This is a genomic window from Sphaerisporangium krabiense, from assembly GCF_014200435.1.
Lineage (GTDB): Bacteria > Actinomycetota > Actinomycetes > Streptosporangiales > Streptosporangiaceae > Sphaerisporangium > Sphaerisporangium krabiense.
In genome coordinates, this window is record NZ_JACHBR010000001.1 from 6,269,958 (window position 1) to 6,385,300 (window position 115,343).

The 115,343-nt window shown below is 74.2% G+C and carries 87 protein-coding genes (2 of these 87 cut by a window edge); 36 read left to right on the forward strand and 51 right to left on the reverse strand.

Going from position 1 to position 115,343, the window contains the following annotated elements:
* From BJ981_RS27460 to BJ981_RS27480, 5 genes are all read left to right on the forward strand, one after another.
* A protein-coding gene (locus BJ981_RS27460; protein WP_204070411.1) for a helix-turn-helix domain-containing protein crosses the window boundary here: on the forward strand, positions 1-1,296 show its 3' portion. The gene continues 429 nt to the left of window position 1, outside the view; 1,296 of the gene's 1,725 nt are visible here — the last part of the coding sequence; its start codon lies beyond the left edge, outside the window; it ends in the stop codon at positions 1,294-1,296.
* A 131-nt stretch (positions 1,297-1,427) separates the two neighbouring features.
* Positions 1,428-2,360 carry an ABC transporter ATP-binding protein gene (locus tag BJ981_RS27465; protein WP_184615155.1) on the forward strand — a complete coding sequence of 311 codons (933 nt, stop codon included), beginning with the start codon at positions 1,428-1,430 and terminating at the stop codon, positions 2,358-2,360.
* Positions 2,357-3,214: an ABC transporter permease gene (locus tag BJ981_RS27470; RefSeq protein ID WP_184615157.1), complete on the forward strand. Its 858-nt coding sequence runs from the start codon at positions 2,357-2,359 to the stop codon at positions 3,212-3,214. Before BJ981_RS27465 ends, BJ981_RS27470 begins: the two co-directional genes overlap by 4 nt.
* Positions 3,215-3,246: 32 nt before the next feature.
* Entirely contained in the window at positions 3,247-3,978 is a 732-nt protein-coding gene (locus BJ981_RS27475) for a response regulator transcription factor (protein WP_184615159.1), read from the forward strand.
* An 83-nt stretch (positions 3,979-4,061) separates the two neighbouring features.
* Positions 4,062-5,525, forward strand: a complete 1,464-nt coding sequence (locus BJ981_RS27480) for a sensor histidine kinase (protein ID WP_184616436.1) — start codon at positions 4,062-4,064, stop codon at positions 5,523-5,525.
* A gap of 22 nt (positions 5,526-5,547) precedes the next feature.
* On the opposite strand, the gene BJ981_RS27485 is transcribed toward BJ981_RS27480, so the two are convergent.
* Together BJ981_RS27485 and BJ981_RS27490 are read right to left on the reverse strand one after the other, a co-directional pair.
* Positions 5,548-5,778 (reverse strand): hypothetical protein, encoded by a 231-nt coding sequence (locus BJ981_RS27485; RefSeq protein WP_184615161.1) that lies wholly within the window; start codon positions 5,776-5,778, stop codon positions 5,548-5,550.
* Positions 5,779-5,835: 57 nt separating this feature from the next.
* Positions 5,836-7,203 (reverse strand): S8 family serine peptidase, encoded by a 1,368-nt coding sequence (locus tag BJ981_RS27490; protein WP_184615163.1) that lies wholly within the window; start codon positions 7,201-7,203, stop codon positions 5,836-5,838.
* 211 nt (positions 7,204-7,414) lie between these two features.
* Between BJ981_RS27490 and BJ981_RS27495 the strand changes: the two genes are divergently transcribed.
* The gene (locus BJ981_RS27495; protein WP_184615165.1) at positions 7,415-9,460 is read left to right on the forward strand and encodes a spermine/spermidine synthase domain-containing protein; all 2,046 of its coding nucleotides are present in this window, start codon (positions 7,415-7,417) and stop codon (positions 9,458-9,460) included.
* A gap of 30 nt (positions 9,461-9,490) precedes the next feature.
* On the opposite strand, the gene BJ981_RS39425 is transcribed toward BJ981_RS27495, so the two are convergent.
* Positions 9,491-11,056 (reverse strand): LCP family protein, encoded by a 1,566-nt coding sequence (locus BJ981_RS39425; protein WP_184615167.1) that lies wholly within the window; start codon positions 11,054-11,056, stop codon positions 9,491-9,493.
* Positions 11,057-11,314: 258 nt separating this feature from the next.
* Positions 11,315-12,298, reverse strand: coding sequence for a neutral zinc metallopeptidase (locus tag BJ981_RS27505; RefSeq protein ID WP_184615169.1), 984 nt, complete (start codon positions 12,296-12,298; stop codon positions 11,315-11,317).
* A gap of 921 nt (positions 12,299-13,219) precedes the next feature.
* Between BJ981_RS27505 and BJ981_RS27510 the strand changes: the two genes are divergently transcribed.
* A complete protein-coding gene (locus BJ981_RS27510) occupies positions 13,220-14,089 on the forward strand; it encodes a LysR family transcriptional regulator (RefSeq protein WP_184615171.1) in 870 nt (289 codons plus the stop codon).
* A 108-nt stretch (positions 14,090-14,197) separates the two neighbouring features.
* Positions 14,198-15,046 (forward strand): dihydropteroate synthase, encoded by an 849-nt coding sequence (gene folP / locus BJ981_RS27515; protein ID WP_184615173.1) that lies wholly within the window; start codon positions 14,198-14,200, stop codon positions 15,044-15,046.
* A gap of 15 nt (positions 15,047-15,061) precedes the next feature.
* Here folP and BJ981_RS27520 read toward each other — a convergent pair whose 3' ends face one another.
* The 3 genes from BJ981_RS27520 to BJ981_RS27530 form a co-directional block, all read right to left on the reverse strand.
* Positions 15,062-16,513, reverse strand: coding sequence for a pyridoxal phosphate-dependent decarboxylase family protein (locus BJ981_RS27520; protein ID WP_184615175.1), 1,452 nt, complete (start codon positions 16,511-16,513; stop codon positions 15,062-15,064).
* Between the two features lie 205 nt (positions 16,514-16,718).
* A complete protein-coding gene (locus BJ981_RS27525) occupies positions 16,719-18,143 on the reverse strand; it encodes a sensor histidine kinase (protein WP_184615178.1) in 1,425 nt (474 codons plus the stop codon).
* Positions 18,133-18,807 carry a response regulator transcription factor gene (locus BJ981_RS27530; RefSeq protein WP_184615179.1) on the reverse strand — a complete coding sequence of 225 codons (675 nt, stop codon included), beginning with the start codon at positions 18,805-18,807 and terminating at the stop codon, positions 18,133-18,135. The genes BJ981_RS27525 and BJ981_RS27530 overlap by 11 nt, the downstream gene beginning before the upstream one ends.
* 243 nt (positions 18,808-19,050) lie before the next feature.
* On the opposite strand from BJ981_RS27530, the gene BJ981_RS27535 reads away from it, so the two are divergent.
* From BJ981_RS27535 to BJ981_RS27545, 3 genes are read left to right on the forward strand one after another with little or no spacing between them, the layout of a single operon-like run.
* Positions 19,051-20,169: a LolA family protein gene (locus tag BJ981_RS27535; RefSeq protein WP_239139410.1), complete on the forward strand. Its 1,119-nt coding sequence runs from the start codon at positions 19,051-19,053 to the stop codon at positions 20,167-20,169.
* Positions 20,170-20,174: 5 nt separating this feature from the next.
* Positions 20,175-21,170, forward strand: coding sequence for an ABC transporter ATP-binding protein (locus tag BJ981_RS27540; protein WP_184615183.1), 996 nt, complete (start codon positions 20,175-20,177; stop codon positions 21,168-21,170).
* Positions 21,157-22,155, forward strand: coding sequence for a DUF2705 family protein (locus BJ981_RS27545; RefSeq protein ID WP_184615185.1), 999 nt, complete (start codon positions 21,157-21,159; stop codon positions 22,153-22,155). The genes BJ981_RS27540 and BJ981_RS27545 overlap by 14 nt, the downstream gene beginning before the upstream one ends.
* A gap of 39 nt (positions 22,156-22,194) precedes the next feature.
* Here the strand turns inward: BJ981_RS27545 and BJ981_RS27550 are convergent, their stop codons facing one another.
* Together BJ981_RS27550 and BJ981_RS27555 are read right to left on the reverse strand one after the other, a co-directional pair.
* Positions 22,195-22,965, reverse strand: coding sequence for a YcnI family copper-binding membrane protein (locus BJ981_RS27550; RefSeq protein WP_239139411.1), 771 nt, complete (start codon positions 22,963-22,965; stop codon positions 22,195-22,197).
* A gap of 159 nt (positions 22,966-23,124) precedes the next feature.
* Positions 23,125-23,700 carry an MFS transporter gene (locus BJ981_RS27555; protein ID WP_184615187.1) on the reverse strand — a complete coding sequence of 192 codons (576 nt, stop codon included), beginning with the start codon at positions 23,698-23,700 and terminating at the stop codon, positions 23,125-23,127.
* A 188-nt stretch (positions 23,701-23,888) separates the two neighbouring features.
* On the opposite strand from BJ981_RS27555, the gene BJ981_RS27560 reads away from it, so the two are divergent.
* The gene (locus tag BJ981_RS27560; RefSeq protein WP_184615189.1) at positions 23,889-24,395 is read left to right on the forward strand and encodes a hypothetical protein; all 507 of its coding nucleotides are present in this window, start codon (positions 23,889-23,891) and stop codon (positions 24,393-24,395) included.
* A 7-nt stretch (positions 24,396-24,402) separates the two neighbouring features.
* Here BJ981_RS27560 and BJ981_RS27565 read toward each other — a convergent pair whose 3' ends face one another.
* From BJ981_RS27565 to BJ981_RS27575, 3 genes are read right to left on the reverse strand one after another with little or no spacing between them, the layout of a single operon-like run.
* The gene (locus BJ981_RS27565) at positions 24,403-25,200 is read right to left on the reverse strand and encodes an ABC transporter ATP-binding protein (RefSeq protein WP_307837841.1); all 798 of its coding nucleotides are present in this window, start codon (positions 25,198-25,200) and stop codon (positions 24,403-24,405) included.
* A gap of 6 nt (positions 25,201-25,206) precedes the next feature.
* Entirely contained in the window at positions 25,207-26,013 is an 807-nt protein-coding gene (locus BJ981_RS27570) for an ABC transporter permease (protein WP_239139412.1), read from the reverse strand.
* Complete coding sequence (locus BJ981_RS27575) at positions 26,006-26,773, reverse strand: ABC transporter permease (RefSeq protein ID WP_184616439.1); 768 nt, start codon at positions 26,771-26,773, stop codon at positions 26,006-26,008. Before BJ981_RS27575 ends, BJ981_RS27570 begins: the two co-directional genes overlap by 8 nt.
* A gap of 275 nt (positions 26,774-27,048) precedes the next feature.
* On the opposite strand from BJ981_RS27575, the gene BJ981_RS27580 reads away from it, so the two are divergent.
* The 4 genes from BJ981_RS27580 (at position 27,049) to BJ981_RS27595 (ending at position 31,680) form a co-directional block, all read left to right on the forward strand.
* Positions 27,049-27,462 (forward strand): MarR family winged helix-turn-helix transcriptional regulator, encoded by a 414-nt coding sequence (locus BJ981_RS27580; RefSeq protein ID WP_239139413.1) that lies wholly within the window; start codon positions 27,049-27,051, stop codon positions 27,460-27,462.
* A 132-nt stretch (positions 27,463-27,594) separates the two neighbouring features.
* Positions 27,595-28,896 (forward strand): alpha/beta hydrolase, encoded by a 1,302-nt coding sequence (locus tag BJ981_RS27585; protein ID WP_275422313.1) that lies wholly within the window; start codon positions 27,595-27,597, stop codon positions 28,894-28,896.
* A gap of 274 nt (positions 28,897-29,170) precedes the next feature.
* Positions 29,171-30,754 carry a serine/threonine protein kinase gene (locus tag BJ981_RS39430; RefSeq protein WP_184615191.1) on the forward strand — a complete coding sequence of 528 codons (1,584 nt, stop codon included), beginning with the start codon at positions 29,171-29,173 and terminating at the stop codon, positions 30,752-30,754.
* Between the two features lie 86 nt (positions 30,755-30,840).
* Complete coding sequence (locus BJ981_RS27595; RefSeq protein ID WP_184615193.1) at positions 30,841-31,680, forward strand: ABC transporter ATP-binding protein; 840 nt, start codon at positions 30,841-30,843, stop codon at positions 31,678-31,680.
* 57 nt (positions 31,681-31,737) lie between these two features.
* On the opposite strand, the gene BJ981_RS27600 is transcribed toward BJ981_RS27595, so the two are convergent.
* From BJ981_RS27600 to aceA, 4 genes are all read right to left on the reverse strand, one after another.
* A complete protein-coding gene (locus BJ981_RS27600) occupies positions 31,738-32,628 on the reverse strand; it encodes an aminoglycoside phosphotransferase family protein (RefSeq protein ID WP_184615195.1) in 891 nt (296 codons plus the stop codon).
* 49 nt (positions 32,629-32,677) lie between these two features.
* The gene (locus tag BJ981_RS27605; RefSeq protein WP_184615197.1) at positions 32,678-34,138 is read right to left on the reverse strand and encodes a cation:proton antiporter; all 1,461 of its coding nucleotides are present in this window, start codon (positions 34,136-34,138) and stop codon (positions 32,678-32,680) included.
* Positions 34,139-34,263: 125 nt separating this feature from the next.
* A complete protein-coding gene (locus tag BJ981_RS27610; protein WP_184615199.1) occupies positions 34,264-35,469 on the reverse strand; it encodes a carboxylate-amine ligase in 1,206 nt (401 codons plus the stop codon).
* 243 nt (positions 35,470-35,712) lie between these two features.
* Positions 35,713-37,002, reverse strand: coding sequence for an isocitrate lyase (aceA, locus tag BJ981_RS27615; protein WP_184615201.1), 1,290 nt, complete (start codon positions 37,000-37,002; stop codon positions 35,713-35,715).
* A 367-nt stretch (positions 37,003-37,369) separates the two neighbouring features.
* On the opposite strand from aceA, the gene BJ981_RS27620 reads away from it, so the two are divergent.
* The gene (locus BJ981_RS27620; protein WP_239139415.1) at positions 37,370-38,845 is read left to right on the forward strand and encodes an XRE family transcriptional regulator; all 1,476 of its coding nucleotides are present in this window, start codon (positions 37,370-37,372) and stop codon (positions 38,843-38,845) included.
* Here BJ981_RS27620 and BJ981_RS27625 read toward each other — a convergent pair.
* Positions 38,830-39,594, reverse strand: coding sequence for a sensor histidine kinase (locus BJ981_RS27625; protein ID WP_184615203.1), 765 nt, complete (start codon positions 39,592-39,594; stop codon positions 38,830-38,832). The genes BJ981_RS27620 and BJ981_RS27625 overlap by 16 nt on opposite strands.
* 261 nt (positions 39,595-39,855) lie before the next feature.
* Here BJ981_RS27625 and BJ981_RS27630 point away from each other — a divergent pair, with 261 nt between their 5' ends.
* A complete protein-coding gene (locus BJ981_RS27630; RefSeq protein WP_184615205.1) occupies positions 39,856-40,239 on the forward strand; it encodes a response regulator in 384 nt (127 codons plus the stop codon).
* A 12-nt stretch (positions 40,240-40,251) separates the two neighbouring features.
* On the opposite strand, the gene BJ981_RS27635 is transcribed toward BJ981_RS27630, so the two are convergent.
* A complete protein-coding gene (locus BJ981_RS27635; RefSeq protein ID WP_184615207.1) occupies positions 40,252-40,911 on the reverse strand; it encodes a response regulator in 660 nt (219 codons plus the stop codon).
* A 171-nt stretch (positions 40,912-41,082) separates the two neighbouring features.
* Here BJ981_RS27635 and BJ981_RS27640 point away from each other — a divergent pair, with 171 nt between their 5' ends.
* Together BJ981_RS27640 and BJ981_RS27645 are read left to right on the forward strand one after the other, a co-directional pair.
* A complete protein-coding gene (locus tag BJ981_RS27640; RefSeq protein WP_184615210.1) occupies positions 41,083-42,609 on the forward strand; it encodes a sensor histidine kinase in 1,527 nt (508 codons plus the stop codon).
* 141 nt (positions 42,610-42,750) lie between these two features.
* On the forward strand, positions 42,751-43,743 hold the full coding sequence (locus BJ981_RS27645; RefSeq protein ID WP_184615212.1) for a glucosyl-3-phosphoglycerate synthase: 993 nt from the start codon (positions 42,751-42,753) through the stop codon (positions 43,741-43,743).
* 53 nt (positions 43,744-43,796) lie between these two features.
* On the opposite strand, the gene BJ981_RS27650 is transcribed toward BJ981_RS27645, so the two are convergent.
* The 5 genes from BJ981_RS27650 to BJ981_RS27670 all read right to left on the reverse strand — a co-directional run bounded on the left by BJ981_RS27650 (position 43,797) and on the right by BJ981_RS27670 (position 48,116).
* A complete protein-coding gene (locus BJ981_RS27650; RefSeq protein WP_184615214.1) occupies positions 43,797-44,453 on the reverse strand; it encodes a TetR/AcrR family transcriptional regulator in 657 nt (218 codons plus the stop codon).
* A gap of 98 nt (positions 44,454-44,551) precedes the next feature.
* A complete protein-coding gene (locus tag BJ981_RS27655; RefSeq protein ID WP_239139416.1) occupies positions 44,552-45,412 on the reverse strand; it encodes a class I SAM-dependent methyltransferase in 861 nt (286 codons plus the stop codon).
* 69 nt (positions 45,413-45,481) lie between these two features.
* Positions 45,482-46,240 carry an ABC transporter permease gene (locus BJ981_RS27660; RefSeq protein ID WP_184615218.1) on the reverse strand — a complete coding sequence of 253 codons (759 nt, stop codon included), beginning with the start codon at positions 46,238-46,240 and terminating at the stop codon, positions 45,482-45,484.
* A 78-nt stretch (positions 46,241-46,318) separates the two neighbouring features.
* On the reverse strand, positions 46,319-47,425 hold the full coding sequence (locus tag BJ981_RS27665; protein WP_184615220.1) for an ATP-binding cassette domain-containing protein: 1,107 nt from the start codon (positions 47,423-47,425) through the stop codon (positions 46,319-46,321).
* Between the two features lie 376 nt (positions 47,426-47,801).
* Positions 47,802-48,116 carry a hypothetical protein gene (locus tag BJ981_RS27670; RefSeq protein ID WP_184615222.1) on the reverse strand — a complete coding sequence of 105 codons (315 nt, stop codon included), beginning with the start codon at positions 48,114-48,116 and terminating at the stop codon, positions 47,802-47,804.
* A gap of 306 nt (positions 48,117-48,422) precedes the next feature.
* Here BJ981_RS27670 and BJ981_RS27675 point away from each other — a divergent pair, with 306 nt between their 5' ends.
* Entirely contained in the window at positions 48,423-48,698 is a 276-nt protein-coding gene (locus tag BJ981_RS27675; protein WP_184615224.1) for an isoamylase early set domain-containing protein, read from the forward strand.
* Between the two features lie 135 nt (positions 48,699-48,833).
* On the opposite strand, the gene BJ981_RS27680 is transcribed toward BJ981_RS27675, so the two are convergent.
* Positions 48,834-49,661: an SDR family NAD(P)-dependent oxidoreductase gene (locus BJ981_RS27680; protein WP_239139417.1), complete on the reverse strand. Its 828-nt coding sequence runs from the start codon at positions 49,659-49,661 to the stop codon at positions 48,834-48,836.
* 113 nt (positions 49,662-49,774) lie between these two features.
* On the opposite strand from BJ981_RS27680, the gene BJ981_RS27685 reads away from it, so the two are divergent.
* Entirely contained in the window at positions 49,775-50,572 is a 798-nt protein-coding gene (locus tag BJ981_RS27685; RefSeq protein WP_184615225.1) for a helix-turn-helix transcriptional regulator, read from the forward strand.
* A 97-nt stretch (positions 50,573-50,669) separates the two neighbouring features.
* Here BJ981_RS27685 and BJ981_RS27690 read toward each other — a convergent pair whose 3' ends face one another.
* Positions 50,670-51,371 (reverse strand): 2-phosphosulfolactate phosphatase, encoded by a 702-nt coding sequence (locus BJ981_RS27690; protein ID WP_184615227.1) that lies wholly within the window; start codon positions 51,369-51,371, stop codon positions 50,670-50,672.
* An 856-nt stretch (positions 51,372-52,227) separates the two neighbouring features.
* On the opposite strand from BJ981_RS27690, the gene BJ981_RS27695 reads away from it, so the two are divergent.
* Together BJ981_RS27695 and BJ981_RS27700 are read left to right on the forward strand one after the other, a co-directional pair.
* The gene (locus BJ981_RS27695) at positions 52,228-52,404 is read left to right on the forward strand and encodes a hypothetical protein (protein WP_184615229.1); all 177 of its coding nucleotides are present in this window, start codon (positions 52,228-52,230) and stop codon (positions 52,402-52,404) included.
* A gap of 62 nt (positions 52,405-52,466) precedes the next feature.
* Positions 52,467-52,637, forward strand: a complete 171-nt coding sequence (locus tag BJ981_RS27700; RefSeq protein WP_184615231.1) for a recombinase family protein — start codon at positions 52,467-52,469, stop codon at positions 52,635-52,637.
* Positions 52,638-52,714: 77 nt separating this feature from the next.
* On the opposite strand, the gene BJ981_RS27705 is transcribed toward BJ981_RS27700, so the two are convergent.
* Positions 52,715-53,767 (reverse strand): nitronate monooxygenase, encoded by a 1,053-nt coding sequence (locus tag BJ981_RS27705; protein ID WP_184615240.1) that lies wholly within the window; start codon positions 53,765-53,767, stop codon positions 52,715-52,717.
* A gap of 214 nt (positions 53,768-53,981) precedes the next feature.
* On the opposite strand from BJ981_RS27705, the gene BJ981_RS27710 reads away from it, so the two are divergent.
* The gene (locus BJ981_RS27710; RefSeq protein ID WP_184615242.1) at positions 53,982-55,487 is read left to right on the forward strand and encodes an FAD-dependent monooxygenase; all 1,506 of its coding nucleotides are present in this window, start codon (positions 53,982-53,984) and stop codon (positions 55,485-55,487) included.
* 156 nt (positions 55,488-55,643) lie between these two features.
* On the opposite strand, the gene BJ981_RS27715 is transcribed toward BJ981_RS27710, so the two are convergent.
* Both BJ981_RS27715 and BJ981_RS27720 read right to left on the reverse strand, forming a co-directional pair.
* On the reverse strand, positions 55,644-56,390 hold the full coding sequence (locus BJ981_RS27715) for a lytic polysaccharide monooxygenase (RefSeq protein WP_184615245.1): 747 nt from the start codon (positions 56,388-56,390) through the stop codon (positions 55,644-55,646).
* Positions 56,391-56,547: 157 nt separating this feature from the next.
* Positions 56,548-57,183 carry a DUF305 domain-containing protein gene (locus BJ981_RS27720; protein ID WP_184615247.1) on the reverse strand — a complete coding sequence of 212 codons (636 nt, stop codon included), beginning with the start codon at positions 57,181-57,183 and terminating at the stop codon, positions 56,548-56,550.
* 186 nt (positions 57,184-57,369) lie between these two features.
* Between BJ981_RS27720 and BJ981_RS27725 the strand changes: the two genes are divergently transcribed.
* The gene (locus tag BJ981_RS27725) at positions 57,370-58,791 is read left to right on the forward strand and encodes an LVIVD repeat-containing protein (RefSeq protein ID WP_260325326.1); all 1,422 of its coding nucleotides are present in this window, start codon (positions 57,370-57,372) and stop codon (positions 58,789-58,791) included.
* 87 nt (positions 58,792-58,878) lie between these two features.
* Here the strand turns inward: BJ981_RS27725 and BJ981_RS27730 are convergent, their stop codons facing one another.
* Both BJ981_RS27730 and BJ981_RS27735 read right to left on the reverse strand, forming a co-directional pair.
* On the reverse strand, positions 58,879-59,253 hold the full coding sequence (locus BJ981_RS27730) for a VOC family protein (RefSeq protein WP_239139419.1): 375 nt from the start codon (positions 59,251-59,253) through the stop codon (positions 58,879-58,881).
* Positions 59,254-59,348: 95 nt separating this feature from the next.
* Positions 59,349-59,972: a TetR/AcrR family transcriptional regulator gene (locus tag BJ981_RS27735; RefSeq protein ID WP_184615251.1), complete on the reverse strand. Its 624-nt coding sequence runs from the start codon at positions 59,970-59,972 to the stop codon at positions 59,349-59,351.
* 112 nt (positions 59,973-60,084) lie between these two features.
* Between BJ981_RS27735 and BJ981_RS27740 the strand changes: the two genes are divergently transcribed.
* A complete protein-coding gene (locus BJ981_RS27740) occupies positions 60,085-61,020 on the forward strand; it encodes a DMT family transporter (protein WP_184615253.1) in 936 nt (311 codons plus the stop codon).
* An 82-nt stretch (positions 61,021-61,102) separates the two neighbouring features.
* Here BJ981_RS27740 and BJ981_RS27745 read toward each other — a convergent pair whose 3' ends face one another.
* The 4 genes from BJ981_RS27745 to BJ981_RS27760 are packed head-to-tail and all read right to left on the reverse strand — an operon-like array spanning position 61,103 to position 65,744.
* Positions 61,103-63,115 carry a translocation/assembly module TamB domain-containing protein gene (locus BJ981_RS27745; RefSeq protein ID WP_184615255.1) on the reverse strand — a complete coding sequence of 671 codons (2,013 nt, stop codon included), beginning with the start codon at positions 63,113-63,115 and terminating at the stop codon, positions 61,103-61,105.
* 58 nt (positions 63,116-63,173) lie between these two features.
* Positions 63,174-63,785: a class I SAM-dependent methyltransferase gene (locus BJ981_RS27750; RefSeq protein ID WP_184615257.1), complete on the reverse strand. Its 612-nt coding sequence runs from the start codon at positions 63,783-63,785 to the stop codon at positions 63,174-63,176.
* Entirely contained in the window at positions 63,782-64,441 is a 660-nt protein-coding gene (locus BJ981_RS27755; RefSeq protein WP_204070413.1) for a TIGR04282 family arsenosugar biosynthesis glycosyltransferase, read from the reverse strand. Before BJ981_RS27755 ends, BJ981_RS27750 begins: the two co-directional genes overlap by 4 nt.
* A complete protein-coding gene (locus BJ981_RS27760) occupies positions 64,425-65,744 on the reverse strand; it encodes a glycosyltransferase 87 family protein (RefSeq protein WP_184615259.1) in 1,320 nt (439 codons plus the stop codon). The genes BJ981_RS27755 and BJ981_RS27760 overlap by 17 nt, the downstream gene beginning before the upstream one ends.
* 130 nt (positions 65,745-65,874) lie before the next feature.
* On the opposite strand from BJ981_RS27760, the gene BJ981_RS27765 reads away from it, so the two are divergent.
* Together BJ981_RS27765 and BJ981_RS27770 are read left to right on the forward strand one after the other, a co-directional pair.
* Entirely contained in the window at positions 65,875-66,855 is a 981-nt protein-coding gene (locus BJ981_RS27765) for an NAD-dependent epimerase/dehydratase family protein (protein ID WP_184615261.1), read from the forward strand.
* Complete coding sequence (locus BJ981_RS27770; RefSeq protein ID WP_184615263.1) at positions 66,852-67,514, forward strand: glycosyltransferase family 2 protein; 663 nt, start codon at positions 66,852-66,854, stop codon at positions 67,512-67,514. Before BJ981_RS27765 ends, BJ981_RS27770 begins: the two co-directional genes overlap by 4 nt.
* 41 nt (positions 67,515-67,555) lie before the next feature.
* Here the strand turns inward: BJ981_RS27770 and BJ981_RS27775 are convergent, their stop codons facing one another.
* Positions 67,556-69,847 carry an ATP-binding protein gene (locus BJ981_RS27775; protein WP_184615265.1) on the reverse strand — a complete coding sequence of 764 codons (2,292 nt, stop codon included), beginning with the start codon at positions 69,845-69,847 and terminating at the stop codon, positions 67,556-67,558.
* Positions 69,848-70,196: 349 nt separating this feature from the next.
* On the opposite strand from BJ981_RS27775, the gene BJ981_RS27780 reads away from it, so the two are divergent.
* Positions 70,197-70,733 carry a hypothetical protein gene (locus BJ981_RS27780; protein WP_184615266.1) on the forward strand — a complete coding sequence of 179 codons (537 nt, stop codon included), beginning with the start codon at positions 70,197-70,199 and terminating at the stop codon, positions 70,731-70,733.
* A gap of 148 nt (positions 70,734-70,881) precedes the next feature.
* Here the strand turns inward: BJ981_RS27780 and BJ981_RS27785 are convergent, their stop codons facing one another.
* On the reverse strand, positions 70,882-71,478 hold the full coding sequence (locus BJ981_RS27785) for an HD domain-containing protein (protein ID WP_184615269.1): 597 nt from the start codon (positions 71,476-71,478) through the stop codon (positions 70,882-70,884).
* A 390-nt stretch (positions 71,479-71,868) separates the two neighbouring features.
* Here BJ981_RS27785 and BJ981_RS39435 point away from each other — a divergent pair, with 390 nt between their 5' ends.
* Positions 71,869-72,696, forward strand: coding sequence for a hypothetical protein (locus BJ981_RS39435; protein WP_184615271.1), 828 nt, complete (start codon positions 71,869-71,871; stop codon positions 72,694-72,696).
* 82 nt (positions 72,697-72,778) lie between these two features.
* Here BJ981_RS39435 and BJ981_RS27795 read toward each other — a convergent pair whose 3' ends face one another.
* Both BJ981_RS27795 and BJ981_RS27800 read right to left on the reverse strand, forming a co-directional pair.
* Positions 72,779-74,347: an SIP domain-containing protein gene (locus BJ981_RS27795; RefSeq protein ID WP_184615274.1), complete on the reverse strand. Its 1,569-nt coding sequence runs from the start codon at positions 74,345-74,347 to the stop codon at positions 72,779-72,781.
* Between the two features lie 30 nt (positions 74,348-74,377).
* The gene (locus BJ981_RS27800; protein ID WP_184615276.1) at positions 74,378-75,712 is read right to left on the reverse strand and encodes a lysine N(6)-hydroxylase/L-ornithine N(5)-oxygenase family protein; all 1,335 of its coding nucleotides are present in this window, start codon (positions 75,710-75,712) and stop codon (positions 74,378-74,380) included.
* A gap of 115 nt (positions 75,713-75,827) precedes the next feature.
* On the opposite strand from BJ981_RS27800, the gene BJ981_RS27805 reads away from it, so the two are divergent.
* Complete coding sequence (locus BJ981_RS27805; RefSeq protein ID WP_184615278.1) at positions 75,828-76,775, forward strand: methionyl-tRNA formyltransferase; 948 nt, start codon at positions 75,828-75,830, stop codon at positions 76,773-76,775.
* Here the strand turns inward: BJ981_RS27805 and BJ981_RS27810 are convergent.
* Positions 76,759-77,994 (reverse strand): anhydro-N-acetylmuramic acid kinase, encoded by a 1,236-nt coding sequence (locus BJ981_RS27810; protein ID WP_184615280.1) that lies wholly within the window; start codon positions 77,992-77,994, stop codon positions 76,759-76,761. The genes BJ981_RS27805 and BJ981_RS27810 overlap by 17 nt on opposite strands.
* 220 nt (positions 77,995-78,214) lie before the next feature.
* Here BJ981_RS27810 and BJ981_RS27815 point away from each other — a divergent pair, with 220 nt between their 5' ends.
* Positions 78,215-79,063 carry an SDR family oxidoreductase gene (locus BJ981_RS27815; protein ID WP_239139420.1) on the forward strand — a complete coding sequence of 283 codons (849 nt, stop codon included), beginning with the start codon at positions 78,215-78,217 and terminating at the stop codon, positions 79,061-79,063.
* 71 nt (positions 79,064-79,134) lie between these two features.
* On the opposite strand, the gene BJ981_RS27820 is transcribed toward BJ981_RS27815, so the two are convergent.
* From BJ981_RS27820 to BJ981_RS27830, 3 genes are read right to left on the reverse strand one after another with little or no spacing between them, the layout of a single operon-like run.
* Positions 79,135-79,929 (reverse strand): ABC transporter ATP-binding protein, encoded by a 795-nt coding sequence (locus BJ981_RS27820; protein ID WP_184615282.1) that lies wholly within the window; start codon positions 79,927-79,929, stop codon positions 79,135-79,137.
* Positions 79,930-79,932: 3 nt separating this feature from the next.
* Positions 79,933-81,021: a FecCD family ABC transporter permease gene (locus tag BJ981_RS27825; protein ID WP_239139421.1), complete on the reverse strand. Its 1,089-nt coding sequence runs from the start codon at positions 81,019-81,021 to the stop codon at positions 79,933-79,935.
* Between the two features lie 3 nt (positions 81,022-81,024).
* Positions 81,025-82,050 carry a FecCD family ABC transporter permease gene (locus tag BJ981_RS27830; protein WP_184615284.1) on the reverse strand — a complete coding sequence of 342 codons (1,026 nt, stop codon included), beginning with the start codon at positions 82,048-82,050 and terminating at the stop codon, positions 81,025-81,027.
* 162 nt (positions 82,051-82,212) lie between these two features.
* On the opposite strand from BJ981_RS27830, the gene BJ981_RS39440 reads away from it, so the two are divergent.
* From BJ981_RS39440 to BJ981_RS27845, 3 genes are all read left to right on the forward strand, one after another.
* Positions 82,213-102,756: a non-ribosomal peptide synthetase gene (locus BJ981_RS39440; protein WP_204070414.1), complete on the forward strand. Its 20,544-nt coding sequence runs from the start codon at positions 82,213-82,215 to the stop codon at positions 102,754-102,756.
* Between the two features lie 58 nt (positions 102,757-102,814).
* The gene (locus BJ981_RS27840) at positions 102,815-103,024 is read left to right on the forward strand and encodes an MbtH family protein (protein ID WP_184615286.1); all 210 of its coding nucleotides are present in this window, start codon (positions 102,815-102,817) and stop codon (positions 103,022-103,024) included.
* 312 nt (positions 103,025-103,336) lie between these two features.
* The gene (locus BJ981_RS27845; protein ID WP_184615288.1) at positions 103,337-104,827 is read left to right on the forward strand and encodes an MFS transporter; all 1,491 of its coding nucleotides are present in this window, start codon (positions 103,337-103,339) and stop codon (positions 104,825-104,827) included.
* Between the two features lie 19 nt (positions 104,828-104,846).
* On the opposite strand, the gene hpnR is transcribed toward BJ981_RS27845, so the two are convergent.
* From hpnR to BJ981_RS27890, 9 genes are all read right to left on the reverse strand, one after another.
* Positions 104,847-106,322: a hopanoid C-3 methylase HpnR gene (gene hpnR / locus BJ981_RS27850; protein ID WP_184615290.1), complete on the reverse strand. Its 1,476-nt coding sequence runs from the start codon at positions 106,320-106,322 to the stop codon at positions 104,847-104,849.
* A gap of 110 nt (positions 106,323-106,432) precedes the next feature.
* Positions 106,433-107,185, reverse strand: a complete 753-nt coding sequence (locus tag BJ981_RS27855; protein ID WP_184615292.1) for a sulfite exporter TauE/SafE family protein — start codon at positions 107,183-107,185, stop codon at positions 106,433-106,435.
* 58 nt (positions 107,186-107,243) lie between these two features.
* Positions 107,244-107,822 (reverse strand): rhodanese-like domain-containing protein, encoded by a 579-nt coding sequence (locus BJ981_RS27860; RefSeq protein WP_184615294.1) that lies wholly within the window; start codon positions 107,820-107,822, stop codon positions 107,244-107,246.
* A gap of 65 nt (positions 107,823-107,887) precedes the next feature.
* Positions 107,888-109,279, reverse strand: a complete 1,392-nt coding sequence (locus tag BJ981_RS27865) for an MBL fold metallo-hydrolase (protein ID WP_184615296.1) — start codon at positions 109,277-109,279, stop codon at positions 107,888-107,890.
* Between the two features lie 77 nt (positions 109,280-109,356).
* Positions 109,357-109,626 (reverse strand): metal-sensitive transcriptional regulator, encoded by a 270-nt coding sequence (locus BJ981_RS27870; protein ID WP_184615298.1) that lies wholly within the window; start codon positions 109,624-109,626, stop codon positions 109,357-109,359.
* 120 nt (positions 109,627-109,746) lie between these two features.
* Entirely contained in the window at positions 109,747-110,817 is a 1,071-nt protein-coding gene (locus tag BJ981_RS27875; RefSeq protein ID WP_184615300.1) for an iron-siderophore ABC transporter substrate-binding protein, read from the reverse strand.
* Between the two features lie 18 nt (positions 110,818-110,835).
* Positions 110,836-112,641, reverse strand: coding sequence for an ABC transporter ATP-binding protein (locus BJ981_RS27880; protein ID WP_184615303.1), 1,806 nt, complete (start codon positions 112,639-112,641; stop codon positions 110,836-110,838).
* Complete coding sequence (locus BJ981_RS27885; RefSeq protein ID WP_184615305.1) at positions 112,638-114,371, reverse strand: ABC transporter ATP-binding protein; 1,734 nt, start codon at positions 114,369-114,371, stop codon at positions 112,638-112,640. Before BJ981_RS27885 ends, BJ981_RS27880 begins: the two co-directional genes overlap by 4 nt.
* Before the next feature lie 225 nt (positions 114,372-114,596).
* Positions 114,597-115,343: the 3' portion of a TolB-like translocation protein gene (locus tag BJ981_RS27890; RefSeq protein ID WP_184615307.1), read on the reverse strand. 249 nt of this gene lie beyond the right edge of the window; only the last 747 of its 996 coding nucleotides appear in the window; the start codon falls outside the window, past its right edge; the stop codon is at positions 114,597-114,599.

The window sequence follows — 115,343 nt, forward strand, 5'->3', positions numbered from 1 at the left end:
CACTTCATCGCCCTCGCCTGTGTCCTGGCCGCCGTGGTGATCATCAGCGTGGCCGCCTCCTCTCCGGCCGGGCGGACGGCCGGGCGCTCAGCGCCGCAACGGATTCCCGGCCCGGCCTGGTCGCAGCCCCCCACCGCGGTGGCCGCGGGGTTCTACGGCGTCACGATCAACAGCAGCAGCGGGGCCATGCCGACCTTCCGGGTCGGCGGGGTCCGATTATGGGACAGCGGAACCCTCTGGTCCCTGCTAGAACCGGCGCGCGACCGGTTCGACTGGACCACCCTGGACCGCCTCGTCGGCTCCGCCCGCCGCGCGAACCTCCCCGTGCTCTACACCTTCGGCGGCACGCCCCAGTGGGCGGCGCCGGACGCGCCGCTCGGCCCCTACCCCGACGGGTCACGCACGGCGCCCCCCGATGACCTGAAGGACTGGGTCCGCTTCGTCAAGGCCGTCGCCACCCGATACGCGGGCCGGATCGACGCCTACGAACTGTGGGCGTTCGCCCCCTCACCGCACTTCTACACCGGCGACGCCGCGACGCTGGCCCGCATGACGCAGCAGGCCGCCGCGGTCATCCGCCGCGCCGACCCGGCCGCGACCCTCGTGTGCCCCTCGATCGGGAACCTGTGGGAGCCGGCCTCCCAGCAGTTCCTGCGCGACTTCGCCGCGGCCGGCGGGTACCAGGTGTGCGATGCCGCGGGTGTGAAACTCGCCCCTCAGCACGACGGCGACACCCCCGAAAGCCTCGTCCGTCTCGCGGCCGTCATCGAGCGCACCTTCCATGAGGCCGGAGTGCATCCGCGGCTGTGGAGCACCGGGACCGTCTACCGAATCCCTCAGGATCGCAAACTGGACGAGGCGCACGCCATCGCGTACGCGGTGCGCTTCTACCTGATCGGGATGTACGTGCGATACGACCGCATGTACTTCTACAACTGGGGCGGCACGAAGATCCCGCTCGTGCTCCAGGCCGTGGGCGGACCACCGACCAGCGCGGCCCTCGCGGTCGGCACGCTCCAGCGCTGGCTGGCCGGCGCCCGGATCACCTCCTGTGGTCGCGGCTCGCCCGACGGGCCACCGGCACAGGTCTGGCAATGCCGGTTCGTGCTGGGCGGCGCGGCCGGCCGGAGACCTGTCCAGGCCGTCGTCCTCTGGACCGAATCGGGCACCGCCGCGGTGCCGGCCGATCCCGGCGCCGACACCATCCGATTCCTGGACGGACGCTCCATGCCCGCCCCGCGCACCCTGCGGATCACCGAACAGCCCATACTGATCACGATCCGGCCCGGCCGCTGACACCCCCGGCGCGCACCCGCGCGGCTCACAGAGACCTCCCAGGAACCGCCGCGGCGCGCGCAGGACCCCCCCAGCGAGATCACGCACACTCGGGACATGACACGACACACGCCTCGCCCGGGAACGGGCCGATGATCGAGGTGCGCCGGCTCGGCAAACGCCACGGCGACGTCCTGGCGGTGGACGGCCTGACGTTCGACGTCAAGCCAGGGGTGGTGACCGGCTTCCTCGGTCCTAACGGGGCCGGCAAGAGCACCACCATGCGCATGATCCTCGGACTGGACGCACCCACCGAGGGAACCGCCCGGGTGCTCGGATTCCGGCCCGCCGACCTTCCCGCGCCCATGCGGGCGGTCGGCGCGCTGCTCGACGCCGGCGCCGTCCACCCGCGCCGCACCGCCCGCGACCACCTCAGGTGGCTCGCGCTGAGCAACCGGCTGCCCGGCGGCCGGGTCGAGGAGGTGCTCGACCTCGTCGGCCTCACCGCGGCGGCCGGCCGCCGCGCGGGCGGGTTCTCCCTCGGCATGCTCCAGCGGCTCGGCATCGCCGCCGCCATGCTCGGCGACCCCGAGGTGCTGGTGCTCGACGAACCGGTCAACGGGCTCGACCCCGAGGGCATCGTCTGGATCCGCACGATGCTGCGCGACCTCGCCGCCGAAGGCCGCACGCTGCTGGTCTCCAGTCACCTGATGGCCGAGATGGCCCTCACCGCCGACCGGCTCATCGTCATCGCGCGAGGGCGGCTCGTCGCCGACACCACCGTCGACGCCTTCGCCAGGCCCGAGGGCGTCCTCGTGCGCACCCCGCACGCCCGCGCGTTCGCCCGCGCCCTGATCGCCTCCGGGGCCGCCGCCGTCCGGCACGACCACGACGCCCGCGGCGACCAGGACGGCGGGGAGCTGCTCGTGAGCGGCATGACCGCCGAGGAGATCGGACGGCTCGCCGCCGCCGAGCGCGTCGTCCTGCACGAGCTGGCACCCCGCCGCGCATCCCTGGAGGACGCCTTCATGGAGCTCACCCGGGACGCCGTCGAGTACGGCGCCGCGAACGGGGCCGTCCGATGACCGGGAACGCGTCCGCGACGGCGCGCGCGGAACGCCCGACGACCGAGACGGGACGCACGCGCGTCGCCCCGCACCGGCGGCCCGGCCTGGCCGACGCCGTCCGTGCCGAGTGGCGCAAGACCGCCACGATGCGATCCACCTGGATCACCCTCGTCGTCGCCGTCGCGCTCGGCGCCTTCTTCGGGGCGCTGTTCGGCGGCGCGGGCGCCACCGACTTCGCCAAGCTCACCGCCGCCGAGCGCGCAGCCTTCCACCCGGTGCCCGACGTCCGCGCGTTCCTCTTCGTCCACCTGGTCACCGGCTACGTGGGGCTGCGGGCGTTCACCGTCGAGTACGCCACCCGCACCATCTCCGTGACGCTCGCCGCGTCGCCGCGCCGGGGCCGGCTGCTCGCCGCCAAGGCCATCGTCTGCGCCGGCGTCACGCTGGTGGCGGGGTGGCTGTCGGGGTGCGCGGTCCTGTTCGCCGGCCGGGCGGTGCTGACCGCCAAGGACGTGCCGGTCAACGCCCTCGGCGAGCCCGGCATGATCCGCGTCCTCGCCGGGACCGGAGCGCTGCTCGCGCTGGTGAGCCTGATCGGGCTCGCGCTCGGCTGCCTGGTCCGCAACACGGCGGGCGCGCTGAGCGTCCTCGCCACGATGGGCATCCTGATCCCGGCCATGGCCCCGCTGTACCCTGAAGCGCCGGCGCGTCTCGTCCTCGGCTACTGGCCGATCACCGCGGGCCTGCGGCTGCTCAGCCTCGACGACGACCCCGCGCTGCCGGGCCCCTGGGCCGGGATCACCGTGACCTGCGCGTGGGCCGCGGCGCTGCTGCTCGCCGCCTACGTGGCCCTGCGCCGCAGGGACGCCTGAGGCCGCCGGGGACCACAGAGGGGTGGGCGACGATGGACCAGGACGGGCGGGGGGCCGGCGAGGACGGGCGGGGAGAGCGCGGGGCGGGGGAGCGGCTGCTGGTCGTGGACGACGAGCCGACCGTGCGGGAGCTGCTGGCGGCCACGCTGCGCTTCGCCGGGTTCCGCGTCACCTCGGCGGCCACCGGCGCCGAGGCCGTCCAGGCCGCCCGCGCCCGCAGGCCCGACCTGATCCTGCTCGACGTCATGCTCCCCGACCTGGACGGCTTCCAGGTCGTGCGCCGGCTGCGCGAGCTGGACCGCCCTCCGGTGCCCGTGCTGTTCCTCACCGCGCGCGACTCGCCCGCGGACAAGGTCACCGGACTCACCCTCGGCGGCGACGACTACGTCACCAAGCCCTTCGACCTGGAGGAACTGCTCGCCCGCATCCGCGCCGTCCTGCGCCGCACCGGCCGCCCGCACGCGCCCGCGCTCGTGGTCGGCGACCTGGAGGTCGACGTCGAGGGCCACCAGGTCGCGCGGGGCGGCGTCCCGGTGCGGCTGTCGCCCACCGAGTTCCGCCTGCTGTCCTACCTGGCATCCCAGGCGGGGCGGGTGGTGTCCAAGACCCGGATCATCGAGGACGTCTGGCAGTACGACTTCGCCGGCGACACCAGCATCGTCGACACCTACGTCAGCTACCTGCGCCGCAAGCTGGAGGCGTCCGGGCCCCGGCTGATCCACACCGTGCACGGCGTCGGCTACGTCCTGCGCGAGCCCCGATGACCGGCGAGACCCGCCCCCGCGCGGCCGCCGCGGCCGCGCGGGGGCGGGGTCCGGCACGGGGGATCGCGGGCCGCTGGGGGAGGATGTCGCTGCGGGCACGGCTGTTGCTGATCACCAGTGCGCTGCTGGCCACCGGACTGGTCCTCTGCGGGTCCATCGTCGTCGGCCTCCTGCGGGCCAACCTCGTGGGCCGGGTGGACACCCAGCTCGCCACGTTCGGACGGGTGATCGCCGTCCTCCCGCCGGAGCTGCCGTCGCGGGGCCCCTCCGGCGCCGAGGCCGGGAACGCGCTCGCCGCCAAGCTCGACCTCATCGACCGGTTGTACGTCGCCTACCTCGCCCCGGACGGCGCGCTCGGGCCGCAGGCGCGCATCCCCGGCGGGAAGGGCGGCCCCGTGCTGCCGAGGCTCGACGCCGCGGCGATCGCCCGCCTGGACGGCCGTCCGTTCGAGGTCCCCGACAAGGAAGGGGCCGGGCCGTGGCGGGTGCTGGCCCTGCCCCGTCCCGCGCGCGCCACGCCGTTCGCGACGGCCGCCCCGGACGCGGGCGGCGGCGTGGTCGTGGCCGCCTCCCTGGACGCGGTCGCCGCCACGATCGGGCGGCTGCGCGTCACCTACCTGGTCACGGGCGCCGCGCTGCTCGGCCTGCTGACGCTGGCGGGATGGTTCGCGATCAGGGCGGGGCTCGGCCCGCTGCGGCGCATCGAGGAGACCGCCGCGGCCATCGCCTCCGGCGACCTCGGCCGCAGGGTCCCCGGCCCCGAGGCCCCGGACACCGAGGTCGGGCGCCTGTCGGCCTCGCTGAACGGCATGCTCGGCCAGATCGAGCGGGCCTTCGCCGCGCGCACCGAGTCCGAGGCGCGGCTGCGGCGGCTCGTCGCCGACGTCGGCCACGAGCTGCGCACGCCTCTCGTCGGCATCAAGGGGTTCTCCGAGCTGTACCGCATGGGCGGGCTGCCGGACGCCGGGCCCGCGATGGCCCGCATCGAGAGCGAGGCCGGGCGGCTGGCCCGCCTCGTGGAGGACCTGCTGCTGCTCGCCCGGCTCGACGAGGGCGGTGACACGCCCGTCCTGGACCTCGCGCCCATGGACCTGCGCACGCTGGCCGCCGACGCCCGGCTGGACCTGCGCGCCCTCGCCCCGGGACGGCCGGTCGCGCTGACCGGCCCGGACGGCGGGCCGCCGGGGTCGGCGCCGGTGCTCGGCGACGAGGCCCGGCTGCGCCAGGTGGTGAGCAATCTGGTCGGCAACGTCGTCGCGCACACCCCCGACGGCACCCCGGTGCGCGTCGGGGTCGGCACCGCGGGCGGCGAGGCCGTGCTGGTGGTCGAGGACCGGGGGCCGGGCATGACGCCCGGCCAGGCGGCCAAGGTGTTCGACCGGTTCTACCGGGCCGACCCCTCCCGCAGCAGGACCGGACCCGGCGGCGCCGGGCTCGGCCTCGCCATCGCCCGCTCGCTGGCCGAGGCGCACGGGGGCCGCATCGCCCTGCGCACCTCGCCCGGCGAGGGAGCCCGCTTCACGCTGGCGCTTCCCGCCTGTCCCTGACCCGGCGCGGGCCCCGTGCCCCTCAGCGCGGGGGGCCGAAGGGCTCGATCGGGGGGTCGGAGAACGGGCCGCCGCCGTCGGGGGCGACGCGGTGGCCGGCGGCCTCGGTGACGCGCAGGGCGTACAGGCCCTCGTCGGGGTCGAGGGGGACCAGGCCGTAGCCGGTGTCGACCTCGTCCTCCGACAGGCCGAGCCGGCGCACGGCCTGCTCCAGGGTCGCCTCCTGCGGAAGCCGCACCGTGATCAGGACCATGGCCTCCACGTTACGCGTCCCGCGGCGCTCCGTCCCGCGAGGCCCGGCGGGTCCTTGTCATACCTTGGCCGTCGCGGCGGCGCGCCGTTCGAGCGCGGACAGCAGGGCCGGCGTGTCGGCGATGCCGTACCCGTAGTCGTAGTCGAACCCGACGGTGCTGCGGTCGGCGGCGGTGCGGTAGAGCAGCGTGCGGAGCTGGGCCGGGCTGATCGCCGAGGCGGGCCAGTGGGTGCGGACGGCGGCCACCAGGCCGGCCGCCACCGGGCAGGCCGCCGAGGTGCCGGAGTCCGGCGTGCCGGGGCCGAACGCCTTGGACCCGGCGAAATGGGTGTAGGAGCAGACGTCGGGCTTGCGGTCGCTCAGCCGGCCCGGCCCCTGTGAGGAGTAGCCGACGCGCAGGCCCTTGGTGTCGACCCCGCCGATCGACAGCACCTGCGGGTGGGAGTTGGCGCCGACGATCGGGCGCGCGGGGAAGGCGCACCGGCGGTCCTTGCACTCGGCGCCGCAGTTGCCGGCCGCGAACAGGATGTCGGCGCCCGCGCGCTCCAGGCTGCCCACGATGATGTTGAACGGGTGGGCGGGGTTGTCGGAGTAGTTGCCCGGCTGGCCGGGCGCGAAGTCCCACAGCGGGGAGAACGACCCCCAGCTGTTGCTGACGACCAGGGCGCGCGAGGCGGCGGGCTGGGCGTCGAGCAGGGTGCGCAGGTGCGAGAACGCCGCGATCGCGTCGGACAGCAGGCCGTCCATGACCGTGTCGCCCTGCCGCCGCGACAGCAGCACCGGGATGTCGATGAACGACGCCTTGGGCGCGGCGATGAGCGCGTCGAAGGCGCACATGCTGCCGTGGTCGACGGGGAACTCGCCCGGGGTCTCCGAGACGCCGGAGGGGCTCCAGCTCCGCTCGGCGTCGATCGTGAAGCTCCTGCCCATCTGGCGGGTGACGTGCGCGGCGTTGATGCCGGTGTCGCAGATGGCGAGCGCCACGCCCGAGCCGTCGTACCCGTCGGCCGTGAGCCGGGGCACCGCGAGCAGCCGCTCGACGTCCCGCCAGGTGCCGACCGGCGGGGTGCCGCCGCAGGTGAGGCTGGTCTCGATCACCGGGTCGGCGTAGACGCCGACGACCGAGCCGCCGCGGCCGGGCAGCAGCGCCGTGCGCGCCGCGCGGTCGTCGTCGGAGATCTCGCCCCTGACCAGCACGGACGCATCCTCCGGCGCCATGGAGAAGTCGAGCGGCTGGTTGAGCGAGAGCGGGTCGCCGCCGGGAATGGCGGGGCGGACGCGGGGGAGCGGCACGGGGGTGAAGTCGTGGTCGAGCGCGACCCCGGGGAGCTCGCCGGTGACGTCGGCGGTGGTCGCGGTGAGATCGGGCGCCGCGACGGCGGCGACGATGTCGGGAGAGGGACGGAGCTGGATCAGGACCCGCATGAGGTCACCACCTGAGATCACGGAAGAACGGATGTCACCACGGTGCTGCATCCGTGTACGGCTCGTCTACCTGCAGAAATGTCGCGCCGACTGGCATTTCACCATGAGCCGCCACGAAACCGCGGGCGAAATTTGTTCGCCTGCCCGTCGTCCCCGCCCGGTCTTCGGTAATCCCTTCCGCCGGCGGCGCAGGATGACTACGTTGTGACGCATGATCGCCGAGGTGGACACGCCGTCACGTCCAGAATCCGGAACGGGTGAAGGGCACCGGCTGCCGGTGCGCCCGAGGCTGGTGGTCGCCAGCGCCTTCATGCTCTTCCTCGAACTGGCGCTGATCCGCTGGACGGGCTCCAACATCGTCCACCTCAGCTACTTCACGAACTTCGTGCTGCTCGGCTCCTTCCTCGGCATCGGGCTCGGGTTCCTGCGCGTCGGCCGGAGCAAGGCCCAGCCGTACTACTCGCCGGTCGTGCTGGCGCTGCTGGTGCTGGTCGTCCTGATCTTCCCGGTCACCGTGGACCGCGAGACCGAGGGCGTGCTCTACTTCACCAGCCTGTCCACCAGCGGCCCGCCCGCCTGGGCGATCCTGCCGGTGGTGTTCGCCGCGGCGGCCCTGGTGCTCATGGGCCCCGCCGAGCTCGTCGGCCGGTGCTTCCCCGAGCTGCCCCGCCTCGAGGCCTACCGTTACGACCTGATCGGCAGCCTCACCGGCATCGCCCTGTTCTCGCTGCTGTCGTTCGCGAGCGCCCCGCCCGTCGTCTGGGGCGTGATCGTCGCCGTCGCCTACGGCGTGCTGCTGTGGCCGCGCTCGCTCACCCGATACCTCGTGCTGGTCACCCTGCCCTCCCTGGTGGTCGTCGCCGCGCTCGCCTCCGAGACCCTGACCGCGGGCGCGCTGTGGTCGCCGTACTACAAGGTCACCTACGAGCGGTCGGCGTACGGCGGCGTGCCGGTCATGACGATCTCGGTCAACGGAATCCCGCACCAGCAGGCCATCCCGGCCGCCAACCGGCTCGAATGGGAGCGCCAGTACGCCCTGCCGTACGAGAGGGCGGCCACGGCCTCCCTGGACGACGTGCTCATCGTCGGCGCGGGCAGCGGCACCGACGTCGCGATCGCCCTGTCCAAGGGCGCCGAGCACGTCGACGCCGTCGAGATCGACCCCAAGCTGCGCGAGCTCGGCGCCACCTACCACCCCGACCGGCCCTACAGCGACCCGCGCGTCACCACCCACATCACCGACGGCCGCGCCTACCTGGAGCGCACCGGCAAGAAGTACGACCTGATCCTGTTCGCGCTGCCCGACTCGCTCACGCTGGTCTCCGGCGCCAGCTCGCTGCGCCTGGAGAGCTACCTGTTCACCGAGCAGGCCATGGCCGCCGCCCGCGACCACCTCAAGCCCGGCGGCGCGTTCGCGATGTACAACTACTACCGCGAGCAGTGGCTGGTGGACCGGCTCGCGCTCACCGCGCAGACCGCCTTCGGCCACAAGCCCTGCGTCGACGAGGTCGGCTCGGGCCGGCAGGCCGTGATCACCTCGGGCGTCACGCCGGCCGCGCAGCGCTGCGCGGCCGAATGGGCGGGGGCCAAGGTCGACACCCCGCCCCCGGCCGTGGACGACCGGCCGTTCCTGTACCTGCACGGGCGCGACATCCCGTCCATCTACCTCATCGCGCTCGGCCTGATCCTGCTGGTCAGCATCGTCGCCGTGCGGGCCGTGGCCGGGCCGTTCCGCCGCATGCGCCCCTACGCCGACCTGTTCCTGCTCGGCGTGTCGTTCCTGCTGCTGGAGACCAAGAACGTCACCGGGTTCGCGCTGCTGTTCGGCACGACCTGGGTGGTCAACGCGGTGGTGTTCGCGGGTGTGCTCGTGGCGGTGCTCGCCGCGGTCGAGGTCACCCGCCGCTTCCGCACGCCGTCCCTGCCGGTGATGTACGCGGTGCTGCTCGGCGGGCTGGTGCTCGCGGCGGTCGTCCCGAACTCGTGGCTGCTCGGCCTGCCCGTGCCGCTGCGGGCGGTGCTCGCGGTCGTGATCGCCTTCCTGCCGATCTTCGCGGCGAACGTCGTGTTCGCCAAGCGGTTCGCCGACACCGCCGACGCCACGGTGTCCTTCGGCGCCAACCTGCTCGGCGCCATCCTCGGCGGCTGCCTGGAGTACCTCAGCCTGGTCATCGGCTACGAGGGCCTGCTGGTCGTCGCGGGCCTGCTCTACCTCGGCGCCTTCGCCCTGATGCCCCGCGCCGCACGGGCGCTCTGACGCCCCGCCGGTCCTCGCCCGGCAGGGGGATCAGAAGCCGCAGGCGTCGGCGAGGGTCTTGGCGGAGGCCTGGTCGTTCGGCGTCGGGGTCCTCAGCGGGGTGGCGGGGGCCGAGGCGCGCGAGCGCGTGGGGCTCGGCGTGGCGTTCTCGGCCCCGGACGGCGAGGTGGCCGGGGTGGCGCCGGACGGCCGGGCGCCGGGGGTGGCGCCCGCGGCCAGGGTGGGGCGGCGCGACTGCTCCGACTCCTTGAGCGCCTTGGCGGTCAGACGGCGGATCTTCACCCAGTCGGCGGCGCCCGGCCAGATCGTCGGCGGCACGAACTGCAGGCTGGTGGTCTTGGCGTCCTTGACCTTCAGGGCCAGCGGCACCAGGTGCTCCAGCAGGTCGCGCGGGATGTCGGTGCGGAACATGTGCCGCGTCGCGCTGGCGATCTTGCCGAAGTTGGCCAGCACGACGCTCGGCGTGGCCTGGGCGAGCAGCGCGCCCATGACGCACCGCTGGCGGGACATGCGGGAGAAGTCGTCGCTGTCGACCCGCGAGCGGCCGTACCAGAGCACGTGCTCGCCGTCGAGGAGCTGGTAGCCGGCCTTGATCGTGCCCGCGGTGCCGAAGTGGCCGCCCCACTTGATGTCCTGCTCGACCCGGATCCGCAGGCCGCCGACGGCGTCGATGAGCGCGGCGAAGCCGTACATGTCGACGATCGCGTAGTAGTCGATCTTGAAGCCGAGGGTGTGGCCGATGGCGTTCTTGAGCTCCTGGGGACCCTTGCCCTTGCCGAGGTGGTCCTCGGCGTACTGCCACACCTCGTTGAGCAGGCCCTGCCCCGAGTCGCCGGTGAACCCGTTCGGGAACCGCGCCGCCAGCGGGTCGCCCTTGGGGAAGTGCACGTACTGCAGGTTGCGGGGCAGGCTGAACATGACCGCGTTGCCGGTGCCGACGTCGACGCTGGCCACGGTCATGCTGTCGGTGCGCACGCCCGTCCTGTTGCCCGCGGCGTCGCCGCCGATGAGCAGGAAGTTGACCCGGCGCCTGCCGTTCCAGGGATCCTCCTGCCGCACCGGCGCGATCGAGGCGCCCGCGCCGCCGTCGGAGGGGAAGACGGCGTTGGCGGTCTGCCGCACGGTGACGATGCTGCTCGCGGTCAGCGCGAACGGCGCCATCACGGTCACGCACAGCACGCCGACGACGACGCCGGAGACGACCTGCCCGCTCTGGGGCAGCCGGTCGGGGCGCAGGGCGACGTAGGAGGTGAGGACCAGCGCGAACCAGGCCAGCGCGCCGACGGCGGCGACGACGGTCACCACCACGAGCGTGCTGTCCTTCAGGGCCAGGCCGAGGTTGGCCCGCACGATCAGGGCGAAGGCGATCGCGGCGACCAGGATGGCGCCGAAGGCCCCGAGGAGCAGGAAACCGGTCCTGCGGCGTCCGGCGCGCAGGTGCGCGGCGCCGGGGACGAGGGCCGACAGGCCCGTCCAGCCGATGACGGCGGCGGTGCTGGGCGCCTTGGCGTAGCGGGGAGCGGCCGCGCGCTTCGGCTCGGGGTCGCCCGGGCCGTTCACCGCCTCCTCACCTGCTCGGTCAAGCGGCGTGGTCACAAGCGCTCCCCATGACGTTTCCGGATCAAGCCGTCGAGCAGGCGAAACGCCGTGACGGGCCCCCGCGCGTTAACGGATGCCCAGGATTCTAACCCCCATACATGGACATCACAGACGCATGCGCAATATAGGGGAATCAGCTGGTAACTGGCAGCTTAATGACTGATGTCGCCTGACGCGCGAGAGTCAGCCCACCGGGAACGGCTGTCAGGCGCGAAGCCGTTCCCGGCGGGGGCCGCCACAGGGGTCAGGACCGGATCAGGATGTGCTGGAGGCCGAGGCGAGCCAGGTGTTGCACTGGAACGTCTTCACCCGCTCGTAGCCCTGCCGGAACCAGCGGCCGCTGTTCGGCGGGGAGCCGTGGTCACGCGGGTAGCCGGGCCAGTCCCCGACGTTGGAGAAGAAGTAGTACAACGTGTTGCGGCGCGCCGAGGTGATCGGGTAGCTGGCGGCCACCGACCGCATCCACAGGCCGCTCAGGCAGTTCGCCTGCAACTCGTACCGCCGGCTGAGCCCCAGCTTGCCGCTCGAGGAGCGCGAGGCCAGCGTCTTGGACCACCAGGAGTCCTCCAGCCCCGACAGGTGCTGGACGTGGTGGCCGTACTCGTGGGCGAACATCGCCGTGAAGGCCCCGTGCCAGTTCGACAGCGAGGCGTACCCGCGCTGCCTGCCGGTGCCGTCCGCCATCGCGGAGGTCGAGGCGTAGATCGTCGCGTTGCGCGGGCAGTAGTACGGCACGATGCTGCCCTTGTGCGGGAAGTCGCCGCACGCGCCCCGCCCGCCGCGCGCCGTGACCGCGTAGCCCGGCGGCGAGAACGGGATGCCCACCTTGCCGAGCGCGGAGGACCACGTCCGGTTCATGCACGTGCTCGTGGCCAGGATCAGCGCCTTGAGCTGGGCGTCGTTGTAGACGTTGGTCGCGCGCCCCCGGCAGTTCGTGCGCGGCAGCGTCCCCGCCAGGTAGAGCGAGTTGCGGGTCAGCGTCGTGTTGCGCGCCGGCCTGCTCGGCCGCGTGGTCGTGTCCGGCCGGGTGGAGGTGTCCCGGTCCGTGCCGGTGGTCCCGCGTGTCGGGCGCGGCAGGACCTCCGTGGCCGTCGGGCGGGCCTCCGGCGTGGCGGAGTCGTACGTCGGGACGGCCACCGGTGAGGTGGTGCTGGTCCGCGTGGCGTTCGCCAGCAGCGCGCCGCCGATCACCAGCAGCACGAACACCACCGCGATCGCCCCCAGCACGCCGCCGATCACCGCGCCGGCGCTGGACCGCCGCCGGGGCGGCGGACGCCACCCGGGCGCGCCCCAGCCGTCCTGCGGGCCGTAGGGGCCTTGCGGCGCGGGGGGCCGGCCGGGCGGCGGTGAAGGCCGTCCACTCGGAGGCGGAGGCGGGTACGCGGGGCCTTGCGGCGCCCCGGCCCCCGGCGGCGGATAGGGCTGCCCGTACTGCTGCGGCGGGCCCTGAGGCGGTCCCGCGGGCCCCTGCCCCGGGTACGGCGCGTGGCCCGGCGGCGGAGCCTGCCCCGGGTAGGGTCCCTGGTTCGGCGGCGGGGCCTGGCCCGGGTAGGGCGCTTGCCCTGGATACGGCGCTTGCCCGGGTGGTGGGACCTGGCCTGGATACGGGACCTGGCCTGGGTACGGCGTCTGCCCCGGTGGCGGGGCCTGGCCCGGGTACGGGGCGTGGCCCGGCCGAGGTGCGTGCCCCGGGTGGGCCGGATTTCCCAGGGCCTGGCCCGCGTACGCCTCCGGCGGCGCCTGGCCGCCGACCGGGGGCCGGGGCGGGTAGCCGGGGGGCGGGCGCATCGGGCCCTGGCCGGGATACGGCGCGCCGTATCCGGCGTCCTGAGGCGCGGGAGAGTCCCTCGCGCCCGGTGGCCCCGGGTAGGAAGGAGGTCCTCCCTGTGCGTAGGGACGAGTCGCCCCCTGTGGTGGTTTCGGCCCCCGACCGTTGTCGCCCCCGTTGGCGGACATTCCGGCTGCCCCCTTCCCGGTCACGCTGGACCGAGACCGTGCTCCCCTGTCACCGATTCCGCAATTCATGCGATTTAGGGCAGAACTCTACTCAATTCTCAGCAGTCACGGATGTAGCCGTATATGGTTACATTCTGAAATCATCCAAGGTGATCTCCGCGATGTTCCGGAATCGCCGGACCTGTCTGCCCTAGCTTCGATTCCATGAATCTGCAGCAGCTCCGTTATGTGGTCGCCACTGCGGAGCACCGCACCATGACCGACGCGGCCAGGTCCTTGTACATCGCCCAGCCGGCCCTTTCGCGGGCCATTCGCGACTTGGAACGGGAACTGGGGATGACCCTTTTCGCCAGGTCCGGCCGTGGAGTGGTGGTGACCGCGCAAGGCCGGCGCGTGGTGAAACTCGCCAAGGAAGCGCTCGAGGCCGTATCCGAAATCGAGGCGCTCGCCACGAGCACGCACACGGGAGGCGGCGAGCTGCGCATCGCCTCGCCCCCGACCCTGGAGTCCGGCCTGGCGGGACGCTTGCTTCCCGCCTACGTCGCCGAGCACCCGGGCGTGCGCGTGCAGATCGTCAGGTCCGACGGCAGGGACGGCGTCGTGCACGCCATCCGCGAGCAGCGCGCCGATCTCGGCCTGACCGACCTGCCGGTGCCCGCCGACCTGGTGAGCCATCCGCTGGAACGCCAGGAGATCGTGCTCATCTCCCCGCCCGGGCTCGAGCTGCCGGACACGGTGCCGATGATCCGCCTGAACGGCATGCGCCTGATCCTCCCCCCGGTGGGCAGCGCGCGGCGCAGGGAGTTCGACCAGCTCTTCGCCACCTACGGCGTGCGGCCCATCGTCGCCGCCGAGACCGACGAGCGGGGCGGCTGGCACACGGTGGTCCGCACCGCCGCGGCGTCCCTGCTCTGGTACCGGGGGACGGCCGAGCAGGCCGTGCGCGCCGGGCTGGTGGTGCGCTCCCTGGATCCTCCGCTGCGGCGGGTCATCGCGCTCGTGCACGCGCGCAGGCGGCTCACCGTCGTGGCCCAGGACTTCCTGACCCTGGCGGAGACCGGGCGTGCCCTGTAGCCGATTTTGGAGCGTTCCCGGCAAATCGGAACGCCTCCTGGTGACGCCGGTCTTCCCCACGGCGCTCCCTGGCGCCGCCCGCGACGAAGCGGGCGTACGCTGACGGCGATGCATACTTTGCGCCTGCGCGACCGCGAGTTCGAGCCGGGCGACTTCGCCGTCATGGCCGTCGTCAACCGCACCCCCGACTCCTTCTACGACCAGGGCAGGACGTACGGCTTCGAGGCCGCGCTCGCCGCGGTGGACGCCGCCGTCCGCGCCGGAGCGGACATCGTCGACATCGGCGGGGTCAAGGCGGGCCCCGGGGACACGGTCGACGCCGCCGAGGAGATCCGCAGGGTCGCCGACCTGGTGGCCGCCGTGCGCGCCGCCCACCCGTCGCTGGTCATCAGCGTGGACACCTACCGCGCCGAGGTCGCCGACGTCGTGGCCCGGGCGGGGGCGGACCTGCTGAACGACACCTGGGGCGGACCCGACCCCGGGCTGGCCGAGGTGGCCGCCGAGCACGGCATCGGGCTGGTCTGCGCCCACGCGGGCGGCGTGACCCCGAGGACGCGGCCCCACCGCATCGCCTACGACGACGTGGTCGCCGACGTGATCGCGCACACCACGGCCCTGGCCGAGCGCGCCGTGCGCGCCGGGGTGCGCCCGGAGGCGATCCTCATCGACCCCGCGCACGACTTCGGCAAGAACACGCGGCACTCCCTGGAGGTCGGCCGCAGGCTGGACGAGATGGTCGCCACGGGCTGGCCCGTGCTGGTCGCCGTCTCCAACAAGGACTTCGTCGGCGAGACCCTCGGCGGCCTTCCCGTGGAGGAACGGCACGCCGGGACCCTGGCCACGCTCGCCGTCTCCGCCTGGCAGGGCGCGCGCGTCTTCCGCGTGCACGACGCCGCCGCCGCGGTGACCGCGCTCGCCGCCGTCCGCCGCCTGCGCGCGGACGCCCCCACGCTCTGAGACGCCGCGGGCCGCTCAGCCGTAGAGCACCGACAGGAACCTGATCAGGATCGCCTCCCGGTTCGCCGCGGGCAGCGCGTCGAGCACCGTGTTGACCACGGCCATGTCCGGCCCGCCCGCCCCGGCCAGGTCCACGCCCACCGAGGCCGCGAGCTCGGCGAAGGCCGCGTCGTCCAGCGCGTCCAGGTCCAGCGTGGCCAGGATCTCGGCGAGCCCGTCCGGCAGCCGCGCCGGGCCCCGCCGCCGCGCGGCCTCCGCCGACGCGCCGATCACCTCGAGCAGCGCCTCCACCCCCGCCAGCGTGACCCCGGTGACGGTGACGTGCAGGTTGGCCGGGATGCCCGCGTAGGAGAGCTGCGGCTGCAGGAACCAGCCGCGCCGGCGCGCCTCGTCGGCGAGCACGAACACGTCCACCCCCTTCCCGGCACCGTCCCCGGCGCCGTCCTCGCCCGTGAACGCCACCAGCGAGGCGTCCGGCGCGCCCAGCACCCGCAGGCCGGGGATCGCCCCGATGCCCTCGACGAGCCGGCGGGCCGCGGCCAGCGCGTCCCGCGCCAGCGCCAGGTACCCCTCGCGGCCGACCGCGTTGAGCGTGGCCCAGGCCCCGGCCAGCGGCCCGGCCGACTTGGAGCTCTGCACGCCGGAGTTGATCACCGTGTAGCCGGGCCAGGCGGCCGAGGCGAAGTACGCGGCGCGGCGCAGCGCCGGGTCGGCGAACAGCACCACCGAGGCGCCCTTCGGGGCGTACCCGAACTTGTGCAGGTCGCAGGAGAGGGACGTCACCCCGGGCACCGACAGGTCGAAGGGCGGCACCTCGGCCCCGGCCTCGGCCAGCCACGGCAGCAGCCACCCGCCCACGCACGCGTCGACGTGGCACGGCACCCCGCGCGCGGCGGCCAGGGCGGCGATCTCGGGCACCGGGTCGACGACCCCCTGCGGGTAGGACGGGGCGGAGGCGACCACGAGCACGGTGTCGTCGTCGATGGCGGCCGCGACGGCCGCGGGGTCGGCGCGGAAGGTCACGGGGTCCACGTCCACGGGGACCACCCGCGCGCCCAGGTAGTGGGCGGCCTTGTGGAAGGCCGGGTGGGCGGTCACCGGGGCCACGACGCGCGGCCGTCCCGCGACGGGCCGGGTGTCCCTGGCCGCCTTCACCGCCAGCATGATCGACTCGGTGCCGCCGCTGGTGAAGATGCCCGGGGTGTGCGGCCCGCCGCCGAGCGCCCCGGCCACCCACCCGACCACCTGGCGCTCCAGGGCGACGATGCTCGGGAACGCGGTCGGGTCCAGGGTGTTGACCTCCAGCATCTCCAGGTAGGCACGCGCGGCCACGTCGTGCACCTCGGGCCGGCCGGTGTCGTACACGTAGGCGGTCACCGTGCCGCCCCGCACGGCCAGGTCGTCCGTCCTGAGCCGCGCGAGCTCGGCGAGGATGTCCTGCGCGGAACGGCCGTTCTCGGGAAGCAACGCGATTCCCCCTCAACTGGTCGGCGCGGGACGCCACTGCCGGACGGCACGGGCCCGCCGCACGATCGGCGAGGGACATTACCATGCCTGTCCCGGCGAACCGGGCGGACGTGGGCGGCCTCGGTGTCCCCGCGCGGCATTGGCCTCGGCCGCGTCGGCGCGCGGTTCTCGCCCCGCGCGGGCGTTCCGCGGAGAGGGGGCAGGGTCACTCCGGGGAGGGGCTGAGCGGCAGGCGGACGACCGCGCGCAGGCCCGGGGAGGCGTCCTCCAGGTGGACGGCGCCGCCGTGCGCGCGGACGGTCTCGCGGACGATGGCGAGGCCGAGGCCCGCCCCGCCGTCGTCGCGGCTGCGCGCCCCGTCGAGGCGGGTGAACCTGTGGAACACCCGTTCCCTGTCCTGCTCCGGGATCCCGGGACCGTCGTCGGTCACCGTGATCACCGCGTGCTCCCGCGACGCCCGCAGGTCCAGCCGGACCCGCGCGCCGGCGTGCCGCACGGCGTTGTCCAGCAGGTTGACCAGCACCCGCCCGAGGTCGAGGGCGTCGCCGCGCACGACCGCCTGTTCGGCGCGTCCCACCGTCACCACCGCGTCGTCGTACCGCGCGGCCATGGCGCGGACCAGGTCGGCCAGCTCCACCGGCTCCCACCGCGCCGGGCGGCGGCGCTCGTCCAGCCGGGCCAGGGTGAGCAGGCCCTCGGCGAGCCTGCTGAGCCGCAGGGTGTCCTCCAGCACGCCCTCGGCGGTCTCGGGCCAGTCCTGCCCGTCGGGGTGGCCGAGCGCCACCTCCAGTTGCAGGCGGATGCTGGCCAGCGGGCTGCGCAGCTCGTGCGCGGCGTCGGACACCAGCGCCCGCTGGGACGCCTCGGCGGCCTCCAGCCGGGCCAGCATGTCGTTCAGCGTCGTGGCCAGCTCGTGCACCTCGTCGCGGGCCTCGGGCACCGGCAGGCGCCGCGCCCGCGCCGTCCCGCTGATCTCGGCGGCCCCCCGGCGCAGCGCCGCGATCGGCCGCAGCGTCCTGCCGACGATCAGCCAGGTCGCCGCGCCGAGCAGCACGAGCAGCACCGGCGTGGCCAGGGCCAGCATGTGGACGGTCGTGGTGAGGCTGTCGGCGACGTCCTTGAACGGCCGGGCGGTGATCACCGTGCGGCCCTCGTCGGCCCGCAGGACCACCACCAGCAGCGGGCCCGGGATGCCGAACGGCCCGCCGTCGACCATCCGCCCCCGGTCGCCGGAGGGCGCGCGCGGGTCGGCCAGCGGCACCAGCCGGTCGGCGCCCGCGGTGACGTGGGTGATGCGCCCCCGGGCGTCCACGACCTGGACGATCGTGCCGTCGGTGACGGCGATCGGGTCCGGCAGGCGCTCGTCGTCGGCGAGCGCGACCACCTCCCTGGCCCGCTGGTAGGCGATCGACTCCGTGGAGGCCATCAGCGCGCGGCCCAGCACGCCGACCAGCAGGTACGCCGCCACGGCCAGCGCCACCGCCAGGGCGGCGGAGGCGGTCGCGGTGAGCCGGAAGCGCAGGCTCTGGCGGCGCCACCAGACCAGCGGCGACCGCGCGATACGGGGCACCCGCGCCCCGGCGGTCCCGCGTCCCGCGCCGTCGCGCGTCCCGGCGGTGTCAGCCGCCATCGCCCACCAGCCGGTAGCCCGCGCCCCGCACCGTCTGCAGCGCGTTGCGCCCGTACGGGACGTCGATCTTCCTGCGCAGGTACCCGACGTACACCTCGACCACGTTGGGGTCGGTGTCGTAGGTGTCCCAGACGTGCTCCAGGATCTCCGACTTCGACACCACCTCGCCGGGCCTGCGCATGAGGAACTCCAGCAGCCCGAACTCGCGCGGGGTGAGCTCGATCGCCGCGCCGCCGCGCGTCACCGTCCGCCCGGCCGGGTCCAGGGCCAGGTCCCCGGCCCGCAGCACGGCGGGACGGCGGCGGGCCCCGCGCCGCATGAGCGCCCGCAGCCGCGCGACCAGCACGACGTAGGAGAACGGCTTGGTCAGGTAGTCGTCGGCGCCGAGGTCCAGGCCGTCGGCCATGTCGTACTCGCCGTCCTTGGCGGACAGCATGAGGATCGGCACCCAGTTCTCCTCGGCGCGCAGCCGCTTGCAGACGTTGTAGCCCGACAGCCGGGGCAGCATGATGTCCAGCACGACGACGTCGTAGTCGCCGGCCCGCGCGAGCCCGAGCCCTTCCTCGCCGTCGTGGGCCAGGTCCACGGCGAACCCCTCGGCGACCAGCCCGCGCCTGAGCGCCGCGGCCATCCGCCTCTCGTCCTCGACGACGAGCACGCGCATCCGATACCTCCCGCTGTGTCCTCCCCATCTTGGCGCGTCCCCCCTGAGACGCGGCTGAGAATCCCGGCCCGGCCACTCCCGCCCGCCACCAGCGCGGAGGCCCGCGCGCGGCGGCCGGGCTGAGAGCGTTCTCAGCACGTCTCAGCGTCGGCTCAGGGCGCGCGGCGCAGTCTGCGTGGTGACGGATCATCCGACATACCGTTGAGGAGTGACATGCAGTCCAGATGGACAAGGAGCCGCGCCGTGAGGTGGGGCGTCCCCGTCGCGGCCATCGCCGTGGTGGGCGCCGCGATCGGCGCGGGCCCCGTCATCGCCGCCGTCCAGGGAGAGCCCTCCCTGCCCGACCGCACCGCCGAGCAACTGCTCGCCGAGGCCGCGAGGACCGTGCGGGACCAGGCGCCGCCCGCCATGTCCGGCACCGTCGTGGAGACCGCGTCGCTGGGCCTGCCCGCGCTGCCGCTGCCGCAGGGCGCGAGCAGCTCGCCGCTGTCCCTGCTGTCCGGCTCGCACACCGTCAAGGTCTGGTACGGCGGCGACGGCCGGTTCCGGCTGGCGCTGCCCGGCCAGATGAGCGAGACCGACGTCATCGCGGACGGCAAGGGCTCGGCGTGGCTGTGGGAGAGCGCCACCAACACCGCCACCCAGCTCACCGTGCCCGGCGACGCCGCGGCGCGGCCTCTCCACACGCCCGCGCCCACGGCCGTCACCCCGCGGGACTTCGCGGCCCAGGCGCTGAAGGCCGCCGAGCAGACCACCGCGGTGCGTGTCGAGAACGGCGAGCACGTCGCCGGCCGCGCCGCCTACCAGGTCGTGCTCGCCCCCAAGGACCCGGCGTCGCTGGTCGACAAGGTGACGCTGGCGCTGGACGGGGAGACCTACGTGCCGCTGCGCGTGCGGGTCTTCGCCAAGGGCGCGGCCGAGCCCGCGTTCGAGGTCGGCTTCACGCAGGTGTCGTTCTCCGCGCCCGCGCCGGAGAACTTCGCCTTCACCCCGCCCGCCGGGGCCACGGTCAAGCGGCAGACGTTCGACGGGACGGGCGGGCCCGGCGACCACGCCGAGGACGCCGCCGGGGCGGCGGCGCGGCGCTTCCTCGGCAGCGGCTGGGGCACCATCGCCGAACTGCCGTTCTCGCCCGACGACCTGAGCGCGAACGGCAAGGGGGGCGACGGCCGCGCCAAGGGCGGCGACCCGTCCCAGCTGCTGGAGTCGGTGCTGAAGTCCGCCACCCCGGTCTCCGGGCCGTGGGGGAGCGGCAAGGTCGTCAAGACCAAGCTGCTGTCGGTGCTGCTGACCGACGACGGACGGCTGCTCGCGGGCGCGGTCACGCCCGAGGCGCTGGTCAAGGCCGCCGGGCGCGGGTGACGACGATGACGGGGGAGGGGGCGCACGAGGCGGCGCCCCCTCGCGTTAGCCCCGGCCGAGCCTCCTCCGAAGGGTCCGCGATCGTCGCGCGCGGGCTGACCAAGCGCTTCCGCGGCGGCCAGGTCGCCGTGGACGACCTCCACCTGGACGTGCCGCGCGGCTCGGTGTTCGGCTTCCTCGGCCCCAACGGGTCGGGCAAGACCACCACCATCCGCATGCTGCTCGGCCTGGTCGCGCCGACCGGCGGCGCGTGCGAGGTGCTCGGGCGGCCGATGCCCGCCGGGCTCGCCGCCACGCTGCCGAAGGTCGGCGCCCTCGTCGAGGGGCCCGCCTTCTACCCATACCTCTCCGGCCGGGACAACCTGATGCGCTTCGACGCCGCCGACCCCACGGCCGACCCGCGCACCGCCAAGGCGCGCGTGGGCGCCGCGCTGGACCGCGTCGGGCTCGGCGCCGCCGCGGGCAAGCGGTACCGGGCGTACTCGCTCGGCATGCGGCAGCGCCTCGCCATCGCCGGGGCGCTGCTCGGCCCGCGCGAGCTGCTGGTGCTGGACGAGCCCACCAACGGGCTCGACCCGCAGGGCACCCGCGAGGTCCGGGCGCTGATCAAGGACGTCGCGGCCGACGGGACCACCGTCTTCGTCTCCTCCCACCTGCTGGCCGAGGTGGAGCAGATGTGCACCGGCATCGGCGTGATGCGCGCCGGCCGCCTGGTGGCCCAGGGGACCATCGCCGGGCTGCGCGCCGGGCACCCGCCGCGCGTCCGCGTCGAGACCCCGCACCCGGGGCAGGCGGCGGCCGTGCTGAACCGGCTCGGCCTCGCGGGCGTGCGCACCGGGGACGCCGAGGTCACCGCCGACCTCGGCGACCGCGCGCCCGAGGCCGTGTGCGCGGAGCTGGTCGGGGACGGGGTGGCCGTGCGCGGCTTCGCGGTCGTGCGGCCGAGCCTCGAGGAGCTGTTCGTCGGACTGACGGGAGAGGGTTTCGATGTCGACGGTTGACACCGCGCGCGGCACGGCCGCCGCCGGGCCCGCCGCGGGCGACCCGGAGCCCGGCTCCGTGACGCCGTCCGGGACGGATTCCCCCACGCCGTCCGCGGAGTACGCGGCCGGTTCCGTGACCCCTTCCGCCGGCGGTCACGCGGCGGGGCCGAAGGGCGGGGCGTCGTGGGCGGGACGGTCCGGGCTGCGGCTGCTCCGCTCGGAGGTGCGGCTGACCTTCCGCAGGCCGCGCAACCTCGCGATGCTGGCCGCCCTCGCCACCGTCCCCGTGGTGATCGGCGTCGTGCTGCGGCTGGTCGGCAGGGACGAGGACGCGCCCGGGCTGGTCACCCAGGTGGCGGGCAACGGGCTGATGCTGACGTTCCTGTCGCTGTCGCTGCTGACCGCGCTGCTGCTGCCCCTGGCCGTCGGCGTGGTCGCGGGCGAGTCCGTCGCCGGGGAGGCCGGGGCGGGGACGCTGCGCTACCTGCTCACCGCGCCCGCCGGGCGCGCCCGGCTGCTCGGGGTCAAGGCCGCCAACGTGGCCGTCTTCGCGCTGGCCGCCTGCGCGGTGGTCGCGGTGTCCGGCCTGGTCACCGGCCTCGTGCTGTTCCCGGTGGGCCCGGTCACGCTGCTGTCGGGCACGACCGTGCCGCTCGCCGAGGGGCTGCTGCGCGTGCTCATCGTCATCGGGTACGCCGCCGCCGGCATGGCCGCGTTCGGCATCGTCGGCCTGGCGGTGTCCACGCTCACCGAGGTGCCGATCGGCGCGGTCGCCGCCACCGTGGTGACCGTGGTGTTCTCCCAGGTCGCCGGGGCCATTCCGCAGCTCGAACCCGTGCGCCCCTACCTGCTGACCTCGTGGTGGTCCACCTTCGACGGGGCGCTGCGCGACCCCGTGGCGACCGACGTGATGGGGCAGGGGCTGCTGGTGTTCGCCGCCTACGCGTTCGTCTTCGGCGCGATCGCCTGGGGTCGCTTCTCCGGCCGCGACGTCACGAGCTGAACGCCGGGTCCGGCGCGCGCCGGACCCGGCGTGTCACGCTCAGCCGCCCGAGACGCCCCGGCCCCGGCGCAGGCCCGCGACGCCGACCCCGACGCCCACGACGCCGGCGACGATGCCGATGCCCGCCAGCAGGCGGGCCGTGCCGTCCGAGCCGGCGTCCTCGTCACCGGAGGCGTTCTTCGCCTGGACCGACACCGCGGGCGCCGTCGAGGCCGCCGCGCTCGGCGTGGCGGCTGCGCCGTGCTCGTCGCCGCCGGGCGCCGGGTCGACGAGCTTCAGCGTGGGCACGGGGTGCTCGGCCTCGGAGCCGTCGGCCTTCGGCTCGTCGGCCCACTTCACGACCTCGCCGCCGGAGTAGGTCTGGGTCGTGGGGAAGAACAGCTGGTCGGTGTCCTCGGGCAGGCCGCCCAGCGACACCTCGAACTCCTGGAACTGGCCCGGCTCCACCTTGCCGCCGGTCCAGGTGATCTTCGTGACGGCCTCGGTGATCTCGCCGTACTTGGACTTGACCGGCGCGGGCAGCTTGCCCCGGGTCACCTCGGCCTTCCACCCGGGAAGCGGGCGCACCGAGACGAACGGCAGCGGGTGGTCGGTCGGGAACTGCACCTCCAGCTTGGTGGTCGAGGCGTCGTCCCGCTCGTTGGGGACGCGGAAGGCGACCTTGGAGAAGCCGCCCTTCTCGGCGCTGCCCGGCTGGATGCTCACGTGGGCGAGCGCAGGGAGGGCCAGGCCCACGGTGAGGGCGAGCGCGCCCGCGGTGACGGCGGCGGCGCGGCGCACGGCGGTGCGTATGGACATGCTCGACGACATGGAAGTCTCCACTTCGGTGGGTAAAGCGGTCGGGAACGCGAGCGGCCGGCGGCTTCCCGGGAGAGAGCACGCGGGAAGGCGCCGGTCACCGGCACGCGACCGGGAGCGCGTACTGAGCGCGGAACGGCGCGCGAGGACCGGAAGGCTCGCGGAAGAACGTCAGAAGGCGGCGGGAAGCGGAGGACCGCGCCTGCGGACGGAGTGGCGGAGCGCGCGCCGGACCGGCGCGGGCCCGAGGTGGACGGCCGCCCGCGCACGGCGCCGCCGGGGGACGTGCGCGCCCGGGCGCAGCAGGGCGAGCAGCCGGCGCGCCCGGCGCACGGCGAGCGTGCCGAGGCGGCGCAGCACCGACCACAGCGCGGACTCGCCCCGGGCGAGCCACCAGCCGGTGATGAGCGTCGCGGTGAGGTGGGCGATCACCATGCCGAGGTCGGCGCCGAGGGTCTGCCCGTGCCCGAGGTGGACGTGCAGGGTGTTCCCGCCGTCCGCCGAGGCCCCGAACAGCACGTGCAGGAAGACCTGCGTGCCGACGAGGAAGCCGACCACCGTCTGGGGCGAGCGCTCGCGCCCGGCGACGAGCGTCGCCAGCGTGGCGACCGCCGCGGCGCCCGCCGCCACCGCCCACGACGCGGGCCCCTGCCCGCCGGCGGCGCGGTGGCCGAGCACGGCGAGCGCGACGCAGACGACCGTGAAGGCGGCCGACCGCGCGAGGCGCAGGGGGAGGTGGGCACGCATGACGCCCACATCGTGCCACGGGACGGGGCCGCCTGTCCCGCGGAGACCCGCCCCATATCGAGGGTTAGGGGAGGGACGGTCGGTGATGGTGGATGTTCCGCCCCACTGGGGGGAACATCTGCCGCTATACGAATTTTGTCGCTACTGTTGCCCGCGTTCGCAACATGCGTGAAGCGCGAGGTGAGACCATGCGGCACTTTCTCGGCCTGCTTCTCGGTGTGGTGGTGACGGCGGTCCTCCTGGCGGGGACGGGCTGGGCGTCCCAGGACGCGGCCCGGGGCATGGCGAGCGCGGCGGCGGGCGCCGCGAACGCGGTCGATCCCGTGCGCGACACCAAGGCGCTGGTGGGCCTCGGCGCGATGCTGGTGGCCGGGCTGCTGCTCGGCCTGGTTCTCGCGGGCCGGGTGTCGCCGCTGGCGACGTTCGTGCCGTCTATGGCGCTGCTGGCCTGGACCGTCATCTACGCCCTCGACGTCAACCGCGCGCTGTCGCTGGCCCCCACCGACCCCGCGCTGGACCCGCTGATCGTCCAGGCGGGCAAGGGCATGCAGGACCTGCTGGCCCGCGGCGTCTACGCCCTGGCCGGGATCGCCCTGTTCATCCCCGTCCTCATGCCCTCCCGCTGGGCGAGCCGCCGCGACGACCTCGACGACGACTACGAGGAGGGCGTGGAATCCCCCCAGGGCTACTACTGACGGGTTCTCAGGCGCGCGGCGTCTCGGGGGCGGCGCCCGTGTAGAGGCGGGTGACGACGTCCTCGATGGAGGTCTCCTCCGGGGCGGTGGCCATGAGCTGGTCCACGGTGCCGTCGAAGGCGAGCCTGCCGTGGTCGATGAGCATCACCCGGCGGCACAGGCGCTCGATGTCGCCGAGATCGTGCGTGGTGAGCAGCACGGTGGTGCCCCGCTCGGCGTTGAGGCCGCGCAGGAAGCCGCGCACGGCCGCCTTGGTCACCACGTCCAGGCCGATGGTGGGCTCGTCCAGGATCAGCACCGGGGGGTCGTGCAGCAGCGCGGCGGCGATGTCGCCGCGCATGCGCTGGCCCAGGCTGAGCTGGCGGACCGGCTTGTGCAGGAACGGCCCGAGGTCCAGGACCTCGCACAGCTCGGCGAGCCGCGCGCGGTGCCGTTCGCGATCTACTCTGTAAAGGTGGCGGACCAGGGTGAAGCTGTCCTTCAGCGGCAGATCCCACCACAGCGTCGTCCGCTGCCCGAACACCACCCCGACGCGCCGGGCGAGCGCCGTGCGCCGCCGGGACGGGTCCAGGCCCGCCACCCGGATGCGCCCCGCCGAGGGTGCGAGGATGCCGGTCAGCATCTTGATCGTCGTCGACTTGCCCGCGCCGTTCGGCCCGAGGTAGCCGACGAACTCCCCGGCCGCCACGTCGAAGGTCAGGTCGCGCACGGCCTCCACCACCAGCCGGTCGGCGCGCAGCAGGCCCTTCTTGCGGCGCACCGTGAACGTCCTCGCGACGTCCCGGACCTGGATCACCTGGCTCACCCGGCCTCAACTCCCCGTCGATCGGTAGCGGCGCAGCCCGGCCCGCCACGCCCACGCCGCCACGCACGCCAGCGCGAGCGCCGCCGCGGGCGCGGCGAAGCGCAGCCAGTGCGGCAGCCCGAGCGGGTCGGGGCGGCCGAGGACGTACAGGGCGGGCTGCCAGTTGACGAACGCCAGCGGCACGATGAAGGTGACCGCCCGCACCAGCTCCCCGCCGTAGACGCTGAGCGGGTACTGGGTGAGCTGGCCGCCGCCGTAGGTGAAGGCGTTGGCGACCTCGGGCGCGTCGGTCAGCAGGAACTGCAGCGCGCCGCCGAGCGTCCAGATCGCCGTGAACAGCACGATGCCGCACAGCAGCATGACCGGGAGCATCCACAGGCGCCGCCAGGGCACGTCCAGCGCGGGCAGGGCGATGGCGAGCACCACGACCGACTGCAGCACGCGGCCGAGGCGCTGGAAGCTGAACTGGTCCACCGCCATCTGCACGAACGGGCTGACCGGCCGGATCAGCATCGTGTCGAAGGACCCGGTCCGCACGTGGCGGCTGAGCCGCTCCACGTTGCCGAAGAGGATGTCGGCCAGCGCGAAGGAGACGCCCGCGGTGCCGTACAGGAACATCACCTCGTGCAGGGTGAACCCGCCGAGGGAGCCGGTGTGCGTGAAGATCACCGCGATCGCGGCCATGTCCAGGCCGCTGACCACGAAGGACCCGGCCATGAGCAGCGTCATCGACAGCGGGTACTGCGCGGCGGCGCGCAGCCAGGTCACGGCGAGCAGGACGTAGGTCCTGACGAGGCCGGCCGCCTCACCCACCCTGGATCACCACCCTGCGGCGCGCCGACCGGGTCAGCAGGGCGCCGAGGCCGAGCAGGACGGCCACCCACGCGGCCTGGAGCGCCAGCGCGCCGAGCGGGTCGCGTTTGCCGAGGAACACGTCGGCGGGCACCTGCACCATCGCCGCCCACGGCAGCGCCTGCGCCAGCGTGCCGAGCAGGCCGGGGAACAGCACCAGCGGCAGCACCATGCCGCTGAAGAAGGTGGTCATCACCAGGGACAGGGACTGCAGGCCGCGGTCGTCCACGATCCAGCAGGTGGCGATGGCGACCAGGTAGCGCAGCCCGAAGCTGACCACGATGCCGAGCACCATCGAGACCAGCGACCACGCCCACATCGCCGCGTCCGGAGGGAACCGGACGCCGAACAGCACGGCGCCCGCCAGCGTGGGCGGGACGCTCCTGAGCAGGATCAGGTACCCGGCCCTGCCGAGGTCGTCGGCCAGGCACCACATCTGCAGCGAGGCCGGGCGCACCAGGTCGAGCGCGACGTCCCCGGTGCGCACCCGCTGGCCGAGCTCCAGGCCGCCGCCGAAGACCTGCATGGGGCCGATGAACGCCTGGGTGAGGAAGCAGAACGTGACCGCGTCGGTGACGTCGTACCCGGCGAGGCCCGGCCTCGCGTGCCACAGGGCGATCAGGACGTACGCGCGCAGGACGCCGAAGACGGTGTTGGTGAACGCCCCGGCGAGTGCGGCGGTCCGGTACGCCGCGTGGCGGCGGAAACCGAAGACGAAGATCGTCCAGTAGAGCGAGAAGGTCGCACACCTCCAGCGAACGGGCCCGGAGGCATTGTAGGCGGACCCGCCGCACGGATCACCGCATTTTCCGCGCCCCTGCGCGCCGCCCCTCGACGGTCACACGCCGTCGCCGTCCGGTAGAACGACGACATCGACCCGGATCGGCGGCATGGGTACGGTCACCGGCCCCCGGTGAAGCCGGCGGGCAACGGGGCGCACGGCTCTTTCCTGGTACGTTGCGCTCATCCGGGGAGGCGGCGCGGAGAGGGGGAGCGGTGACCGACGAGTTCCAGACCGCTTTCTGGACGGCCAAGCGGGCGATGGCGATGGCCGCCGAGGCGGCTTACAACCGTCACGGCGTGCGGGCGGGACAGCAGTTCATCCTGCAGTGCCTGTGGGAGACCGACGGACTCGCGCCCGGCGAGATCGCGCGGCGCCTGGAACTGGCCACGCCCACCGTCACCCGGGCGACGACCCGCATGGAGGCGGCGGGGTTGCTGCGCCGCGAGCCGCACCCCACCGACGCCCGCCTCGTCCGCCTGCGCCTGACCGAGCGCGGCCGGGAGCTGGAGGACGTCATCGCGGACGAGATGCTCCGGCTGAGCGAGCGCGCGCTGCGCACCCTGGACGCCGCCGAGCGCGAGCAGCTGGTCCGCTTCTTGGGGGAGATCCGCAGGAACGTCTCCTGAGCGTGTCCGCGGCCGGGCAACCATTCGGTCAGGTCAAATCTGGGTGAACGGACTCGACAAAATGCGTAACGTCCGTGTAAACCGGGATATCACCCCTGGTGAACGGCCAGACGACGGCGCAAGGAGGGACACGTGGAGCAGGACATCGACGTGGACGTCCATCCGGTCTACCCGGTGAGCTGGCGCGCCGGCGCCTTCAACGGCCTGCTGCGCGGCACCACCAAGCCGATCTCGGCGATCCTGCTGCGCCACAGCGTCGGCATGACCGTCCTCGCCCGCCTCGCCGCCCTCGGCGAGCGTCTCCCCCTCATGGCACCGCCCGAGGTCGAGATCGTCAAAGACTCCGACCTCCTCCACCCCACCCCCTGCCCCCACGAAACGCCCCTCGCGCCCCCCACGCCCGGAAGCCCGCCGGCGATGAACCGCCCCACCGAGTCCGAGGTCGGGTCCGCCCCGGTGGGCGGTGCGCGGTCCGCCGAGGAACCGGGACGCGGCACCCGGTCCGGGGGTGGCGACGGCGGGACGCCGGCCGGGGAAGAGGTCATGCGGACCCCGGCGAGGCGCGGGAGCGCGTGCGGGTCGGAGTGGGTGCGGGCCGGGCATGACCTGGACGAGGACAAGGTGCTGCTCTACTTCCACGGTGGGGCGTACTTCCTCTGCTCGCCGGCGACGCACCGTCCGATCACCTGGCGGCTGTCCGCCGTCGCCCGCCGTCCCGTCTTCGCCTTCGACTACCGCCAGGGCCCGGAGCACTCGCTCGCAGAGTCTCTCGCCGACGCCCTCGGCGCCTACGACGAGCTGCTCGACCGCGGGTACGACGCCCGCGACATCGTGCTCGGCGGCGACTCGGCGGGCGGCCACCTGACCCTGGCCACCCTCCTCGCCCTGCGCGACCGGGGCGCGCCCCTGCCCGCGGCCGCGATCTGCCTGTCGCCGTGGGCCGACCTGTCCGACGCGCGGCGCAGCGCCAACCGCTGGGCCGACCCCATCCTGCCCGCCGGGCGGGTCGACTGGCTGGCCCGCCGATGGACGGCCGGGCTGGACCGCCGCGACCCCCTGGTCTCCCCGGTGTACGGCGACTACTCCGGCCTGCCCCCGCTCATGGTCGTCACCGGCTCCACCGAGGTGCTGCGGGACGAGGGACGCCGCGTGGCCCTCCAGGCGCGCCGGGCCGGCGTGAAGGTCACCTACGAGGAGTGGCACCGAATGCCGCACGCCTTCCCCATCCTCGCCGACGTCCTCCCCGAGGCCCGCCTGATCTTCCGCCACATCGAACGCTTCCTCCTCGCGGTCTCCGCCGGCTCCGGCGCCTTGGCGGACTCCGCCGCCGACCCCTCGGGCCCCGGCCCGGAACAGGACGGTTCCCTCTCCGCGCTGTCCGCGCGGGACGCCGTCCCCCCGCAGAGGCCGGGGCCCGACTCCGCCGCCGCCTGACCCCGGCGCCTGCCTCGATCCGCGCCGCCTGGACCCTCGTCGCACGACTTCGCGGTGACCGGTCGGGTGATCGTCCCTGTGGGCTCAGCAGTCACATGGGACACATCGGGGCCTTACCGCTAGGGATGATTCGCCTTACCTCTCATGCCACTTCGCACTAGTTCATGCCGAACGGGCTTCGGGAGCGACACAGTGGCCAGTGCCGTAATGCTCGAAAAACTTCTCGAAGAGAGGTCATCCGCGGATGGCACGTGCAGCGGGTGTCCCCAGCGGGATGCCTCCAGGCGTCCGGCCGTTGACGGTGGGCGACCCGGTGATCATCGGGCGCTGCCTTCTCCTCGGCCGTCTCGGCGCCGGCGGGATGGGCGTGGTGTACCTCGCCGAGCATCCCGAGGGCGGCCTCGTCGCGCTCAAGACCCCGCACGCCGTCCATCTCGCCGACCCCACGCTGCGCGCCCGGTTCACCGAGGAGGTCGAGTTCTCCCGCCGCGTCGTCCCTTTCTGCACGGCGGCGGTGCTGGAGCACGGCGTGGACCGCGACCGCCCCTACCTCGTCACCGAGTACATCCCCGGCCCCTCCCTGTCGCAGGTCGTCGCCGCGCGCGGCCCGCTGACCCCCGACCTCGCCTACGGCGTCGCGCTCGGCGCGGCGGCGGCGCTGTCCGCCATCCACGAGGCCGGGTTCGTCCACCGCGACCTGAAGCCGGGCAACGTCCTGCTGTCCCCGCGGGGGCCGCGGGTCATCGACTTCGGCATCGCACGGGACCTGGACGCCGCCGTGGCCCACACCCAGGCCGGCCAGGTGATGGGCAGTCCCGGCTGGGTCGCCCCCGAGCGGCTGACCGGCGGTCCGGCCATCCCCGCCTCCGACATCTTCGCCTGGGGATGCCTGGTCGCCTACGCCGCCACGGGCCACCACCCCTTCGGCACCGGCGAGGCCGACGTGGTCACCCGGCGCATCCTGGTCGAGCACCCGCGCCTGTCGGCGGTCCCCAAGCTCCTGGCCGACCCGGTCTCGGCCGCGCTGGCCAAGGAACCCGGACAGCGGCCCGGCGCCGCCGCGCTGCTGGAGTGGCTGCTGGAGGCCGGGGGAGTGGAGCGCGCCTGGGACCGCAGGGACGCCGTGGACGCCGTCATGGAGGAGATCTGGGCCCCCGTGCCGTACCCGGCGGTCCGGCGCGGCCGGGCGAACGGTCCCGGGGACGGCGAGCCGGGCGCCACCACCGGCGCGCGGGCGGCCCGCCGCTCCGCCGCGCGGCGCGGGCACGCCTCGCACGCCGGGTTCGCGGCCCTGGCCACCGTGTCGATCGCGGCGCTGACCGTCGTCGCGGCCGGCGCCGGCCGGACCACCGTCGAGCCCCGGGCCGAGCGCCCCGGCACGGCGCCCGTGGTCGTGCCCATCGAGGGCAGCCGCGTGCCGGTGGAGGTGCCGGACCCCTCGGTGCGCGTGGCCGTCTCCGGGACGGCCTCGCGCGACGCCGAGATCCCCGGATCCCGGCCGCCGCAGCTCACCTACGTGCCCTCCCCGGCGGCGACGCGGCGGCCCGGCCCCACCGGCGGCCCCGTGGACGGAGGGGACCCGTGGGAGACCCGGGCGCCCTCGCCGCGGCCCGAGCCCGAGCGCACCACCGCGCCGCCGCCGCCCGCCGCGGACCCGCCCTGCACGGACAAGCGGGGCCGGGAACGCCCCTGCAAGCCCACCAAGGAACCCCGGCCGACGCCGACCCGCACGGCCACCAAGACCCCCACCAAGACCCCCAAGCCCACGGTCAGCATCAGCCAGATCCCCGAGTGGGGCGACGGCGAGTCCGCGCAGCCGTCCCCGATCCCCACGATCACGGAGTCCTCCACGGCCTGACCGGCCTGGCTCCTCCGCGATCCCCGCGGCCTCGCGTGACCTTCCGCGCGGGCCTGCCCCTATCCTGCTTCGGGAAAGGGGTGTCCATGAATCGGGAAAACGGCCGGGACGGCGGATCGGGCGCGGCGGTGGAGATCGCCGGGATGACCGTGAAGGTCGTCGGGCGCACGCTTCTCGCCGAGGTGGACTGGCGGGTGGAGTACGGCGAGCACTGGGTCATCCTCGGCCCGAACGGCGCGGGCAAGACCACGCTGCTCTCGGTGGCCTCGGCCGTGCGTTTCCCCAGCTCCGGCACGGCGGCGGTGCTCGGTCACCGGCTCGGACGGGTGGACCTGCGCGAGCTGCGCCGCCACATCGGCCTGGTCGCGGCGGGCGGGCGGCTCGTCGACGAGGCCCTGATGGAGGAGGAGTCCCTGACCGCCCACACGGTCGTGCTCACCGGGTACACCGGCAGCAGCGTCCCCCTGTGGGACCGCTACGGCCCCCGCGAGCACGAGAAGGCGCACTCCCTGCTCGCCGACCTCGGCTGCAAGGACCTGGCCGACCGGCCGTTCGCGGTGTGCTCCCAGGGGGAGCGGGGACGGGTGCGCATCGCCCGCGCGCTGATGGCCGACCCCGCGATCCTGATGCTCGACGAGCCCTTCACCGGCCTGGACCTGCCCGCCCGCGAGGACCTGATCACCGCGGTCGAGGACCTCGCGGAAAGCCGTCCCGCGCTGACCACGGTGCTGGTGACCCACCACCTGGAGGAGGTCCCCGCCACCACGACCCACGCCCTGCTGGTCCACGACGCCCGCATCCTGGCCGCGGGCCCGGTCCAGGAGGTCCTGACCGGCGACAACCTCTCCCAGTGCTACGGGCGACCACTGCTCCTGGACCACGCCGACGGCCGCTGGTACGTGCGCGCGGCCCGCCGGCCGCGCTGACCCCGTCAGAACGGCCACTTTACGAATCTACAACGTAAAGGGCATGGGCCGGGGCCTTCAGCCGATCAGGGCCTCGGTGATCTGGCGGGTGGTCTGCGCGGCGACCCGCGGGTCGACGGCGGCGTAGGCGGTGTAGGCGTTCAGGCCGGTGGCCAGGGCCCAGCCGCGGCCGCGGAGCCAGGTGGCCTCGTCCACGCCGAGCGCCGCACGGAAGGCGGCGCGGCTCCCGGCCGACATCAGCGTGAAGGCGATGGTCAGGTCGCAGGCCGGATCGCCGACGCCGAGCTCGCCGAAGTCGATGACCGCGCTGAGACGGCCGCCGACGGTCAGCAGGTTGCCGGTGTGGAAGTCGCCGTGGAACCAGACCGGCGGGCGGTCCCAGCCGCGGGCGCCGAGCGCGGCGTCCCACAGGGCGGTCATGGCGGCGGTGTCGAACACGCCGCCGACCGCCGCGATGGCGGCTCGCGTCGCGCGGTCCCGGTCGGCGAGCGGCGGGGCCGTGAGCTCGTCGCGCGTACCCGCGGCCGGCGTGTCGAACCGCTGGAGGGCGATCAGGAACTCCGCCAGTTCGACGGCGGCCCGGGACGAGGCGCCCAGTGCCTCGACGGTCGCCGCCTCGCCCTCCAGCCATCGCGACACCGCCCACGGCCAGGGATAGCCGAAGGCCGGCTCACCGACCGCCACCGGCACCGGGATGGCCAGGGGCAGGTGCGGGGCAAGCCGGGGCAGCCACTCGGCCTCCTTCTCCGCCTGGCGGATCGCGCCGGCGTGCCGGGGCAGGCGGACCGACAGCTCCTCGCCGAGCCGGTAGATCACATGGTCCGACCCGGCGGGGCCGAGCGGTTCGAGAGGCAGGCCGGCCCAGCGCGGGAACCGCGCGCCGACCAAGCGCCTGACCAGCGCGCCGGTGATCACGGGACGGGTTTCCGCGGTTCGCGCGTCCGTCAAGGAGGCTCCTGTGGTCGGCCCGCTCCGGGCGGGCGGACAGTGGCCACCATCAAAGGCGTCGCGGGCTCGCCTGTCGACCCGATATCCCGCTCCGGTTCAGCAGGCCGAGCAGGGGCGCCGTCATCGCCGTGGTGATCAGGGCCATGAGCACCAGGGCGACGAACAGCCGGTCGCCGAGCAGGCCCAGCGCGAGCCCGAGGTTGAGCACCACCAGCTCGGTGAGGCCGCGGGTGTTGAGCAGCACGCCGACGGTGGCCGCGTCGTGCCGCCCGAGCCCGGAGGCGCGGGCCATCAGCACCGGGCCGGCCACCTTGCCCGCCATCGCCACCACGACGATGAGCGCGGTCACGCCCGCGAGACCGAGGTCGAAGCCGCTGCGCCAGATGTCGGTCCGCAGGCCGGTGCCGACGAAGAAGAACGGCAGCAGCAGCGTGGCCGAGACGACGTTGATCTGCTCGGTCAGCTTGCTGAGGGCCCCGGTGGGGCAGCAGAGGCCGTACAGGAACGCGCCGAAGATCGCGTGGATGCCGATCGCGGAGGTCGCCGCCGCCGACAGCAGGAGCCCGGCCAGCAGTACCAGCAGCCGCAGCTCGTCGCCCCGGCCCTCCAGCGCCGCGAACAGCCGCTCCAGCAGGCGGCGTCCGAGCGTCGCCATGGCGGCGCCGTAGACGACCACGAGCACCACGGTGATCACGGCGTGCGCGGGGGTGTCGCGGCCCGCGACCGCGGTCATGGCGGCGATCAGGCACCAGGCGACCACGTCGGCGATCGCGGCGCACAGCATGCTCAGCCTGCCGGCCATGGTGCGCAGCATGTCCCGCTCGACGAGGATGCGGGCCAGCACGGGGAAGGCCGTGATGGACAGCGCCGAGCCGAGGAACATCGCGAAGATCACCGGATTGGCCTGCGGCCCCGCCCAGTCGCGGTACAGGAACGTCGCCAGCAGCACACCGCCCAGGAACGGGCCCGCGATGCCCGCGTGCGCGACGGCCATGGCGGTCCGCCTCTGGCCCTTGAGGGGGGCGTGGCGGGTCTCCTGGCCCACGCAGAACATCAGCGCGACCAGCCCGAGGTCGGCGAGGCCCTGGAGGACGGGCCGCAGCTCGGCCGGGAACAGCCAGGAGACCACCCCGGGAGCGAACCCGCCGAGCACCGACGGCCCCAGGCAGATGCCCGCGAAGATCTCTCCGACGACCATGGGCTGCCCCAGCCGCACGGCGAACCGGCCGAACAACTCGGCGGCGAGGATCACCAGGGCGAACGAGATGAACAGCTGCACCCCGTGGTCGGCGGCCACGGGCCCGCCCGTCGTCCGGGGTCCGGAGGACTCGCGGGCCGTGAGCAGCAGCGCGAGCGCGATCAGGGCGGGCACGGCGACGACGAGCAGGTAGGTGGGGACGGCGGCCCGGGGGCGCGGCCCGGCCCAGGCGGTGGCGTCGAGCCGCGGCCGGCCCTCGTCGGCCTGGGCGGGCACGGTGGTCTTGGCGGCCTCGGCGGCGGGCCGGCTCACCGCGCGCCCCGGCGGCGAAGGCGCGCGCGTCGCGATGCGGCGTGCATGTCTTCCTGCGTACGCTTTCCGCGCCCCGCGTGTACAAGGATCTCCGGGAGACCGCCCGCGCTCCGTCGAGTCGGGGGTCAGGGGGTGGTCTTGGCGAGGTCGAAGGCGTCGATCACCTGAGAGGCCGCCCGGTCCAGGCCGGCCGCGGCCAGGGCGCGCTGGCGGTCGGCGCCGGTGCCGGTGCGGGTGAGGGCCGCCAGGAGCCTGCCGGTCTCCTCCTCGTCGCCGAGGTCGCGCAGGGCGGGGGCGATCCAGGCCAGCATCTCCTCCAGCAGGGCCATGGCGGGCATCCGTTCCCCGGTCGTGGGATGGACGCCGCCGCCGCCGAGGCCGTAGCGGGCCGCGGCCCACAGGGCGGCCTTGAGGATCTGCTCCTCGTCCGGTGCCGCGGGGGCCGCGAGGTCGGTGAGCGCGGTGCGGACCAGGGCCCGGCCGAGCGCCGCCTGCAGGACGGCCTCGTCCACGGTGGCGGCCACGTCGGCGACGCGGATCTCGACGGTGGGGAAGCGGCCCGACGGGCGGACGAGCCAGTACGGGTGGGCGGTGCCGACCAGGGCGCCGCCGGCGTGCAGCATGGCCGTGACGCGGTCGTAGTGCGCGGCCGAGGAGAAGCGCGGCGGGATGTCGGTGGCGGGCCAGCGGGACAGGGCGACGGTGCGCCAGCTCGCGTACCCGGTGTCCACGCCCTCGCAGAACGGCGAGTTGGCCGACAGCGCGAGTAGGGTGGGCAGCCACGGCCTGACCCGGTTGACCACCGCGACGGCGGTCTCCCGGTCGGCCACTCCCACGTGGACGTGGCAGCCGCACGTCTCCTGCTGGGTGACCAGCAGGCCGTACAGGTCGCGCATCTCGCGGTACCGGCTCTTGGCCGACACCTCGCGCGGGGCGGGGGCGCGCACGACCGGGGTGCCGGTGGCGACGGCCCGCACGCCGGCCCGGGCCGCGGCGTCCGCCAGGCGGCGCCTGCCGGAGATCAGGCGGGCGCGGAGCTGGGCGAGGCTCGTGCAGACGGGGGAGGCGGCCTCCATCATGGAGCCCAGCAGCTCGGCCTTGTACTCGGCGTCCCCGGTGTTCGCGGGGGTGTCGGCGAGGTCGGCCAGCACGCGGGCGTTGGCGTGGGCGGGGACGCCGTCGCAGGGGTCGACGAGCAGGAACTCCTCTTCGACGCCGAGCGTCACCCCGTCGCCGGGTGGTCGCGGGTCCTCGGCCGGATGGTGCGCGCCGACGGCCGAGGCGACGGGTGAGCGGTACTGGAATTGCCGGTTTTCCGACTGTTCATCCATCGATGCCCAGTCTAGACGGGCGACCGTCGCCCGCCGATGGCCCGGCGCTGTCCGTATCCGGCCGTGGATGGATCCTGGGCCGGCCCTGAGCCGCCCCGGATCGGCTCTGGATCGGGCCGGATCGGCCTGGACCGGCTCTGCGGGGCCCGCGTGTGCCACGCGGGCCCGTCCGGAGGGGGCCGCCGCCCAAAGCGGATCTTTACCGGACGGGCCCGCGGGTTCATGGCCGCCGCGGGGGCGGGATCAGTGCCGGGCGAACTGCTCGGCCTCGGTGGAGTCCTTCAGCGCGACCGTCGAGGAGTCGGGCGCGACCGCGGTGCTGACCAGGTCGAAGTACCCGGTGCCGACCTCGCGCTGGTGGCGCGTGGCGGTGTAGCCCTTGGACTCGGCGGCGAACTCCTCCTCCTGGAGGCTCACGTAGGCCGTCATGCCCTCCTCGGCGTAGCCGCGGGCGAGCGAGAACATGGCGTGGTTCAGCGAGTGGAAGCCGGCCAGGGTGATGAACTGGAACTTGTACCCCATGTGGCCGAGCTCGCGCTGGAACTTGGCGATGGCCGAGTCGTCCAGGTGCCGCTTCCAGTTGAACGACGGGGAGCAGTTGTAGGAGAGCAGCTGGTCGGGGTACTCGGCCTTGACCGCCTCGGCGAACCGCCGCGCCACGTCCAGGTCGGGCGTGGAGGTCTCCATCCACAGCAGGTCGGCGTACGGCGCGTAGGCCAGGCCGCGGGCGATGCAGGCGTCTACGCCGTTGCGCACGCGGTAGAAGCCCTCGGCGGTGCGCTCGCCGGTGGTGAACGCCTGGTCGCGAGGGTCGACGTCACTGGTCAGCAGCGTCGCGGCCTGGGCGTCGGTCCGCGCGATGATCAGGCTCGGCACGTCGCAGATGTCCGCGGCGAGGCGGGCGGCGTTGAGCGTCTTGATGTGCTGGCCGGTGGGGATGAGCACCTTGCCGCCCAGGTGACCGCACTTCTTCTCCGAGGCGAGCTGGTCCTCCCAGTGCACGCCCGCCGCGCCCGCGGCGATCATGCCCTTCATCAGCTCGAAGGCGTTCAGCACACCGCCGAAGCCGGCCTCGGCGTCGGCCACGATCGGCGCCAGCCAGTGCGGCGCCGCCTCGTCGCCTTCCGACCAGGTGATCTGGTCGGCGCGCAGCAGCGCGTTGTTGATCCGGCGCACCACGGCCGGGACCGAGTTGGCCGGGTACAGGCTCTGGTCGGGGTAGGTCTGGGCGCCGAGGTTGGCGTCGGCGGCGACCTGCCAGCCGGACAGGTAGATGGCCTTCAGTCCTGCCTTGACCTGCTGGACGGCCTGGTTGCCCGTGAGGGCGCCCAGCGCGTGCACGTAGTCCTCGGTTTGCAGCAGAGACCACAGCCGCTCCGCGCCGAGGCGGGCGAGCGTGTGCTCCTCTTGCACCGAGCCGCGCAGGCGAACGACGTCCTCGGCCGTGTAGGTCCGCTCGACGTTCTTCCAGCGCGGGTCGCTCTCCCACTCTCGCCGCAGTTCCTCTGCAGCTCCCTTGAGGCGATCTTTCATTTCGTCTCCCTTTGCGTCCTCTGGGCGCTTGGTTCGAGTCTGCGACGGTTGGGCGATCCGCCTCAATAGAGATCGGGAGAAAATGGTCAGAACTTTCGTTCTACGCGAATACTGGACGGTATTCACGTGGTAAGAAACGCAAACTTTTCGCTATGGACTAGACCAATCTCGGGATCCACATCTCGATCGGCGTGCCGGTTATATCCCCGTTTGTCCCGATATGCAGGGTGGTTTCGGTTGGTTTGGGGTCTTCGTCGGAGTGTCAAGATCTACATGACCGGGTGCGGAGCACTCCCGGGACGGCCGCCCGGGGCCGCTCCCGCGTGGCAGGTGGAAGATCTGTGGAAATTGCGCCTAGGATCGTGCTATGGCCTCTTTGGTGGGAGAAGAACCGCTGTCTTTGACGCAGGAGCTCGACCTCCTCGCGTTCGGTCAGCGTTTGAGGCACCTGCGCAAGCAGCGCGGGCTCACCTTGTCGGAGCTCGGCGAGCGGGTCGGCCGGGCCCCGAGCCAGCTCTCGCTGCTGGAGAACGGCAAGCGCGAGCCCAAGCTCTCCCTGCTGAAGGCGCTGGCCGTGGCCCTGGCCGTGCCCGTGGAGGAACTGCTGCGGCGCCAGGCCCCGAACCGGCGGGCCCAGCTGGAGATCGCCCTGGAGGAGGCCCAGCGCGACCCGATCTACGCCTCGATCGGCCTGCCCCGGCTGAAGGTGTCCGCGCGGGTCCCGAACGACGTGCTGGAGCACATCCTCGGGCTGTACGAGGAGCTGCGCGCCCGGGAGGCCAAGGGCACCGCCACCCCCGAGGAGGCCAGGGCGGCCAACGCCGAACTGCGCCGCAAGCAGCGCGAGCAGGACAACTACTTCCCCGAGATCGAGAAGGCCGCCGCGGAGGCCCTGGCGGCCGTCGGGTACCGCACCGGCGCGCTGTCGGCCGGCACCGTCCAGGCGCTGGTCACCCACTTCGGCTACAGCGTGCAGACCGTCCAGGACCTGCCGCGGACGGTGCGGTCGATCACCGACCTGCGCAACCGGCGCATCTACGTCAAGCACGAGCAGCTCGGCATGCACAGCCCGCGCACGATCCTGCTCCAGACCATCGGCCACCTGGCGCTCGGCCACCACAAGCCGCGCGACTTCGCCGACTTCCTGCGCCAGCGCACCGAGGCCAACTACTTCGCCGCCGCCGTGCTGGTCCCCGAGGCGGCCGCCGTGACCTACCTGGGCGAGGCCAAGCAGGACCGCGCCCTGTCGGTGGAGGACCTGCGCGACGTGTTCGCGGTCTCCTACGAGATGGCGGCCCACCGCTTCACCAACCTGGCCACCCACCACCTGGAGCTGACCTGCCACTTCGTGCGCAACGACGCCCAGGGGATCATCTACAAGGCCTACGAGAACGACGGCATCGTGTTCCCCGCCGACGCCCAGGGCGCGATCGAGGGCCAGCGCATGTGCCTGCGCTGGGCCGGCCGCCAGGTGTTCGCCACCCCGGACCGCTTCTCGATCTTCTACCAGTACTCCGACTCGCCCACCGGCACCTACTTCTGCGTCGCCCACGTCGACCCCTCGCGGGAGGGGGAGCGGGACTTCGCGATCACGCTCGGCGTGCCGTACCGCGAGTCGCGCTGGTTCCGCGGACGCGAGACCACCACCAGGACCCGCTCCAACTGCCCGTCAGGGGAGTGCTGCCGCCGCCCGCCCGCCGAGCTGACGCAGCGCTGGGAGGGGTACGCCTGGCCGTCGGCCCGCGCGAACTCGCACGTGCTGGCCGCCCTGCCCCCAGGCTCGTTCCCCGGCGTGGACGAGGCCGACGTCTACGCCTTCCTCGAACGTCACGCGGGCGGCTGAGCGTCCTCCCTGAAGGGCAGCCGAAGGACGAAGCGGGCGCCGCCCGCGGGGGCGTCCTCGACGTCCAGGGTGCCCTGGTGGGCGTGGGCGATGTCGCGGGCGATGGCCAGGCCGAGGCCCGTGCCGCCCCGGTCGCGGCTGCGGGCGGTGTCGAGCCGGGCGAAGGGCTCGAAGACCCGCTCGCGGTCGACGTCGGTGATCCCGGCGCCGTCGTCGTTCACGGTCAGCTCCGCCGACCGGCCGTCGCGGCGCACCTCCACCCACACCGTGCCGCAGGCGTGCCGGTGGGCGTTGTCGAGCAGGACGTTGATCAGCCGGGCGACCTGGTGCGGGACGCAGGAGACGAGCACCCCGGGCTCGGCGCGCAGCCGCGCGGCATTGCGGTCGGCGCGGGCGGAGAGCTGCCAGCCGGCCAGCTCGGCGAGGTCCACCGTCTCCCGCTCGGCGACCTGCCCCTTCAGGCGGGCGAGCAGGAGAAGGTCGGTGACGATGGCCTGCAGCCGGTCCACGTCCCGCAGGGCGCTGGCGAGCAGGGTCGGCAGGTCGGTCTCCTCGGGGTGCATCTGCGCCTCTTCGAGCTGGGCCCGCAGGCCCGCCACGGGTGTGCACAGCTCGTGCGAGGCGTCGGCGATGAACCGCCGCTGCTGGTGCAGCAGCGGCTCCCGCCGGTACGCAGGCAGGTCCACGGCGTCCTCACACGGCCGTTCGGCGACGCCGCCGCCGTGCTCACATCCGTGGTGCTCCGTCATGGCCGTACCGTGTTCCCCCTGAAGCTTCCGCCGCTCTGGTGTCCCCGTGGCAGGCTGTATGCCTTCTCCCGTCTACCGTATACATCTACGGTATACGCCATTTTGTGTTGGTATAGACGCTCTTGGTTATCTCTAGGGTGCCTCGTCCGGTGCGCACCTGTCATCGCGGGCAGCACCCACGCCGGCTTCCATGCCAGCACGCCCCCTGAGATGGGGGCTGGCCGCAATGCCCGGCCGGGAGGCTGCTGGAATCCTTGAAGGGTGGCAGTCCGGTGCCTGATCGTCGACGACAACCCGCGGTTCCTCGCCGCGGCCCGCGAGCTGCTCGAATGCGAGCAGATCAGCGTGGTGGGCGTGGCCTCGACGATCGAGGAGGCACTCCGGCGGTTCGACGAGCTGCGTCCCGATGTGACGCTGGTCGACATCAGCCTGGGCGGGGAGCCGGGGTTCGAGCTCGCCCGGCGGCTCGTGGACGCCCGGCCCGGCGGGCGTCCCGTCGTGATCCTGATCTCCACCTACGCCGAGCGCGACTTCTCCGACATGATCGCCACGTGCCCGGCCGTCGCGTTCCTGTCCAAGTCCCGCCTGTCGGGCAACGCGATCCGTGCCATCCTCGGCGGGCAGGCGCAGAACCGGCCCGCGTGAGAGCACAGGCGCTCAGCGCGTCTCCAGGAAGGCGATCACGGCCAGCACGCGCCGGTGGTCGTCCCCGGTGTCCGGCAGCCGCAGCCGGGCCATGATGCTGCGGACGTGCTTCTCGACGGTCCCTTCGCTGATCCACAGCCGGTGGGCGATCCCGGCGTTCGAGCGGCCCTCGGCCATCAGGGCGAGCACCTCGCGCTCGCGCGGGCTGAGCCGCTCCAGGGGATCCTCGCGGCGCCGGGACGCGAACAGCTCGCCCACCAGGACCGGGTCCACCACCGAGTCGCCGCCGCGGACGCGCTCGATGGCCTCGATGAACCCGTCCACGCTCGCGACCCGCTGCTTGAGCAGGTAGCCGATCCGCCGGCCCGTGGCCAGCAGCTCCATGGCCTGGTCCACCTCGACGTGCGCCGACAGCACGAGGATGCCGGCCCGCGGATGGTCCCTGCGGATCGCGCGGGCGGCGTCCAGGCCCTCGGTGGTGCAGGTGGGCGGCATGCGGATGTCCACGACGATCATCTCGGGCTCGGCGTCGCGCAGGAAGTCCAGCAGTTCGGCCGCGTCGCCCGCACGGCAGACGACGTCGTATCCCGCGCCCTCCAGCAGGGACGCCATGCCCTCGCGGAGCAGGACGTCGTCCTCCGCGAGCGCTATCCGCTTCACCTGTCCGCCCATGTGCTCACGCCGTAGAGTGACCCGGTCGACGGGGTTGGAATGCGTGCCTCCGCCAAGCGTATGACGGCGGGAAAGCCGGTGAACCCCTGGTCATGGGCAAGAATCGGCTACCAAGGGGCATGGGAAAGGGCGGGCGGCGGCGTTCCGGACGGCCTCACGTAGACTTGCGGCGTGCCCGAGGGCGTTCTCGCGTCCCTGTTGCGCGCACCGCGCCCCTCGTTCATCCTCGGCCTGGGAGTCAGCGCGGTCTGCGTGGCGGTCGAGTCGGGCCTGGTCCATTTGATCAAGGGCTTCGTCCCCGTGACCGCGCTCGGCATGGTGTACCTGCTCGGCGTGCTGCTGGTCGCCACCGTGTGGGGCCTGGCCCTCGCGCTGGTCACCGCGCTGCTCAGCGCCGCGGCCTTCCAGTTCCTCTACCTGTCCCGGTCGGGCGACCCGACCGACCTGCTCGAACTGCCGATGTTCCTCATCGTCGGGATCCTGGCCAGCTCGATCACCGGCCTGGCCCGCGCCTCGGCCGCCGAGGCGCGCGCCCGCCAGGCCGAGGCCGACGTGGCCGCCCGGCGCGCCCGCCGCATCGCCGAGGAGCAGAGCGCGCTGCGCCGGGTCGCGACGCTGGTCGCGCGGGGCATCTCCGCCCGGGAGATCTTCCAGGCGGTCGCCTGCGAGATCGGGCGCGTGGTCCACGCCGACCACATCGCCATCACCCGGTACGAGCCGGGCGCCCGGGTGAGCGTCGTCGGCTCGTGGAGCCGGGACGGCGAGGCCGCGGCGCTGCGCGTCGGATCGCGCTGGGAGATCGTCGGGAACGGCGCGGCCGACCTCGTGCGGCGCACCGGACGGCCCGCGCGTGCCGTGATCGGCGACCTGCGGGGCGGGCTCGTCGACTGGGCGCGGGCCCGCGGGGCCGCCGGCGCGATCGGATGCCCGGTCGTGGTCCGCGGCGCCCTGTGGGGCACGGTGATCGCCTGGTCCTGCGCCGACCACCCCTATCCCGGCGACGCCGAGGAGCACATGCTGGAGTTCACCGAGCTGGTGGCCACCGCCGTCGCCAACGCCGAGAGCCTCGCCGAGCTGGCCGCCTCGCGCGCCCGCGTGGTGGCCGCCACCGACGCGACCCGTAGCCGCATCGAACGGGACCTGCACGACGGCACCCAGCAGCACCTGGTCTCGCTCGCCCTGGAACTGCGCACCACGGCGCTGGCCGTCCCGCCCGGTTGCGGCGACCTGCGGCGGCGGCTGGACCACGCCGTCGTGCGCGTCAACGACATCGTGGACAACCTGCGGGAGATCTCCCGGGGCCTGCACCCGGCGATCCTGTCCATGGGCGGCGTCGCGCCCGCGCTGAGGACGCTCGCGCGCCGCTCTGCCGTCCCCGTCGAGCTGGACGTCGGCGGCCTGCCGCCGCTGCCGGAGCAGGTCGAGGTCGCGCTCTACTACGTCGTGTCCGAGGCGCTGACCAACGTGGCCAAGCACGCGCGCGCCTCGGTCGCCGAGGTCCGGCTGCGGGTGGCGGACGGCGCGGCGGAGCTGTCGATCCGCGACGACGGGATCGGGGGGAGCGACCCGGGCGACGGGTCGGGGCTGCTCGGGCTGAAGGACCGCGTCGAGGCGCTCGGCGGCACGCTGGACCTCCACAGCCCGGACGGGGCCGGGACGACGCTGTCCGCCCGCATCCCCGTCACCGGCGGGCCGTGACGCCGGCGGCCCCGGGGGCGCGGACGGATATATCGCGAAATATCGGTTAACGCGGTGTCGGTGCGAAAGCCACCCGCCGGGCGTCGTACGCTTCCGGCGGCGCATAGAGTGTCGAGCGGTGGACGAGGCGACGGAGGGATCGTGCTGCCTGAGGTCGAGGTGTGGCTGCGCGAACGTACGACCGCCTCGGCGGACTGGCCGGTGGGCGCGCTGCTCGCCGCCAAACGGGCCCACGCGGCGACGATCAGCGTCGTGCTCCCGGCGAGGAACGAGGCCGAGACGGTCGGCGACATCGTCGCGGCCATCCGCCGCGACCTGCGCGAGGAGGTTCCCCTCGTCGACGAGCTCGTCGTCGTCGACTCCCGTTCCACCGACGGCACCGCCGAGGTCGCCCTGCGCGCGGGCGCCAAGGTCTTCGCCCAGGACGAGATCCTGCCCGCCCTCGGCCGCCTGGACGGCAAGGGGGACGTGCTGTGGAAGTCCCTCGCCGTCACCTCGGGCGACCTGCTGGTCTTCGTCGACGCCGACCTGCGCGAGTTCCGCACCTCCTACGTCACCGGGCTCCTCGGGCCGCTGCTCGCCGACCCCTCGGTGGTCTTCGTCAAGGGCTCCTACGACCGTCCCCTGCGCGACGCCCAGGAGGCGGGCGGCCGCGTCACCGAGCTGGTGGCCCGGCCGCTGCTGAACATGCACTGGCCGCTGCTGGCGGGCTTCGTCCAGCCGCTGGCCGGCGAGTACGCCGGGCGCCGTCCGGTGCTCGAACGCCTGCCCTTCGCCACCGGGTACGGCGTCGAGCTCGGCCTGCTGATCGACCTGCTGGAAGCCGAAGGACTCGGCGCGCTCGCGCAGGTGGACCTCGGCCGGCGCGTCCACTCCCACCAGTCCACCGAGGACCTCGGCGTGATGGCGGGGCAGATCATGCACACCGCCTGGGCCCGGCTGGACCGCCAGTGCAAGATGGTCCCCCTGCACGCCCCCGCCGCCGAGCTGACGCAGTTCGCCCGCGGCGAGGCGGGCCACCTCCCGGTGGCCAGGGACATCTCGATAGGCGAGCGCCCCCCCATGCGCGACGTCCCCGACTACCCCGGCCACCACCGGCCCACCCCGAACCCCGAGACCCAGCCGACCCTCTGAGGCCGTAAGGGACTTCGAGCGCCGGTGAGCGCGGGCGGGCGCGGTCCGGGTGCTCAGGCGCCGCCGGTCGTGCGCGGTCCGATGCCGGTGAGCGCGACCGTGACGAGGTCGTCGGTGAAGCCCGCGGGCACCTGGTCCGCGGTGAGCGCGGTGCCGCCGAACAGCAGGCGCGGCAGGATCAGTTCGTGGCAGGCGCCGACGATCATGGTGGCGGCGGCGTCGGGGCTCGCCCCGGAGGCGACCCTGCCGAGCCGTTGCTCCTCGCCCAGGTAGGCCGCCAGGCCCGCGCGCAGCCCCAGCCCGCCCGCCACCGGGTTCGGCAGCTTTTGGAACCGCGCGAGCACCTTGGGCTGGTTCCCCAGGCCCGCGAAGGCGGGCAGGATCGCGATGTGCAGGGCCAGGCCGTAGCGGATATAGGCCCGCAGGTTGCCCTCCACCGTGCCCTCGCCCGCGCGCCAGGCCGGCTCGCCGAGCTCGGCCTCCGCGGCGCGCACGTGCGCGTGCAGGGCGAGGGCCAGCAGCTCCTCCTTGTCGGCGAAGTGGTTGTAGAGCACGCCGTCGGCCACCCGCGCCTCCCGCGCGATGGCCCGCACGGTCAGCCCGGCCGTGCCGCGCGTGGCGATGAGCCGTACGGCGGTGGCGATCAGGTGGTCGCGCAGACTCACCTCGCCACCGCCCTCCCTGAGCGCGGCCGCTTTCCTCGGAGACATCACGACCCATCGTATTGACCTTGAACGGGCCCCGGCCCCGGGGGACGGCGCGGCCCCCGTGCGCGCCCCGGTTCATGCGTACGCGGCTCCAGGGCGCGTCACCCGCGTTCCGGGCCGCCGGGACGGACGGCGGTGATCAGCCAGGCGGCGCCACGCAGCCGCACCGCCCCCTCCTCCGCGAACGGGCGCATCGCCTCCACCAGGGCCTCGTGGACCAGGGCGTCCGTACCCGGGGGCGTGCGGGAGAGCAGGTGGCGGATCGGGCCCCACGCGCCGAGGAAGGCGGCGGCGTCCTCGGCGTCCGCTCCCCACACCTGCGGCGCGTCCACCGGGGTCGTGGCGACCCGCGTGAAGCCCGCGGCGGTCAGGACCTGCAGGACGCGGCCGGGGTCGGCCAGCGACTCCGGGCCCGCGGCGCCGGCCTCCCGGGGAGCGGTGAGGGCGGGCACGTGCGGCGCGATCGCGGCGAACACCCGGCCGAGGTCGCCCTCGGCGACGCCGCGCATGCTGAGGAACGCCACCCGCCCGCCGGGCCGCAGGGCGCGGCCGATGTTGGCGAACGCCGCGACCGGGTCGGAGAAGAACATGATCGCGAACCTGCTGACCGCGACGTCGTAGCCGCCCTCGGGGAAGGGGTGGATCTGCGCGTCGCCCTGCTCGAAGGTCGCGTTCGCCACGCCCTCCTCGGCGGCGAGGGCGCGGGCCCGCCGCAGCATCGGCCCGGAGAGGTCGACGCCCGTGGCGCCCCCGTGCCGGGCCGTGCGCGCGGCCAGGCGGGTGACCTGGCCGGTGCCGCAGCCGACGTCCAGCACCCGGTCGCCGGGGCCGATCGCGGCAGCCTCCAGCAGCGGGGCGTTGAAGCCGCTGTTCACGGCGTCGTAGCGGGCGTGGTTGTCGGCCCAGTGGCCGCCCTCGTAGCCGTTCCACGCGTCGGCCTGCTCGACGTTGACGATGCTCACGCGTCCATCCCCTTCCGCTCGTGGTGAACGTTCGTTCATGAACGTACGTTCACCACGATAGCACCGCGGTCAGATCCCCCGCCGGACCGCCCGCGTGCCGAAGGCCAGACCCGCCGCGCCCACCGCGCACGCCGAGATCACCCCGTACAGCACGGCGAGGTCCGCGGGCCGCCCGGCGAACAGCGCGCGCTCGGCCTCGACGATGTAGGAGACGGGATTGAAGGCGGCGGCGGTCCGGAGCCAGCCGGGGCCGTAATCGGTCGGCAGCAGCACCCCCGACAGCAGCATCAGCGGGAACAGCAGCATCTGCGTCACGCCCCAGAAGAGGTTGCCGTCCGGACGCGAGGCGATCGCGAGCACGAACGACAGCGCGCCCAGCCCGGTGCCGAACACGATCAGCAGGGCCAGCCCGGCGAGCACCCCGGCCGGCGAGGGCCGGAACCCCAGCGGCAGCGCCAGACCGATGATCAGCACGGCCTGCACCAGCAGGATCACGAACTCCTTGAGGACCCGCCCGACCAGCATCGCGGTGCGGTTGAGCGGCGTGACCAGCATGCGCTCCATCGACCCGCCCATCAGATCGATCAGCATCGAGCAGCCCGCCATCATCGGCCCGGTCAGGCACATCATGATCAGGATGCCGGGCACGAACCACTGCCACGGCGCCCCGCCGCCGAAGCCCCCGGTGCCCGCCAGCATCGGGCCGAAGAGGAACAACAGCAGCAGCGGCTGCACCATCGAGAGGAACAACAGCACCGGCGCACGCAATACCGGCGCCACCTCCCGCACGAACACGGTGGCGACATCACGAACGAACTGCCTGGTCATCGGGGTCCTTTCCGTCAGGGACAGGGGAGCGCGGAGCACGCCGGCACGCGGGCGGCCGGGCAGAGGGCTCGTGAAGGGTCAGGCGTCGTCCTGGTGGGACTCGCGCAGGCTGCGGCCGGTGAGGGCGAGGAACACGTCGTCCAAGGTCGGGCGGGCGGTCTCGGCGGTGGCGACCTCCAGGCCCGCGGCCTCCAGCGCGCGCAGCAGCCGCGGCAGGGCGATGTCCGCCCGGGAGACCCGTACCCGGACGGTCGCTCCCTCGGCGGTCACGTCCTCCGGCGCGGCCAGGCGCGCGGCGATCTCGGCCGCCTTGGCGACGTCCGCCGCGTATCCGGACCTCCCGGCCTTTCCCACCTGCTGGACCTGCGCCTTCTCCGGGTGCTCCCCGCGACGGCTTCGGGTGTCGTCGCCGTGGTTCGCGGGAGTGGCCTTCCCGCGGTGCTCCGCGCCGGCGTGGGATTCATGGGTCTGGAGGGTCACGGTGACGTGGTCGCCGGCGAGGGCGGTCTTGAGTTCGGCGGCGGTGCCGTCGGCGATGATCCGCCCGTGGTCGACGATGATCACCCGCTCGGCCATCGTGTCCGCCTCCTCCAGGTAGTGGGTGGTCAGGAAGAGGGTCGTGCCGTGCCGCTCGCGCAGCCGCAGGATGTGCCGCCAGACGTCGGCGCGGCTCTGCGGGTCGAGTCCGGTCGTCGGCTCGTCCAGGAACAGCAGGTCGGGCCGGTGGACCAGGCCGAGGGCGATGTCGAGGCGCCGTCGCTGGCCGCCAGACAGCGTCCCGGGCCCGCGCTCGGCCAGCGGCGTGAGCTCCAGCGCGTCCATGGTCTCGCCGGCCCTGCGCCGCGCCTCCGCCCATGTCAGGCCGTAGCAGCGCCCCTGGGTGACCAGCTCGTCGCGCACCCGGAAGTTGTCGCCGGCGCCGCTCTTCTGCCCGACGTATCCGATGCGCCTGCGCACCCCCGCCGGGTCGGACACGACGTCGTGACCGGCCACGACGGCCGTCCCCGACGTGGGCCGCAGCAGCGAGGTCAGCATGCGCAGGCTGGTGGACTTCCCGGCGCCGTTGGGGCCGAGGAAGGCCACCAGCGTGCCGGGCTCGACGTCGAGGTCGAGCCCGCGCACGGCCTCGACCTCGCCACCTCCCTTGACCTTGAACCGCCGGGTCAGCGCTCGGGCATGGATCATCGTCGCCTCCTGGGGAGTACGGGCGGACGGTGTACGGGCACGCCGAAGAAAACCCCTTCGGGGGCTCGGCGGGATCGGCTCATCCTGTGCCAGGCCCTGGCGATCTGGCAAACGCGAACGTCGCGTTCACATACGGCGCTGACCAGCGCAAACCTCCGCGAGCCCGGCGAACGGACCGGAGCCGTTTTCCGCCGGCCGCACCCTAGCCCACCTGGGCTTTCTCCCATCGCAGGACGAGGAGCGAGAAAAAGTTCCGCCAGAGCGCCGGCGTGCGCCTATGCCGAGGGCTTCCCGGGCGACGGCTTTCCAGGAGGGCTCGGGGCGCGGGTTCCGGTGCCGGTCTGGGGCGGGTGTTGCCGTACGCGGGGGAGCGGTTTCAGTTCCAGGCGGCGTGTTGGTGGGCGCGCCGGGCCGCGGCGGCCGGTCGGGACTCGCCGTCGTGGTGGGCGAGGGTCTCGCAGGTGAGCAGTTCCCAGTGCCCGATCTCGGGGTTGGCGAGGATCGCGGCCACCTGGGCGCGGATCTGCGCCGCGGTGACCTCCTCGTCGGTCTGGATGCGGATGGCGATGTACCCGACGGCCTGCGTCAGGTCTTTGCGCCACTGCCGGGGCAGCAGCGCCAGGATCCGGATGCCCTCGACGGTCGAGGAGCACGACGGCCTGGCGCGCCGCATGGTCAAGACGACCAACATGGCTGGATCCTCTGCTCGGTCCCCGGACGGTCCCCGCACCTTCCACTGTGCGCGGGCGCGGTTCCGGCCGCCAGGGAGGATGGCGGCAGAAAGTCACCGGCCGGTGACCGGTTCCTGTCATTGTCCGCTGATTCCCCCCTGCCCGAGGGCAGGTTCCGGCGAAAGCCTGGTCGTGCGGTGTCCGGGGTTCCACCATGGGGCGGCCCAGAAATGATGGTGAACTCCGTGTAACGGATGGCGTGTCCGCATACACGGCAAAGCGGGCGCGCGCCAGGCTATGGCTGCCACGATCCCCGGAGGCTCCTCATGCTCAAGCGCAACCGGCTGTTCGGCCGTAAGACCCGCGTCACCTTCCTGTTGCCCATGGACCAGCCGAACGGCGTGGTCAGCGTCGTGGGCGACTTCAACGACTGGATACCAGGCCGTCACGAACTGCGCCGCCGCTCCAACGGCACCCGCACGGTCTCCGTGATCCTCCCCGAGGGCGTCCACCGATTCCGCTACCTCGCCACCGGCGGCCTCTGGTTCGACGACGACAACGCCGACCGCATCGACCACCACGGCAGCCTGATCCGCCTCTGACCACCCGCCCTCCAACCACACCACAGCGCACGGCCCTGAGCGCGGTGCGGTGGGACATGTCTCCGGCAGCGCATGCTTCCGGTGGGGTCCGGCACGAGGCCGGGGCCCCACCGGCCTGTCATGCGGACTGGTCTGTCAGACGGACGTGGACTGGCCGAGGTGGGCGGTCGTGTCCAGGTCCTTGGCCACGGTGGCCAGCTTGGCCCTGATCGCGGCGATGGCGTCCTCGCCGAGTGCCAGCCGCAGGGGCGGCTCCGGCAGGTCGATCGCGGCGAGCACGGCGGCGGCGGCCTTGTCCGGGTCGCCGGGCTGCGTGCCGTCCGAGGCGGACAGCGTGGCGGCGGTCGCCCCCGCGGTGGCGGCGTAGTCGTCGAGCGGGGCGCTGCGCCGCAGGGCCGGCCCGGCGAAGCTCGTCCGGAACGCTCCGGGTTCGACGATGAGGACGTCGATCCCGAGCGGGCGGACCTCCTCGGCCAGTGCCTCGCTGGCCTGTTCGAGCGCGCCCTTGGCCGCGCAGTACGCGCCGGTGCCCGCGAAAGCCAGCAGTCCGCCCATGCTCGTGACCTGGACGATCGTGCCGCCCCGCCGCGCGCGCATCTGTGGCAGGACCAGTCGGGTCAGCCGCAGCGGCCCGTGGAACATCACTTCCAGCGCGTCGCGGAACTCCTCCTCGCTCGTCTCCTCGACCGCGCCGACGATGCCGTACCCGGCGTTGTTGACCAGCACGTCCACCCGTCCCGCGGCCTCGACCGCACGCGCGCAGGCGGCGGCGTCGCGGACGTCCAGCTCGACGACGCTCACCCGGCCCGGATGCGCGGCCGCCAGCGCGGCCACGGTGTCAGGGCGGCGTACCGCCGCGACGACCACGTCCCCCGCCGCGAGCGCGGCGCGGGCGAACGAGTCCCCGAACCCGCTGTTCGCGCCCGTGATCAGCCAGCGGCGCGGCGCCGGATCGTTGCTCACCAGGAGAATCCCTTCGACGATGTGCGCCCCCGGGCGCGGATGCCCAGAGGCCGCCCCCACGATGCCCGGTGATCTTCGGCGCCGGTATGGCCCGAAGGTGGAAGATGGGAGGCATGCCCGACGCGATCATCCGGTCCCCTCGGGGGCCCCGTCCGCTGCCCGACGGCGAGCCGATGTCGGCCGCGGACTACCGTCGCCTGGTCGGCGTCCTTGAGTCCGTGGACACCGCGGCCGACCTGCCGGAATTCCGCGAGCGGCTGCTGCTGGCGTTGCAGAGCTGGTTCGGGTACGCGGGGGTCGCCGTCCTGCACGGGGACACCTTGGCGGCGGCGATCGAGGAGGGCTGCGGCATCCTGGGCGGCTACGCTCCCGCGTTCCTCGCCGAGTACGCCGCCCGCTGGCGCGACCTGGACCCGTTCCGTACCGAACGGGCCTATCAGAGGCTTCTCGCCGAGGGCGTGGTCACCCTGGAGGAGCTGGACCCGTCGGGGGACTACGCCGAACGGTTCCTGAGGCCGCACGGCATCACCGACAAGGCGGGCATGGTCGTGGACGGCGGGCCCGCGGGCGTGATCTACGTGGGCATCGCGATCCGCGACACCGCGCGCGTCCCGGCGCGCGACCTGGCGGTGCTGCGCGTGCTGCGGCGCCACCTCGCCCCCCTGGCGATCGACCGGCTCACCCGGCACCGTGAGAGACTCGCCGCCCGCGCCGACTGGCGGCTGACACCCCGCGAGTGGGACGTCGCCGCGCTCGCCGCCCAGGGCCTGACCAACCAGCAGATAGCCGCCCGCCTGTTCGTCGGCGTCGACACCGTCAAGAAGCACCTCACCCGCGTCCTCGCCGAAACCGGCTCCGCCACCCGCACCGAACTCGCCGCCCGCTGGCACCGCCAGCGACGCCCCCAGTAGTCCCTGTTCTCGTATAGCTACGGCGAACGGACATGTAGCGCTGTGTGGTGCTCCGGACCACGACTCTCGCATGGCGCGGGTCGGACCTCACCAGCGATCAGATCGGAGCCTCGTCGGTCGGCGAGGGGGCGGCGCAGGGGCGGAGGACCATGAGCGACTCCTCCAAGGCCGCCACCATGGCAAAGGGGAACCGGTCGAGTTCAAGACAGAGTGCGACGTCATCAGGATGGGCTCCTTGGCGCACACCCTCCGCCAACTCGGCGGCGGCGCGTGACTCGCCGGCGCGGCGAAGGAACTCGGATGCATCCGCCCCGGCCCCGGTGGCCCTCTGGGCGATGTATTGAGCGCACGCCAGATCTTCATCGGCGCGCCCGTCGTCGCCGGTGACCACGAACGTGACGCTGCCGCACTCGCGTGTCCGCAAGAGCCGAGCCGTTGCCTCCGCCACCACGAAACTGGCGCACAGCACAAGTGACGCCTCCTTGACGGCAAGGGCGCCGACCGTCCCTGCCGTGGTCTTCTGCACAACGGTCCGTCCGCCGAGGTCAACAGACCGCAGCAGGCCGGGCGAGTTGACGGCGTCGAACCCGGTCGCCGGCGGACCGTCCTTGAGCGCCACCCACTCCGGGTGGCGAGCCTTGAGCGCCCGGGCTTCGTCCAGCGACTCAGCGAGAACGATCTTTTCCGCTCCCTGGGCGAAGGCCCAGGCGGCCACTGTGAAGGCACGCATGACGTCGACCACGACCGCCGCGGATGGGGTTTCCACGAGCTCAGCGATGGCAAGAAAATGAGCGTCCATCCGGTCATGATCGCGCATACCCGACCCGAAGCACCCGGACAGTGACACGCATGACATTGACGGTCTCGGGATGCGGTGCCTCCGGCCGCCTGCGTCGAGAAAGCATGGCACAACGACACGCCTGCTCAATTGCCGCATGGGTCCGTTGCGTCGTGCTCTGCTCCGGAGATGAGCCGTCACATCCTCGGCCATGCCCGGCGTCCCGCCACCCCTCGCCTTGCTCCTTCGCGACTTCGACGTCAGTTCGGTTCGGCGGGTGACCAACCCGCCGGCTCGCCGAGTTCGAACCACACCACCGTCCCGCCCGTGTTTCTAGGCGAGTGTGCCCGAGGTTCGTACGACTCTTCGTATCGGCTCGTCGCCGTAGGCCACATGTTGGAGGTGCCGGCGCGAGATGCGTACCATCGCGGCGATGAGGTTCTCGGGCAGGCTTGAACCTGCTGGTAATGGGATGGCATGTGTATCCGGTCGGTGAATTACCGGTACGGCTGTCCTGACGCGTTACCGTCGGAGAGTCAGGGGCGACCGCCCCGACTTGGCTCGGGGGACCAGGAGGGCGAAGTGCGCGAAATGGTGTGGGTCGAGGTCTTGGCTTTCGTTGCCGTGAGCCTGCTGACGCTGCTGTCGTTCTGTCTGGTCACATTCGCAGGAGCAGCTGTTCGTGCGATGGCGAGCCTCTGGTCCTGGTCTCGGCTCCCGGACGGGTTCGAGAGCAGCGGTGTCGTTCCGGTGTCGCTGTTCGAACTCCGTCTCCGGCAATGGTGGAGGAGCGCCCTGGCACCTGGCTAGGAGAACGCTCCCCGCCTCGACCGGGGAGACCTGAATGGTGGGTTTGCTTCGCCGAATACTGGCGGAGGTGGGACCGGCGGCCGCATGGGCCACCGTGTTCGGTGCGGCGATCGTCGCCGTGTTCACGCTGTACGTAGGGATCGCCATGGTGGCGGCCTTGCGCGCCACGGATGAGCGGCAGGCGAAGGTTCGGTACCGGATCTTCCGAGACCTGCTGTGGTTGTTCCGCAGGCAGGGGCGGTGACGTCCGCTACCCGGCCGCCCCGCAAGGAGGCCGGCCGGCCGCCCGTCTGCCCGCCTGAAGTCGTGGTTCGAGTTCGTGAGCTGCGCGATCAGGGGCTCAGCCTCAAGGTGATCAGTGAGGTGCTGAACAGCGAGGGTGTGCCGACGCCCATGGGGCGGGCGCCGTGGGGGAAGTCCCACGTCGACCGGCTCCTGCACACCCAGCACGCCCGGCAGCCGGCTCACCTGGAGTGACCAGTGCGCTCTGGGGCGCCGTGGACGACCTTGTCGAGCATGCGCACAGCCAACCATGATCGTTTTTGGGTGGATCGCTAGGGATTTCCGGTCGGGTGGCGGCCGGCGGCGCGGGCGAGGGCCGCTCGGGCGTCGGTGGAGAGGCGGTGGACGAGGTCGGCGGCGGGGAGCTCTTCGGTGAGGGAGTACGCCTGGCCGGCCCAGAGGTTGAGGAGGTCCGGGTCGCCGGACCTTCTGGCCGCCGCGCGCAGCGGAGCGGTCAGGTGGTGGATCTGCGGGTAGGCGGCCGGGGCGGCGGCGGAGTGGTCGCGCAGGAAGCGGTTGGCCAGGCCGCGGGCCCGCCTTCCGGTGAACGCGCGGGTGATCTCCGTCCGGTCGTAGGCGTCGAGCGCCGCGCGGTGGGCGGGGTTCGTCCCGGCCTCCGGGGTGCGCAGGAACGCGGTGCCGAGCTGGGCGGCCACCGCGCCCGCCGCCAGCGCCGCCGCGACCCCTTCGCCGTCCGCGATGCCGCCCGAGGCGACCACGGGGAGAGGCGTGGCGCGCAGGACCAGCCGGAGCAGCGCCAGCAGGCCGAGGTCGCCGGCGTCGTCGCGGAAACCGCCGCGGTGACCGCCCGCCTCGATGCCCTGCGCCACCAGTCCGTCCGCCCCGGCGTCGGCCGCGGCGACGGCCTCCTCGGGCGTGGTCACCGTGACCAGCACGCACGTACCGGCGGCGCGGACCCGCGCGATGACCTCCCGCGAGGGCAGTCCGAAGGTGAACGACACCACGGGCACGCGCCGCGCGACGACGATCCCGAGCTTGTCCTCCCACCCGTCGTCGTCGTAGGCGGGCGCGCCGAGCGCGACGCCCGACCTGTCCGCCTCGGGGCGCAACCGGGCCGCGTACGCCTCGACCGCGGCACGGTCCGGCTCGCCCGTGGAGGGCACGAAGAGGTTGACGCCGAACGGCGCGTCGGTGCGCTCACGAACGAAGGCGATCTCGGCGTCGAGGTCGCCGGGCGCCCGGTACCCGGCGGCGAGAAAGCCGAGCCCGCCCGCGCCGGACACCGCGACCGCCAGTTCGGGCGTGGACGGCCCCCCGGCCAGCGGGGCCTGAACGATGGGATGCCGCAACGCGCTCAACTCCACCCGGCCACACTAGCGCCGCCCTTGGCGCCGGGACCTCGTCGCGCCGACCTCGTCTGCCGCCCTTGGCGTCGGGACCTCGTGGATCCGACGGGTCGCAGGGGCTCCTCGGTCTCCGTGTTGTCAATCTAGGTTGACAGTCGCCGTGTGTCAATCTAGATTGACAGCCGTCGGCCGACACCTGCATGCACGTTCACCTGCGTGAGGAGGCCAATCCATGGCAGAAGTCGTCATCGTGGGCGCTGGTCCCGTCGGGCTCATGCTCGCCTGCGAGCTGCGCTTGGCGGGCGTGCGCGCGCTCGTGCTGGAGCGCCGCGCCGAGATCGGCGACGCGCCGAAGGCCAACGGGCTCGGCGGTCAGATCGTCCGCGTGCTCGACCACCGCGGCCTGCTGGAGCGGTTCGCCGCCGAGAGCGGCTACGCCGGGCCGGTGCCCGGCTTCCCGTTCGGCTCGGTTCCGCTGCGGCTCGCCACGCTCACCGACACGGCGCTGCACGTCCTGCTGCTCCCGCAGCCCCGCCTGGAGCGCCTGCTCGACGCGCGGGCGCGCGAGCTGGGCGCCGAGATCCGGCGCGGCCACGAGGTCGTCGCGCTGCGCCAGGACGCCACCGGCGTCACGCTGGAGGTGCTCGCGCCGGACGGTACCCGCCACACCGTGCCCGCCCGGTACGCCGTCGGCTGCGACGGCGGGCACAGCACCGTCCGCGAGCTGGCCGGGGTCGCCTTCCCGGGCACGACCGACACCGAGGTGCTGCGGATCGGGCACTTCACAGGGAACGTCACCACCGGCTTCTTCGACACTCCCGGCGCCGGCCCGCTGCGGCCGGGCTGGAACCGCACGCCGCGCGGCAGGGTGCTCGTCACCTCGCTCCAGCCGGGCGTCGACATCGTCGGCGTCCGCGAGGCCGCCGGGCCGCCCCGGGCGCGCGGCGCGCTGACCCTGGAGGAGTTCCGGGCGAGCGTCCGCAGGGTGCTCGGCGGCGAGTCCCCGCCGCTCGGCGAGCCGATCTGGCTGTCGGAGACGGTGAGCCAGGCGCGGCTGGCCGAGCGGTACCGGGCGGGGCGCGTGTTCCTGGCCGGTGACGCGGCGCACCTGTTCCCCGCGGGCGGGGCGGCGCTCAACGTCGGCATGACCGACGCCGTGAACCTCGGCTGGAAGCTGGCGGCCGTCCTGCGCGGCGCGCCGGAAAGCCTGCTGGACAGCTACCACTCCGAGCGCCACCCCGTCGGAGAACGCACCCTTCTGCAGACCCGCGCGCAGGCGGCCCTGGAGCACGCCGAGGGCGAGAACGGCGCCGCGCTGCGCGAGCTGCTCGCCGAGCTGTTCGCCTACGAGGCGCCGCTGCGCCATCTCGCGGGCGTGCTGGAGGGCTCGGACGTCCGCTACGACATGCCGGGCTCCGTGCCGGACCACCCGCTGCTCGGCCGGTTCGTCCCGGACTTCGCGCTGACCACGCCGGGGGAGGGCCCGGCCGGCGTCGCCGCGCTCATGCGCCCGGCCCGGGCCGTTCTGGTGGACCTGACCGGAGAGGCGGGGCTGCGTGAGGCCGCCGGCCCCTGGGAGGACCGCGTAACCGTCGTCGCCGCACGCGCGCCGGAGCCGCCCGCGCGGGCGCTGCTGGTCCGTCCCGACGGCCACGTGGCCTTCGCGCACTCCGGCCCGGTGGACGAGGCCGCGCGGTCGGGACTGCGGGCCGCGTTGGCGCACTGGTTCGGCCCCTGAGACGCCGGTCGGCCGGCGTCCCGGTGTGAACAGCGTCTCGGCATGACACCGCCGCCCGGGGCGCGTCCGGTGCCTTGGGCGGAGAGGGCGCCGGACGCGCACGGGCGGCGGTGTGGATCGGATGCGGTCAGAGGGCGACCGCTGGGGAGCGCGGCCTCAGACGCGGGCCCACAGGGCGGGCACGTTCGGCGGCTCCCAGCCCGGCAGGGCGGTGTGCGGCTGGAGGCACCGGTAGCTGGCGCCGTTGTAGGTGACGACCGTGCCGGTCGTGTAAGCGGTGCCCGCGGTCCAGGCGCCGCCCGGGTTCGGCGTCACGGTGGGCGTGGGCGTGGGGGTGGGAGTCCGCGTGGGCGTCACGGTGGGAGTGGGCGTGGGGGTCGGGTCGGGGCCGCCAGGGCCCACCTGCAGGTCGACGCAGCTGTAGAACGCCATCTCGGTGTCGGCGATGTTCCAGATGGCCAGCAGCTTGATCCGGCCGGTCCTGCCTCCGAGGCTCACCGAGTGCGTCACGCTGGACGCGGGCTCCCTGCCGCCGCCGCTGAACACGGCGAGCCGCGTGTTGCCGACGTAGTACTCCCAGTCCCTGGTGGCGTGCGCGACGGGGAGGGTCCAGCGGAAGCTGACGGTGTCGCTGACGCTCGCCACGGGCCACGCCTTGCTGTCGTCGTCCAGCGGCGACCACCGGGAGTCACCGGCGCTGCAGTTGCGCTGCCCCTTGGGTCCTTCCACGCTCTGCGGTTCGTAGATGATGTCGCCGCAGTTGGAGACCTTGCGCTGGGCGCAGTTGGCCTGCCGGCTCGGCGGCGAGATGATGTAGCCGTGCGCCTCGGCCGGAGTGGCGACGAACACGACCGTCGAGGCGGCGATCACCATCGCCATGAGGTACGTGATGGCTCTTCGCATCTTCTGCTTCCTTTGCTGAGGGGTTAAGCTCAATGTAAAGGAAAGTTTCTTAACAGAGAAGGCTGTGACCGGCCCAGATTTGCGCTTCGGCGTGGTTCGGAGGTCGAGGCCGCCATGTCCTTAGCGCGCCCGCGCCGCGTCGCGGGCCTGGCGTGGATCAGCCGCCCTCGGCGGCCTGGAGGCGGCGCATGCGGTTCACCTCGGCCGTCTGCGACACCGAGATGTCCTCGGCCATCTCCTGGACCTGGACATGCGAGCCCTTCGCCAGCACGTCCGAGACCATCGTGAGCGCGCCCATGTGGTGGGCGATCATCAGCCGCAGGTAGAGGCGGTCGAAGTCCGCGCCGCTCGCGGCCCGCAGCTCGGCGAGCTGCTCGGGGGTGGCCATGCCCGGCATGCCCGGGTGCGCGGTCCGGGCGTCGGGGACGCTCTGGCCCTGATCGAGCAGCCAGCGCGTCATGGCCCTGATCTCCGGCCCCTGGGTGGCGGTGATCCGGGCGGCCAGGCGTTTGACCTGGTCGGACCCTGCGCGTGCGGCGGCGCCCGTGCTCATGTCCAGGGCCTGCCGGTGGTGGATGATCATGTTCTGCATGAACAGCACGTCCGCGGCGCCCGCGGTGGGGGAGGGGACGGCGGTCAGCGCCTCGGACGGGCCGAGCGTCCGCGCGGCCTCCCCCGGCCTGCCCGGGGCGATGACGGGGGCGGTGGAGGTGGGGACGGGGGCCGGGCCGCCGCTGCAGCCCGCCACGGCGAGGGCGACGGCCGTGACGGCGATGAGGGACACGGCGCGCACCCGGCCTCCTAGAAGATCTCTTTCGTTGTGCGCGTGCACCTTAACTCGCCCCCGGCACGCGGGTAAGTCGTCAGGTCGGAAGCTCTTTCTGACAAGGTGACCTATGGCTTACCCGTCCTGTTTGGGAGAAAATTCGCCCATCTGCGATCTCCTGCGGCATTAATTACCAAGGAGGGTCCCTGCGTGTTGTCGAATCCCCCCAGAGCCGGCCGCTTAGGCCGGATCCTCGCCCTGGTGGGCGGCGCCGCGGCCCTGGTGCTGTCGGCCTTGCCCGCGCAGGCGTCGGACATCCCGGGCACCGATCAGATCGTGATGAGCGCGAACGTCAAGCACGTGGCGAACATCCCCAAGCCGGCGAACATCGCCACCACCATCAACACCGACATCGCCTTCCAGGACGGTTACGCCTATGTAGGTAACTACGGTGGTTTCTCCATCTACGACATTCGGAATCCCAAGAAGCCGGCCGTGGTGAGTTCGGTCGTCTGTCCCGGGTCGCAGATGGACGTGTCGGTGTACGGCGACCTGCTGTTCGCCTCCGTGGACCAGTCGCGGAGCAACGACTCCTGCGCCAGCACGCCCCAGCCGGCGACGGTCAAGGAGTCCTGGGAGGGCATCCGCATCTTCGACGTGAGCGACAAGGCGAACCCCAAGTACATCAAGTCGGTCGAGACCAACTGCGGCTCCCACACGCAGACGCTGCTCCCCGACCGGCGACGCGGGAACGTCTACCTGTACGTCTCCTCCTACCTGCCGAACGCGACCTACCCCGACTGCCTCCCGCCGCACGACAAGATCTCCATTGTCAAGATCCCGCTGCGCGACCCCGCGTCGGCGGCCGTGGTCGCCACCCCGGTGGTGTTCCCCGACGGCGGCAACGAGACCCAGCCGAACCTCCTGCTGCCGACCACCGGCTGCCACGACATCACCGTGTACCCCGAGAAGGGCATCGCGGCCGGGGCCTGCATGGGCGACGGCGTGCTGTTCGACATCAGGAACCCCGAGAACCCGAGGGTCACGGCCCGCGTGACCGACCCGAACTTCGCGTTCTGGCACTCGGCGACGTTCAACAACGAGGGCACCAAGGTCGTCTTCACCGACGAGCTCGGCGGCGGCGGCCAGGCGACCTGCAACGAGGCCGTCGGCCCCACGCACGGCGCCGACGCCATCTTCGACATCGTGCGCGGCCGGCTCGTCTTCAAGAGCTACTTCAAGATCCCGCGCTACCAGGCCGACTCGGAGAACTGCGTCGCGCACAACGGCTCGCTCATCCCGGTGAAGGGCCGCGACATCATGGTGCAGGCGTGGTACCAGGGCGGCGCCTCGATCTGGGACTTCACCGACTCCGCGCACCCCAGGGAGATCGGGTACTTCGAGCGCGGCCCGGCGTCCGAGGGCTTCGGCGGGTTCTGGTCGGCGTACTACTACAACGGCCACATCTACGCGAGCGACTTCAACAAGGGCCTCGACGTCCTCAGGATCGACGACCGGCTCACCGACTCCGCCAAGCGGGTGAGGGTGGACCGCCTGAACGTCCAGGACCAGGGCTCCTACCGCGAACGTGGCGGCCACCACGGCGACTGGTTCTGGGGCGACGAGGACGACTGACGCCCCGCCGTCCCGGCGAGTGACCCACAAGGACGCGGGCCTGGATGTTCCGGGCCCGCGTTCGGGCGTCTCCGGGCGACGTCCCGGTCAGACCCACAGGCAGAACGGGTGGCCGGCCGGGTCGAGGCAGACGCGCACGTCGTCCTGCGGCTGGTGCCCGGCGAGCGTCGCCCCGGCCGCCAGGGCGTGGGCCGTGGCGGCGTCCAGGTCGTCCACCTGGATCTCCAGGTGCATCATCATCTGCTGGTCGCCGGGACCCGCGGGCCAGACCGGCCTGACATATCCCTCCTCGGTCTGGAACGACAGGCTCGGCCCGCCGCCGGGCGGTCTCAGCTGCACCCAGTCCGGCTCCGACTCGGTGACCGTCCAGCCGAGGAGCCGTCGGTAGAAGCCGGCCAGCTCACGCGCGTCCGGCGCGCCGATGTTGGTCCCTGACACCGTGAGCCTCGGCTGTTCCGCCACGTCGCCTCCCGCACCTCGAAACCCGCACCCGTACGCCCCGGACGCTACCCCCGGCGTCCCGCCGTACGCGGCCGCCGGCATGCCGCGAGGCCGGGTCAGGTGGTCGTCAGGCGGCGGGCCAGCCACGCCAGCGAGGTGACGAGGCGTTCCTTGGTCAGGCCGGCGGTGTGGCGCTGGAAGCGGTACAGGTCGGGGGCGAGGGGGGCCAGGGCGGTGTCGGCGGCCGCGTCGGGATCGGGGACGCCGGCCTCGGCCAGCAGCGCGCGCACGTGGGCCCGCCAGAAGCCGTACGCTCCCGCGGCGAACCTCGCCTGTCCCACCTCGGCGCCGAGCGCCAGGTGGAGGTGGTCCTCCAGCAGGTCCGCCGACGCGGCGTAGAAGGCGGCGAGGCGGTCGGCGGGGGAGGCGCCGGGGCCGAGGGGCGGCTCGCCGCGCAGGATGTGCTCCTGCAGGCGGCGCTCGTGCTCGTCCAGCAGGGCGACGGCGATCGAGGCCGGGTCGGGGTAACGGCGGTACAGCGTCGCCCGCCCGACCCCGGCGGCGCGCGCGATGTCCTCCATCGTCACCTGCCGGGCGTCCGTCGTGGCGAAGAGCCGCTCCGCCGCGGCGAGCACCCGCGCCCGGTTGCGCGCCGCGTCGGACCGCTCCCGCGGGGCCTCGGGCGTGGAGGTGATGGTGTCGAGGGGGCTGGTGTCGCCCGCCGGGAGCCGCTCGGTCATGGGTCCATCGTAGGGGCCGCCCCGCTAAGTGGACGACTCGTCCGGTTCTGACGTATCGTTCAACCGGACACGATGTCCACTTACATTCCCCCTTCGGCGTTGGGACCCCCTCATGCATGCCCTCCTTCTCGCGGCGGCGCTGCTGATCGGCTGCCTGCTGGCCGTGCAGACGTCGGTGAACCTGCAGCTCAACAAGGCCGTCGGCACGCCGTACGGCGCCTCGTCTGTCCAGCTGGGCGTGGCCGCGCTGCTCCTCGCCGTGCTGGCCGTGACCACGGGCGCGATCGGCGCGGTCCGCCTCGTGCCGGACGTGCCGCTGTGGCACCTGCTCGGCGGGCTCGCCAGCCCGCTCTACATCACCAGCGGGATCCTGCTGTTCCCCCGCCTCGGGGCCCTTGCCTCGGTGGGACTGTTCGTCACCGGCCAGGTGTTCGCCTCGCTCGGGCTCGACCTGTTCGGCCTGTTCGGCCTGCCGCGCAAACCCCTGGGCGTCGGCGTCGCGCTCGGCGCGCTCGCCGTCCTGGCCGGCATCGTCGTCGTCATCCGCGGCCAGCGCGCCACCCCCGCCGCCGTCAGACCGTCAGGCAGGACGGGACGGGTGGGGTGGATCCTGCTCGGCCTGGTCGCGGGGGGTGTGCTGCCCGTGCAGGGCGCGGTGAACGCCCGGCTGCGCGCGGACCTGCACGCGCCGCTCGCCGTCGCCGTGATCAGCTTCGCCGTCGCGGCCGTGACCATCGTCGTGGTGCTGCTGACCCTGCTCGCCCTCGGCCGCACGCCCCGGCCCCGGCTGCGCCCGCTCGGCGGCATGCCGTGGTGGGGCTGGCTCGGCGGGGCCTGCGCCGCCGCGTACGTGACCGCGACGTTCACGCTCATCCCCGAGATCGGCGCCGCCGCCACCGTGGCCCTGACCGTGACCGGCCAGCAGGCGGCGTCGGCCCTCATCGACGGCGCCGGACTGTTCCGCCTGCCCCGGCGCCCCCTCACGCCCGCCCGGCTCACCGGCCTGGCCCTGCTCGTCGCCGGATCGGCGCTCGTGCAGCTGGCCTGAAACGGCGGTCAGCCGGAGCGGGGCCTATCGCCACGGCGAGGTCGTCCCGTGGGAGGCCCCGTGCCGGGAACGGGGCCGGAGGTCAACCGCGGCCGATGACGCGGGCGACGCCGCGGGCGATGGTGGTGGCGAGGATCCAGCCGGCCGCGACGAGGCAGTAGGAGAACCACTGGGCGCCGCCCGTGGGGTTGTAGGCGTTCTGCTGGCCGAGGTCGACGAACGGCAGGAGCAGGTCGAGGGTGTACATGACGGGGTTGAAGTCGGGGGCCTCGCCCTTCTTCAGCGGGGCGGGGTGCGCGGCTCCGTACACGACGGCGCCCGCCGCCACCAGCACGGCCAGCCACAGCGCGGCGCGTCCCGGCTTGTACCCGAAGCCGACCGTGACCTCCTGCAACCCGCTCCACAGCCGGCCGAGCACGGTCTTGCCGGCGCGCTGCGCCCGCTCCTTGGCGAACATGACCGCCCGCGCGTCGGCCAGGTGGCCGTTTCCGGTGTAGTGCGCGGCGAGCTGCTCGTAGGGCTGCGGCTGGTACCCGCGGCCGTCGCGCCGCAGCCAGCCGAGCCGGCTCTCGGCCGGAAGCCGGGGCTCCAGCGCCTCGTAGGTCAGGCCGTTGACGTGCAGCGCCCGCGCCCACCGCTCGGGGTCGTCGCGCAGCAGGCCGATCCGCGCGTGGTCCAGGACGATCCGGCCGTGCGTCTCACGGGACAGCAGCGCCAGCTCGGCCGCCTGCAGCCCCGTGGCGTCCAGCGCGGTCCCGTCCGGCGTGGACAGCACGGCCTCCCGTAAGTCGAGGTCGTGGCCGATGCGGCTGTGCTCGAACCGGACCTCGCCCCGCGCGGTCATCCGCTCGCAGAGCACCCGCCCGGCGGCCTCGTTGCGCACGAAGCGCAGCGCCGCCCCGTCCGGGGCCTCCAGCCGCGCGCCGGCGAAGATGACCGGGCCGCCGAAGCGGCAGTCGCGGATGTACACGCCGCCTTCGGCGTGGACGTCGTCGAAGGCCGCCAGCCCTTCCACCGCCGCGCCCTCCATGCGCAGCGGTCCGCCGTCCTTGGCCGCGGGAAGGCGGGCGCGGCGCAGGGTGAGGCCGCCGTTCAGCGCCGCGTGCCGCATGCTGAGGTGCCCGCCGGACAGCGTGGCGTCGTCGCCGATCACGCCGCCCTCGACGACGGCGTGGTCCAGGGTCAGCGCCGCGCCGTTGTCGTTGCCGAGCGTCGCCCCCTTGAAGGAGAGGTTCGCGCCGAGGCGCGCGCCGATGAGGCGCACCTCGCCGGACGCCGTGAACGGCGCCACGCACCACGTGCCTCCCGTCACCGCCATGCCGCCCGCCGACAGCGCGCAGCCGGTGGGGTTGATCAGCCGCGCGCCCACGAGTTGCAGGCTCGCCCCGATCCGGGCGTGCCGGAGCCGCAGCTCGCCCTCGGTGCGCAGCCGCTCGGCGTGGAGCTGCCCGTCGACGACGCTCGCCTCGGCGTCGACGGCCATCGTCCCCGCCCCGGTCACCCGCGCGTCCGCCAGGCCGAGCGATCCGGAGACGCGCAGGCCGCGCAGCATGAGCGTGCCCCGCGCGGTCAGCCCGGTGGCGGTGAACTGGCCGTCCACGGCCAGCCCTTCGGCCGCCAGGGCGACCCCGCCGGCGTCCGCGCCGAGGACGGCGTCGCGCAGGTAGATCTCTCCGGTCACCTTCGCCCGCTCCAGCCGCACGCCCTTCGCGACCGTGCTGCCGAACAGGTTGAGCAGGCCCTCCAGGCGCAGCCGGGCGCCGTTCAGCGAGGTCAGCCTGCTGTGCACGATCCGCACCGTCCGGGTGGCCGCCTCGACCAGGCGGACCTCCTCCTCCAGGCGGCAGTGCTCCAGGATGAGCGGGTACTCGGTGACCGCGCCCATCAGGTCCAGGCGGCCGGTGACCCGCGCCCCGCGCAGCCGGATCGCCGGCGCGTACCCGTCTCCGGCCGGAACCGCGCCGAGCAGCAGCCCTCGGACGACCGCGGCCCGCACCACCCGGTCCCTCGCCTGCCGCAGGTCCAGCCATTCGCCCCGGGTGAAGGCCCCCGTGAGCCTCTTCTCCACCGGAGTAAGGCTTTCGAAGATTGTCACGACTCCATCATCGATCACCCATGGGCGTCTCCTCCTCCTCTGTCTGCCGGACGGCGCATCAGCGCATGCGCGCGAACCAGCGGCCGTGCGAACTCCAGCAGTCCGACTCCGGGAAGCCGCCGGCGCGGGCCAGCCGGGAGACGTCGCTCGCCGAGACGGTCGCCCACGAGAACCAGGGGCCGGTGAGCTCGCCGCGCCGCAGCCGCACCAGGTCGACGCGGCTCGCGACCTCCGGCGGCTCGACGTCGGCCAGGACGACGCCGCCCGGGCGGACCAACTGCCGCACGCGGCGCAGCAGCGCGCCGGGATCGCCGCCGATGCCGATGTTGCCGTCGGCGAGCAGGGCGGTGGCCCACCGGCCGGCGCCGGGAAGGTCGCCGAACACGTCCCGGACCAGGGCGCGCCCGCCGAGCATGCGGGTCAGCGCGACCGCGTGCGGGGTGACGTCGATGCCGAGCGCGCGGACGCCGCGCCGGGCGAGCGCCGCGGTCAGGCGGCCGGGACCGGAACCGATGTCCAGGGTGGGGCTCGCGCAGCGCGACAGGAGCGCCTCGTCGCCGTCGCCGAGGTGGAACCAGTTCCCGGCGGGCAGCGGGCGGCGGGCGCCGTCGGCGTGCTCCACCTCGGCGGGTGCGCCGGCGAGGGCGTCGGCGTAGAGTTCCCCGATCACCGGGTGAGCTCCCGCAGCGTGGCGGCGAAGCGGGTGCGGGGCGCCAGGGCCGCGACCGCGGCGGCGTCGGCCGCGGTGTCGACGTCGGCAAGCTCGGGCAGGTGGTGGACGGCCAGCCGGGCCCGCGCGAGCCGTTCGAGCTGGTGCTCGCCGGTCTCCGGGCGCGACATGGGCACGCCCAGCAGCAGGGCCGGGTCCGGCCTTCGCAGGCCGAGCAGCCAGAAGCCCCCGTCGGCCGCCGGGCCGTACACCGCGTCGTGACGGCCGAGCGCCTCGCACGCCTCGGCCAGCAACTCCGCGGTGACCTGCGGAGTGTCCATGCCGATGAGCACGACGGGGTCGGGGCGGAGACGGTGGGCGTCGGTGAACGCCGCGGCCAGGCGTTCGTCGAGGCCGTCGCCGCGTTGCGGGATGACCACGTGCCCGCCGGGCAGCCACAGGCCGGGCAGCCCGTCCAGGGCCAGGACGCGCTGGGTGGCGGGGGCGGCGGAGACGGCGCGCAGGCTGTCGGCGAGCGCGGCCTCGGCCAGCGCCGCGGCCTGGGCCGGGCTGAAGGGCGGCGTGAGCCGGGTCTTGACCCGGCCCGGCACGGGCTCCTTGGCGAGGGTCACGATCTGCGCCACGGGTTCGGCGGTACGGCTACGCAGTGTGCTCATTCCTTACGAGACGAAGACGGGGACGGCGCGCGCGGCGCGCGGCCTGGACGGACGGCATGGTGAGCACGGCCACCGCGGCCGCGCCGTAGAACGCCGTCGCCAGGCCGCCGTCACCCGCCGGGCCCGCGACGTAGGCGACCGCGCCGGCCAGGGCCACGCCCAGCCACTCCCACCGGCCCGCCATGGCGGCCAGCGCCACCACCGCCAGCGCGTACCACGAGTAGCCGGGCGTGAACAGCAGGAGCAGCGAACCCGTGACCAGCAGCGCGCCGTCCCACGGCCGGTCGGGGTCACCGGAACGCAGGACTTGGACGACGGCCGCGCCGAGCAGGAGGAGCGCCGCGTACGGCGCCCACGCGTCCGGCAGCAGCAGCCGCAGGATCAGGTAGCGGTTGCCGCCCCCGGCGTCCCCGTAGCGTTCCTCCTGGAGGTAGCCCGGCAGGTAGCCGGCGACGGAACCGTGCGAGACCAGCGCGTACGGCAGGTAGGCCAAGGCCACGACCGCCGCGGCCGGCAGAGCGATCGTCAGGACGCGCCGCCACGCCACCCCCGTGCGCAGGACTCCGGACAGCGCGCCGGGCAGCGCCGCCGCGGGCAGCAGCTTGGCCGCCACCGCCGCGCCGAGCAGCGCCCCCCGGCCGCGCCGGACGGAGAAGGCGAGCACCACCAGGACCACGCCCAGCATGTCGACGTGCGCGTTGTTCACCGCCTCGACGGGCACCGCGGGGCACCACGCCCAGCAGGCCGCCGCGCGCGGGTCGCGCCTCCACAACAGCAGCAGCACCGCCACGGCCATCACCCACCCGCCGGCCTGGAGGGCCTTGTGCCGGGCTCCGTCCGGGGACAGCCAGTGGACCAGCAGGAAGTACCCCTCGGCCACCGGCGGGTAGATCGTCGGCACCGTGGGGCGGTTGATCCGGGTGCAGCCGCCGTCCGGCAGCGGCCACAGGTCGCGGCCCGCGCAGCCGGGCGGGAACAGCCAGGCGTCGCGCAGGGAAGCCAGTGCCGGATCCGCGGGCGCGTGGTCGTAGGGCGAGCCGCCCGCCGCCTGCACCCGCCCGTCCCAGGCGTACCGGAACGCGTCGGTGCTGCTGCTCGGCGGCGCCGTCAGGCCGGTCGCGGTCAGCGCGACGCCGCCCGCGACGACGAGGACGCCGAGCCGCCGCGCCGGAACGCGCCGGGCGAGCCACAACGCCAGGGCGAACAGCGCCCAGGCGGCCAGGTACCAGCCCAGGCGCGGCGGCCCCGCCACCGTCGCCGTCAGGACGGCGGCCAGCGCCACAAGGATCATGCCGACTCGCATGCCCGGCAGCCTGACACGCCCGCACCGGCGCGCGGCCCCCGCGCGGCCTGACGTTCGCGCTCCGTAAGAACCCTTACGAGGTGCGAACATCGCTACGGCGCGGCCGGGCGGCGGGGCTAACGTCGGCGGCGTGAAAGTGGTGGTCACCGGCTCGGCCGGTTTCATCGGCGGTCATGTCGCCGGCGCGTTGCGCGCCGCCGGGCACGAGGTGGCCGGCCTGGACCTGCGGGAGGGCGCCGACGTGCGCGACGACGCGGTCCTGGACCGGCTGCTGCCCGGCGCGGATCTCGTGGTGCACCACGCGGCCAAGGTCGGCCTCGGCGTGGACGTCTCCGACCTGCCGGACTACGCCTCGGTCAACGTGTACGGCACCGCCGTCCTGCTCGCCGCCATGGCGCGGCACGCGACGGGACGGCTGGTGCTGGCGTCCTCGATGGTCGTCTACGGCGAGGGCTCCTACACCTGCCCCGAGCACGGCGGCGTGCGGCCCGGCCCGCGTGCGGTCCCCGACCTGGAGCGGGGCCGGTTCGACCCGCCGTGCCCGCGGTGCGGCGCGCCGGCGGGCCCGGCGGTGATCGCCGAGGACGCGCCGCCCGACCCCCGCAACGCCTACGCCACCAGCAAGCTCGCCCAGGAGCACCTGGCGGCCAACTGGGCGAGGGAGACCGGCGGCGCCGCCGTGGCGCTCCGCTACCACAACGTCTACGGGCCGCGCATGCCGCGCGACACCCCTTACGCGGGCGTGGCCGCGATCTTCCGGTCCGAGCTGGAGGCGGGCCGGGCGCCGAAGGTCTTCGAGGACGGCCGGCAGCTCCGCGACTTCGTCCACGTGCGCGACGTCGCCCGCGCCAACCTGATCGCGGCCCGCGCGCCCGCGCCACCGGGGGAGCTGGTCACCTACAACATCGCGAGCGGCGTCCCGCACACCGTGGGGGAGATGGCCCGCGCGCTGGCCGCCGGGCGGGACGGGCCCATGCCGGTGGTCACCGGCGCCTACCGGGTGGGCGACGTGCGCCACATCGTCGCCTCCCCGGAGAAGGCCGCGACCGGGCTGGGCTTCCGCGCCGAGATCGGCTTCGCGGCCGGGATGGCGGAGTTCGCCCGGTCATGACCGTCGACGTCATCCTGCCCTGCCTCGACGAGGAGGCGGCGCTCGGCTGGGTGCTGGAGCGGATGCCCCGTGGCTACCGCCCCATCGTGGCCGACAACGGCTCCACCGACCGCTCGGCCGGCATCGCCCGCGGCCTCGGCGCCGAGGTGGTCCACGAGCCGCGGCGCGGGTTCGGCGCCGCCTGCCACGCCGGGCTGCTGGCCGCGACGGCCGACGTCGTCTGCTTCATGGACGCCGACGCCTCCCTCGACCCCCGCCTGCTCCCTGCCGTGGCCGCCCCCGTCCTGGAAGGCCGCGCCGACCTCGTCCTGGGCGCCCGCCGGCCCCGTACGGCGGGCGCCTGGCCGTGGCACGCGCGGCTCGGCAACGCCGTCCTCGCCCGCGGCCTGCGCCGTCGCACCGGAGCCGCGCTCCACGACCTCGGGCCCATGCGGGCCGCGCGGCGCGCCGCCCTGCTGGAGCTGGGCCTGGCCGACCGGCGCTTCGGCTACCCGCTGGAGATGGTGCTGCGCGCCGCCGCGGCCGGCTGGCGGATCGCCGAGGTGGAGGTCGAGTACCTGCCGAGGAAGGGCAGGTCCAAGGTGACCGGCACGGTTCGCGGCACGCTGCGCGCGCTGTCCGACATGCGGAAGGTCCTCGCCGGCCACGGACCGCGGTGAGCCCGCGGCCGCGCGGACGCCTTCACCTGGAGCGCCGCCCGCTACACCCGTTCCAGGTCCAGTGAGCTGATCAGCTCCGCCAGGTCTGCGGCGCGGCCCGTGTCCATGGTCCGGGTGAGGACGGCGGGGGCGAGGCCGTCGCGCAGGGCGTTGAGGGTTCTGGCGTACTCGACGCCGTCGTCGTGGGTGAACGCCTCGCCGGTGGTCTCGCGCAGGCATTCGGCCTGGCCGAGCAGCCGGGCGGCCAGGTTCAGGTCGCCCACCTCGCTGTGCGAGCGGGCCAGCCCTTCGAGGGAACGGGCGACCCCGGCCAGGTCGCCCACCCGGTGCCGCAGCAGCAGCGCGCGCCGGTGCACCGGCAGCGCCAGGGCGTGCCGGCCGCGCAGGTCGAGGACCCGGGCCACGGTCTCCAGCGCGCGGCCCTCGCCGCGCTGGTCGCCGAGGCGGCGGAACAGCGCCGCGCTGCGCTCGGCCAGCTCGCCCGCACGCGCCAGGTCCGAGGTCAGCCGCAGGGCCAGCGCGAGGTTGTTGAGCAGCAGTGCCACGTTCCATTCGTCGCCGATGGCCTGGAACCGCGCCAGGCCGTCCTGGTAGAAGTGCGCCGCCGCCTCGTGGTCGCCCTCGTCCAGCCAGAGGTTGCCGAGGTTGTTGATGACGCTGGCCACGCCCGCCTTGTCGGAGGCCGCCTCGAACAGCGGCATCGCGGAGCGGTAGAACGCCTCGGCGGCCTTCAGGTCGCCCTGGTCGCGGGCCAGGTTGCCCGCGCCCTTGCGGGCCTGCGCGCCGACCGAGGGCGGCGTCGGCCCGGGCAGGGTGAGCGCCCGGTCCAGCCACCGCCGTCCCTCGATGAGCAGGCCCCGCATCTCCCAGTACCGCCACAGCGCGCCCGCGAGGCGTTGCGCGCTCTCGGCGTCGCTCGCGGCGACCGCGTGACGCAGCGCCTGGCGGGCGTTCTCGTACTCGCGGTCCAGATTCTCCATCCACGCCCGCTGGCCCGCGCCGGTCAGCTCGTGCGCGGCCGTCTCGGCGAAGCCGCACATCCAGCGCAGATGCGCGTCCGCGGTCGCCAGGTCCCCGCCGGAGGTGGCGGGGCCGTTCGCGGGCGGGAGCGCGGCGGCGTACTCGCGGACGGTGTGCGGCAAGGTGTAGCGGGGGCCGCCCGGGTGGTCGGCCCGCCACACCAGGTTGTTCTCGATGAGGGTGGCGAGCGTGTCCAGCCCGGCGCCGCAGACCCGCTCCATCGCCTCCAGCGACCACCCGCCCGCGAAGACGGTCAGCCTGCGCAGCAGGCGCTGGGCGTCCTCGTCGAGCAGCTCGTAGCTCCAGTCCAGCGTGGCGTTCAGGCTGCGGTGCCGCGGGGTGGCGTCGCGCGGCCCCGCCGCCAGCACGCCCGGCGCGTCGCCGAGCCGTTCGTGCAGCGCCTCCGCGGACAGGACGTTCATGCGGGCGGCGGCCAACTCCAGCGCCAAGGGCAGGCCGTCCAGCCGCGCGCAGATGCCGGTCACGACGGCCGCGTTGCCCTCGTGCACCTCCCATCCGGCGTGGACGGCCCGCGCCCGCTGGGTGAACAGGGTGACGGCCGGGTTGGCGCGGACGACCTCCAGGGACGCGCCCGGCGGGGGCGGCGGCAGCGGCCCGACGACGAACTCGTCCTCGCCGTACACCCGCAGGGGACGCCTGCTGGTGACCAGGAACTTCACGGCCGGGCACCGGGTGAGCAGCGTGGACAGGGCGTGCGCGCTGTCGACCAGGTGCTCGAAGTTGTCCAGCACGAGCAGCGGCCCGCGGCCCTCCAGGGCGGTGGCCAGCGACTCGGCGGGCGGGCGCGTGCCGCTGTCGCGGACGTCCAGGGCGCGGGCGAGCGTGTGCATCATCGTCTGCTCGTCGCGCACCTCGGAGAAGTCGGCGAGGTAGGCGCCGTCGGGCAGGTCGGGGGCCAGTTCGTGCACGATGGCCAGGGCCGTGCGGGTCTTGCCGACGCCGCCGAGGCCGGTGAGGGTGAGCAGGCGGCTCGGCCCGCGCAGCCGCTCGCACCCGGCCCGCACCTCGCGCTCGCGGCCGACGAGAGGCGTCAGCGGCACGGGCAGCCGCGCGCCGCCGACCGCGGGCGGCCTCCTGCGGCCGCTCGTGAACTCCTCGCGGACCGGGCCGGTGAGGTCCAGGGCGTCGGCGAGGAGGCGGGCGGTGTCCTTGCGGGCGGAGCGGTTGATTCCCCGTTCCAGGTCGCTCACCGCCCTGGCGCTGATCCCGGCTTTGTTCGCCAGCTCCTCCTGCGTCAGGCCGGCCGAACGGCGGAGCCGTTTGAGCAGGTGGGCGAAAGATTCGCCGGACAAAGGAATCCCCCTCCATCGCACCCGACCGTAACGATAAGCCCGGCGCCGTCCCCGCGCCATCATTCACACGAAAAGACATGTGGGTGAACCTGTGGGTGACTCACATGGCCGCTGGTGGGGAAGCGCGATAGGTTCTGCGCCAGAGCGGTGATCGCCGGGGGAGGAACCGGTGGGCGCCGCGTCGGGCGGGCACGGGAGAACACGGTCGGGCCATGCCGATCGGTATCGGAAAAGAAGGCGCGGAAAACACGTGGAAATCGAAACGTCGCACGTGGATCCGCATTTCCGGGACCGCCGGCCGCATTCGCCCGCTCATCGCACACCGATTGGGAAGGCACCGATGGAGAAGATGGGAATCGCTCGCGCGAGGCGGGCGTTTGGAACGGTCCTCGGCTCGCTGGCGCTGGCCGCGGGGTCCCTGGCCGCGACGGGCGCCCAGCCCGCGCACGCGTCGTCGGCGACCGTCGTCGGCTGTGGCTCGCTGTACGGATCGGGGTCCTACAGCGACCCGCTGCGCCTCGGCACCGTGCGCGGCACCCTGATCGTCACCGGCTGCGCGCCGCTGACCTCCGGCACCCCCTACAACCACCGCTACTTCATCTTCGCCATGGGCACCCCCGGCTCCAACGCCGTCGCCGGCGCCCGGTTCCGCCTGACGAGCTCCCAGAACGCGGCGGTGCACCCGCGCCTGGCCTCCGGCGCCTGGACCGTGCGCACCTCCAGCAGCCACGGCTTCTGGACCGGCGACTCGCCCAACTTCACCGGCCGGTGGCTGCCGCTGCGCGGCCTGTCCGCCGGCACCTACCGCCTCGGGGTGGAGAAGCTGCGCAGCCCTCTGAGCTCCTACTCCACGCCGCGTTTCGACATCGTCATCAGCATGGGCTGACGCCTCGGCCGGGAGGGCCGTCCTGTGCCTGCCGTGCGGCAGGAGGGGGGGAGGCACAGGACCGGCCCCGGCCGCCAAGCGGCGCCGGGCGGGTGACCGAAAAGACCCCCGCGACACCCGCCCGGCGCGGAACCTCCCGCCCCCGGGATCAGACCACGGCGTGCCCGTGAGCGGCGGCGAGCGGCGCGAGGTCGGGCAGGCCGAAGTCCTCGCACATCGCCTTGAACGCCACGACCTTGTCCTCGCCGAAGCGGCGGACGCGGGCGGCGTAGGCCGGGGCGGACACGAACGTCGGCGGGACGCTTTTGCTGTGGAACTTGTCCGCGTACATGATGAGTCGTTCCTCCGGCGTCTCGGCCGTATAGTCGCCGGGCGGCAACGGCAGGTTCTGCGCCCGCACGTCCTCGCGGGTGATGCCGACCCCGGTGTGACGCGAGCAGAAGCGGCAGATCGCCTCAGGCAGCCCCTCCGCGCGCAGCAGTTCCTCCCCGAGGATCCCGTGGCGTACATATTCGGCGTGGTCGAGCCGCCCGTCCGCGCCGTACAGCCGGTACACCCCGATGTCGTGCAACAGCGCCCCGGCCCGGACCAGCTCCATGTCCACGTCGAGTCCGGCGTGGACGGCGACCTGTGCGGCGATCTCCGAGACGATCAGCCCGTGCGTGTACACGGCGTCGAACGCCGCGCGCGAGGGCGCGTGCCGTTCGTGCAGCGAGCGAATCTCACCGGGCGGCGGAATCTTCATGCCGGGAAGCCTAGCGAGCGGGCCGATTGACGGACCCGGGTGGCGACTTCGTACGTCTAATGTCAAAAGCCGCATTTTTCTTTGCCGCCCGGAGCCTGGGATGACCAGGAGATAAGGCCGTCGCCGCCCGCACGGCGCGGACGCGCGGGGCATGGGCGCGGGGGAAGCGGGCAGTCATTCGCGGTCCCCTCGATCTGGGGCGAAAGGGAGGAGGGCCATGAACGTGTTCGAGGGGGCGGACCAGGACACCCCCCTCACACCGACCTGGTCACGGGTGGGGAGTCGATGCGATCGAACCGCATGGAGGACGTACTTATGCCGACCAACCCTGGAAAGCCGGACAAAGGACGAGACGAACAGGGTGGGCCGCACCGGCGTATCAACCGACCGATGATCTTCGCCGCCGCCGGCGTGCTCCTGGCGTCCGGCGGCGTGGGCGTGGCCTCGGCGGCGGCCTCGGCTCCCGAGCCGCCCGTGCCGCCGACGCCGACCGTCAGCGAGACCCCGACCGGGACGCCGACGCTCCCGACCGAGTCTCCCACGGGGATCCCGACCGACCTGCCGACGGGCACGCCCACGGCCGGTCCCACGGACCTCCCCACCCCGACCCCCACGGCGCCCTCCCCGGCGCCGAGCGTGCCGCGCCCCGGCGCGTGGGCGCTCAGCGGGGCGCCGCACGGGGAGATCGTCCTCGGCACGAAGGACCCCTGCGTCTTCGTGACCGTGCTCACCCAGACCGGCGAGGCCACCGCCGTGGCCGAGGACTCGATCACCGTCCGCAGCGGCGACGGCTTCGAGAAGGTCTACATCGTGGACGACACCACCAAGGTCTTCGCCGGTGGCCGTGACCGCGAGGTCAGGCAGGGCGACTGGCTGTCGGTGACCTCCGCGGCCGGTGTCGAGACGCCGACCGCGGCCTACGTCTACGACCTGTCCCGGCCCGTCAGGAACCTCTGGCGGGGCGACGACCGGTGGTACTCGCCCCAGTGGCAGTGGAGGCACGGCAAGCCCTCGAAGTGGCGCACGCCCAAGCCGTGCCCCACGCCGCCCGTCCCCACGCCCACCTCGTCGCCGAGCGTCCCGCCCGGGACCCCCACGGCGACGCCGACCGTCCCGCCGACCGACCTGCCGACGGACCTGCCCACGCAGACGGGTTCGCCGACCGGGTCGCCGACGGACGTGCCGACCACGCCCGCGCCGACTCCGACGACGCCCTGACCGGACGCCGGCGCCCCTGAGCAGCACGCGGGCGGCCGCGGCGGGCACCCTCCACCGCGGCCGCCCCGTCCCTCGGGACCCCTCAGGATCCCGCCCCGCGCTGATCGCGCGGGATGCTCCAGTACCCGAGCGCGCACACCTGGTCGCGCGGCACGCCCCGCTCGCGGGTCAGATGCCGGCGCAGGCTCTGGATCATCAGCGACTCGCCGCCCGCCCAGACCTGGCCCCGGCCCGGCGGCAGCTCCAGGCCGCGCACGACGTCCTCGACCGCCCGTCCCACGCCCGGCGCGCGCTCGCCCCGGTACACCCAGTGCACCTCCGGATGGGCCGCGTCCAGCGCCGCCCGCTCGGCCGCGTCCCGCACCTCGACCACCGCGATGTGGCGGCCGCCCGCCGGCAACGTCTCGGCGACGGCGGCGATCGAGGGCAGCGCGGTCTCGTCCCCGGCCAGCAGCGTCCAGGACGCGAACGGGTCGGCGGCCCAGTGCACGCGGGTGCCCGCGTAGCCGACGCGGTCGCCCGGCGCCGCGTGCCGCGCCCACCGTGAGGCCAGGGCCTCCTCCCCGTGGTCGAAGAAGTCGATCGTCACGAGCCCGGCCCGCGGGTCGTGACGGCGCACGGTGTAGTTGACCGCGTGCTGCGGCCCGGTGCCCGGCGGGAAGCGCCAGCGCCCGCGCTCGGGCAGGACGACCTCGGCGCCCGGCGCCGGCCACACCAGCGTGATGATCTCGCCGGGCTCCTCGACGGGCAGCGGGTCGCCGTCCACGCGCAGCACCATCCGCCGCATCAGCGGGGACAACCGCGTGACGGAGGCGACCTCCAGCATGCCGGTGGCCAGCGGGAACGCGCGCACCGGCGACCTCGGCCGCGACGCGCCGCCGGCCGCCGCCTCCTCCGCGCGGGGGCGGCGCGCCGTCAGCCGCACGGTGCGCGCGTCCAGCGCCCCGGCGGCGGCGAGCGCCCCGACCACGGCGTCGGCGAAACGGGGGCCGTCCCCGCCGAGCGCGCGCACCTGCGCGGCGACCGCCGCCCGGCACGCCTCCTCCTGGCCGGGCCCGTCGGTGACGCGCACGCCCTCGGCGAGCAGGACCTCCAGCCCCTCCGCCGCGAGGACGGCGCGCACCTCCTCCAGCGGGTGGGCGTGCGGCGCGAACGGGACCGCGGCGAGCCGGTCGCGCCACACCGGGTCCGCGGCGAGCGACCGCACGACGTCGCGCAGCGGGAAGCCCTCCGCCCGGGGCTGGGCGAAGCCCCACTGCAGGACCAGCAGCCCGCCCGGGCGCACCGCCCGCGCCATCGCCCGCACGGCGGCGCCCGCGTCGGCCACGGTGTGCAGCGCCCAGGAGGAGTGGACGATGTCGTAGCCGCCCTCGGCCAGCGGCGCGCCGGGGTCGCGGACCTCGGCCGTGACGGCGAGGCCCGCGCAGCGCGCCCGGGTCGCCGCCACCCACGCCGGGGAGGCGTCGCGCGCGGTGACGGTGAACTCGTCCTCGGCCATGGCCGCCGCCACCTCGCCCGAGCCGCACCCGACGTCGGCGAACGTCCCGCCGCTGTAGCGCTGGGCGCCCGCCTGCGCGAGGGCCTCCAAGGCGGTGTCGATCTCGGCCTCGGCGTACGCGCCGGGCGGCGGGGCGTGGAGCAGGTCGGTCACGAGCGGGCCTTTCGACGGTGACGTGCGGCGTCAGCGGGGCGGGGACAGGACGGAGGCCGTGGCGCGGTGCGCCAGCAGCGACTCGCGGATCTCCCCCGCGCGGATCGCCGTGGTCGACAGCAGCGTGGAGGAGATGCCGTGCGTGTGCTCGGTGCCTCCCTGCAGGTAGACCCCCGCGGTGACCGGGGGAGTCACCGCCACGCGGTGGTCGCGCCCGACGCGCACGCCGTCCTCCTCGTCGCGCAGGCACAGCTTGGCGGCCTCGCCGAGCAGCGCGGAGATGTCGGGGGAGCGGTAGCCGGTGGCGTGGACCAGCACGTCGACGGTCAGCACCTCGCGCTCGCCGGTGGGCAGGAACTCGACGGTGACCTCCAGGCCCGCGCCGGTCTCCCGCACCTCGCGGATGCGCGAGATGTTGAGCATGCGCAGCCGCTCGCGGCCCTGCACCTTCTCGCGGTAGCTGGTGGCGTACAGGGCCTCGATCAGCTCCATGTCGACCACCGAGTAGTTGGTGCCGCGGTGGTAGTCGAACAGCGACCGCTTCACCTGGGGCGGGGAGTTGAAGTAGACGTCCACCGCCTCGGGGTCGAAGATGCGGTTGGCGAAGGGGCTGTCGTCGGCCGGGGTGTAGCCGTACTTGGCGAACACCGCGCACACCTCGGCGTCGCCGAACGTGCGGTGCAGGTATTCGACGGCCTCGGCCGCGCTCTGCCCGGCGCCGAGCACCAGCGCCCGCCGTACCGGGGCGCCGCCCGCGACCAGCGCGGCCACCCGGGGGACCAGCTCGCTGTTGTGGAAGACGCGGTCGGACAGCACGGTGCCCGGCGGCAGGTGCGGTTCCATGCCGACGGCCAGGCAGACGTTGCGGGCGCGGCGCACGACCGTGCGGCCGTCGCCGCCGCGGCCGACCACGTCGAACCAGGCGATCTCGCCGCCGGGCGAGGGCACCGGTTCGATCGCGAGCACCTCGCAGGAGTACTCGACGAGGTGGTCCACCCGGGCGGCGGCCCACTCGAAGTAGTCGTGGAACTCGGCCCGCAGCGGGAACAGGGTCTTCTGGTTGAGGAAGTCGACGAGCCTGCCGCGTTCGCGCAGGTAGCACAGGAAGCTGTAGTCACTGGACGGGTCGCGCAGGGTGACCAGGTCCTTCAGGAACGAGACCTGCATCGTCGCGTCGTCGATGAGCATGCCGCGATGCCAGCCGAAGCTCGGCTGCCTCTCCAGGAACCCTGCCCGCAGGCGGTCCGCCGCGCCGGCCTTCGCGTTGTGCTCGTCGAGTGCTATGGCCAGTGCCAGGTTGGACGGCCCGAATCCCACTCCGAGGATGTCGTAGACGACGTCCGGCCCGCTGGGCAGTGCGTTCACCGCGGCATCTCCTCCTTTTTCGCCAGGGACATGCTAGATAAGGTTAGCCTTACCTTGCAATCATGAGGTTAGGCTAACCTTCTTTGTCGCCGTGGTCTCGAGAGGGGAACCATTTATGCGGGTCGTCATGTTCGGGTACCAGACCTGGGGCCATCGCACGCTGCAGGCCCTGATCGAGTCCGGTCACGAGGTGACCCTCGTCGTCACCCACCCCAAGAGCGACCACGCCTACGAGAAGATCTGGGACGACTCCGTCGCCGAGCTCGCCGCCAAGCACGGCGTGCCCGTCCTGCTGCGCCGCCGCCCCGGCGACGCCGAACTGCTCAAGGCCGTGCGGGACGCCGCGCCCGACATCATCGTCGCCAACAACTGGCGCACCTGGCTCCCGCCGGAGCTCTTCGACCTGCCGCCGCACGGCACGCTCAACGTCCACGACTCGCTGCTGCCGGCGTACGCGGGCTTCTCGCCCATCATCTGGGCCCTCATCAACGGAGAGCAGGAGGTCGGCGTCACCGCGCACCGCATGAACGCCGGCCTGGACGCCGGGGACATCGTGCTCCAGCGCGCCGTGACGGTCCGGCCGCACGACACCGCGACCGACCTGTTCCACCGCACCGTCGACCTCATCGGCCCGGTCGTGCGCGAATCGCTCGACCTCATCGCCTCCGGCCGGGCCCGCTGGACGCCGCAGGACCGCGCCCGGGCGAGCTTCTTCCACAAGCGCTCCGTCGAGGACGGCCGCATCGACTGGACCTGGCCCGCCGAACGGCTGGAGCGCCTCGTCCGCGCCCAGTCCGACCCCTACCCCAACGCGTACACCTACCACGACGGCCGCCGGCTCCGCATCGTCGCCGCCGCCGTCTCCGAGGCCCGGTACGGCGGCACCCCCGGCCGCGTGTTCATCCGCGAGGGCGACGGCGTGGTGATCGTCGCGGGCGCCGACGCCCACACCGGCCGCCTGCCCGGCCTGCTCGTCCGGCGCGTGCGCACCGACGACGGCGCCGAGCACACCGCGGCCGACTACTTCACCACCATGGGCGGCTACCTCACCGCCCACCCGTGAAACGGTCCGCGCGGCGGCGGTCGTCCTCCTCGCCGCGTGCGGGGACCTCGCCGGTCAGTGTCAGGGCCCGGGGAGGCTCCCGAAGCGGGGCCGGCAGGACGAGCGGTCCCGAACCCGGGGTGAGGCTGCCGAGGACGCGCGGGCCGCGCGCTCCGGTGCCGGAGGGCACGGTTCCCGGCAGGCCATGGGCGGTGTGCCAGCCGATGAGGGCGAAGGCGATGGCCTCCTTGGCGTCGGCCGGCGCGCCGTAGTCGTCGGAGAAGGCGACGGTCACCCCCGCGCACGCGCGGCGCAGGCCGTCCATCAGCACGGGGTTGTGGCAGCCGCCACCGGAGACGACGAGCAGGCCGGCGCCGGCCGCCCTCACCGCGCGGGCGACGGTGCGCACGGTGAGCTCGGTGAGGGTCGCCACGAGGTCGGCGTCGGCGGGCCGCGTGCCCGCCTTCGCCATCGCCTCCTCGACGTAGGCGGCGTGGAAGAGTTCCTTGCCGGTGCTCTTGGGGGCGGGCAGCCGATAGAACGGGTCGTCGAGCAGGACCGCGAGGAGGCGTTCGTCGACCGTCCCGGAGGCGGCGATGCGCCCGTCCCGGTCGAACCCGCACGCGTTCAGCCCCCGGCCCGCGATGACGGCGTCGATGAGGGCGTTGCCCGGTCCGATGTCGTAGGCGAGCGGATCGTCCGGGCCGCGCACCAGCGTCATGTTCGCGATGCCCCCCACGTTGAGCACGGCGGCGGTCCCCGGGTACCCGGCGAGCAGCAGGACGTCGAGCAGGCAGACCAGCGGGGCGCCGTGCCCGCCGGCCGTGATGTCGCGCACGCGCACATCCGACAGCACGGGCGTCCCCGTGCGCTCGGCGATCCAGGCGGGGGCGCCGATCTGCAACGTGCCCCGGGCACGCGGGCCCTCGACCCAGTGGAAGACGGTCTGACCGTGCGAGACGATCAGATCCACCGGCCCGGCCCGCTCGATCGCCGTGCCGGCGGCCTCGGCGAAGCTCTGCCCGATCAGCGTGTCCAGCTCGCACACCTCGGCCAGCGTGACCGCCGCCGGCGGAAGCGCCCTGACCAGCCGCGCGCGCAGCTCGGACGGGTAGGGGAGGACCGCCGTGTACTCGACCACCCCGGCCAGCGTGCCCCCGGCGTAGTCCGGGTCGAAGTCGACCAGGCCCACGTCGATGCCGTCATGGGAGGTGCCGGAAATCATGCCGAGGACTCTCATGCCCGCTCCCCGAGTACGCCCACAGGCAGCCTACCGCCGCCACGCCTCCCGGCTCGGTGCGGCCGTCCGGCGGCCGGGAATGCCGATAACGACGGTTCCTGGTACCGTCGGTGTCGGAAGGTGCAGCGCTCGCTCGTTCGCGAGCACGTCGGGACATCCGGCTGGCACGGCAGCCTGAGCACAGGCTGTCTCGATCTCTCAGTGGAGAGTGTGTCCTGCCATGTCCACAGACATGATTCTGATCACCGGAGGCCGCGGCGCCGTCGCCGCCGAGCTGCTCGCCCTGCTGCTTCAGGCCGGTCGCCCGGTACGCGTGGCCTCCAGGAACCCCGCAGGGGTGAAGGCGCCCGACGGCGTCACGGCCGTCACCTGCGACCTCGCCGACCCCGCGACCTTCCCGGCCGCCCTCTCCGGCGTCACCGAGGTCTTCCTGTACGCCGAGGCCTCGCACATCGCCGAGTTCGCCGGCGCCGCCGTCACGGCCGGCGTCGAACACGTCGTCCTGCTGTCCTCCGCCGCCGTGCTGAATCCCGGCGCGGACGGCGACCCGCTGGCCAGGTCCCATCTCGACGTCGAGAACGCGCTGCTCGCCTCGCCTCTCACCACCACGCTGCTGCGCCCCGGCTCCTTCGCCGGGAACGCGAGCGCCTGGGTCTGGCCCATCACGGCCGGGCGCCCGGTGCGGCTGCCCTACCCGGGCTCGCACACCGACCCCATCCACGAACGGGACATCGCCGACGTGGCCTTCACCGTGCTCACCGACCCACGCCACCAGGGCCGTCACCTGCACCTGACCGGCCCGGAGAGCCTCACGTTCCGCGAACAGCTCGCACGACTGGCGGAGGTCACCGGCCGGCCGATCGCCGTGGAGCACGTCACCCGGGAGGAATGGAAGAGGGATATGGCCGACTACATCCCCGGTCGTTACGCGGACGCCCTGCTCGACCACTGGCAGGCCAATGACGGCCGTCCGGTGCCCCTCACCGGCACCGTCGAGCAGGTCACCGGGCACGCTCCGCGGACCTTCGCCACCTGGGCCCGCGACCACGCCGCGACCTTCACCGGGTAGCCGCGGACGCGGGACGTCCGGACCGGGCACGTCCGCGCCGGCGTGCCCGGGACCCGGCCGGGACCGAGGGCCTAGGCGTCGTGGTGGCGGCCCTTCGGGATCACCAGGGGAGTGGCGCTGATCGGGTCGGTGGTGACCTCGCAGCGCAGGCCGAAGATGTCCTCGACCGTGGACGCGGTGACGACGTCGCCGGGCGTGCCCTCGGTGACGATCCTGCCGGACTTCATGGCGATCATGTGGTCGGCGTACCGGCAGGCCTGGTTGAGGTCGTGCAGCACCATGACGATGGTCCGGCCCTCGCGCCGGTTCAGGTCGGTGATGAGGTCCAGCACGTCGATCTGGTGCGCCAGGTCCAGGTACGTCGTCGGCTCGTCGAGCAGCAGCACCTGGGTGCCCTGCGCCACCGCCATGGCGATCCAGGCGCGCTGCCGCTGGCCGCCCGACAGTTCGTCCACCGGGCGGTGGGCCAGCGCCGTCAGCCCGGTGGCGGCGAGCGCGCCGTGCACGGCCTGCTCGTCGGCCGCCGACCACTGCCGCCACCACGTCTGGTACGGCGACCGGCCCCGGCCGACCAGGTCGATGACGGTCAGCCCCTCGGGCGCGACCGGCGTCTGCGGCAGGATGCCGAGGCGCTGGGCCAGCTCGCGGGTCGGGATCGACCGCAACGCCCGGCCGTCCAGCCGCACCGCGCCCTCCAGGGGCGCGAGCAGCCGGGCCAGCGCCCGCAGCAGCGTCGACTTGCCGCAGGCGTTGGCGCCCACGATGGCCGTGATGCGCCCCGGCGGGATCGCCACGTCCAGGCCGTCGACCACCATGCGGTCGCCGTACGCCAGGCGCAGGCCGCTCGCCCGCAGGTCCGGATCCATGGTTCAGCCTCCTGACCCCGCGCGGTTGACGCGGATGAGCAGCCAGAGCAGGACGGGCGCCCCGAGGACGCCGGTGACGACGCCGACGGGAAGCTCGGTGCCGGGGATGAGCATGCGGGCGGCGAGGTCGCCGCCGAGCACCACCAGGGCGCCGGTCAGCGCCGAGGCGACCGGGGGAGGGTGGGCGGCCCCGGCCAGCCGCTGGGCGATCTGCGGCGCGGCCAGCGCCACGAACGCGATCGGCCCCGCCGCGGCGGTCGCGAACGCCACCAGCCCCACGCCGGTCAGCATCAGGCCGAGCCGCACGGCCTGGACGCGGGTGCCGAGCGCGGCGGCCACGTCGTCGCCGAGCTGCAGGGTGCGCAGCAGACGGCCGAGGACCAGCGTCGCGGGCACCAGCACGGCGACGGCGACGGCCAGCGGGACCGCGTCCTCGAACGAACGGCCGTTGAGGTTGCCCACCAGCCAGCCGAGCGCCGCCTGCGCCTGGAACCGCCCGCCCCGCGCCACCAGGAAGTCGGTGGCGCTGGTGCAGATCCACGACAGGCCGATGCCGACGAGGATGATGCGGTAGCCGGTCGTGCCGCGCCGCCAGGCCAGCAGGTAGACGAGCAGCGCGGTGGCGAGCGCGCCGGTCAGGCCGAGCGCCTGCACGCCGACGCCGGCGTCCCAGCCGAGCACGATGCCCGCGACCACGGCCGTCCCCGCGCCCTCGGTCAGGCCGATCATGTCGGGGGAGGCCAGCGGGTTGCGGGTCATCGTCTGGAACAGGGCGCCCGACACGGCGAAGGCGACGCCCGCGAGCAGCCCGACCAGGGCGCGCGGCAGCCGCAGCTCCCTGACGACCAGCAGCGTCCCGGGGTCGCCCTGGCCCACCAGGGCCTTCATCACGGCGGTCAGCCCGATGGGGACGTCGCCCATCGAGACGCCCCAGCAGAACACCAGGAACGTCGCGGCCAGCAGCGCCGCGCACACCGCGACGAGGCGGGGGCGCAGGACGCCGGAGACGGGCGGGACGGTGAGACGGAAGTGCCGGCGCATGGGGACGGCCGCCGTGTCGCCGGGCCGGGTCCCGCCGGAGGTGCGGACCACGGCTCAGACCTCCGCGAGCTTGCGGCGGCGGACCATGGCGATGAAGAACGGCCCGCCGAGGAACGCGATGAGCACCCCGGCCTGGATCTCCACCGGGCGCGCGACCATGCGCCCGGTGATGTCCGCGGCCAGCAGCAGGCAGGGGGCGAGCATCGCCGACAGCGGGAGCAGCCAGCGGTGGTCCGGCCCTATCCCGGCACGTTCCGCGAGCGCGCGGGCGGCGTGCGGGATGACCAGGCCGAGGAAGACCACCGGGCCGATGACCGACACCGTGGCGCCGGTCAGCAGCGTGACCGCGGCCACGCCCTGGAGGCGGATCAGCCCGAGGCGGCGGCCCAGCGAGGCGGCCACGTCGTCCCCGAGCGCGAGGCTGTTCAGCGCGGGCGCGCACGCCATGGCCAGCAGCGCGCCCGCGGCCACGAACGGCAGCACCCGCAGCACCGTCTCGCCTCCCTGGTCGGCGAGCGACCCCGCCGACCAGAAGCGGTAGCGGTTCAGCGCCTCGGGGGCGGTCAGGACGATGGCGCTGGTCAGCGAGGTGAGCAGCGACGTCATCGCGATGCCCGCGAGCGCCAGCTTGACCGGCGTCAGCCCCGAGCGTCCCATCCTGCCGAGCAGGAACACCACGACGCCCGCGGCGAAGGCGCCGGCGAAGGCGAACCAGATGTACCCGAGCAGCGATCCGAGGCCGAGCACGGCGACCGAGAACACGATCGCGAACGCGGCGCCTGCGCTGACGCCGAGCACGCCGGGGTCGGCGAGCGGGTTGCGGGTGAGGGCCTGCATGAGCGCGCCCGCCAGGCCGAGTGCCGCGCCGGCGGTCACCCCGAGCGCCGTGCGCGGCACGCGGACCGTCCAGACGACGTTGTCGACGAGACGGCTGTCGGGGTGTCCGGCGAGGGCGCGCAGCACCTGGTCCAGGGGGATCCCCCGCGCGCCGAGCGCGATGGACAGCAGGCACAGGACGAGCAGGACGGCACCGAGCAGCACCAGGAGGAACGCGGGCCGTAGCCCTTGGGCGCGGGTCACCGCGATGTCTCCACTGTGACTTCCTTAAGCGGGGCATACCTGATCTCCGCTCGGAAAACCATGCGCCCCAGGGATGTGACTTAGGTAAACCTTACCTTAGTATGTGGCCGGTCACGGCTAGATCTCGGCCTTGATTCGTGGAGTTTGGAGGCTTTGTCACCTGTGTCCGGCATCGAAGAAGCAACGGAGTACTGGAACCGGCGTCTCTCCCCGCTTCCGCAGGAAGCCGCCCTCCCCGCCGACCTCCCGTACCCGCTGTCGCCCACCGGCCACTGGCAGACCCGCGTCCGCGCCCTCGCCGCCACCGCGCCCGAGCCGGTGCTGCTGGCCGCGTTCGTCGCGCTGCTCCACCGGTACGGAGGCGCGGAGGACATCACGGTCGGGTACGAGGGCCTGCCGCTGCGCGTCGCCTGCACAGGAGACACCACCTTCACCGACCTGACCCGCCGCGTCGAGACCGCCCGCACGGAGTCCCGCGCCCACCGCGTCCCTCTGTCGACCCTGGTCGACGCCCTGCGCCCGGCCCCGATGCGAGGCGGCGCCCTCCTCTTCAACACCGCCTTCACCACAACCCCCGCCTCCTCCTACAGCGCGCTTTACACGGATGAATCCGGCACAGCCGGACGGCTCATCGCGAACAGAAGCGCCGACCAGACCCCGCAGGGGACGGGTCCCGGCGGTGTGGTGGAGGCGGTTTCCCGTGTCGCGTGGGTGGGTTCCGGTGGCGTGGAGGAGACGGATCCCGGCGGCACGGGGGCGGCTTCCTGTGGTGCCGGTTCTGAAGGGGGCGTCGAGGGCGGTCGCGCTGATGGCGAGGGCGGTCCCGCCGAGGGTGGGGGGCTCGATCTGGTGCTTGGCGTTGCCGGGGAGGAAGTCTGGGTTGGATGTCGGGGGGACTTGTTCCTGGAGGAGACGGTTGAGCGGGTTCTCGGGCACTACGCGACGTTGCTCGCCGACGCGCTCGCGCGGCCGGAGGCTCCGGTCGGGGAGCTGGACGTGCTCGGCGCGGACGAACGGCGTCGCGTGCTGCGCGAGTGGAACGACACCGCGCACGACGTCCCGCTCCTGACCTGGCCCGAGATGTTCGCCGCGCAGGTGCGGCAGCGCCCGGACGCCGTCGCGCTGGTCTTCGAGGACACCCGCCTCACCTACGCCGAGCTGGACGAACGCGCCAACCGCCTCGCCCACGCCCTCATCGCGCGCGGCGCCGGTCCCGAGCGCGTGGTCGCGCTCGCCGTGCCCCGGTCGGCCGAGCTCATCGTCGCCGAGGTCGCCGTGCTGAAGTCCGGCGCCGCCTACCTGCCCGTGGACACCGACTACCCGGCCGACCGCGTCGCCTACATGCTCGCCGACGCCGCCCCCGCCTGCCTCGTCACCACGGCCGAGGTCGCCGGCGACCTGCCCGAGCCGCCCCCCGGCACGCGCACGCTCGTCCTCGACGCCGCCGGCACCGTCCGCGAACTGGCCACCGGCCCCGCCCACGACCCGGGCGAGGACGACCGGGGGCCGCTGTCGGTCCTCAACGCCGCCTACGTCATCTACACCTCCGGCTCGACCGGCCGCCCCAAGGGCGTGGTGCTGTCCCACGCGGGCGTGGCCAAGCTCGTCGCCACCCAGAGCGAGCGGTTCGGCGTCGGCCCCGACAGCCGCGTCCTGCAGTTCGCCTCGCCGAGCTTCGACGTCGCCTTCTGGGACCTGTGCCTCGGCCTGCTTTCCGGCGGCCGTCTCGTCGTCGTCCCCGCCGAACTGCGCGTGCCCGGAGCCCCGCTCGCCGACTACGCGCACGCCAACGGCATCACGTTCATGATCCTGCCCCCGGCCCTGCTGGCCGCGATGCCCGGCGACGTCGAGCTGCCGCCCGCCACCCTGCTCGCCGGCACCGAACGCGTCTCACCCGAGCTGGTCGGCCGCTACGCGCGCGGCCGCCGCATGTTCAACGCCTACGGCCCCACAGAGGCCACCACCAACTCCACCCTCGGCCTGTGCGACCCCGACACCCCCGCCGGGTCCATCGTCCCCATCGGCGTCCCCGACCCCGGCACCCGCGCCTACGTCCTCGACGCCCGCCTGCGCCCGGTCCCCGCCGGGGTCACCGGCGAGCTGTACCTCGGCGGCGCCGGGCTCGCGCGCGGCTACCTCGGACGGCCCGGCCTGACCGCCGAGCGGTTCGTCGCCGACCCCTTCGGCGCGCCCGGCGAGCGGCTGTACCGCACCGGTGACCTCGTCCGGTGGCGGGCCGACGGACGGCTGGACTTCCTCGGCCGCGCCGACTCCCAGGTGAAGATCCGCGGCTTCCGCGTCGAACCCGGCGAGATCGAGTCCGTGCTGCGCGCGCACCCCGCCGTCGACCAGGTCGCGGTGGTCGTCCGCGAGGACCGCCCCGGCGACCGCCGGCTGGCCGCGTACGTCGTCCCGGCCCTGGTGCCGGAGACCGGCTCGGACGGCCCCGGCCGGGTCGAGGAATGGAAGGACCTGCACGACCTGCTCTACGCGGCCGCGGGATCCGACGACGCCCACGAGAGCGCCGGGGGCGCGAACGGCGCCCATGAGAGTGCGCGCGCGAACGGTGTTCACGAGAGCGCCGGGGTCGCGGGCGGCGTCCGGGAGGGCTCGGGCGCGGACGTCTCCCCGAGTGATCTCGCGGGCGGGATCTGCGAGAACTTCGCGGGCTGGAACAGCATGTACGACGGGCTGCCGATCCCGGTCGAGGAGATGCGCGAGTGGCGGGAGGCCACCGTCGCCGCCATCCGTGGACTGCGGCCCCGCCGGGTGCTGGAGATCGGCGTCGGCAGCGGGCTCATCCTGTCCCGCGTCGCGCCCGGCTGCGAGGCGTACTGGGGCACCGACCTGTCGCACCAGGCCGTGGACGCCCTGCGCGCCCAGGTAGCCGCCGTGCCCGAGCTGGCCGGGCGTGTCGAGCTGCTCACCCGGCCCGCGCACGACCTCGCCGGGCTCCCCGAGGGCTTCTTCGACACCGTCGTCATCAACTCCGTCGCCCAGTACTTCCCCGACGCCGAGTACCTGACCGGCGTCCTGCGCCAGGCGAGCGGGCTGCTCGTGCCGGGCGGGCGCGTCTTCGTCGGCGACGTGCGCAACCTGCGCCTCCTGCGCTGCCTGCGCGCTGCCGTCGAGACCCGCCGCCAGGCGACCACCGTCGGCCGTGCCGGGGACGGACGCGACGGGCAGGACAAGGACGCGCTGCGCACGGCCGTCGAGCGGTCCGTCGCCTGGGAAGGCGAACTGCTCCTCGACCCGGACTACTTCGCCACGCTGCCCGGGTTCGACGCCGACATCCGCGTCAAGCGCGGCGCCTCCCACAACGAGCTGACCCGCTACCGCTACGACGTCGTCCTCCATCCCACCGCCGCCCGCACCCCCGAGAACGCCACCGTGGGGACGGGCGGCGCGGAGACGGGCGGGGCGTCCCGAGTCACCACCGGTGGGTCCCAGGCCGGCGGACGGCCGCAGGCCGCGCTCCACCTGCCGGTGGCGCCGCAGCCGGCCGACCAGGCCGCCGAAGAGGTCCGATGGGCTGATCTCGTCGGCCCGGATGCGCCGGACGGGCTGGAAGCGCTGGACGCCCTGGACACGCGCCTCGCCGAGCGTGCCGGTCCACTGCGCGTCGTCGGCGTGCCCAACGCCCGGCTCGCCGACGACCTGGCCGCCCTGTACGCGGTCGAAGAGGAGGGCGGCCCGGCCCTGCCGCTCACAGGCGCCGACCCCGAGGCGCTGCACGCACTCGCCGCCCGCCACGACCGCCAGGTGGCGGTCACCTGGAACGGCCACGCCGCCGACGGCGCCCTCGACGCCCTCTTCACCCCCGCCCACCACCCAGAGGCCATCGAGAAGCTCCCCACCCACCCGCACGACGCCCCCGCCAACTCCAACGACGCCTCCGCCGACTCGCCCGACGCGCTCGCCAACTCCCACGACAGCACCGTCCCTCCGCACGTCGCGCCCGGCAGGGCCCCCTACCCGCACGACGCGCCCGGCCGGACCTACGACGGGCCCGGTCACCCGTACGACGCGTCCGGTCGCGCGGAGGAGGCGGTCGGCGGTGGCGTGCTCCAGGGCGCCTACCGGAGTGCGGGGTTGTTCGCGCAGGCCAATCGTCCGGTGCCGTTCAGGGATGTCGCGGTGCTCATGAAGACGCTGCGCGCGCATGCCGCCGAGTGGCTGCCCGAGTACATGGTGCCGTCCGCGTTCGTGCCGCTGCACCGTCTGCCGGTCACTCCGAGCGGCAAGCTGGATGGCGCCGCGCTGCCCGTGCCGGACCCGGCCGCGCTCAGCTCCGGCCGCGCGCCCCGCGACCCGCGCGAGAAACTGCTCTGCGCGCTGTACGCCGAGGTGCTGGGCGTGGAGTCGGTCACCGTCGACGACGACTTCTTCGCCTTCGGTGGCGACAGCATCGTGGCGATCCGGCTGCTCGTCCGCGCCCGCGAGTCCGGCCTGCGCCTGACCTCCCGCGACGTCTTCCGCCACCGCACGGTCGCCGCGCTCGCCCAGGTGGTCGAACGCGCCGAAGGCGCCGGCATCCCGCAGCCGGGCGAGGAGGCCGGCGGCCCGCTGCTGACCCTCGCCCCGGACGAGATCGCGGAACTGCGGGGCGAGGTCCCGATCCCCTTCGAGGAGGCCCTGCCGCTCGGCCCGCTGCAGCAGGGGTTCTTCTTCCATTCCCTGCTCGACGGCCCCGCGGGGGACGTGTACGTCGTCCAGCAGGCGCTCGACCTGCGCGGACCCGTCGACGGCACGGCCCTGCGCCGCGCCGCGCAGCGGCTCCTGGACCGGCACGCCCCCCTGCGCGCCTTCTTCCGCAGGCGCGCCGACGGCGGCCCCGTGCAGCTCATCGCCGAGCACCTCGACCTGCCCTGGCGCGAGGTGGACCTGCGGGCGGAGGGCCCGGCGGCGGAGGAGCGGGCGCGGACGGTGGCGGGGGAGGAGCGCGCCCGGCGCTTCGACCTGGCCCGTCCGCCGCTGGTGCGCTGCGCGCTCGTCAGGCTCACCGATGACCGCAGCCGCCTGCTCCTCACCTTCCACCACATCGTCGCGGACGGCTGGTCCCTCCCGATCCTGCACCGCGAACTGATGGCCCTGTACGCCCATCCCTCGGAATCGCCGGACGGCCCGCGACACGACGTGGCCGAGGTGCGCGAGATGGGCGGCGCGGAGACCGGCCTGTGGGACCGTCGCGAGGACGCTGTGCCGCTTCCTGCGGTCGATGTGGCCGAGGTACGTGAGATCGGCGGCGCGGGGACCGGGACGCGGGACCGTCGCCAGGGTGCTGTATCTCTCCCCGTGCCCACTCCGTACCGTGAGCACCTGCGGCGTCTCGCGGGGGCCGACCGGGAGGCCGCGCGGGGCGCGTGGCGGGAGGCTCTTTCGGGTGTCGAGGAGCCCGCACGGCTGACCGGTGTGCCGGCGGGCGGTGCGCCGCTCCGGCCCGCGCAGGTGCGGGTCGAGGTGTCTGAGCGGGTCACCGCCGGGCTGGCCGTCGTGGCGCGGGAGCGTGGCGTCACCCTGGGGACGATCGTGCAGGTCGCCTGGGGACTGGTGCTCGGACGGCTGACCGGGCGTCAGGACGTCGTCTTCGGCACCACCGTCTCCGGCCGCGACGCCGAGGTGGACGGGATCGAGTCCATGGTCGGCCTGTTCATCAACACCCTGCCGACCCGCCTGCGCTGGAACCCCGCCGACACCCTCGCCGGTCTGCTGGAGCGGTTCCAGGACGAGCAGGCCCGCCTGCTGGACCACCAGCACCTCGGACTCGCCGAGATCCAGCGCGTCGCCGGGTTCGCCGGCGGGGGCGAGCTGTTCGACACGCTGGTCGTCGTCGAGAACTACCCCTCCGCCACCGGCCTCACCGACCCCACCGGCACGGTCGCCGTCACCGGCCACGAGTTCCACGACGCCGTCCACTACCCCCTCGCCCTGATCGTGAAGCCCGGCCGGCGGCTGGACCTGCGTCTCAAGCACCACGCCGAGCGGCTCGACGGGGACGCCGTCCGCGCCCTCGCCGACCGTCTGACCCGCGTCCTGCGGGCCGTCGCCGAGAGCCCCCGGGACCTGGTGGCCCGCGTCGACCCGGCCGCCCCCGAGGACCTCGCCGCCGCCACCCCCGAGGGGGAGGTGGTGGAGGTCCCCGCGACCACGCTGGCCGCCGCCTTCGCGGCGCAGGTCGCCAGGACCCCGGACGCCACGGCGGTCGTGTACGAGGACGAGACCCTCACCTACCGCGAGCTGGACGCGCGCGCCGCCGCCCTGGCGGGCCGCCTGCGCGGGCTCGGCGCGGGACCGGGGCGGGTGGTCGCCGTCGCCGTGCCCCGCTCGGCCGGGCTGATGGTCGCCCTGGTCGGCGTGCTGAAGTCGGGCGCGGCCTACCTCCCCGTGGACCTGGACTACCCGGCCGACCGCATCGCCTACATGCTCGCCGACTCGGGCGCGGACACGGTGGTCACGACGGCCGCCGCCGCGCCGCGCCTGCCCGCCCTCGCCACCCTCACCCCGCTGCTCCTCGACGCCCCCGAGGCCGGGAGCGGAGCCCTCGCCGACGCGCCGGAGCACGCGCTGACCGCGGACGCGGGCGAGGCGGACGCGCCGGGGAATGCCGCGGAAGCGGACGTGCCGGGGAACGCGGTGGACGCGGACCCGGACGACGCCGCCTATCTCATCTACACCTCGGGATCCACCGGACGTCCCAAGGGCGTCGTGGTCACGCACCGCGCGATCGTCAACCGGCTGGCGTGGATGCAGGGCGAGTACGGGCTGCGCGCCGACGACCGGGTGCTGCAGAAGACGCCGTCCAGCTTCGACGTCAGCGTCTGGGAGTTCTTCTGGGCGCTGTGCGAGGGCGCCGCGGTCGTGCTCGCCCGGCCCGACGGGCACCGCGACCCCGCCTACCTGGCCGGCCTGATCCGCGCGCGGCGGATCACCACGATGCACTTCGTGCCGTCGATGCTGGAGGCGTTCCTCGCGGCGGGCGAGATCACCGCCGACCCGTCCTGGGCGGTGTCGCTGCGCAGGGTGTTCAGCAGTGGCGAGGCGCTGCCAGGCCCGGCCGCCGCGCGCTGGCGGGACCTCACCGGCGTCCCCCTGCACAACCTGTACGGCCCCACGGAGGCGGCCGTGGACGTGACCTACCACCCCTGTGACGGCCGGTCCGGCGAGGCCGCCGTCCCGATCGGGCGCCCGGTCTGGAACACCGGGCTCCGCGTGCTGGACGCCGCGCTGCGGCCGGTGCCGCGCGGTGTGCCCGGCGAGCTGTACCTGACCGGCGTCCAGCTCGCCCGCGGCTACTACGCCCGCCCCGGCCTGACCGCCGAGCGCTTCGTGGCCGACCCCTACGGCCCGCCCGGCACCCGCATGTACCGCACCGGCGACCTCGTGCGCGTCGGCGGCGACGGCGGGGTGGAGTACCTGGGCCGCACCGACCGGCAGGTCAAGCTGCGCGGCAACCGCATCGAGCCGGGAGAGGTGGAGGCGGCGCTGACCGCCCGCCCGTCGGTGGCCCAGGCGGCGGTGGCCGTCCGCGGCACCACGCTCGTGGCCTACGTCGTCCCCGCCTCCCCACGCCCGCCGGCGACCGTTACCGGGACAGAGGACGGGATCGCCGCCCTGAGCGGGGATGGGACCAACGCCCGGACCGGGGACGGAACCGGTGAAGGCCAGGGCGGCGGGATCGATGTGCGGGCTCTCGCGGCCGAGGTGGCCGGGGTGCTGCCCGCGGCCATGGTGCCCGGTGCGTACGTGGTGCTGGACGCGCTGCCGCTGACCCCGAGCGGGAAGCTGGACCGGGACGCGCTGCCCGCCCCCGAGGCCGTGCGCGCCGAGAGCCGCGCGCCGCGCGATGAGCGTGAGCGCGTCCTCACCGAGATCTTCGCCGCCGTGCTGCGCCTGGACGAGGCCGGGCCCGACGACGACTTCTTCATGCTCGGCGGCGACAGCATCTCCTCCATCGGCGTCGCCGGCCGCGCCCGCCGGGCCGGTATGGAGCTGGACCCGCGCGACGTCTTCGAGCACCGCACCCCGGCCGCCCTCGCGGTCGCCGCGGCGGAGAAGGCCCGGGCGACCGGCCCGCGGCCACGAGCGGGGACGGGGATCGTCCGCGACGAGGAGGCCAGGACCGGATTCGGGCTCGGCGAGGAGAGCGGTACGGGGTTCGGGCTCGACGAGGAGGAGGTCGCCCGGGTGCGGCGGATGGCGGGGGACGTCGAGGACGTCTGGCCGCTGGCGCCGCTGCAGGAGGGCCTGTTCTTCCACTCCACCTACGACCAGGGCGTCCTTGACGTCTACACCGTCCACGAGACGTTCGACTTCGCCGCGCCGCTGGACGCCGACCGGCTGCGCGCCGCCGCCCGGGCGCTGCTGGCCAGAACCCCCGGCCTGCGCGCCGGGTTCACGGCCGACGGCCTGCGCAGCCCGCTGCAGTTCATCGTCCGCGACCTCGAGATCCCGCTGGAGGAGGTGGACCTGTCCCGCCTGCCCGAGGCCGAGCGGGACGCGAGGATGCGCGCGCTCGTGGACGAGGAGCGGACCCGCGGGTTCGACCTGGCCGCTCCGCCGCTGTTCCGCATGCTGCTGGTCCACCGCGGCGCGGGGCTGGGCGACCGCCTGGTCGTCGGCCGCCACCTGCTGCTGTGGGACGGCTGGTCGGCCTGGGTGTTCCTGGAGGAGCTGTTCGCCCTGTACGAGTCCGGGGGCGACCCGGCCGGTCTTCCCCGCCCCGGCTCCTACCGCGACTACCTCACCTGGCTGGAGTCCCAGGACGCCGGCGAGGCCGCGCGCGCCTGGCGCGGCGCGCTGGCCGGGCTGGAGGAGCCGACGTTGATCGGCGGCGCCGCCGGCCAGGACCTGGACCCGGTCATCCCCGAGAGCCTGGACGCCGACCTGCCCGCCGCCCTCGGCGAGCGGCTGCGCGAGGTCACCCGGGGCAACGGCCTCACGCTCAACACCGTCCTGACCGCCGCCTGGGGCCTCACGCTGGCCGCCGTCACCGGGCGCGGCGACGTGGTCTTCGGCACGACCGTCGCCGGGCGGCCGAGCGAGGTGCCGGACGTCGAGAACATGATCGGCATGTTCCTCAACACCGTCCCCGCCAGGGTGGCCTTCGCCCCCGAGGAGCCGGTGCTGGACCTGCTGCGCCGCGTCCAGCGCGAGCGCCTGGCCCTGATGCCGTACGAGTACTTCAGCCTGGGCGTGCTGCAGGCCGAGACCGGGCACCGGCGGCTGTTCGACACCCTGTTCGTGCTGCGCAACGCCGACACCGAGGACCGGCTGGCCGAGCTGGCGGCCCGGCACGGCGCGACCGCCGTCGCCAACGTGGACGCCACCCACTACCCGGTGACCGTCATCGTCACCCCGGGCCGCCGCGTCCGCGTCACCCTGGCCCACCGCCCGGACGTCGTCGGCGCGGGCCGGGCGCGCGCCCTGCTGGACCGCTTCACCGCGACCCTCGCCCGGCTGGTCCGCGACGTCGGCGCGCCCACCGGCCGTGTCGACCCGCTGCTGCCCGGCGAGCGCGCCGCCTTGGAAGGCGAGGACGCCGCCAGCCGTGTCCCCGTCCCCGAGCAGACCATCGCCGACCTGCTCGCCGCCCAGGCCGCCCGCACTCCTGAGGCCACCGCCCTGGTGTTCGGCGACCTGTCGGTCACCTACGCCGAGCTGGACGCCCGGGTGAACCGCCTGGCCCGCCTGCTGCTCGCGCGCGGCGCCGCACCGGAGAAGGTCGTCGCGCTCGGCCTGCCCCGCTCGATCGACATGGTGGCCGCGCTGTTCGCCGTCCTGCGCACCGGCGCCGCCTACCTCCCCCTGGAACTGGACCACCCGGCCGACCGGCTCGTCGCCACGCTCGACGACGCCGGCCCCGCGCTCCTGCTGTGCGCCTCGGCCGTCTCGGCCCGCCTGACGGGCGGCGTCCCTGACGGACGGCGGATCGTGCTCGACGACCCGGCCGTCGCCGAAGCGCTCGAAGGGCTGGACGCCGGTCCGGTCACCGAGGCCGACCGTCCCGCCTTCAGCCTGGACCACCCGGCCTACGTCATCTACACCTCCGGGTCCACCGGCCGCCCCAAGGGCGTCGTCACGCCGTACCGCGGGCTGACGAACATGCAGCTCAACCACCAGAAGGAGATCTTCGCCCCGGCGGTCGCCTCCGCCGGAGGACGCGGGCTGCGCGTCGCGCACACGGTGTCGTTCGCGTTCGACATGTCCTGGGAGGAGCTGCTCTGGCTCGTCGAGGGCCACGAGGTGCACGTCTGCGACGAGGAGCTGCGGCGCGACGCGCGGGCCCTGGTCGCCTACTGCCAGGCGCACCGGATCGACGTCGTCAACGTCACCCCGACCTACGCCCACCTGCTGATCGAGGAGGGCCTGCTGGAGGGGCACCGGCCGCCGCTGGTGCTGCTCGGCGGCGAGGCCGTGTCCGAGACGGTGTGGAATCGGCTGCGCGACACCGACGGCACCTACGGCTACAACCTGTACGGCCCGACCGAGTACACCATCAACACCCTCGGCGGCGGCACCGGCGACAGCGCCACGCCCACCGTCGGCCGTCCCATCCGCGCCACCCGCGCCCGGATCCTGGACGCCTGGCTGCGGCCCGTCCCCGCCGGCGTCCCCGGCGAGCTGTACATCGCGGGCGTCGGCCTGGCCCGCGGCTACCTGGACCGGCCCGGCCTGACCGCCGAGCGGTTCGTCGCCGACCCCTTCGGGGAGCCGGGCGAGCGCATGTACCGCACCGGTGACCTGGTGCGGCGCCGCGCGGACGGCAACCTGGACTTCCTCGGCCGCACCGACGACCAGGTGAAGATCCGGGGGCACCGCGTCGAGCCCGGCGAGGTCGAGACCGCGCTGGCCCGCCACCCCGAGGTCGCGCACGCGGCCGTCGTCGCCCGCGACGACCCGGCCGCCCCCGGCACCCGCCGCCTGGTCGGCTACCTCGTCCCCGCCGAGCAGGAGGGAGAGGAGCGCGAGTCCGCCGAGCGCGAGCAGATCGGCGAGTGGCGCGACATCTACTCCGACGAGTACGAGCGCATCGGCACCGCGCTGTTCGCCGAGGACTTCGCCGGGTGGGACAGCAGCTACGACGGGCGGCCGATCCCGCTGGAGCACATGCGCGAGTGGCGCGAGCGCACGGTCGAGCGGATCCGCGAGCTGCGCCCGCGCCGGATCCTGGAGATCGGCGTCGGCTCGGGCCTGCTGCTGTCGCGCCTGGCCCCGGACGCCGAGGCGTACTGGGCCACCGACTTCGCCGCCCCCGTCATCCGCAAGCTCGGCGCGGAGCTGCGGGGCGACCCCGCGCTGGCCGCCAAGGTGGAGCTGCGCTGCCAGGCCGCCCACGACACCGACGGCCTGCCGCGCGGCTTCTTCGACACCGTCGTGATCAACTCGGTGGTCCAGTACTTCCCGAGCGCGGGCCACCTGGCCGAGGTGATCCACGGCGCGATGGGCCTGCTCGCCCCGGGCGGCGCCCTGTTCGTCGGCGACGTGCGCGACCTGCGCACCGCCCGCGCCTTCCACACCGCCATCCAGCTCACCCGCGCCGGCGACGGGGCCGATCCGGAGGCGCTGCGCCGCGCCGTGGACCGGAGCCTCGCGCTGGAGAAGGAACTGCTGGTCCACCCCGACTTCTTCACCACGCTCGGCTACGGCGCCGACCTGCGCACCAAGCGCGGCCACCACCACGACGAGCTCACCCGCCACCGCTACGACGTCGTCCTGTACGAAGGGACCCCGGACGCCGCGCTCGGCGCGGGGCAGGAGATCGCCTGGCCCGCCGCAGGCGTGGACGCGTCCGGCGCCGAGCCCGGAAGCGGTCGGCCCGGCGCGCTCGGCCGCCTCCTGCGCGACCACGGCGCAGGCCCGCTGCGGGTCACCGGCGTCCCCGACGCCCGCGCCGCCTCAGAACCCGGCTCGGCGATCGCCGGGGGAGTGGAGCCCGAGGCCCTGCACGCGCTGGCCGCCGAGCACGGCCACCGGCTGCTCACCACCCCGTCCGCGGAACCCGGCCACTACGACGCGGTCTTCGTGCGCGACGCGGCCCGCCTGACCGGCGGCCTGTACCGCCCCGGCGGCGGCACGCCCCCGTACGCCAACGCCCCGGCGGTGGCACGCGGCGCGAGCGGGCTGGTGCGGCGCGTGCGCGAGGACCTGCGCGCCTCGCTGCCCGACTACATGGTGCCCACCGCGCTGGTCGTCGTGGACGCGCTGCCGATGAACGACAACGGCAAGCTCGACGTGCGCGCGCTGCCCGACCCCGAGCCGGTCGCCGCCACGGGCGGGCGCGAGCCGAGCACCCGCGAAGAACAGGTGCTCTGCCGCCTGTACGCCGAGCTGCTCGGCCTGCCCAAGGTGAGCGCCGAGGACGACTTCTTCGACCTCGGCGGCCACTCGCTGCTCGCCACCCGCCTGGTCAGCCGCGCCCGCACCGAGCTCGGCGCCGAGCTGGCCATCCGCGACCTGTTCGAGGCCCCGACCCCCGAGGCGCTCGCCGCCCGCGCGGAGACCGGGCGGCCCGCCCGCCCGGCCGTCGAGCGCGCCGCCGAACGGCCCGAGCGCGTCCCCGCGTCCCCGGCGCAGCGCCGCCTGTGGCTGGCCGAACGCCTCAGCGGCGGCGACGCCTACCACTTCCCGCTGGTCTTCCGGCTGCGCGGCGCCCTCGACACGGCCGCGCTGCGGGAGGCGCTCGGCGACGTCGTCGCCCGGCACGAGGCGCTGCGCACCCGGTTCCCCGAGCACGAGGGCGAGCCGTACCAGCACGTCGTGCCCGCCGCCGAGGCGTGGCCCGGGTTCGCCGTCGCCGACTGCGCCCCTGAGGACGTCGAGGCCCGGGTCGCCGCCGCCGTGGCGCGCCCGTTCGACCTCGCCGCCGGGCTGCCCGTGCGCGCCGAGGCGCTGCGGCTCGCGCCGGACGACCACGTGGTGGCCGTCGTCCTGCACCACATCACCACCGACGAATGGTCCGACCGGCCGTTCCTCGCCGACCTCGCCACCGCCTACCGGGCGCGCCGCGACGGCCGGGCCCCGGACTGGGCGCCGCTGCCCGTCCAGTACGCCGACTACACCCTGTGGCAGCGCCGCCTGCTCGGCGACCCCGCCGACCCCGGCAGCGAGGCCGCGCGGCAGCTCGCCCACTGGACGGCCGCGCTGGCCGGCCTGCCCGAGGAGACGCCGCTGCCCCTCGACCGGCCCCGCCCCGCCGAGCCCACCGGGCTCGGCGGCACCGTGCGCGCCGAACTGCCCGCCGAGACCGTCCGGGCACTGCGCGCCCTGTCGGCCGAGACCGGCACCAGCATGTTCATGCTGTTCCACGCCGCGCTCGCCGTCCTGCTGCACCGCATGGGCGCGGGCACCGACATCGTGGTCGGCTCGCCCATCGCGGGGCGCACCGACAGCGCGCTGGACGACATGGTCGGCTTCTTCGTCAACACCCTGGTCCTGCGCGCCGACCTGTCCGGCGACCCGCCCTTCACCGAGCTGCTCGCCCGGGTGCGCGAGGCGGACCTGGCGGCCTTCGAGCACCAGGACCTGCCGTTCGAGCGGCTCGTCGAGGCGCTCAACCCGCCGCGCGTGCCCGGCCGCAACCCGCTCTTCCAGGTGATGATGGGCTACCACCACCGTCCCGGCGGCGACCCCGACGTGCTCGGCATGCCCACCGAGTGGCTGCCCGCCCGCATCGGCACCGCCAAGTTCGACCTGGACTTCACCTTCGCCGACCACACCGGCGAGGACCGCGTCGTCGTCCTGCTGGAGTACGCCGCCGACCTCGCCGACGAGGAGACCGCCGAGGCCCTGATCGCGCGCACCGTCGCGCTGCTCGGCCACCTCGCGGCCCACCCCGGGCGGCCGATCGGGCAGGCGCCCGTCCTCACCGCAGAGGAGCGCGCGGCGAGCCTCGGCGCGTGGCACGGCGCCGAAAGGCCCGTCGAGCGGCGCACCGTGCCCGAGATCTTCGCCGCGGCCGCCCGCGCCCACGGCGACCGGGTCGCGCTGGTCGCGGGCGGGCGCAGGCTGACGTTCGCCGAACTGGCGGCCGAGGTGAACGGCATCGCCGGCCTGCTGCGCCGGCGTGGCGTCGGCCGGGGCGACCTGGTCGGGCTCGCCCTTCCCCGTTCCGAGATGGTGCCCGCGATCCTCGGCGTCCTGACGGCCGGAGCCGCCTACCTGCCCCTCGACGCGGGCCTCCCGGCCGAGCGGCTGGCGTACGTGCTTTCCGACGCCGCCCCCGCGCTGGTCCTGACCACCGACCCCGCTCCGCCGCTCCCCGGTGGTGTGCCGTCACTGGTCCTCGGCGCCCCGGACGCTTCCTCGGACCGGACCGTCCCTGCTCACGCCGGGACGCCGCCGCAGGCCGCCGCGTACGTCATCTACACCTCCGGATCCACCGGCACGCCGAAGGGCGTCGTCGGGACGCACGGCGGGCTGGGCAACCTGTTCGGCGGCCAGTACGAGGACGTCATCGAACCCGCGCGCCGGGCCGCGGGACGCGAGACCCTGCGCGCCATGCACGCCGCCTCGTTCGGCTTCGACGGCTCCTGGGAGCCGATGCTGTGGCTGCTGGCCGGGCACGAGCTGCACGTCCTGGACGAGGCCACGATGACCGACCCCGCCGCGCTGCTCGCCTACCTGGAGGCCGAGCGCCCCGACTACGTCGACCTCACCCCCACCTACGTCGAGGAACTGCTGCACCACGGGTTCCTCGCGCCCGGAGCGCACCGGCCGGGCGTCATCACCGTCGGCGGCGAGGCGACCTCCGCCGAGCTGTGGGGACGGCTGACCGCGCTGCCCGGCACGGCGGTCCACGACATGTACGGGCCGACCGAGTGCGCCGTGGACGCCTACGGCTGGCACGCGGACGGCCGGGGCGCGTGGGCGGCGCCGGTGGCCGGCATCCGCGCCCACGTGCTCGACGCCGCGCTGCGGCCCGTGCCCCCCGGCGTGCCCGGCGAGCTGTACCTGGCCGGACGCGGACTCGCCCAGGGGTACCTGAACCGTCCGGGGCTCACCGCGGAGCGGTTCGTCGCCGACCCCTACGGCCCGCCCGGCACCCGCATGTACCGCACCGGCGACCTGGCCCGCCGCCGCGCCGACGGCACCCTCGTCTTCCTCGGCCGCGCCGACGACCAGGTCAAGCTGCGCGGCTTCCGCGTCGAGCTCGGCGAGATCGAGGCCGCCCTGCGCGCCCACCCGTCCGTGGCCCAGGCCGCGGTCACCGTCCGCGAGGACACCCCCGGGGCCCACCGCCTCGTCGCCTACCTGGTCCCCGCCACGACCCCGGCACCGGATAAGGAAGGGGCGCCGCACGCGACCTCCGAGGCGGCCGCCGGCAGGGCGCTGGACGCGGCGCCGGGAACCGCGTCCGAGGCGGCCCCGGCCGGGGAGCTCGCGCCGGACTCCGCCGGGCTGCGGGCGCACCTCGCGCGTACGCTGCCCGAGCACATGGTGCCGGCGCTCTACGTGACGGTGGCGGCGCTGCCGAGGTCGGCCGGGGGCAAGCTGGACCGGCGTGCCCTGCCCGCCCCGCCGGACTCGGCCGGCGAGGCGCCCGGGCGGCGGCCGAGGGACGCTCGTGAGGAGATCCTCGCCGAGCTGTTCGCGGCCGTCCTCGGGACCGGGCGCGTCGGCGTCCACGACGACTTCTTCGCGCTCGGCGGCCACTCGCTGCTGGCGATGCGGCTGGTCAGCCGGATCCGCGCCGCCCTCGGCGCCGAGGTCACCCTGCGCGAGGTGTTCGAGGCGCCCACCGTCGCCCGCCTGGCCCGCAGGCTGGAGCAGGCGCGGGACGGCGGCGGCACGGCGCTGGCCGCCGTGGCACGGCCCGAGCCGATGCCGCTGTCGTTCGCCCAGCGGCGGCTTTGGGTGCTGTACCGGCTGGAGGGCCCGACCGACACCTACAACATCCCCATGGCCTGGCGCCTGACCGGCCCGCTCGACCCGTCCGCGCTGGAGGCCGCGCTGCGCGACCTGGCCGCCCGGCACGAGAGCCTGCGCACGGTCTTCCCCGAACGCGACGGCCACCCCTACCAGCTCGTCCTTCCCCTCGACCGGCTCGCGGGCGCGCTGGACGTCCGGGAGCCGGAACAGGTCACCGAGGAGGAGCTGCCCGCCAGGCTGGCCGAGGCCGCCGGTCACCGCTTCGAGCTGGACCACGAGCCGCCGCTGCGCGCCCGGGTGTTCCAGGTCGGGCCGCGGGAGCACGTGCTGGCGCTCGTCGTCCACCACATCGCCGGCGACGAATGGTCCGACGCGCCGCTGTGGCGCGACCTCGCCACCGCCTACCGGGCCCGGCTGTCGGGGCGGGCCCCGGACTGGGCGCCGCTGCCCCTGCAGTACGCCGACTACACCCTCTGGCAGCGCGAACGGCTCGGCGACCCCGCCGACCCCGAAAGCCGGCACTCCCGCGAGATCGCGTACTGGACACGGGCGCTCGCGGGCTTGCCCGAGGAACTGCCGCTGCCGGCGGACCGCCCCCGGCCGTCCGAGAGCGGCCACCGCGGCGGCGCGGCCGGGTTCACGCTGCCGTCCGGGCTGGAGCCGGACCTGCGCCGCCTGGCCCGCGAGCACGGCGTCAGCATGTTCATGGTCGTCCAGGCCGCCGTGGCCACGCTGCTGCACCGGCTCGGCGCGGGCGACGACATCCCGATCGGCGCGCCCATCTCCGGCCGCGCCGACGAGCGCCTGGAGGACCTGGTCGGGTTCTTCATCAACACCCTCGTGCTGCGCACGGACGTGTCCGGCGACCCGACCTTCGCCGAACTGCTCGCCCGGGTCCGCGCGGCCGACCTCGCCGCCTACGAGCACCAGGAGGTGCCGTTCGAGCGGCTGGTCGAGGCGCTCAACCCCGCCCGTTCGCTGGCCAGGCACCCGCTGTTCCAGGTGGTGGTCGCCTACCTGACCGGCGGCGGCGCCACCCCCGCGCTGGCCGGGCTCACCGCACGCCCCGAGCCGCTCGGCCAGGAGTCGGCCAAGTTCGACCTGAGCTTCGACTTCGTCGACCACGGCGAGGGCCGGGGCATCTCGGGCTGGATCGAGTACAGCGCCGACCTGTTCGACCCCGCCACCGCCGACCTCCTCGCCACCCGCCTGGTCCACGTCCTCACCCAGCTCGCCGGCGACCCCGAACGGCCGGTCGGCCGGATCGACCTCCTGGGCGACGAGGAACGCCACACCATCCTCACCACCTGGAGCACCACCCCCCTCCCCGCGCCCGTGTCCGCCCCCACCCCGGCCACGGGGGGCGTCGCCGTGGCCGAGAACGAGGCCGAGAACGAGGCCGAGAATGAGGCCGTCACGGTCGCGGGTGGTCCGGCCACGGTTCCCGCGCTGTTCGAGGCGCGGGTCGCGGCCACGCCGGACGCCGTCGCCGTCGTCTGCGGCGCGGTCCGGTGGACGTTCGCCGAGCTGAACGAACGGGCCAACCGGCTCGCCCGCCTGCTCGCCGCGCACGGCGCGGGCCCCGAGCGCGTCGTCGCCCTGGCGCTGCCACGCTCGGCGGACTTCATCACGGCGATCCTGGCCGTGATGAAGTCCGGCGCCGCCTACCTGCCCGTCGATCCCGAGCTCCCTGCCGACCGAGTGCTGGGCATGCTCGGCGACGCCCGCCCCGTACTCGTCCTGACCACGGGCGACGACGCCGGACCGTCACCGGAGGCCGGATCATCGGGGGAGGCCACGGCCTCGCTGGCACGGCCGGAGGTCTCCGGGCGTGGTGTGCCGTCGCTGACGGACGCGGGCGTGCCCGTTCTGCGGCTGGACGACCCCGAGACGGCCGCGGCGCTGGCCGCGCTGCCCGGCACCGATCCGGACACCGGGCCGCACCCGCTCAACCCCGCCTACGTCATTTACACCTCCGGCTCCACCGGCCGCCCCAAGGGCGTCGTGGTGTGCCATCGCGGGGTCGTCAACCTGTTCCACAGCCACCGCGCGACGCTGTACGACCCGGCCAAGCGCGCCACCGGCAGGACCGCCCTGCGCGTCGGCCACGCCTGGTCGTTCTCCTTCGACGCGTCCTGGCAGCCGCAACTGTGGCTGCTCGACGGGCACGCCCTGCACGTCCTGAACGACGAGGAGCGCCGGGACGCCGAGCTGGCCGCCGCGTTCGCCCGGCGGGAGGGGCTGGACTTCATCGAGGTCACGCCGTCCTTCTTCGCGCAGATGGCCGAGGCGGGGCTGATCGAGGACGGCGTCTGCCCGCTGGCCGTGGTGGGCGTCGGCGGCGAGGCGGTGCCCGACTCGCTGTGGCGGCGGCTGGCCGCGCTGCCGGCCACCGAGGCGTTCAACCTGTACGGCCCCACCGAGGCCACCGTGGACGCCCTGGCCGCCCGGGTCCGCGACAGCGAGCGGCCCCTGGTCGGCCGCCCGGTCTCCGGGGCCCGCGCCTACGTGCTCGACGACCGGCTGCGTCCGGTGCCGCCCGGCGTGACCGGCGAGCTGTACCTGGCGGGCGAGGGCCTGGCCCGCGGCTACCTCGGCCGTCCCGGCCAGTCGGCGGAACGCTTCGTCGCCGACCCGTACGGCGCGCCCGGCACGCGCATGTACCGCACGGGCGACCTGGCCCGCTGGACCCGTGACGGGCGCCTGGAGTACGGCGGCCGCGCCGACGACCAGGTCAAGATCCGCGGGTTCCGCGTCGAGCCCGCCGAGATCGAGTCCGTCCTCGACCGCCACCCCTCCGTGGCCCAGGCCGTCGTCACCCCCCGCACGGACACCCCCGGCCTCACCCGCCTGGTCGCCTACGTCGTCCTCACGAACGACCACTCTCCGGACGACTCCTCACCGGACAATCCGTCTACGGACGGTCTCTCCCGGGACACTCCCTCGCAGGACACTCCGTCTGGGGACGGTCCTTCGACGGACGGTCCTTCTCCGGACGGCTTCTCTTCCGCGAGTGGACCGGACCCGGCGGAGCTGCGGGCTTTCATGGCGGCGGCGCTGCCGGACTACATGGTGCCCGCGGCCGTGGTCGTCCTCGACGCGCTGCCGTTGCTGCCCAACGGCAAGCTCGACCGCAAGGCGCTCCCCGCGCCGGACTTCACGCTCGCCGCGAGCGGCAGGGAACCGTCCGGCGAGGTGGAGCGGGCTCTGGCCGCCGTGTTCACCGAGGTGCTGGGGCTGCCGCGCATCGGCGCCGACGACGACTTCTTCGCCTGCGGCGGCGACAGCATCGTCGCGATACGCCTGGCCGCGCGGGCCCGGGAGGCGGGGGTGCGCTTCAGCCCCCGCCAGCTCTTCCTGCACCGCACGGTCGCGGCCCTGGCCGCCGTCGCCGTCGTGACCGGCCCGGGCGGGGCGCCCGCGACCCACGACGACGGCGCCGGGACCGTCCCCCTGACGCCGATCATGCACGCCGTGCGCGAGCTGGGCGGCCCGATCGGGGGCTTCCACCAGGCGGCGCTCCTGCGCGCCCCGCGCGACCTGGACGAGGACCGGCTGCGCCGCGTCCTTCAGGCCCTTCTCGACCACCACGACATGCTCCGCGCCCGCCTGGACCGAACCGCCGAGCGGTGGGTGCTGCGGGTGCCCGCTCGGGGGGCCGTGGACGCGGCGGGCCTGGTGACCAGGGTCGATGTTCGCGATGCCGACGAAGAGGGCCTCCGGGCGGTCATCGCCGAGCGCGCGCTCGCCACGCGGGCCCGTCTCGACCCGGACGCGGGCGTCATGGTGCGGGCCGTGTGGTTCGACGCGGGGACGGAGCGGCAGGGACGTCTGCTGCTCACGATCCACCACCTCGCGGTCGACGGCGTCTCGTGGCGCGTCCTGCTGCCCGACCTCGTCTCGGCCTGGCGGGACGTCACCGAGGGCAGATCTCCGGATCTGCCGCCGGTGGAGACGTCGTTCCGCCGCTGGGCGGAACTGCTCGGCGAGCGCGCCGCCGACCCGGCCCTGCGCGGGGAGCTGCCGCTGTGGCGGCGGATGCTGGAGGGCGGTTCCCCGCTCCCGGCGCCCCGCCCGCTGGACCCGTCCCGCGACGTGGTCGGGACCGCCCGCTACCTGTCCCGCACGCTGCCCGAGGACGTCACGGAGCCGCTGCTCGGCCGCGTCCCGGCCGCGTACGGCGCGACCGTCAACGACGTGCTGCTCACCGCGCTCGCCGTCGCCGTCGCCGCGTGGCGGCGCCGGCACGCGGACGACGCCGGGCAGGGCGTCCTCGTGGACCTGGAGGGCCACGGCCGCGAGGAGGCGCTGGCGGGCGAGGCGGACCTGTCCCGGACGGTCGGCTGGTTCACGAGCGTCGTCCCCGTCCTGCTGGACCCGGGCCCCGGCGTGGACGACGCGCTCGCGGGCGGTCCCGCGCTGGACGAGGCGCTGGCCCGGGTCAGGGAGCGGCTGGCCTCGCTGCCCACGGCGGGCGTCGGCTACGGCCTGCTGCGCCACCTGGACCCGCAGGCCGGTCCCGAGCTGGCCCGGCTCGGCGCGCCGGGGATCGAGTTCAACTACCTCGGACGCTTCGGCGGCCTCGACGAGGACGACTGGGCGTACGCGCCGGAGGGCGACGTCGCCGACCTGGACGCCGACCCGGGCATGCCGCTGTCGCACCCGCTGACGGTCAACGCCCTCACCGAGGACCGCCCCGGCGGCCCGGTGCTCGTCGCCCAGTGGTCCTTCGCCGGGGAACTGCTGACCGAGGCCGGGATCGAGGACCTGGCGGCCACCTGGTTCCAGGTTCTGCGGGCCCTGGTCACCCGCGCCGCCACCATCGCCGACGGGCGCTAGCCCGGCACATCACGACCACTCGCCCGTCAACCGCACATCACATTCAGAGGAGACGACAGTGACCAACCCCTTCGAGAACGCCGACGGCGTCTACTCCGTGCTCGTCAACGACGAGGGGCAGTACAGCCTGTGGCCGGAGTTCGCGGAGGTCCCCGCGGGCTGGACGGTCGCCCACGGCCCGGGCACCCGCCAGGAGTGCCTGGACCACATCGAGTCGGTCTGGACCGACATGCGCCCGAACAGCCTCATCGACCACATGACGACCTGACCGCGCCCCGCCTCCGCGAAGCCCCGCCGCGCCGTCGCTTCACGCCTGTCGGCGCAGGTGGTCGATGTGGGCGAGCACGTGCGGGGATTCCCCGACGCTCGCCCGGACCAGGGACGGACCTCGGCCCGCTCGACGAAGCCGTCCGGGTCTTGGCCGTCATGCCGCGGGGGACGGTGTACGGGCCTTGGGCCGCTCGAGGTGGGCCCGCGGCGGCGGCTCGGTGACGGATCGGGACAATGGAGGCGAAAGGCCTGGTGGTGGGGACGGTGGTCCGGACCTGCCGGAGAGCGTTGAGCGAAGTCGGCTTTGCCCATGCCATATCGCTTTGCCAGGAAAAGACGCGGGCCTCTGCGGAAGGCCGCGCGATGGGGGCTGGCGCGGCTCTACGCCGCGCTGGGCGGTCCGGCGCGCGCCGAGGTGATCGTCATCCTCGCCTGCGTGCTGGCCCTCGACGCCGCCGACAAGGGGACGATCGGCGCGCTGGCCCCCGAGTTGGAGCAGGACCTGCACGTCGGCAACACCGAGATCGGCGCGCTCGTCGCGACCTCCTCCGGTGTCGGGGCGCTGGCGGCCGTGCCCGTCGGCATGCTGACCGACCGGGTGAACCGGGTCCGGCTGCTCGCGGGCAGCATCGTCCTGTGGAGCGCGGCCATGGTGGCGGGCGCGCTGGCCGGGTCGTTCTCGACGCTGCTGATGTCGCGCGTGGCGCTCGGCGCGGTGACCGCCACCGCGGGGCCGACGTTGGCCTCCCTGATCGGCGACTACTTCCCCGTCGCCGAACGGGGCCGCGTCTACGGGTTCATCCTCGCGGGGGAGACGCTCGGCGCCGGGTTCGGGCTGATCCTGGTGGGCGACCTCGGCGACCTGCTGTCGTGGCGCTGGTCCTTCGGCCTTCTCGCGCTGATCGCGCTGGCCCTGCTCTTCGTCGTGGTCCGGCGGCTGCGCGAACCGGCGCGCGGCGGCCGCGACCGGATGCCGGCCCTGGGCGGGAGGCACGGCGTGCGTCCTCAACCGGAGGCGACGGCGCGCCGGCAGATCCGGCGCCGGGGGGTGGCCCCCGACCCCGCCTTGGTCCTGCGCGAGGATCCGACGACCATGTCGCTGCGCGCGGCGGTGATCTACGTCCTGCGGATCCCGACCAACCGGCTGATGATCATCGCCTCCGTCGTCGGGTACTTCTTCTTCGCCGGGCTGCGCACGTTCGCGGTCGAGTTCGTGTCCGACCACTTCGGGCTGACCAAGATCCAGGTGAGCGGGCTGCTGCCGCTCGTGGGGGCCGGCGCGTTGCTCGGGGTGCTGACCGGAGGACGGCTGGCCGACCGGCTGGTGCGCCGCGGGCATGTGGAGGCCCGGGTAGGCGTGCCCGCGACGGCCTACCTCGTCTCGGCCGTGCTGTTCCTGCCCGCGCTCGTGACCACGTCGACGGAGAAGGCGCTCCCGTTGTTCACCGCGGCGGCGTTCTGCCTGGCGGCGGCCAACCCGCCGCTGGACGCGGCGCGTCTCGACGTGGTCCACCACCGGCTCTGGGGCCGGGCGGAGAGCGTGCGCACGGCGTTGCGGATGTCGGCGGAGGCCGGCGCGCCGGTGATCTTCGGGATGCTGGCGGACTCGCTCAGCCACGGGGGCAGGGCGGACGGCCTGGAGTACACCTTCCTGCTCATGTTGATCCCCTTGGCGGCCAACGGCGCCATCCTGCTGTGGGCCCGGCGTTCCTACCCGGAGGACGTCGCGGCGGCCGTCGTCTCCGAGGAGAACACGCGGCTTCGCGGCCCGGCCTCCGGTGGGGCGCGGGGGCGCCCGTAGCGGGAGGGCCGGGCACGGCTCAGCCGGGCCGCCGGTGGACGTACAGCTCCCGCCGGTCGGCCTGCCCGACGGTACGCCGGTCGGGGACCGGCAGCTCGTAGCGGACCTCACGGAAATGATCACCGTGTTGCCGGTCGGCGTTGTACACCGAGTGGAACCTCCAGACCGCCGCGGCGAAGTTGCTCTGCCCGCGCAGCAGGTTGCGGCCGATGATCCGCAGGGTCTTGGCCGCGCCCGCCACGCCGAGGTGTTTGCGGTTCATCACCGCCTGCGTCCGCACCAGCTCGCGGTAGAACTCGTGCAAAGGAAGCGTGGTCGGGACCACGGCGTGCTGGATGTCGAACAGGCGGTAGTCGCGCGAGGTGAGCTTGCGCGACTCGGTGTGCCAGATCTCGGTGCCGGGGTAGGGCGTCATGACGGTGAGGTTGACGATCTCGGGCACCGACAGCGCCCACCGGCGGACGAGCCGGAACCGCGCGGCGTCCCAGGCCGGGTCGACGATCAGGTTGATGGCGACGGTGAGCCCCATGTCGCGGGCGAGTTCGAGCGCCTTGACGTTCTGGTCGGGGCTGGTCCGCTTGCGGTACAGGTCGAGGCCCTGCTCGTCGAGCGCCTCCATGCCGAGGAACATGTAGGTCAGCCCGAGCCGCCGCCATCGCTCGAACACTTCAGGATGGCGCAGCAGCACGTCGGCGCGCGTCTCCAGGTAGTACTCCTTCCTGACCTTCCGCTTCTCCAGTTCCGCGGCGATGGCGTCGCCGTGCTCGGGCCGGATGAAGGCCACGTCGTCGACGATGAACACGCCCGGCTCCCGGATCGAGGCCACCTCCTCCGCCGCGGCCTCCGGCGACACCTTGCGGTAACTGCGCCCGTAGAAGGTCCACGCGCTGCAGAACGAGCAGTCCCACGGGCATCCGCGGGTGAACTCGACCGAGGCGGCGGGGTCCATCACGCCGATGAAGTACTTGTCGCGGCGCCGCGTCAGGTCCCGCGCGGGGCGCGGCTCGTCCAGGTCGTCCAGCAGCAGCGGCGGCTTCGCGCACGAACCCTCGGCGGTCACGGCGCCGGGAACCTCGGTGAGGCCGCCGTCGCGCGCGGCGGCCAGCAGCAGCGGGGCCGCGGCCTCGCCCTCGCCGCGCAGGATCGCGTCCAGGGCGCCCTCGGACTGCGCGAGGACGTGCGGGGCGATGAACGAGACGCTGTGCCCGCCGGCGAAGACGAAACAGCGCGGCAGCAAACTTTTCACTCGTTTGGCCAGATCGAGGACTTCCGGCACGTTGGGGAGGTAGTTAAGGCCGAATCCGACGGCCTGGGGCTCGAAGTCGAGCAGTTCGCGGCGAAGGTCACGGTGCGTGAAGATCTGCAGGTCGAGCAGGCGCACCTCGTGTCCCGCCCCGCGCAGCGCGGCGGCCACCCGTTCCAGGCCGAGCGGCTCCAGCCGGAGGAAGATCTCGGAGTACATCAGGCCGCTGGGGTGTACCAACAGGGTGCGCATCCACCCTCCCCGTCCTGATCGGACCGCACGTCAACCGGCGGCGCCCATAACGCCCATAGCACCCTGCTACCCTGTCGTGGCTCTGGGTAACCGGCGGGTCGTGCCGCGGCTCAGGTGGCCGGGAGCTGCTGAAGGAGGACGAAGGCGCCCATCGCCAGGACGAACCAGCCGAAGGCCGTGCGGAGGCGGGTGGCGTCGAGGCGTGCGGTGAGGGCGCCGCCGACCAGCCCGCCGAGGGCGGCGGCCACGCTGAACGGGAGCGCCAAGCTCCAGTCGACGGGTGTGCTGTGGAGGTATCCGGCGAGGCCCGCCAGGGACTTCATGGTGATGACCAGCAGCGAGGTGCCCACCGCCACGTCCATGGGCAGGCCGCCGAGCAGCGCGAGCGCCGGCACCACCAGGAACCCTCCGCCCGCCCCGACGAGCCCGGTCACCAGCCCCACGATGACGCCTTCCACGGCCATGTGCGCGACGGGCGGCTCGCGGCGCGGGGCGGCGCGGGCGGGAGCGCGGCGGCCGCGGATCATGGCGAAGGCGGTGGCGAGCATCATGGCGGCGAACGCCCCCATGAGCAGCCCCTCCGGCAGGTAGGGGCCGATCAGCCCGCCGCCGTACGCGCCCGCCATGCCCGCCGCGCCGAACAGGAGCCCGGTACGCCAGCGGACCCGGCCCGCCCTGGCGTGCCCGATGGCGCCGACCGCGCTGGTCACGGCCACGACGAACAGCGAGATCGCGATGGCCGCCTTGGCCGGCGCCCCGGCGAGGTAGACCAGCACCGGCACGGTGAGGATCGACCCGCCGCCGCCGAACAGGCCGAGCGTCACGCCGACCAGGACGGCGGCGGCGAGGGTCAGGGCGAACATCGATACCCCGGGGGGTATGTGGAAGACACGGGCCGGCCCGGTGCGCGGCGTGTCATGCTCAGGCGCCCGCTTCGGACGGGCCCTGGCGCAGCCGCGCGATGGCGGCCTCGACGTCCACGCCTCCCGCCCGGTTGTAGGGCAGCTTGGCGAGCAGCATGCCCATGGCGCAGGTGTCGGTGAGCGCCGCCACCGCCAGGCCCGCTCCGATCAGGGCGGCGACCGCCGCCGCGGCGGGGATCCACAGGCTCGCCACGACCGAGGCGAGCACGACGCTCCCCGCGACGAGGCGGACCTGCCGCTCCAGCGCCCAGCGCGCGCGTCCCCGCTCGACGGCCCCTCCGGACGCGGTCCAGGCGTTCATGCCGCCGTCCAGGACCGCGACCCCGGCGGGCCCGGCGTCGCCGAGCGCCGACCTGGCCCGCTCGGCGCGCACGCCGGACTGGCAGACGAGCAGCACGCGGCCGTCCACGCCGGCGACGGCGTCCCGCAGGCGGGCGCCGGCCTGGTCGAGGGGAAGATTGACGGCGCCGGCGATGTGCGCGGACGCGAACTCGCCCGGGGTGCGGACGTCCAGGACGCGGACGCCGGGATCTGATGCGATCAGTGAGCGGGCGGTGGCGGCGTCGATACGGGACACGAGGACTTCTCCAGGTTCTGTCGAGCTAACGGACGAGCGATGAGGCGGTCCGGCGGTCGCGCCGGTCAGATGGTGTCGGTGTCGGTGTCGGTGTCGGTGTCGGTGTCGGTGTCGGTGTCGGTGTCGCGGTCGCGGTCGCGGAGTGCGGCGGCGGCCTCGGCGACGCCGGCGCCGGTCAGGGCGATCGGGTGGAAGCCCTCGCGGGCGAGGTGGGAGGCGGCGATGCTCGCGCGGCGGCCCGAGGCGCAGGCGACCAGGACCGGCCGCGCCGGGTCCAGCACGTCCGGGATGCCCATGGTGAACAGGTCGGGCAGGAACCGCTCGGCCGCGCCCTCCAGCCGCGCCTGCTCGCGTTCCGCGGGCATGCGCACGTCGAGGAGCTGGGCGTCCGGGCGGGCGAGCAGGGTGGTGAAGGCGTCGAGCTCCAGCAGCTCGTAGGTCTGCGTGGCGGACGCGCCGAGGTCGCGGACGACGCCGTGGACGGTGTCGGCGCCGATCCTGGCGAGCTGGGTGACCGCCTCGGCGACGTCCTGGCCCGGCTCCGCGACCAGGGTGATCGGCTCGGCGTACGGCAGCAGCCAGCCCGTCCAGCTTCCGAAGTCGTCGTCCAGCTCGACGCCGAGCGAGCCGGGCAGCATGCCCCGGGCCTGCGCCGGGCGGGGCCGGATGTCGACCACGTGCGACCCGGCGGGGATCTCCGCCACGCCGAGCTCGGGGACGCGCAGGGGCGGCATGGGCGGCACGCCGCGCGTGTTGGCGGGGCCCATGTGCCGGTAGAAGGCCGGGATGGGCATGGGGGTGGCGAGCAGCGCGTCGGCGAACTCGTCGGGATCGGCGAGGGCCAGCAGCGGATTTCCGGCGCGCTCGTCCCCGATCGTCGAGGTCGTCCGCCCCGCGCCGGTGACCGTGCAGAAGGACCCCTCGCCGTGCGTCGGGTACAGGCCCACGGCGGGGGGCAGCGCGGCGAGCCGGCGCAGCGACCCGTGCTGGAGGCGGGCCAGCGAGCGGGCCCGCTCGGGGCCGAGCAGGTCGGGCCGTCCGGCCGAGGCGACCAGCAGGCTGCCGCCGGAGAACAGCGCGACCGGTTCTCCCTCGATGAGCACCAGGTAGCTGGTGTGCTCGGGCGTGTGGCCCGGGGTGTGGAGGGGACGCACGGTGAGCACGCCGCCGTCGATCTCCTCCTGGTGGAAGGCGGGCGTGTGCCGGTAGGCGGGCGCCGCGGCGGCGGGCATCACCAGTTCGGCTCCGGTGCGCAGCGCCGCCTGCTCCGCCCCGGAGGCGTAGTCGTTGTGCAGGTGCGTCTCCAGCACGAACCGCAGGTCCACGTCCCGCTCGGCGGCGGCGCGCAGGAAGCGGCCGATGTCGCGCTGGGGATCGACGAGGACGCCCGTGCCCTGGTGTGTGAGCAGGTAGGTCTGGTCGCCCAGGCCGGGCGTCCGGAACGTCGTGACCTCCATCGCCAACTCCTCTCTATACCCCCGGGGGTATAAGAACGATAAAAATAGGCGGCCGCGGAGCCTCCGCGGCCGCGTGTCTAGGCGAGCGCGAGGAAGAGCCGCTCCAGCTCGGCCACGCTCATGGGCGGCTGGTCGCCGCGGTTCTGCGCGTCCTGGCAGTGCCGCAGCCCCGTGGCCACGATCTTGAACCCGGCGCGGTCGAGCGCCTTGGAGACGGCGGCGAGCTGGGTGAGGACCTTCGTGCAGTCCTCGCCCGCCTCGATCATCGCGATCACGCCGGCGAGCTGGCCGTGCGCCCGCTTCAACCGGGTCAGCGCGTCGCCGATCATGCCCTCGTTCAGCTCCATGCCTGCGACTATACCCCCGGGGGTACCAGAGATCGCAAGTCCGCCCAGCTCACCGGGCCTCATGCGCACGACGCCGCCGTCCGGGGGCCGGGCGGCGGCGTGTGGATCAGGGGGGCGGGTCTACGGCTGCGGCTGCGGGACCTCGGTGGCCGGGTCGCCGTCGACGGCGGCGGCGAGCTGCGGCACCAGCCGGTCCAGGGTGTACGGCAGGCTGAGCACCGACACGAACGAGAAGGCGTTCCCGAAGTCGCCGGTCTCCTTGACGAAGACCTCGCGGCCCTTCGCGACCACGTCCAGGTCGGCGTACAGCTTGTCCTGGTGCAGCTTGGCGGCGTCGGCGGCCGGGTCGGCGACGATCCACATGACGGTCTCGGCGTCCAGCAGGTCGGTGCGCTCCTTGCTGATGTTGGCGCCGAACTCCGTCCCGACGGCCTTGTCCAGGCCCTCGGGCGGCGTGAAGCCCAGCGAGGACAGGATGCGCGCGCGGTTGTCCTGCGGGCCGTACACGAAGATCCCCTCGTACGGCGTGGCGACGACGCCGGTCGCGCCCGCGAAGTCGGGATGCTGCGACCTGGCCTGGGCGAACCGCGCCTCGACGTCCCGCACCAGCGCCTTGGCCTCCGTCTCCTTGCCCAGCGCCTTTCCGATGATCTCCGTCTGCCGCTCCCAGGGGACCCCGTAGTCGGGGTGGTCCTTGGGCTGGGCCACCACCGGAGCGATCTTCGACAGCGTCTCGTACTGTTCCTTGGTCACCCCCGAGTAGAGGGCGAGGATCAGGTCCGGGGCCAGCGCGGCGATCTTCTCCACCTGCGGGCCGGTCCCGGTGTCCTTGAGCACGGTCGGGGCGGCGGCCGTGCCCAGCTTGTCCTTGGCCCACGGGCCGACCGCGCCCGGGTAGCCGCCGAGCCACTCGGTGGTGCCGACCGGGACCGTGCCGACCGCCAGCGCGGCGTCCTGGTCGGTCAGCCCCACCGTGACGACGCGCTTCGGCTGCGCGGGGATGGTCGTGCTGCCGTACTTGTGCTCGATGGACATCGGGTAGGCCGCGCCCGCCTGGCCGGACGTGGCCGGGGCCGCGGAACCGGAGGGCCCGGCCGGGCCTTCGCCGGAGCCGCAGGCGGCGACGGTGCCGAGGAACAGGACGGACGCGAGAGCCGCGGCGGTCCTGGCGCCTCTCAGAATGCGGAACATCAGTGGATCCTTTGTGTTTCAGACAGGGGTGGAAGGGTCGTGGGCGGAGGGGAGGCCGGACCGCGCGTCCGACCACGCCTCCCACAGCGCGGCGTACGGGCCGCCGGCGGCGCGAAGATCGTCGTGGCCGCCGCTCTCCACGACCCGGCCGTCGTCCATGACGACGACGCGGTCCGCGGTGGCGGCCTGGGTGAGGCGGTGGGCGACCACCAGGGCGGTACGGCCCTCGACCGCCCGGTCGGCGGACTCCTCCAGCACACGGGCGCCCGCGCTGCCGGCCTCGGCCGTCGCCTCGTCCAGGACGGCCACCGGCGGGGCGGCCAGCACCAGGCGGGCGAGGGCGAGCTGCTGCACCTGCGTGGCGGTGAGGCGGTGCCCGCCCTCGCCGACCTCGGTGCGCAGGCCCTCGGGCAGCGCCTCGGCCCAGTCGAGCGCGCCGACGCGGGCCAGCGCCGCGCGCAGCTCGTCGTCGCCGGCGTCCGGCCTGGCCAGGCGCAGGTCCTCGGCCAGCGGCCCGGAGAAGACGTGCGTCTCCTGGGTGACCAGCACGACCCTCGCCGGCTCCCCGGTTCCCGGGACGGCCACCCGTACGGTGCCCGCGGTGGGGGAGTGGACGCCCGCGACGAGCTTGGCCAGCGTCGTCTTGCCCGCCCCGCTCGCCCCGATCAGCGCCACCCGCTCGCCGGGTGCGAGGGCGAGGTCCACCCCGCGCAGCACGGGCCTGCCGGGCTCGTAGGCGTGCTCCAGCCGGGCCACCGCCACGGCCGCGCCCCCGTCCGCCACGGTCGCCGGGGCCGCGTGGTCCTGCGGTCCGGCAGGGTCGGCGAGGTCGGTGACGCCGACCAGGCGGGCCAGGCCCGCGACGGCCACCTGCGCGTCGTCCATCAGCACCAGGGCGGAGTTGATCGGGCCGAACAGGCTGTGGAAGTACAGGGCGGCGGCCGTCGCCGTGCCGATGGAGGCCGATCCGCCGCGCACCAGCAGGAACCCCGTCACCAGCACCGCCGCCAGCCCCGCGTACTCGGCCACGTGCAGGCGGCTGTAGAAGCGCAGCACCAGCCGGACCCCGCGCATCGTCAGCAGCAGCGCCCACCGGGACCGCTCGGCCGCCTTCTCGGCGTGCTCCTCCTCCAGCCGGAACGCCCGCACGGTGGCGGCGCCGCCGATCGTGTCCAGGAGCTGCTGCTGCATGTCCCCGGCGGCGACGCGCTGCTCGGCGTACAGCGGGACGGCGCGGCGCACGTACCAGCGCGCGGTGTACGCCTGGACGGGCACGGCCACCAGCGCCGCCAGCAGGAACCGCCAGTCCAGGACGGCCATCGCGGCGAGGGTGAGGACGATGGCCAGCAGCGAGCGGGCCAGCTCGGGCAGCGCCGTGCGCACGGCCTCGGCCACCCGCGAGACGTCGGAGGTGACGCGGGCCGTCAGGTCGCCCGAGCCGGCGCGCTCCAGCCGTTCCAGCGGCAGCCGCAGCGCCCGGTCGACGAACCGCTCCCGCAGCCGGGCCAGCACGGTCTCGCCGAGGCGGGACACCAGCGACAGCCCGAGCATGGTCGCCAGGCCCTGCGCGACCGCGACGGCGGCCAGCAGCGCCACGGGCTGGGTGAGCGCGGCGGCCGGGTGCCGCCCGGCGACCAGGTCCACGACCCGGCCGAGCAGCGGCTGGACGAGCAGCCCGATGGCGGTGGCCGCCACCAGCACCGCGAACCCGCCCGTCGCCAGCCGCCGGTGCGGGCGCAGCAACTCCCGCACCGCCGCCCGCGTCCGCGCGGGGGTGGCCACGGGCAGCCGCAGCGGCACCCGGGCCGAGGGGAGATCGCTCATGCCAGGACCGCCGTCCGGTAGGGGGCGTGGTGACGGAGGAGCTCGGCGTGCGGGGCCGAGGCGGTGACGCGGCCCTCGTGGAGGAGGACGACCCGGTCGGCGGCGGCCAGCAGCGCGGGGCTGGTGGTGACGAGGATCGTCGTGCGGCCCGCGCGCGTCTCGCGGATCCCGGCCGCGACCCGCGCCTCGGTGACGGCGTCGACCGCGGTCGTCGGGTCGTGCAGGACGAGAACGGGACGGCGGGCGGCCAGCGCCCGCGCCAGCGCGACCCGCTGACGCTGCCCGCCGGAAAGGGACCTCCCGCGCTCACCGATCACCGATGCGGCGCCGTCCGGCAACGCCCGCGCGACCTCGTCGGCCGCCGCGGCGCGCATCGCCCACCCGACCTCGTCCTGTACCGCGGCCTCGGCCCCGCCGCCACGCTTCGCCCGCTCGGTGGCGGACGCGCCGGGCGCGGCCACGTTCTCGTGCAGGGTGCCCGCGAACAGTTCGGCGTCGTGCTCGGCGACCAGGACCACCGTGCGCAGGCCGGCCGGGTCGAGATCGCGCAGCGGCACGCCGTCCAGTTCGACGACGCCTTCGTCCGGGTCCGCCCTGCGGTCGAGCAGGCGCAGCAGCGCGGTGGCGTCCGACGGGCCGGTCACGGCCACGCCGAGGATCTCTCCGGCGGCCACGTCCAGGTCCAGCCCTCGCAGCCCGCCGTACACGACGCCCCGGAGCCGCACCGTCCCCTGCACGAGAGCGGGTTCGGGGGCCGGTTCTCCGCCGGACACGGCGAGGGGCGCGGACAGGACCGCGGCGACGCGGGCGGCCGAGGCGCGGCCCTGGGCCAGTTCGGCGTTGACCCAGGAGAACGTCTCCAACGGGCCGATCAGGAACAGCGCGAGGCCGACCGCCGAGACGAGCTGTCCGAGGCTGATGTCCCCCTGCACGGCGAGCCGTCCGCCGACGAGCGCGACGACGGCGATGAAAAGCCCGGTCAGGGCGACGACGACGCCGTTCTGGACGGCCTCGGCGCGCGTCGCCCGCAGCGTGGCGGCGAGCGAGGCGCGGCTGGTGCGCCGGTAGCGGGCGACCGCGGCCGCCTCCGCGCCGAGGCCCTTGAGGACGCGCAGGCCGGCGACCAGGTCGGCGGCGACGCCGGAGGCGTGCGCGGCGCGTTCCTGCTCGGCCTCGCTGCGGCGTTCGAGCGGCTTGCTCAGCAGGTGGCCGAGCCAGAGGAGCACCGGCGTGCCGGCCAGCACGGTCAGGCCGAGCGGCACCGAGGTGCGCAGCAGCGCCACCGCGCCGACCAGCACCCCGGCCAGTGCCGACACGCCGAACATCACCGCCATGTTGACCACGCCGACGCGCCGGGCGTCCTCGGTGGCGATCGAGGTGAGGGCGCCGGGCGGCCTGCCGGTCTCCGCGCCGCCGCCCGGGTGCAGGACGCGCTGGACGAGCACGACCCGCAGCAGGTGGGCGGCCTGCTCGGCGGCCCGTTCCCCGGCGCGGGCGCCGAAGCGGAAGCCGAACGACAGGGCGACGTAGACGACGGCGAGGACGGCCAGCCACCACAGCAGCGCCCCGGCGTCGCCCTTCGCCACGGCCCGGTCGACCACGACGCCGATCAGGACGGGGACCAGCGCCTCGCCGGCCTGGTGCACGCAGCCGAGCGCCGAGCCGGCGGCCACGCCGCGCCACTGGCCCTTGATCGAACGGGCCAGTACCTGCCGCCCTGTCGTGCCCACACGTCTCCCTCAAGAACCGCCCGCCACAAACTTAGGTAAGGCTACACTAAGTAATATTGGCGGAAAGAGACCCCCATCCTGGTCGGGCCGGCACAGGAGGGCGCGACGGCATCCGGGGCCGGGAAGGGGAGCGGCGTCAGAACCCGTCGGCGGGCATGAGGAAGTCGCCCCTGGGCGTGGTCGCGGCGGCCTGAGGCCTCCCCGTATGGTCCGTCACCGCCCGGATCAGGACCCGTCGGCGGGGGCGAGGGAGTTGGCGCCCGGGATCAGGAGGCGGGGGGCGCCGGTGCCGTCGGCAGGGGTCGTCCAGGTGTTGTTGGTGCCGTCGCTGGTCTGCAGGGCGTAGGCGACCGTCCGCGCGTCCAGCCACACCGGCTGGTCGTCCACGCTGCGCGTCTCGGCCAGCGGCGTGACCCGTCCCGAGGCCAGGTCCAGCACCGACAGACGCCAGCCCTTCTTCGGGTCGCCGCCCACCGCCGACTTGTAGGCGATCCGCGCGCCGTCGGGGGACAGCGACGGGCACTCCACGTTCTCGCGCAGCGTCCGCACCGTCCCGGCCGCGAGGTCGCCCTCCACCAGGTGGCGGCGCCCGCCCGTGGACAGGGTCGCGTAGAACCGGTTGTCGTCGCGCGTGAAGGTGACGCCCCAGAAGTTGACGTCCGGGTTCCGGTACGGCCGCCCGTCCAGGGTGATCGCGAAGTCCTCCAGGGACTTCACCAGCCGTCCCGTACGGGTGTCCAGGATGCCGGCCTGGGTGGAGAAGCCGGTCGTGGCATAGGAGTGGCCGTCGATGAACAGCGTCCAGGCCACCATGCGCCCCGACGCCGACACGCGCAGCCGGTTCGGGAAGCCGCGCAGCGGCACCGACCTCCGCTCCCGCAGCGACGCGTCCAGCACGAGCAGCGAGGTCGCGCCGAGCGGGCCCACCGGCGTGAGGCAGGCGACCGTCCCGGCGGCGGCGTAGGCGCGGTC

Bases quoted from the DNA above. Each gene is read 5' to 3' on its own strand.
- BJ981_RS27650 (WP_184615214.1), bottom strand. From the start codon at position 44,453: ATGTCTCCGAGGAAAGCGGCCGCGCTCAGGGAGGGCGGTGGCGAGGTG.
- BJ981_RS27780 (WP_184615266.1), top strand. From the start codon at position 70,197: ATGGGAATCGCTCGCGCGAGGCGGGCGTTTGGAACGGTCCTCGGCTCG.
- BJ981_RS27755 (WP_204070413.1), bottom strand. From the start codon at position 64,441: ATGAGCACACTGCGTAGCCGTACCGCCGAACCCGTGGCGCAGATCGTG.
- BJ981_RS27660 (WP_184615218.1), bottom strand. From the start codon at position 46,240: ATGACCAGGCAGTTCGTTCGTGATGTCGCCACCGTGTTCGTGCGGGAG.
- BJ981_RS27665 (WP_184615220.1), bottom strand. From the start codon at position 47,425: ATGATCCATGCCCGAGCGCTGACCCGGCGGTTCAAGGTCAAGGGAGGT.
- BJ981_RS27670 (WP_184615222.1), bottom strand. From the start codon at position 48,116: ATGTTGGTCGTCTTGACCATGCGGCGCGCCAGGCCGTCGTGCTCCTCG.
- BJ981_RS27625 (WP_184615203.1), bottom strand. From the start codon at position 39,594: ATGACGGAGCACCACGGATGTGAGCACGGCGGCGGCGTCGCCGAACGG.
- BJ981_RS27785 (WP_184615269.1), bottom strand. From the start codon at position 71,478: ATGAAGATTCCGCCGCCCGGTGAGATTCGCTCGCTGCACGAACGGCAC.
- BJ981_RS27525 (WP_184615178.1), bottom strand. From the start codon at position 18,143: ATGGCGGCTGACACCGCCGGGACGCGCGACGGCGCGGGACGCGGGACC.
- BJ981_RS27735 (WP_184615251.1), bottom strand. From the start codon at position 59,972: ATGACCGAGCGGCTCCCGGCGGGCGACACCAGCCCCCTCGACACCATC.
- BJ981_RS27845 (WP_184615288.1), top strand. From the start codon at position 103,337: ATGCCATATCGCTTTGCCAGGAAAAGACGCGGGCCTCTGCGGAAGGCC.
- BJ981_RS39435 (WP_184615271.1), top strand. From the start codon at position 71,869: ATGATCTTCGCCGCCGCCGGCGTGCTCCTGGCGTCCGGCGGCGTGGGC.
- BJ981_RS27710 (WP_184615242.1), top strand. From the start codon at position 53,982: ATGGCAGAAGTCGTCATCGTGGGCGCTGGTCCCGTCGGGCTCATGCTC.
- BJ981_RS27490 (WP_184615163.1), bottom strand. From the start codon at position 7,203: ATGCGGGTCCTGATCCAGCTCCGTCCCTCTCCCGACATCGTCGCCGCC.
- BJ981_RS27880 (WP_184615303.1), bottom strand. From the start codon at position 112,641: ATGAGCGATCTCCCCTCGGCCCGGGTGCCGCTGCGGCTGCCCGTGGCC.
- BJ981_RS27495 (WP_184615165.1), top strand. From the start codon at position 7,415: ATGATCGCCGAGGTGGACACGCCGTCACGTCCAGAATCCGGAACGGGT.
- BJ981_RS27475 (WP_184615159.1), top strand. From the start codon at position 3,247: ATGGACCAGGACGGGCGGGGGGCCGGCGAGGACGGGCGGGGAGAGCGC.
- BJ981_RS27770 (WP_184615263.1), top strand. From the start codon at position 66,852: ATGACCGTCGACGTCATCCTGCCCTGCCTCGACGAGGAGGCGGCGCTC.
- BJ981_RS27820 (WP_184615282.1), bottom strand. From the start codon at position 79,929: ATGGATCCGGACCTGCGGGCGAGCGGCCTGCGCCTGGCGTACGGCGAC.
- folP (WP_184615173.1), top strand. From the start codon at position 14,198: ATGCATACTTTGCGCCTGCGCGACCGCGAGTTCGAGCCGGGCGACTTC.
- BJ981_RS27550 (WP_239139411.1), bottom strand. From the start codon at position 22,965: ATGTCGTCGAGCATGTCCATACGCACCGCCGTGCGCCGCGCCGCCGCC.
- aceA (WP_184615201.1), bottom strand. From the start codon at position 37,002: ATGAAAGATCGCCTCAAGGGAGCTGCAGAGGAACTGCGGCGAGAGTGG.
- BJ981_RS27740 (WP_184615253.1), top strand. From the start codon at position 60,085: ATGCATGCCCTCCTTCTCGCGGCGGCGCTGCTGATCGGCTGCCTGCTG.
- BJ981_RS27685 (WP_184615225.1), top strand. From the start codon at position 49,775: ATGCCCGACGCGATCATCCGGTCCCCTCGGGGGCCCCGTCCGCTGCCC.
- BJ981_RS27480 (WP_184616436.1), top strand. From the start codon at position 4,062: ATGTCGCTGCGGGCACGGCTGTTGCTGATCACCAGTGCGCTGCTGGCC.
- BJ981_RS27865 (WP_184615296.1), bottom strand. From the start codon at position 109,279: ATGGAGGTCACGACGTTCCGGACGCCCGGCCTGGGCGACCAGACCTAC.
- BJ981_RS27470 (WP_184615157.1), top strand. From the start codon at position 2,357: ATGACCGGGAACGCGTCCGCGACGGCGCGCGCGGAACGCCCGACGACC.
- BJ981_RS39430 (WP_184615191.1), top strand. From the start codon at position 29,171: ATGCCTCCAGGCGTCCGGCCGTTGACGGTGGGCGACCCGGTGATCATC.
- BJ981_RS27675 (WP_184615224.1), top strand. From the start codon at position 48,423: ATGCTCAAGCGCAACCGGCTGTTCGGCCGTAAGACCCGCGTCACCTTC.
- BJ981_RS27545 (WP_184615185.1), top strand. From the start codon at position 21,157: ATGTCGACGGTTGACACCGCGCGCGGCACGGCCGCCGCCGGGCCCGCC.
- BJ981_RS27805 (WP_184615278.1), top strand. From the start codon at position 75,828: ATGCGGGTCGTCATGTTCGGGTACCAGACCTGGGGCCATCGCACGCTG.
- BJ981_RS27875 (WP_184615300.1), bottom strand. From the start codon at position 110,817: ATGTTCCGCATTCTGAGAGGCGCCAGGACCGCCGCGGCTCTCGCGTCC.
- BJ981_RS27760 (WP_184615259.1), bottom strand. From the start codon at position 65,744: ATGCGAGTCGGCATGATCCTTGTGGCGCTGGCCGCCGTCCTGACGGCG.
- BJ981_RS27870 (WP_184615298.1), bottom strand. From the start codon at position 109,626: ATGGAGCTGAACGAGGGCATGATCGGCGACGCGCTGACCCGGTTGAAG.
- BJ981_RS27715 (WP_184615245.1), bottom strand. From the start codon at position 56,390: ATGCGAAGAGCCATCACGTACCTCATGGCGATGGTGATCGCCGCCTCG.
- BJ981_RS27540 (WP_184615183.1), top strand. From the start codon at position 20,175: ATGACGGGGGAGGGGGCGCACGAGGCGGCGCCCCCTCGCGTTAGCCCC.
- BJ981_RS27560 (WP_184615189.1), top strand. From the start codon at position 23,889: ATGCGGCACTTTCTCGGCCTGCTTCTCGGTGTGGTGGTGACGGCGGTC.
- BJ981_RS27465 (WP_184615155.1), top strand. From the start codon at position 1,428: ATGATCGAGGTGCGCCGGCTCGGCAAACGCCACGGCGACGTCCTGGCG.
- BJ981_RS27530 (WP_184615179.1), bottom strand. From the start codon at position 18,807: ATGCGCGTGCTCGTCGTCGAGGACGAGAGGCGGATGGCCGCGGCGCTC.
- BJ981_RS27810 (WP_184615280.1), bottom strand. From the start codon at position 77,994: ATGAGAGTCCTCGGCATGATTTCCGGCACCTCCCATGACGGCATCGAC.
- BJ981_RS27555 (WP_184615187.1), bottom strand. From the start codon at position 23,700: ATGCGTGCCCACCTCCCCCTGCGCCTCGCGCGGTCGGCCGCCTTCACG.
- BJ981_RS27620 (WP_239139415.1), top strand. From the start codon at position 37,370: ATGGCCTCTTTGGTGGGAGAAGAACCGCTGTCTTTGACGCAGGAGCTC.
- BJ981_RS27815 (WP_239139420.1), top strand. From the start codon at position 78,215: ATGTCCACAGACATGATTCTGATCACCGGAGGCCGCGGCGCCGTCGCC.
- BJ981_RS27595 (WP_184615193.1), top strand. From the start codon at position 30,841: ATGAATCGGGAAAACGGCCGGGACGGCGGATCGGGCGCGGCGGTGGAG.
- hpnR (WP_184615290.1), bottom strand. From the start codon at position 106,322: ATGCGCACCCTGTTGGTACACCCCAGCGGCCTGATGTACTCCGAGATC.
- BJ981_RS27510 (WP_184615171.1), top strand. From the start codon at position 13,220: ATGAATCTGCAGCAGCTCCGTTATGTGGTCGCCACTGCGGAGCACCGC.
- BJ981_RS27855 (WP_184615292.1), bottom strand. From the start codon at position 107,185: ATGTTCGCCCTGACCCTCGCCGCCGCCGTCCTGGTCGGCGTGACGCTC.
- BJ981_RS27485 (WP_184615161.1), bottom strand. From the start codon at position 5,778: ATGGTCCTGATCACGGTGCGGCTTCCGCAGGAGGCGACCCTGGAGCAG.
- BJ981_RS27610 (WP_184615199.1), bottom strand. From the start codon at position 35,469: ATGGATGAACAGTCGGAAAACCGGCAATTCCAGTACCGCTCACCCGTC.
- BJ981_RS27690 (WP_184615227.1), bottom strand. From the start codon at position 51,371: ATGGACGCTCATTTTCTTGCCATCGCTGAGCTCGTGGAAACCCCATCC.
- BJ981_RS27635 (WP_184615207.1), bottom strand. From the start codon at position 40,911: ATGGGCGGACAGGTGAAGCGGATAGCGCTCGCGGAGGACGACGTCCTG.